The organism is Actinoplanes sp. NPDC051411, assembly GCF_040682075.1.
In the GTDB taxonomy this organism is placed as follows: domain Bacteria; phylum Actinomycetota; class Actinomycetes; order Mycobacteriales; family Micromonosporaceae; genus Actinoplanes.
The window spans coordinates 1-113,576 of record NZ_JBFBAD010000016.1 but is presented as its reverse complement, the minus strand read 5'-3'; the positions used below and the strand labels follow the sequence as shown (position 1 = coordinate 113,576).

General features: G+C 70.5%; 103 protein-coding genes and 2 pseudogenes. 56 read left to right on the top strand and 49 right to left on the bottom strand.

The annotated features are described in order from the left end of the window. Positions 1-59: 59 nt before the first annotated feature. A complete protein-coding gene (locus AB0M88_RS11960; RefSeq protein ID WP_364099382.1) occupies positions 60-548 on the bottom strand; it encodes a hypothetical protein in 489 nt (162 codons plus the stop codon). Positions 549-716: 168 nt separating this feature from the next. Here AB0M88_RS11960 and AB0M88_RS11955 point away from each other — a divergent pair, with 168 nt between their 5' ends. Further along, positions 717-3,524: a hypothetical protein gene (locus AB0M88_RS11955; protein WP_364099380.1), complete on the top strand. Its 2,808-nt coding sequence runs from the start codon at positions 717-719 to the stop codon at positions 3,522-3,524. Here AB0M88_RS11955 and AB0M88_RS11950 read toward each other — a convergent pair. Then, entirely contained in the window at positions 3,521-3,910 is a 390-nt protein-coding gene (locus AB0M88_RS11950; protein WP_364099377.1) for a MerR family transcriptional regulator, read from the bottom strand. The genes AB0M88_RS11955 and AB0M88_RS11950 overlap by 4 nt on opposite strands. Here AB0M88_RS11950 and AB0M88_RS11945 point away from each other — a divergent pair. Continuing rightward, entirely contained in the window at positions 3,909-4,901 is a 993-nt protein-coding gene (locus AB0M88_RS11945) for an aldo/keto reductase (protein ID WP_364099374.1), read from the top strand. The genes AB0M88_RS11950 and AB0M88_RS11945 overlap by 2 nt on opposite strands. A gap of 22 nt (positions 4,902-4,923) precedes the next feature. On the opposite strand, the gene AB0M88_RS11940 is transcribed toward AB0M88_RS11945, so the two are convergent. After that, positions 4,924-6,366 carry an MFS transporter gene (locus AB0M88_RS11940; protein WP_364099371.1) on the bottom strand — a complete coding sequence of 481 codons (1,443 nt, stop codon included), beginning with the start codon at positions 6,364-6,366 and terminating at the stop codon, positions 4,924-4,926. 105 nt (positions 6,367-6,471) lie between these two features. Between AB0M88_RS11940 and AB0M88_RS11935 the strand changes: the two genes are divergently transcribed. Together AB0M88_RS11935 and AB0M88_RS11930 are read left to right on the top strand one after the other, a co-directional pair. Further along, positions 6,472-7,050 carry a helix-turn-helix domain-containing protein gene (locus tag AB0M88_RS11935; RefSeq protein WP_364099368.1) on the top strand — a complete coding sequence of 193 codons (579 nt, stop codon included), beginning with the start codon at positions 6,472-6,474 and terminating at the stop codon, positions 7,048-7,050. Positions 7,051-7,057: 7 nt separating this feature from the next. Next, positions 7,058-8,059, top strand: coding sequence for an LLM class flavin-dependent oxidoreductase (locus tag AB0M88_RS11930; protein ID WP_364099365.1), 1,002 nt, complete (start codon positions 7,058-7,060; stop codon positions 8,057-8,059). 24 nt (positions 8,060-8,083) lie between these two features. Here AB0M88_RS11930 and AB0M88_RS11925 read toward each other — a convergent pair whose 3' ends face one another. The 3 genes from AB0M88_RS11925 to AB0M88_RS11915 all read right to left on the bottom strand — a co-directional run bounded on the left by AB0M88_RS11925 (position 8,084) and on the right by AB0M88_RS11915 (position 11,391). Continuing rightward, entirely contained in the window at positions 8,084-8,773 is a 690-nt protein-coding gene (locus AB0M88_RS11925; protein ID WP_364099363.1) for an ElyC/SanA/YdcF family protein, read from the bottom strand. Positions 8,774-8,796: 23 nt separating this feature from the next. After that, a complete protein-coding gene (locus tag AB0M88_RS11920) occupies positions 8,797-11,043 on the bottom strand; it encodes a glycoside hydrolase family 3 N-terminal domain-containing protein (RefSeq protein ID WP_364099360.1) in 2,247 nt (748 codons plus the stop codon). A gap of 114 nt (positions 11,044-11,157) precedes the next feature. Next, on the bottom strand, positions 11,158-11,391 hold the full coding sequence (locus AB0M88_RS11915; protein WP_364099357.1) for a hypothetical protein: 234 nt from the start codon (positions 11,389-11,391) through the stop codon (positions 11,158-11,160). Between the two features lie 112 nt (positions 11,392-11,503). Here AB0M88_RS11915 and argC point away from each other — a divergent pair, with 112 nt between their 5' ends. The 8 genes from argC (at position 11,504) to argG (ending at position 19,436) form a co-directional block, all read left to right on the top strand. Further along, positions 11,504-12,520 (top strand): N-acetyl-gamma-glutamyl-phosphate reductase, encoded by a 1,017-nt coding sequence (gene argC, locus AB0M88_RS11910; protein WP_364099355.1) that lies wholly within the window; start codon positions 11,504-11,506, stop codon positions 12,518-12,520. A gap of 28 nt (positions 12,521-12,548) precedes the next feature. After that, positions 12,549-13,736, top strand: coding sequence for a bifunctional glutamate N-acetyltransferase/amino-acid acetyltransferase ArgJ (argJ, locus tag AB0M88_RS11905; RefSeq protein ID WP_364099352.1), 1,188 nt, complete (start codon positions 12,549-12,551; stop codon positions 13,734-13,736). Next, positions 13,733-14,602 (top strand): acetylglutamate kinase, encoded by an 870-nt coding sequence (argB, locus tag AB0M88_RS11900; RefSeq protein WP_364099349.1) that lies wholly within the window; start codon positions 13,733-13,735, stop codon positions 14,600-14,602. The genes argJ and argB overlap by 4 nt, the downstream gene beginning before the upstream one ends. Beyond that, positions 14,599-15,753 carry an acetylornithine transaminase gene (locus AB0M88_RS11895; protein WP_364099346.1) on the top strand — a complete coding sequence of 385 codons (1,155 nt, stop codon included), beginning with the start codon at positions 14,599-14,601 and terminating at the stop codon, positions 15,751-15,753. Before argB ends, AB0M88_RS11895 begins: the two co-directional genes overlap by 4 nt. Then, entirely contained in the window at positions 15,750-16,706 is a 957-nt protein-coding gene (argF, locus tag AB0M88_RS11890) for an ornithine carbamoyltransferase (RefSeq protein WP_364099343.1), read from the top strand. Before AB0M88_RS11895 ends, argF begins: the two co-directional genes overlap by 4 nt. A gap of 61 nt (positions 16,707-16,767) precedes the next feature. Next, positions 16,768-17,277, top strand: coding sequence for an arginine repressor (locus AB0M88_RS11885; RefSeq protein ID WP_364099340.1), 510 nt, complete (start codon positions 16,768-16,770; stop codon positions 17,275-17,277). Continuing rightward, positions 17,274-18,167: a hypothetical protein gene (locus tag AB0M88_RS11880; protein ID WP_364099337.1), complete on the top strand. Its 894-nt coding sequence runs from the start codon at positions 17,274-17,276 to the stop codon at positions 18,165-18,167. Before AB0M88_RS11885 ends, AB0M88_RS11880 begins: the two co-directional genes overlap by 4 nt. A gap of 12 nt (positions 18,168-18,179) precedes the next feature. Beyond that, on the top strand, positions 18,180-19,436 hold the full coding sequence (gene argG / locus AB0M88_RS11875) for an argininosuccinate synthase (RefSeq protein WP_364099334.1): 1,257 nt from the start codon (positions 18,180-18,182) through the stop codon (positions 19,434-19,436). A gap of 241 nt (positions 19,437-19,677) precedes the next feature. Here the strand turns inward: argG and dapE are convergent, their stop codons facing one another. Further along, a complete protein-coding gene (gene dapE / locus AB0M88_RS11870) occupies positions 19,678-20,760 on the bottom strand; it encodes a succinyl-diaminopimelate desuccinylase (RefSeq protein WP_364099332.1) in 1,083 nt (360 codons plus the stop codon). Between the two features lie 43 nt (positions 20,761-20,803). Here dapE and argH point away from each other — a divergent pair, with 43 nt between their 5' ends. The 5 genes from argH to AB0M88_RS11845 all read left to right on the top strand — a co-directional run bounded on the left by argH (position 20,804) and on the right by AB0M88_RS11845 (position 26,048). Continuing rightward, positions 20,804-22,234, top strand: coding sequence for an argininosuccinate lyase (argH, locus tag AB0M88_RS11865; RefSeq protein WP_364099330.1), 1,431 nt, complete (start codon positions 20,804-20,806; stop codon positions 22,232-22,234). Between the two features lie 238 nt (positions 22,235-22,472). Continuing rightward, the gene (locus AB0M88_RS11860) at positions 22,473-23,780 is read left to right on the top strand and encodes a hypothetical protein (RefSeq protein WP_364099327.1); all 1,308 of its coding nucleotides are present in this window, start codon (positions 22,473-22,475) and stop codon (positions 23,778-23,780) included. A 66-nt stretch (positions 23,781-23,846) separates the two neighbouring features. Continuing rightward, the gene (locus tag AB0M88_RS11855) at positions 23,847-25,004 is read left to right on the top strand and encodes an LPXTG cell wall anchor domain-containing protein (protein ID WP_364099324.1); all 1,158 of its coding nucleotides are present in this window, start codon (positions 23,847-23,849) and stop codon (positions 25,002-25,004) included. Between the two features lie 96 nt (positions 25,005-25,100). Beyond that, positions 25,101-25,433 carry a cupin domain-containing protein gene (locus AB0M88_RS11850; RefSeq protein WP_364099322.1) on the top strand — a complete coding sequence of 111 codons (333 nt, stop codon included), beginning with the start codon at positions 25,101-25,103 and terminating at the stop codon, positions 25,431-25,433. A gap of 291 nt (positions 25,434-25,724) precedes the next feature. Beyond that, complete coding sequence (locus tag AB0M88_RS11845; protein ID WP_364099319.1) at positions 25,725-26,048, top strand: hypothetical protein; 324 nt, start codon at positions 25,725-25,727, stop codon at positions 26,046-26,048. On the opposite strand, the gene AB0M88_RS11840 is transcribed toward AB0M88_RS11845, so the two are convergent. The 6 genes from AB0M88_RS11840 to AB0M88_RS11815 all read right to left on the bottom strand — a co-directional run bounded on the left by AB0M88_RS11840 (position 26,017) and on the right by AB0M88_RS11815 (position 35,812). Continuing rightward, complete coding sequence (locus AB0M88_RS11840) at positions 26,017-27,075, bottom strand: LacI family DNA-binding transcriptional regulator (RefSeq protein WP_364099316.1); 1,059 nt, start codon at positions 27,073-27,075, stop codon at positions 26,017-26,019. The two genes, AB0M88_RS11845 and AB0M88_RS11840, sit on opposite strands and share 32 nt — an antisense overlap. After that, a complete protein-coding gene (locus AB0M88_RS11835) occupies positions 27,029-29,476 on the bottom strand; it encodes an EAL domain-containing protein (protein ID WP_364099313.1) in 2,448 nt (815 codons plus the stop codon). Before AB0M88_RS11835 ends, AB0M88_RS11840 begins: the two co-directional genes overlap by 47 nt. 101 nt (positions 29,477-29,577) lie before the next feature. Next, on the bottom strand, positions 29,578-30,486 hold the full coding sequence (locus tag AB0M88_RS11830; protein ID WP_364099310.1) for a sulfite exporter TauE/SafE family protein: 909 nt from the start codon (positions 30,484-30,486) through the stop codon (positions 29,578-29,580). 42 nt (positions 30,487-30,528) lie between these two features. Continuing rightward, on the bottom strand, positions 30,529-32,856 hold the full coding sequence (locus AB0M88_RS11825) for a bifunctional diguanylate cyclase/phosphodiesterase (RefSeq protein ID WP_364099307.1): 2,328 nt from the start codon (positions 32,854-32,856) through the stop codon (positions 30,529-30,531). A 40-nt stretch (positions 32,857-32,896) separates the two neighbouring features. Continuing rightward, the gene (locus AB0M88_RS11820; protein ID WP_364099304.1) at positions 32,897-34,327 is read right to left on the bottom strand and encodes an MFS transporter; all 1,431 of its coding nucleotides are present in this window, start codon (positions 34,325-34,327) and stop codon (positions 32,897-32,899) included. A 9-nt stretch (positions 34,328-34,336) separates the two neighbouring features. After that, a complete protein-coding gene (locus AB0M88_RS11815; RefSeq protein WP_364099301.1) occupies positions 34,337-35,812 on the bottom strand; it encodes an FAD-dependent monooxygenase in 1,476 nt (491 codons plus the stop codon). A gap of 65 nt (positions 35,813-35,877) precedes the next feature. On the opposite strand from AB0M88_RS11815, the gene AB0M88_RS11810 reads away from it, so the two are divergent. Next, complete coding sequence (locus AB0M88_RS11810; RefSeq protein WP_364099298.1) at positions 35,878-36,504, top strand: TetR/AcrR family transcriptional regulator; 627 nt, start codon at positions 35,878-35,880, stop codon at positions 36,502-36,504. Here the strand turns inward: AB0M88_RS11810 and AB0M88_RS11805 are convergent. Continuing rightward, entirely contained in the window at positions 36,501-36,731 is a 231-nt protein-coding gene (locus AB0M88_RS11805) for a hypothetical protein (protein ID WP_364099295.1), read from the bottom strand. The two genes, AB0M88_RS11810 and AB0M88_RS11805, sit on opposite strands and share 4 nt — an antisense overlap. 45 nt (positions 36,732-36,776) lie before the next feature. Here AB0M88_RS11805 and AB0M88_RS11800 point away from each other — a divergent pair, with 45 nt between their 5' ends. The 8 genes from AB0M88_RS11800 (at position 36,777) to AB0M88_RS11765 (ending at position 44,932) form a co-directional block, all read left to right on the top strand. Continuing rightward, positions 36,777-37,556 carry an SAM-dependent methyltransferase gene (locus AB0M88_RS11800; protein ID WP_364099293.1) on the top strand — a complete coding sequence of 260 codons (780 nt, stop codon included), beginning with the start codon at positions 36,777-36,779 and terminating at the stop codon, positions 37,554-37,556. 110 nt (positions 37,557-37,666) lie between these two features. Beyond that, entirely contained in the window at positions 37,667-38,083 is a 417-nt protein-coding gene (locus tag AB0M88_RS11795; RefSeq protein ID WP_364099290.1) for a nitroreductase/quinone reductase family protein, read from the top strand. 35 nt (positions 38,084-38,118) lie between these two features. Further along, positions 38,119-38,364 (top strand): esterase-like activity of phytase family protein, encoded by a 246-nt coding sequence (locus tag AB0M88_RS11790; protein WP_364099287.1) that lies wholly within the window; start codon positions 38,119-38,121, stop codon positions 38,362-38,364. Between the two features lie 189 nt (positions 38,365-38,553). After that, positions 38,554-39,705, top strand: coding sequence for an EfeM/EfeO family lipoprotein (locus tag AB0M88_RS11785; protein ID WP_364099284.1), 1,152 nt, complete (start codon positions 38,554-38,556; stop codon positions 39,703-39,705). Then, a complete protein-coding gene (gene efeB / locus AB0M88_RS11780) occupies positions 39,702-40,898 on the top strand; it encodes an iron uptake transporter deferrochelatase/peroxidase subunit (RefSeq protein ID WP_364099281.1) in 1,197 nt (398 codons plus the stop codon). The genes AB0M88_RS11785 and efeB overlap by 4 nt, the downstream gene beginning before the upstream one ends. Positions 40,899-41,011: 113 nt before the next feature. Then, positions 41,012-42,631 carry an alkaline phosphatase family protein gene (locus AB0M88_RS11775; RefSeq protein WP_364099278.1) on the top strand — a complete coding sequence of 540 codons (1,620 nt, stop codon included), beginning with the start codon at positions 41,012-41,014 and terminating at the stop codon, positions 42,629-42,631. A 162-nt stretch (positions 42,632-42,793) separates the two neighbouring features. Continuing rightward, entirely contained in the window at positions 42,794-43,360 is a 567-nt protein-coding gene (locus AB0M88_RS11770; RefSeq protein WP_364099275.1) for a TetR/AcrR family transcriptional regulator, read from the top strand. Between the two features lie 72 nt (positions 43,361-43,432). Continuing rightward, positions 43,433-44,932 carry an MFS transporter gene (locus AB0M88_RS11765; RefSeq protein ID WP_364099272.1) on the top strand — a complete coding sequence of 500 codons (1,500 nt, stop codon included), beginning with the start codon at positions 43,433-43,435 and terminating at the stop codon, positions 44,930-44,932. 512 nt (positions 44,933-45,444) lie between these two features. On the opposite strand, the gene AB0M88_RS11760 is transcribed toward AB0M88_RS11765, so the two are convergent. Beyond that, on the bottom strand, positions 45,445-45,696 hold the full coding sequence (locus AB0M88_RS11760; protein ID WP_364099269.1) for a hypothetical protein: 252 nt from the start codon (positions 45,694-45,696) through the stop codon (positions 45,445-45,447). A 221-nt stretch (positions 45,697-45,917) separates the two neighbouring features. On the opposite strand from AB0M88_RS11760, the gene AB0M88_RS11755 reads away from it, so the two are divergent. Then, complete coding sequence (locus tag AB0M88_RS11755; protein ID WP_364099266.1) at positions 45,918-47,987, top strand: translation factor GTPase family protein; 2,070 nt, start codon at positions 45,918-45,920, stop codon at positions 47,985-47,987. A gap of 89 nt (positions 47,988-48,076) precedes the next feature. Continuing rightward, a pseudogene (locus AB0M88_RS11750) lies at positions 48,077-48,298 on the top strand (helix-turn-helix transcriptional regulator); the annotation flags it as partial. 132 nt (positions 48,299-48,430) lie between these two features. On the opposite strand, the gene AB0M88_RS11745 reads toward AB0M88_RS11750, so the two are convergent. From AB0M88_RS11745 to AB0M88_RS11710, 8 genes are all read right to left on the bottom strand, one after another. After that, the gene (locus AB0M88_RS11745; protein WP_364099263.1) at positions 48,431-49,045 is read right to left on the bottom strand and encodes an ATP-dependent Clp protease proteolytic subunit; all 615 of its coding nucleotides are present in this window, start codon (positions 49,043-49,045) and stop codon (positions 48,431-48,433) included. Next, positions 49,042-49,662: an ATP-dependent Clp protease proteolytic subunit gene (locus AB0M88_RS11740; RefSeq protein WP_364099260.1), complete on the bottom strand. Its 621-nt coding sequence runs from the start codon at positions 49,660-49,662 to the stop codon at positions 49,042-49,044. Before AB0M88_RS11740 ends, AB0M88_RS11745 begins: the two co-directional genes overlap by 4 nt. Positions 49,663-49,750: 88 nt before the next feature. Beyond that, a complete protein-coding gene (locus tag AB0M88_RS11735; RefSeq protein ID WP_364099256.1) occupies positions 49,751-50,848 on the bottom strand; it encodes a glycoside hydrolase family 19 protein in 1,098 nt (365 codons plus the stop codon). 108 nt (positions 50,849-50,956) lie between these two features. After that, positions 50,957-51,802 (bottom strand): ANTAR domain-containing protein, encoded by an 846-nt coding sequence (locus AB0M88_RS11730; RefSeq protein ID WP_364099254.1) that lies wholly within the window; start codon positions 51,800-51,802, stop codon positions 50,957-50,959. Continuing rightward, positions 51,796-52,371, bottom strand: a complete 576-nt coding sequence (locus AB0M88_RS11725) for a hypothetical protein (RefSeq protein ID WP_364099251.1) — start codon at positions 52,369-52,371, stop codon at positions 51,796-51,798. Before AB0M88_RS11725 ends, AB0M88_RS11730 begins: the two co-directional genes overlap by 7 nt. Further along, positions 52,361-52,759, bottom strand: coding sequence for an STAS domain-containing protein (locus AB0M88_RS11720; RefSeq protein WP_364099248.1), 399 nt, complete (start codon positions 52,757-52,759; stop codon positions 52,361-52,363). The genes AB0M88_RS11725 and AB0M88_RS11720 overlap by 11 nt, the downstream gene beginning before the upstream one ends. 135 nt (positions 52,760-52,894) lie before the next feature. After that, positions 52,895-56,002 (bottom strand): GH92 family glycosyl hydrolase, encoded by a 3,108-nt coding sequence (locus AB0M88_RS11715; RefSeq protein ID WP_364099245.1) that lies wholly within the window; start codon positions 56,000-56,002, stop codon positions 52,895-52,897. Between the two features lie 159 nt (positions 56,003-56,161). Further along, positions 56,162-57,601, bottom strand: a complete 1,440-nt coding sequence (locus tag AB0M88_RS11710; protein ID WP_364099242.1) for an MDR family MFS transporter — start codon at positions 57,599-57,601, stop codon at positions 56,162-56,164. Between the two features lie 85 nt (positions 57,602-57,686). On the opposite strand from AB0M88_RS11710, the gene AB0M88_RS11705 reads away from it, so the two are divergent. From AB0M88_RS11705 to AB0M88_RS11690, 4 genes are read left to right on the top strand one after another with little or no spacing between them, the layout of a single operon-like run. Next, the gene (locus AB0M88_RS11705; protein ID WP_364099239.1) at positions 57,687-58,760 is read left to right on the top strand and encodes an ABC transporter ATP-binding protein; all 1,074 of its coding nucleotides are present in this window, start codon (positions 57,687-57,689) and stop codon (positions 58,758-58,760) included. Beyond that, a complete protein-coding gene (locus AB0M88_RS11700; protein ID WP_364099236.1) occupies positions 58,750-59,940 on the top strand; it encodes an ABC transporter substrate-binding protein in 1,191 nt (396 codons plus the stop codon). Before AB0M88_RS11705 ends, AB0M88_RS11700 begins: the two co-directional genes overlap by 11 nt. After that, positions 59,940-60,764: an ABC transporter permease gene (locus AB0M88_RS11695; RefSeq protein WP_364099233.1), complete on the top strand. Its 825-nt coding sequence runs from the start codon at positions 59,940-59,942 to the stop codon at positions 60,762-60,764. The genes AB0M88_RS11700 and AB0M88_RS11695 overlap by 1 nt, the downstream gene beginning before the upstream one ends. Then, positions 60,761-61,576: an ABC transporter permease gene (locus tag AB0M88_RS11690; RefSeq protein WP_364099230.1), complete on the top strand. Its 816-nt coding sequence runs from the start codon at positions 60,761-60,763 to the stop codon at positions 61,574-61,576. Before AB0M88_RS11695 ends, AB0M88_RS11690 begins: the two co-directional genes overlap by 4 nt. Here the strand turns inward: AB0M88_RS11690 and AB0M88_RS11685 are convergent. Next, on the bottom strand, positions 61,563-62,504 hold the full coding sequence (locus tag AB0M88_RS11685; RefSeq protein ID WP_364099227.1) for a zinc-binding dehydrogenase: 942 nt from the start codon (positions 62,502-62,504) through the stop codon (positions 61,563-61,565). The two genes, AB0M88_RS11690 and AB0M88_RS11685, sit on opposite strands and share 14 nt — an antisense overlap. Before the next feature lie 192 nt (positions 62,505-62,696). Between AB0M88_RS11685 and AB0M88_RS11680 the strand changes: the two genes are divergently transcribed. Beyond that, positions 62,697-63,296 carry a helix-turn-helix domain-containing protein gene (locus AB0M88_RS11680; RefSeq protein ID WP_364099224.1) on the top strand — a complete coding sequence of 200 codons (600 nt, stop codon included), beginning with the start codon at positions 62,697-62,699 and terminating at the stop codon, positions 63,294-63,296. A 1,952-nt stretch (positions 63,297-65,248) separates the two neighbouring features. On the opposite strand, the gene AB0M88_RS11675 is transcribed toward AB0M88_RS11680, so the two are convergent. Then, positions 65,249-65,794 carry a hypothetical protein gene (locus AB0M88_RS11675; protein ID WP_364099221.1) on the bottom strand — a complete coding sequence of 182 codons (546 nt, stop codon included), beginning with the start codon at positions 65,792-65,794 and terminating at the stop codon, positions 65,249-65,251. Between the two features lie 54 nt (positions 65,795-65,848). Continuing rightward, on the bottom strand, positions 65,849-66,451 hold the full coding sequence (locus AB0M88_RS11670) for a DNA-3-methyladenine glycosylase (protein WP_364099218.1): 603 nt from the start codon (positions 66,449-66,451) through the stop codon (positions 65,849-65,851). 96 nt (positions 66,452-66,547) lie between these two features. Between AB0M88_RS11670 and AB0M88_RS11665 the strand changes: the two genes are divergently transcribed. The 4 genes from AB0M88_RS11665 to AB0M88_RS11650 are packed head-to-tail and all read left to right on the top strand — an operon-like array spanning position 66,548 to position 70,341. Next, positions 66,548-67,255: an ABC transporter ATP-binding protein gene (locus AB0M88_RS11665; protein WP_364099215.1), complete on the top strand. Its 708-nt coding sequence runs from the start codon at positions 66,548-66,550 to the stop codon at positions 67,253-67,255. Then, positions 67,252-68,529, top strand: coding sequence for an FtsX-like permease family protein (locus tag AB0M88_RS11660; protein WP_364099212.1), 1,278 nt, complete (start codon positions 67,252-67,254; stop codon positions 68,527-68,529). Before AB0M88_RS11665 ends, AB0M88_RS11660 begins: the two co-directional genes overlap by 4 nt. 2 nt (positions 68,530-68,531) lie before the next feature. Then, complete coding sequence (locus AB0M88_RS11655) at positions 68,532-69,689, top strand: sensor domain-containing protein (protein WP_364099393.1); 1,158 nt, start codon at positions 68,532-68,534, stop codon at positions 69,687-69,689. A gap of 7 nt (positions 69,690-69,696) precedes the next feature. Next, positions 69,697-70,341 carry a response regulator transcription factor gene (locus AB0M88_RS11650; RefSeq protein ID WP_364099209.1) on the top strand — a complete coding sequence of 215 codons (645 nt, stop codon included), beginning with the start codon at positions 69,697-69,699 and terminating at the stop codon, positions 70,339-70,341. A 698-nt stretch (positions 70,342-71,039) separates the two neighbouring features. On the opposite strand, the gene AB0M88_RS11645 is transcribed toward AB0M88_RS11650, so the two are convergent. Beyond that, positions 71,040-71,879, bottom strand: coding sequence for a hypothetical protein (locus tag AB0M88_RS11645; RefSeq protein ID WP_364099206.1), 840 nt, complete (start codon positions 71,877-71,879; stop codon positions 71,040-71,042). A gap of 24 nt (positions 71,880-71,903) precedes the next feature. Between AB0M88_RS11645 and AB0M88_RS11640 the strand changes: the two genes are divergently transcribed. Beyond that, positions 71,904-72,461, top strand: a complete 558-nt coding sequence (locus AB0M88_RS11640; protein WP_364099203.1) for a GNAT family protein — start codon at positions 71,904-71,906, stop codon at positions 72,459-72,461. On the opposite strand, the gene AB0M88_RS11635 is transcribed toward AB0M88_RS11640, so the two are convergent. Beyond that, complete coding sequence (locus tag AB0M88_RS11635; RefSeq protein WP_364099201.1) at positions 72,435-73,088, bottom strand: TetR/AcrR family transcriptional regulator; 654 nt, start codon at positions 73,086-73,088, stop codon at positions 72,435-72,437. The two genes, AB0M88_RS11640 and AB0M88_RS11635, sit on opposite strands and share 27 nt — an antisense overlap. Positions 73,089-73,167: 79 nt before the next feature. Between AB0M88_RS11635 and AB0M88_RS11630 the strand changes: the two genes are divergently transcribed. Then, positions 73,168-73,947, top strand: a complete 780-nt coding sequence (locus tag AB0M88_RS11630) for a maleylpyruvate isomerase N-terminal domain-containing protein (protein ID WP_364099198.1) — start codon at positions 73,168-73,170, stop codon at positions 73,945-73,947. A gap of 32 nt (positions 73,948-73,979) precedes the next feature. On the opposite strand, the gene AB0M88_RS11625 is transcribed toward AB0M88_RS11630, so the two are convergent. After that, a complete protein-coding gene (locus tag AB0M88_RS11625; RefSeq protein WP_364099195.1) occupies positions 73,980-74,783 on the bottom strand; it encodes an SAM-dependent methyltransferase in 804 nt (267 codons plus the stop codon). 15 nt (positions 74,784-74,798) lie between these two features. Further along, complete coding sequence (locus tag AB0M88_RS11620; RefSeq protein WP_364099391.1) at positions 74,799-75,041, bottom strand: hypothetical protein; 243 nt, start codon at positions 75,039-75,041, stop codon at positions 74,799-74,801. Positions 75,042-75,226: 185 nt separating this feature from the next. On the opposite strand from AB0M88_RS11620, the gene AB0M88_RS11615 reads away from it, so the two are divergent. Both AB0M88_RS11615 and AB0M88_RS11610 read left to right on the top strand, forming a co-directional pair. Beyond that, complete coding sequence (locus AB0M88_RS11615) at positions 75,227-76,108, top strand: helix-turn-helix transcriptional regulator (protein ID WP_364099192.1); 882 nt, start codon at positions 75,227-75,229, stop codon at positions 76,106-76,108. Then, positions 76,101-76,304 carry a DUF397 domain-containing protein gene (locus AB0M88_RS11610; protein ID WP_364099189.1) on the top strand — a complete coding sequence of 68 codons (204 nt, stop codon included), beginning with the start codon at positions 76,101-76,103 and terminating at the stop codon, positions 76,302-76,304. Before AB0M88_RS11615 ends, AB0M88_RS11610 begins: the two co-directional genes overlap by 8 nt. On the opposite strand, the gene AB0M88_RS11605 is transcribed toward AB0M88_RS11610, so the two are convergent. Beyond that, positions 76,301-77,227 (bottom strand): DUF2332 domain-containing protein, encoded by a 927-nt coding sequence (locus tag AB0M88_RS11605; RefSeq protein WP_364099186.1) that lies wholly within the window; start codon positions 77,225-77,227, stop codon positions 76,301-76,303. The genes AB0M88_RS11610 and AB0M88_RS11605 overlap by 4 nt on opposite strands. A gap of 43 nt (positions 77,228-77,270) precedes the next feature. On the opposite strand from AB0M88_RS11605, the gene AB0M88_RS11600 reads away from it, so the two are divergent. Further along, positions 77,271-78,170 carry a GIY-YIG nuclease family protein gene (locus AB0M88_RS11600; protein WP_364099183.1) on the top strand — a complete coding sequence of 300 codons (900 nt, stop codon included), beginning with the start codon at positions 77,271-77,273 and terminating at the stop codon, positions 78,168-78,170. Positions 78,171-78,291: 121 nt separating this feature from the next. Then, a complete protein-coding gene (locus AB0M88_RS11595) occupies positions 78,292-79,044 on the top strand; it encodes a CAP domain-containing protein (protein WP_364099388.1) in 753 nt (250 codons plus the stop codon). A 710-nt stretch (positions 79,045-79,754) separates the two neighbouring features. Here AB0M88_RS11595 and AB0M88_RS11590 read toward each other — a convergent pair. Together AB0M88_RS11590 and AB0M88_RS11585 are read right to left on the bottom strand one after the other, a co-directional pair. Continuing rightward, entirely contained in the window at positions 79,755-80,462 is a 708-nt protein-coding gene (locus AB0M88_RS11590) for a response regulator transcription factor (protein WP_364099179.1), read from the bottom strand. Further along, positions 80,459-81,619 carry a sensor histidine kinase gene (locus AB0M88_RS11585; protein WP_364099176.1) on the bottom strand — a complete coding sequence of 387 codons (1,161 nt, stop codon included), beginning with the start codon at positions 81,617-81,619 and terminating at the stop codon, positions 80,459-80,461. Before AB0M88_RS11585 ends, AB0M88_RS11590 begins: the two co-directional genes overlap by 4 nt. 111 nt (positions 81,620-81,730) lie before the next feature. On the opposite strand from AB0M88_RS11585, the gene AB0M88_RS11580 reads away from it, so the two are divergent. Continuing rightward, a complete protein-coding gene (locus AB0M88_RS11580) occupies positions 81,731-82,066 on the top strand; it encodes a hypothetical protein (protein WP_364099396.1) in 336 nt (111 codons plus the stop codon). A 50-nt stretch (positions 82,067-82,116) separates the two neighbouring features. On the opposite strand, the pseudogene AB0M88_RS11575 reads toward AB0M88_RS11580, so the two are convergent. Further along, positions 82,117-82,263, bottom strand: a pseudogene (locus AB0M88_RS11575) (hypothetical protein); the annotation flags it as partial. 24 nt (positions 82,264-82,287) lie between these two features. Between AB0M88_RS11575 and AB0M88_RS11570 the strand changes: the two are divergent. The 3 genes from AB0M88_RS11570 to AB0M88_RS11560 are packed head-to-tail and all read left to right on the top strand — an operon-like array spanning position 82,288 to position 83,992. Beyond that, positions 82,288-82,743 carry a type II toxin-antitoxin system PemK/MazF family toxin gene (locus AB0M88_RS11570; RefSeq protein ID WP_364099173.1) on the top strand — a complete coding sequence of 152 codons (456 nt, stop codon included), beginning with the start codon at positions 82,288-82,290 and terminating at the stop codon, positions 82,741-82,743. Between the two features lie 19 nt (positions 82,744-82,762). After that, a complete protein-coding gene (locus AB0M88_RS11565; protein WP_364099170.1) occupies positions 82,763-83,329 on the top strand; it encodes a hypothetical protein in 567 nt (188 codons plus the stop codon). 9 nt (positions 83,330-83,338) lie between these two features. Further along, entirely contained in the window at positions 83,339-83,992 is a 654-nt protein-coding gene (locus tag AB0M88_RS11560; protein WP_364099167.1) for a nucleoside monophosphate kinase, read from the top strand. Here AB0M88_RS11560 and AB0M88_RS11555 read toward each other — a convergent pair. From AB0M88_RS11555 to AB0M88_RS11535, 5 genes are all read right to left on the bottom strand, one after another. Continuing rightward, entirely contained in the window at positions 83,985-85,181 is a 1,197-nt protein-coding gene (locus tag AB0M88_RS11555; protein WP_364099164.1) for an ROK family transcriptional regulator, read from the bottom strand. The genes AB0M88_RS11560 and AB0M88_RS11555 overlap by 8 nt on opposite strands. Continuing rightward, positions 85,178-86,083 carry a carbohydrate ABC transporter permease gene (locus AB0M88_RS11550; RefSeq protein ID WP_364099161.1) on the bottom strand — a complete coding sequence of 302 codons (906 nt, stop codon included), beginning with the start codon at positions 86,081-86,083 and terminating at the stop codon, positions 85,178-85,180. Before AB0M88_RS11550 ends, AB0M88_RS11555 begins: the two co-directional genes overlap by 4 nt. Beyond that, complete coding sequence (locus AB0M88_RS11545) at positions 86,083-86,991, bottom strand: sugar ABC transporter permease (protein ID WP_364099158.1); 909 nt, start codon at positions 86,989-86,991, stop codon at positions 86,083-86,085. The genes AB0M88_RS11550 and AB0M88_RS11545 overlap by 1 nt, the downstream gene beginning before the upstream one ends. A 47-nt stretch (positions 86,992-87,038) precedes the next feature. Then, complete coding sequence (locus tag AB0M88_RS11540; protein WP_364099155.1) at positions 87,039-88,442, bottom strand: extracellular solute-binding protein; 1,404 nt, start codon at positions 88,440-88,442, stop codon at positions 87,039-87,041. Between the two features lie 94 nt (positions 88,443-88,536). Then, the gene (locus AB0M88_RS11535) at positions 88,537-89,466 is read right to left on the bottom strand and encodes a sugar phosphate isomerase/epimerase (RefSeq protein WP_364099152.1); all 930 of its coding nucleotides are present in this window, start codon (positions 89,464-89,466) and stop codon (positions 88,537-88,539) included. Between the two features lie 70 nt (positions 89,467-89,536). Between AB0M88_RS11535 and AB0M88_RS11530 the strand changes: the two genes are divergently transcribed. The 3 genes from AB0M88_RS11530 to AB0M88_RS11520 are packed head-to-tail and all read left to right on the top strand — an operon-like array spanning position 89,537 to position 92,702. Continuing rightward, positions 89,537-90,595, top strand: a complete 1,059-nt coding sequence (locus tag AB0M88_RS11530) for a zinc-binding alcohol dehydrogenase (protein ID WP_364099385.1) — start codon at positions 89,537-89,539, stop codon at positions 90,593-90,595. Continuing rightward, entirely contained in the window at positions 90,592-91,404 is an 813-nt protein-coding gene (locus tag AB0M88_RS11525) for a sugar phosphate isomerase/epimerase family protein (protein WP_364099149.1), read from the top strand. Before AB0M88_RS11530 ends, AB0M88_RS11525 begins: the two co-directional genes overlap by 4 nt. Before the next feature lie 5 nt (positions 91,405-91,409). Next, entirely contained in the window at positions 91,410-92,702 is a 1,293-nt protein-coding gene (locus AB0M88_RS11520) for a trehalase family glycosidase (RefSeq protein ID WP_364099146.1), read from the top strand. 124 nt (positions 92,703-92,826) lie between these two features. Here the strand turns inward: AB0M88_RS11520 and acs are convergent, their stop codons facing one another. The 8 genes from acs to AB0M88_RS11480 form a co-directional block, all read right to left on the bottom strand. After that, positions 92,827-94,782, bottom strand: coding sequence for an acetate--CoA ligase (acs, locus tag AB0M88_RS11515; RefSeq protein WP_364099143.1), 1,956 nt, complete (start codon positions 94,780-94,782; stop codon positions 92,827-92,829). A 1-nt stretch (position 94,783) separates the two neighbouring features. Beyond that, on the bottom strand, positions 94,784-95,422 hold the full coding sequence (locus AB0M88_RS11510; RefSeq protein WP_364099141.1) for an acetate uptake transporter: 639 nt from the start codon (positions 95,420-95,422) through the stop codon (positions 94,784-94,786). Positions 95,423-95,578: 156 nt separating this feature from the next. Beyond that, the gene (locus AB0M88_RS11505; protein ID WP_364099138.1) at positions 95,579-97,252 is read right to left on the bottom strand and encodes a cation acetate symporter; all 1,674 of its coding nucleotides are present in this window, start codon (positions 97,250-97,252) and stop codon (positions 95,579-95,581) included. Next, entirely contained in the window at positions 97,249-97,608 is a 360-nt protein-coding gene (locus AB0M88_RS11500) for a hypothetical protein (protein ID WP_364099135.1), read from the bottom strand. Before AB0M88_RS11500 ends, AB0M88_RS11505 begins: the two co-directional genes overlap by 4 nt. After that, complete coding sequence (locus AB0M88_RS11495) at positions 97,605-98,321, bottom strand: LytTR family DNA-binding domain-containing protein (protein WP_364099132.1); 717 nt, start codon at positions 98,319-98,321, stop codon at positions 97,605-97,607. The genes AB0M88_RS11500 and AB0M88_RS11495 overlap by 4 nt, the downstream gene beginning before the upstream one ends. Next, the gene (locus AB0M88_RS11490) at positions 98,311-99,471 is read right to left on the bottom strand and encodes a histidine kinase (protein WP_364099129.1); all 1,161 of its coding nucleotides are present in this window, start codon (positions 99,469-99,471) and stop codon (positions 98,311-98,313) included. Before AB0M88_RS11490 ends, AB0M88_RS11495 begins: the two co-directional genes overlap by 11 nt. 94 nt (positions 99,472-99,565) lie before the next feature. Next, positions 99,566-99,871: a hypothetical protein gene (locus AB0M88_RS11485; RefSeq protein ID WP_364099126.1), complete on the bottom strand. Its 306-nt coding sequence runs from the start codon at positions 99,869-99,871 to the stop codon at positions 99,566-99,568. A gap of 46 nt (positions 99,872-99,917) precedes the next feature. Beyond that, entirely contained in the window at positions 99,918-100,397 is a 480-nt protein-coding gene (locus AB0M88_RS11480; RefSeq protein ID WP_364099123.1) for a hypothetical protein, read from the bottom strand. 221 nt (positions 100,398-100,618) lie between these two features. On the opposite strand from AB0M88_RS11480, the gene AB0M88_RS11475 reads away from it, so the two are divergent. After that, positions 100,619-101,722, top strand: coding sequence for a glycosyl hydrolase (locus AB0M88_RS11475; RefSeq protein WP_364099120.1), 1,104 nt, complete (start codon positions 100,619-100,621; stop codon positions 101,720-101,722). Here AB0M88_RS11475 and AB0M88_RS11470 read toward each other — a convergent pair. After that, positions 101,716-105,324: a WD40 repeat domain-containing protein gene (locus AB0M88_RS11470; RefSeq protein WP_364099117.1), complete on the bottom strand. Its 3,609-nt coding sequence runs from the start codon at positions 105,322-105,324 to the stop codon at positions 101,716-101,718. The genes AB0M88_RS11475 and AB0M88_RS11470 overlap by 7 nt on opposite strands. 432 nt (positions 105,325-105,756) lie before the next feature. Between AB0M88_RS11470 and AB0M88_RS11465 the strand changes: the two genes are divergently transcribed. The 4 genes from AB0M88_RS11465 (at position 105,757) to AB0M88_RS11450 (ending at position 111,076) form a co-directional block, all read left to right on the top strand. Further along, positions 105,757-106,680, top strand: coding sequence for a helix-turn-helix transcriptional regulator (locus AB0M88_RS11465; RefSeq protein WP_364099114.1), 924 nt, complete (start codon positions 105,757-105,759; stop codon positions 106,678-106,680). A gap of 117 nt (positions 106,681-106,797) precedes the next feature. Then, on the top strand, positions 106,798-108,057 hold the full coding sequence (locus tag AB0M88_RS11460; protein WP_364099111.1) for a glycoside hydrolase family 16 protein: 1,260 nt from the start codon (positions 106,798-106,800) through the stop codon (positions 108,055-108,057). 31 nt (positions 108,058-108,088) lie between these two features. Beyond that, positions 108,089-109,552: a hypothetical protein gene (locus AB0M88_RS11455; RefSeq protein ID WP_364099108.1), complete on the top strand. Its 1,464-nt coding sequence runs from the start codon at positions 108,089-108,091 to the stop codon at positions 109,550-109,552. Between the two features lie 63 nt (positions 109,553-109,615). Next, complete coding sequence (locus tag AB0M88_RS11450; RefSeq protein ID WP_364099105.1) at positions 109,616-111,076, top strand: hypothetical protein; 1,461 nt, start codon at positions 109,616-109,618, stop codon at positions 111,074-111,076. 16 nt (positions 111,077-111,092) lie between these two features. On the opposite strand, the gene AB0M88_RS11445 is transcribed toward AB0M88_RS11450, so the two are convergent. After that, complete coding sequence (locus tag AB0M88_RS11445; RefSeq protein ID WP_364099102.1) at positions 111,093-111,854, bottom strand: UDP-galactose-lipid carrier transferase; 762 nt, start codon at positions 111,852-111,854, stop codon at positions 111,093-111,095. 96 nt (positions 111,855-111,950) lie between these two features. On the opposite strand from AB0M88_RS11445, the gene tyrS reads away from it, so the two are divergent. Beyond that, entirely contained in the window at positions 111,951-113,225 is a 1,275-nt protein-coding gene (tyrS, locus tag AB0M88_RS11440) for a tyrosine--tRNA ligase (RefSeq protein WP_364099099.1), read from the top strand. The last annotated feature ends 351 nt before the right edge of the window (positions 113,226-113,576 follow it).

Genomic DNA, 113,576 nt, shown 5'->3' with positions numbered 1-113,576 from the left:
GCGGGACGCCCCCTGCACCGCCGCCCCCGCGCCCCCCGACCCGGCGCGGGCACGCCGGGTCAGACCTCCGGCGACGTGGGGAGGCTCGTACCGTTCACGCCGCCCTTCGCCTGCATGCGGTCGAAGTAGTTGAAGGTCACTCCGAAACAGACCGACCACGAGTTCGGTGCGATCCCGGACGCCGGGCAAATCCACCGCTTGTAGAACTGGAGCCCGGGCCACGTGTCCAGCTCCGCGGCCGCTTCCGCGGTGTAGACGCCGGATCGATTGTTCCGCACGATCACCGCCGCCTGCACAAGGGTGCTCTCCACGTCGGGCGGGTCGCCCTTGCCCCGGACCACGCAGGCCTGAGCGACCACACCGCTGGTGATCGGGGCGGTATCGCCGCAGACCCAGACCGATGGGGAATGAAGAGTTGGGCTGGTGTTGCCGTACGCGCGCCAGTTACCGGCCGGGTCGGCGGCGGAGGCCGGATTCGCCCCGGCGACGGCGGTGACGGCAACGGTGACGGCAGCCGCGGCATAGGCGGCCAACCTCTTGAACTTCATCGCGAATTCCCCTCATCGAAGGCTGCTGATGAGCCGAACGTAGGGTGATCCGCTCTCGCCTCGCTCTCGTCCCGCTCTCACTCCACATCGGAGAGCGCGGCGCTTCGGGCCACCCGGCGCGGCGCCGGACCGGTTAGCCTGATCCCGGCAGCGGCCCGGAGGAGGCAGATGGGCGCCTGGCTGGACGTCGGCGACAAGGTCGGCTCGATCGTCGGCGCCCTCGTCGGTGTCGTGACGCTCGCGACCCCCGCGGTCGTGATCGTCGCGCGGCGCCACCGCCGGACCACGCCCGCCGCCGCCGAACGTCTTCTCGCCCTCCGGCGGGCCCAGGTCCGCAGCGAGGTCCGGCACCGATACCAGTTCTACGGCACCATGCCGCCCGCCCTCTCCGAGGTCTACGTGCGCCCGCAGCTCACCGACGCCGGCGAAGCCGGGCCGGCGATCCCGGTCGGGCGGATGCTGGCCGCGCCCGCCCACATGGTTCTGCTCGGCGGGGCCGGCGCCGGAAAGTCGGCGCTGGTCGGCACGGTCGTGGCGGAAGAGGCGCGGGCGGCCGTCGGCGGGAAACGCTCCGATGTGGTCACGGTCGCGCTGGCCGCCTCCGACCTGGTCGGCCGGTCGCTCCCGGACGCGCTCGCCCGGGCCTGCCGGGCTCTCGACGCGGACGGGGAACCCGAGTTCGACCGGCCACCGGCCCGTGGCGCGCGCTGGCGCATCATGATCGACGGCATCGACGAGGTGATCGACCCGGCCGCGCGGACGAAACTGCTCTGGTTGCTCAACGAGCGGCTCGGCGAACGACCACACCCGTGGCAACTGATCATCACCACCCGGCCGCTGCCCGACGACGAGATGGCCGGGCTGCGGCGGCCCGGCGTCGGCGTCTTCGAGCTGCAGCCGTTCGACCAGCGCGGGCTGAACGAGTTCGCCACGCTGTGGTTCACGGCGCGTCACCGGGACACCCCGGCGGTGGCGTCCGAGCTGGCCGCCCGTTTCGTGGCCCGGCTGGCGGGCGCGCGGCTCGGGCCGGTCGCCCGGGTTCCGCTGCTGTCCACCATCGCCGCCCTGGTGTTCGAGCAGGAAACCGGGCGGCCGCTGCCGTCGAGCCGGTCCGCGCTCTACGACAAGTACGTCAACCACCTGGTGCTCGGCCGCAACGGCGTACGTCATCTGCGGGAGGCGATCGACGGCGCCCTCGCCGACGGGGGTGCCGGCGCCGAGCGCCTGACCGCCTGGCTCGACCGGGACTTCCCGGCCGCGGTCGGCGGCCTGCTCGACACCCTCGGGGCGGCCTACGTCGGGGATCCGTCGGCCGATCTGGTGGAGTCGGCGCTGGGCTGGATGCGCCTCGAGAGCGGGCAGGATCTGGGCACGCTGTCGCCCGACGGGCCGCGGCTGGTGCGTGACCTGCTGCTGGCGACCGGGGTGATCGTGGCCCGCGGGCGGCAGTTGCGGTTCATCCACCAGAGCTTCGCCGAGTTCTTCGCCGCCCGGCACGCCCGGGACAGCTTCGACGAGCACGAGTGGCGCCGCCTGATGACCAACCCCGGCGCGCGCAGCCTCGGCACCTTCATGGTCGCCGACCGGGACGACGCCGACCGGCTGATCGCCGGCCTCCTCGATCAGGGCATCGATCCGGTCGCGGCCGGCGACCTTCTCGCCGACGGGATTCCGGTACGCGCCGACACGCGCCGCCGCGTGGTCGATGCGCTGGTGGCCGATGTGGAGAGTCCCGAACCGTGGCGGGTGCTGCGTGAGCTGGGCGTGGAGGCGGACGTGGCGAACCGGCTCGCCGAACTCGCGACCGGCGAGAAGACCGACGATCGCACCCGGCTGCTGGTCGCGAGGGTCGTGATCGAGGTCGACGAGGCGCGCGGCGCGCGACTGCTGCGCGAGGTCGCCCGTCAGGTGACCGACCCGGCCGCGAGCCGGATGGTCGGGCCGATGCTCGACGCGTACGGCGCCGGATCGGTCCAGGGGTGGGAGCCCGAGGCCCTGCTCGACCGGTCCGCCGATCCGTTCATCGACGACCGGGAACGCGTCGCCGCCGCGGTCCGGCTCGCCGGCGACGGCGATCCGAGCGCCCTCCTCGGACTGCTGGAGGCGCCCGGCATCAAGGACGACGAGCGGCTGCGGGCGGCGGTGGCGCTCGCCGACCGGGGCGACGACAGCGCGCTGCTGGCGCTGACCGGGGAAGTGCCGGCGGCCGGCTACTACATTCCGCGGTCCGGCACCTATCTGCCCTACCGGGCGTTGCAGCTCCTGCATCGGCGCGACCATCCGCGGGTCGCCGCGTTGCTCAGGACCTTCGTCGAGCGGGTGGGCGGGCCCAGCACGTACGGCGCCGCGGTGATGCTGAGCGAGCGCGGCGACTTCGGCGGGCTCATCGGGCTCACGGCACCGTCGGACGAGCCACCCGAGCTGGCCGAGTCGGCCGCCCGCTACCTGGCACTGCACGGCGACCCGGCGACCGTCGCGCGGGCGGCCCTGGTGGCACGCCCGGAGGCGCGGCTGTGGCTGACCGCCGGGCGGCCGGCCCGGGAAAGCATCGAGTGGTACCTGGTCCGGGCTCGCGCCGGTGACGTCGGAGCGCGTCGGCGCCTGCGGCGGACGGCGGCCCGCGGGCTGTCGCCGCGGGCGCGCCGGCGGGCCCTCTCGGCGCTGGCCGCGCTCGGCGACGCCGGCGGGCTCGACCTGCTGCGGCGGCGGGCCCGCCGCGGCCGCCCGGTGACCCGGCTGCACGCCGCGGTCACCCTCGGCCGGTGGGACCCGGCCGAGCGGTGGCACTCGCTGCGCGAGCTGGCGGTGTCGGCCCGGCCCCGGCTTCGCGTGCGGGCGGCCGCCCGCCTGGCCAACGAGACCGGCGAGCTGGACCCGCTCGCCGGGTTGATCGCCGACGGCGGGATGCCGGCCCGCCATCGCGGGCGCGCGGCCGAGATCCTGGCGAACATCGCCGAGCTGCAGCCGCTCGGCTAGGGCGCGGTGGACGGCGCGTGCAGCTGGGTCAGGTCGCTGAGGGTCTTGTAGTAGTCGATTTTGCCCCGGATGTGGTCGCGCTGGGCCTGCAGCTCGGCGATGCGGGTCTCGACCGCGCGGTCGTGCTCCTCGAGCAGGGCGATCCGGTCGGGGACGGTGTCGTCGTCGCGGGACAGTTCCGCGTATTCCCGCATGCGCTGGATCGGCATGCCGGTGTCGCGCAGGCAGCGCAGGATCTCCAGCCAGCCGATGTCGTCGTCGCGGTATTGTCGCTGGCCGCCCGGGGTGCGGGCGACGCTCAGCAGGCCGATCCGCTCGTAGTAGCGCAGGGTGTCGAGGCTGAAACCGGTCTTCTCGGCCACCTGGCCCGGGGTGTAAGTCGCCATGGCCCATTCTCCCATCGGGGTTGACCTGGAGCGCGCTCCAGGCGGTTGGCTCAGGTCTATGGCAGAGATCGTGTTGGGAGCAATGGAATTCGGGACCCGGATCGGGGAGGCGGAGTCGTTCGCCATCCTGGACCGGTTCGTCGAGCGGGGCGGCCGGTGGATCGACACGGCGAACAACTACTGCTTCTGGCAGCACCCGTCCGGGGTCGGCGGGCAGAGCGAGGAGCTGATCGGCCGGTGGCTGGCGGCCCGGCCCGGCCGGCGTGAGCAGGTGCTGATCAGCACGAAGATGGGCGCGCAGCCGACCGACCCGGCCCGCGGGTCCAAGGCGCGGGAGGGCCTGGCCCCAGCGGTCGTGCGGACCGCGATCGAGCGGAGCCTGCGGCGGCTCGGGACGGAACGGGTGGACCTCTACTGGGCGCACGTCGAGGACCGGGCGGTGCCGCTCGAAGAGGTCGTCGACGTGTTCGGCGAGCTCGTGGCCGGCGGGCTGGCGGCTCGGATCGGGGCGTCGAACCATCCGGCGTGGAGGGTCGAAGCCGCCCGGCGGCTTGCGGCCGCGCGGGGTGTGCCGGCCTGGTCGGCGCTTCAGCTGCGGCATTCGTACGTGCAACCGCGGCCCGGCGCGCCCCTGGTCTCGACCGGGCACCGGATGGTGTTCCCGGAGACGCTCGACTACGTACGCAGCGATCCCGCGCTCGACCTCTGGGCGTACAGCACCTTGTTGAGCGGCGGCTACGTGCGAGCGGACCGGCCGCTGGAGGAGGCGTACGCCCATCCGGGCACCGCCCGGCGGCTGACCGCACTGGCCGCGGTGGCGGCCGAGCTGGGGGTGACCCGCAACCAGGTGGTGCTGTCCTGGCTGCTCGGCGGCGATCCGGTGGTGTGGCCGATCGTGGGCGCGAGCACCGTCGAACGGATCGACGAGGTGCTCGACGCCCGCGATCTGAAACTGGATCCGGCGCTGCGGACCCGCCTCGCACTCGCGTGATCGGCAGGACCGGCCTTAGCGGTCAGGCGCTGGCCGGGGCCGCCTCGGCGGGGACCAGGTCGTCGGCGATCTGTTCGCGGCGGCGCCGCGGCAGGAGGAACGAGGCGACCACCGCGAGCGCGGCCACCGCCGCGCTCACCCCGAAGCTGGCGCTGAACGCGTGGTCGGTCGGGATGCCCTGCGGCGTCACCTGGCCGGTGAGGACGGCGGCGACCACCGCGCTGCCGACGCTGCCGCCGATCGAGCGGACGATCGTGTTGACGCTTGTCGCCTCGCCGGTGTGGCTGGCCGGAACGCTTTCGATGATCGCGTTGGACATGGCGGCGAAGGCGAAGCCGAGGCCGGCGCCGGAGAGGAAGCCGGAGGCCAGCAGCTGCCATGTGGTGTGGTGGGCGAAGGCGGGCAGTGCGAACGCGGCGGTCTCCAGGACCGCGCCGATGATCAGCGGCAGCTTGGGGCCGTAGCGCTTCTCCAGCACCCCGGAGACCGGGCCGAAGACCATCATCATCAGCGTGCTGGGCAGCAGGAACAGGCCGGCCGTGGAGACCGACTTGCCGAAGCCGTAGCCGGTGGCCGCCGGGAGTTCGAGCAGGGTCGGGAGGAGCAGGAAGCTGCCGTACATCGCGAAGCCGAAGGTCAGGCCGACCAGGTTGGTCGTCCAGACGCCGCGCAGGGCGATCAGCCGCATGTTGATCAGCGGCTCCTTGATGCGCAGCTCGGCGACCACGAAGACGATCAGGGCGACCACGCCGAGCCCGATCAGGCCGAGCGTCTTGCCGTCGCCCCAGCCCCAGTCGCTGCCCTTGCTGATCGCCAGCAGCAGCGCGGTGAGCGACACCGAGAGGATCGTGGTGCCGATCAGGTCGAGGCGGCCCGGTGTGCGCACCGGCGACTCCGGCACGCCGAAGATCACGCCGACGAGCGCGATCGCGATCAGGATCAGCGGGAACCAGAACAGCCACGGCCAGGAGAAGTGGTCGACGATCGGGCCGGCCAGCACGATGCCGAGGCCGCCGCCGACGCCGAAGATCGCCGACAGCAGGCCGACGGTGACGCCGACCCGCTCGCGCGGCAGTTCGTCGCGGACGATGCCGATCGCCAGCGGGAAGATCGCGCCGGCCGCGCCCTGCAGGACCCGGGCCATGATCAGCACCGGCAGGTTGGGGGCGAGCGCGGCCAGCAGGGTGCCGGCGGCGAGCACGACCAGGACCGCGAGCAGGACCTTGCGCTTGCCGGCGATGTCGCCGAGGCGGCCGAGGATCGGCGTGAGGACGGACGCCGCCAGCAGGTAGGCGGTGAGCACCCAGGCGATGTTGTCGGTCGAGGTGTGCAGTTCGTGGCCGATCACCGGGAGCGCGGGCGCGACCAGGGACTGCAGGACGGCGAACGACAGGCCGCCGAGGGAGAGGAAGAGCACGACCAGGCTCGTGTTGGCGTGCCGGCCGGTGCGTACCGGAGTCGTCATCGAAGTCCTTTTGTAAACGCGCGCTGACTTAGGCACCTTTTCGCACCCGGGGGATTAAGTCAACAGTCGTTTACCTCACACTCTCCGGTCGGTTACGCTTCCCGCGTGACAGTCAAGGGGCGGCCCCGCGATGCGGCCAAAACCCGGCAGACCTTGCTCGCGGCGGCTCGCCGGCGGTTCGCCGAGGACGGGTACGCGGCGACGACCGTGCGCGAAATCGCCGAGGACGCCGGGGTCAACGTCGCCCTCATCAACCGTTACTTTTCGTCCAAGGAGGGCCTGTTCGAGGCCTGCCTGCACGCGGCCGGAGACGATCTGCGGCGTACGGCGGGAGATGTGCCGCTCGAAAGGGTGGCCGAGGTGATCGCCCAGCAGGTCACGGGTCTGGCCGGCGGCGTGCTGCCGAGCGAGTTGGTGCTGCTGCTGCGCTCGTCGGGCGACGAGAAAGCCGACCAGATCCGCATCGGCATGCTGCGCGCGTCGAGCGAGCGCCTGGCCGCGCTGGCCGGCTGGCGGCCCGACCAGCCGGCGGCCGACGAGCTGCTGCTGCGCGCACAGGTCGTGCTGGCCACCGCGGTCGGCTTCTCGGTGCTGCGCTCGATGACCCGGCTGGAGCCGCTCGCCTCGTCTTCCGAGCAGGATCTCACCGGTCCGATGCGGGACGTGGTCCGCGCTCTGCTTTGATCGAGACATGTCGCCCTTGCGTAAGCTCGGATTCCTCACGATCGGCCTGTTCGACGGGGACGATCCGGGGCCCGGACACGAATCCACCCTCGAGATCATCCAGCTGGGCGAGCGCCTCGGCTTCGACAGCGCCTGGGTGCGCCACCGGCACCTGCAGTACGGCATCTCGTCCCCGGTCGCCGTGCTGGCCGCCGCCACGCAGCGCACTTCGCGGATCGAACTCGGCACCGCGGTCATTCCGGCCGGCTGGGAAAATCCGCTACGCCTGGCCGAGGATCTGGCGACCGTCGACATCCTGTCCGGCGGCCGGTTGAATCCCGGTATTTCGGTGGGGCCGCCGATGAACTGGGATCGCGTGCGCGACGCCCTCTATCCGTTCACGGCCGATGTCGAGGATTTCAGCTACGAGCGGGTTTCCCGCCTGCTCTCCTTCATCCGCGGCGAGAAGGCGACCGACTTCTCCGGCGCCGAAGGCGTGGTCGAGGTGTTCTCGAACCGGGTCGAGCCCTATTCGCCCGGCCTCTCCTCGCGCATGTGGTACGGCGGGGCCAGCCTCCGCTCGGCCCAGTGGGCCGGCGAGAACGGCATGAACTTCCTGACCAGCAGCGTGATCCGGGCCGAGGAGTCGACGGATTTCGCCGAGATCCAGCGGTCGCAGATCCGGCTGTTCCGTTCCCTGAACCCGACCGGCCGGGTCTCTCAAGGCCTGGTGGTCATTCCCACCGACTCGGCGTCGGCCTCCCAGAGGGCCAAATACCTGGCGTACGCCGAGAAGCGCACTCCCCGCACGTCTTCGCCGCAGGGGCCGGCCCGGATGATGTTCGCGCGCGACATCGTGGGAACGTCGGAGGAGATCGCTGACGCGTTGCACGCCCACGCCGGGTTCCAGGAGGTGGATGAGGTCGCGTTCGCGCTGCCGTTCAGCTTCGACCACGACGACTACGTCCAGATTCTCACCGACATGGCGACCCGCCTCGGCCCGGCGCTCGGCTGGCAACCGGCCGCCTGACGGCAACGACGACCCGCTGAGGCCTCAGGAATCTCGCACGGCGCTCTCGACACCGGTCTCGTGGCGGCCCAGGAAGACCGGGTCGCGGTGGGACACGACGTCGAGGATGGCCTTGACGTTGGCGCCGCGTTCGCGGATGACGTCGCGGCGCCACGGTCCGGTGTAGATCTTCACCGAGCTGTCGCCGACGCCGGTCGCGTCGACGCCGAGCGCGCGGCAGAGGGTGACCGCGCGGTCGATGTGGAACGACTGGGTGACCACGATCGCCCGGTTCACGCCGAAGATGCGGTGGGCGCGGGCACACGAGTCGTAGGTGTCGAAGCCGGCGTAATCGAGCACTATCCGCGAAGCAGGGACTCCACGGGCGATCAGGTAGACCTCCATGTCGCCCGGCTCGTCGTACGAGTAACGGCTGTTGTCGCCGGAGAGCAGGATCGCCTTGACCTTGTGGGCGGCGAGCAGGCGCTTGGCGATGTCGAGGCGGGCGGCGAGGAACGGGGAGGGCGAGCCGTCCGCGTACACCTCGGCGCCGAGCACCAGCGCCACCGGCGCGTCCGGAACGTCGGCCTCGGAATAGACCCGGCCGTGCGCGGCCGCCCGCACCCAGATTTCACCACCGGCCACGGCGAGCAGGCCGAGCACGACGGCGATGCCGCCGGCCACGACCGCTCGCCGCAGCCAGCGCCTGATTCCGACCTGGAAGAAGCGCTTCACCCGCGGAAGGGTGCCACGCGGGGTCAAGCGATCTTGAAGTTGGCCTTGATGAGCGACGCCTCGCGGGAACTGGGACCGACCAGCAGCTCGAAGTCGCCCGGCTCGACGACGCGGCGGTTGTCGGCGGTGACCAGCGAACACGAGCTCGCCGGCACCTCGATGGTCGCGATCACCGACTCGCCCGCCGGCACCTCGACCTGCCGGTATGCCTTGAGCTCCCGGTTGGCCCAGGTCACGCTGGTGACCAGGTCACTGACGTACGCCTGGACGGTCTCCAGCGCGGGGCGCGGGCCGGTGTTGGTGAGGCGTACGGTCGCCCGAACCACCCCGTCGGCGGCGACCCGCGGTGTTTCGACCGTGAGGTCGGAATATTCGATCGTCGTGTAATTGAGCCCCTCGCCGAAGACGAAGAGCGGCTCCTGGGTGAGGTCGGCGTAGCGGGTGCCGTGCTGGCCCCGGAGCTGGTTGTAGTAGACCGGCTGCTGGCCGACGTGCCGGGCCACCGAGAGCGGCAGCCGGCCGCTCGGCTCGATCAGGCCCAGCACCAGCTCGGCGATCGCCCGGCCGCCCCGCATGCCCGGGCTGAAGGCCTGGATGATCGCCGCCGCGCCGAGCGCCGACGGGGGCAGCACGGCCGGCTTCGAGTTGAGCAGCACCACGATCATCGGGGTCTTGGTGGCCGCGATGGCGTCGAGCAGGGCGATCTGGCCGCCCTGGAGCTCGAGCGTCGCCGTCGACTTGTGTTCGCCGACCAGGTTGACCGTGTCGCCGATCACCACGACCGCGTAGTCGGCGCGCAGTGCCTCGGCCCGGGCCAGCTCGATGAGGTGCTGGTCGACCGGCGCGGCCTGGGAGATCGGCGGCCGGGGCTGCCCGTCGGGCAGGACCGCGCCGGCCGGGTCGGGCACCAGGCGCTCGATGTCGGCGCCGCGGGCGTGCACGATGTCCCATTCCTTCGGCGCGACCGCCCGGAAGCCGTCGAGCACCGTCTCGGTCATCTCGCGCGGGTGGCCGTCGGGCATCCAGTCGATCTGGCCCGAGTTGCCCGCCCAGTCGCCGAGGTTGGCCTGCACGTCGTCGGCGTTCGGGCCGAGCACCGCGACGCGGCGGAAGCGGTCATTGTTTTCCAGAGGAAGCACGCCGTCGTTCTTGAGCAGAACCAGCGAGCGCCGGGCCAGCTCGAGGTTGAGCTCCTGGTGTTCGGCGATGCCGATGACCTCGCGCTGGCGCTCCGGGTCGGGCACGCGCGGGTTTTCGAACAGGCCCATCTCGAACTTCAGGCGCAGGATGCGCCGGACCGCGCCGTCGATGTCGGCCTCGGTGAGCAGGCCGCGCTCGACCGCCTCCTGGGCCCCCTCGAAGAAGCCGGGGGTGGTCATGATCAGGTCGTTTCCGGCCCGCACGGCCACCGCGGCGGCCTCGGCGTAGTCGGCGCAGACCTTCTGCTCCCAGACCATGCGGCCGACGTTGTCCCAGTCGGTGACCAGGGTTCCCGAGAAACCCCACTCCTGTTTGAGCACGTCGTTGAGCAGCCACTTGTTGGCCGTGATCGGCACGCCGTCCATCGACTGGTAGCCCAGCATGAAGACCTCACAGCCCTCGCGCGCGACCCGCTCGAAGGGCGGCAGGAACCACGAGCGCAGCTTGCGCGGGCTGATGTCGGCCTCGCTGGCGTCGCGGCCGCCCTGGGTCTCGGAATAGCCGGCGAAGTGCTTCGCGGTGGCCAGGATGGCGGTCGGGTCGCTGAGCCCGTCGCCCTGGTAGCCGCGGACCATGGCCGAACCCAGCTCGCCGATCAGGAACGGGTCTTCGCCGAACGTCTCGTCGACCCGGCCCCAGCGCAGATCGCGGGTGATGCAGAGCACCGGCGAGAAGGTCTGGTGGGTGCCGGTGGCGGCCACCTCGACGGCGGTGACCCGGGCCATCCGCTCGACGAGCGCCGGGTTCCAGGTCGCCGCCATCGCGAGCTGGCTCGGGAAGATCGTCGCCCCGGGCCAGAACGAGTGCCCGTGGATGCAGTCTTCCGCCGTCAGCAGCGGGATCTGCAGGCGGGTCTTGGCGACCAGGTCGATCGCCTCGAGCATCTTGGCCGGCGAGGTGTGCAGGATCGAGCCGGCCAGCTTCTCGCTGACGATCTCCTTCACGTCGCCGCGGGCGTCGAGCTGGAGCATCTGCCCGACCTTCTCGGCCAGGGTCATCCGGCCCAGAAGATCGTCGACTCGCTGGTCAGCGGGTAGAGCTGGGTCTCGATAGGGGGCGTCGAGGGACACGCGTGCCTCCGGTCGTCACGACCGCGGTGGCACGGTCATCCAAACACGAACGATCGCGAGTCTTCCAGCTCGGAACCGGTTCCGGCACCCCGACACGGTTCCGGAACTGTTCACTCAGTTATCTGGGTCGCTCTCGTCGATGCTCGGAACCTCCAGGCCCGCTGCCTCGATGGCATCGAGTCTTGCCTGCTCAGCCTCCTTCTCGCGCTCGACGAGGGTGGCGTATTCCACCAGGGCGGAGGGGTTGTCGGCATCCTCCAAATGGTCGAAGAAACGCTGAGTAGTACGGACCGCCTCGGAGTACGCCAGGGCAGCTTCACGGATCGCGACGATCGTCTTGTCGGCCATGGCGACAGTCATATCACCCTTGCCTCGGCTTGTGCCGCCTTGTTCCTCCGCCCGCGAGTTGATACGGTCCTTTGCATAGTCATGCGGAGGTTGTTATGGCCAGGGTTTCGATATGAGCTGGCGAGTAGCGGTGGCCGGGGCCAGCGGTTATGCGGGGGGAGAGCTCCTCCGACTGCTCGCCGGGCACCCGGAGTTCGATCTCGTGGCGGCCACCGCGCACGCGCAGGCCGGTTCACACGTCACTGCCGTGCACCCCCAGCTGGTCGGCCTCGACCTGACCCTGGGCACCACCGATCCTGCCACTCTCGGCGAGTCTGACCTGGTGTTTCTCGCTCTGCCGCACGGGCAGTCGGCGGCCGTCGCGGCCCAGCTGCCGGCCGGAGTCAAGGTGGTCGATCTCGGTGCCGACTTCCGCTTGCGCGACGCGGACCAGTGGGATCGTTACTACAGTGGACCCCACGCCGGCACCTGGACATATGGGCTGCCCGAGCTGCCCGGCCGGCGCGAAGAGATCAAACAGTCTTCCCGGGTGGCCAACACGGGTTGTTATGCGGCGACGATCACACTGGCGCTCGCCCCGCTGATCGCTGACGGGCTCGCCTCCCCCGACGACGTCGTGGTGGTGGCCGGTTCCGGCACCTCGGGCGCCGGCCGGGGGGCCAAGGTCAACCTGCTCGGCAGCGAGGTGATGGGCGACCTCTCTCCCTACAAGGTGGGCGCCCACCAGCACGTCGCCGAGATCAAGGAAAACACCGGCGCGACGTCGCTCTCGATGACCCCGATGCTGGTCCCGATGCCTCGGGGCATCCTGGCGACGGTCACGGCGCGATTCAGCCCCGACCGGTTCGCCGAGGAAGGCGACCCCCGCGAGGTGCTCCAGCGGGCATATGCCGACGAGCCGTTCGTGCACGTGCTGCCCGAGGGGCAGTGGCCGCACACCGCCGCGACCAGCGGTTCCAACTCCTGTCATCTGCAGGCCACGGTCGACGTCGACTCGGGCCGCATCGTGGTGCTCAGCGCCCTCGACAATCTCGGCAAGGGCGCGGCCGGCCAGGCCGTGCAGTGTGCCAACCTCATGTTCGGCCTGCCCGAGACGATGGGCCTGTCCGTGTTCGGAGTCGCCCCGTGAGGGCTCGCGCGAACACAGGAGGAATTCGGTGACCGTTACCCACCCCAAGGGCTTCCGGGCCAGCGGCGTCGCCGCCGGTCTGAAGCCCTCCGGCAACCCCGACGTCGCCCTGGTCGTCAACGACGGTCCCGACTACACCGCGGCCGGTGTCTTCACCGGCAACCGGGTCAAGGCGGCCCCGGTGCTCTGGAGCCAGCAGGTGCTCAAGGGCGGCGTGGTCCGCGCCGTCGTGCTCAACTCGGGCGGCGCCAACGCGTGCACCGGCTCGCAGGGCTTCCGCGACACCCACGCCACCGCCGAACACACCGCGGCCGTGCTCCGCGGGAGCGTGTCCGGTTCCCGCGGGCTGCCGCAGCTCATCGGGCCGGCCGACGTCGCGGTCTGCTCGACCGGCCTGATCGGCGAGCTGCTCCCGATGGACAAGCTGCTGCCCGGCGTCACCTCGGCCGCCAAGGCGCTCGCGGCCGACGGCGGCGAGCGGGCCGCCGAGGCGATCATGACGACCGACACGGTGGCGAAAAACGCGGTGGTCCAGCGCGAGGGCTGGTCGGTCGGCGGCATCGCCAAGGGCGCGGGCATGCTCGCCCCGGCACTGGCCACGATGCTGGTGGTGATCACCACCGACGCGTCGGCCGGCACCGAGGTGCTCGACGCGGCGCTGCGCCAGGCGACCCGGGTCACCTTCGACCGCATCGACGCCGACGGCTGCATGTCGACCAACGACACCGTGCTGCTGCTGGCCAACGGGGCCTCCGACGTGCAGCCCTCGGCCGAGGAGCTCGCCGCCGCGGTCACCGAGGTCTGCCACGGCCTGGCCCAGCAGCTGATCGGCGACGCCGAGGGCGCGACCAAGCACATCGCCATCCGGGTCGAGGGCGCGGCGAGCGAGGCCGACGCGGTCGAGGTCGGCCGCACGGTCTGCCGCAACAACCTGGTCAAGACGGCGCTGTTCGGCAACGACCCCAACTGGGGGCGCATCCTGGCCGCGGTCGGCACCACCTCGGCGCGGTTCGAGCCCGACCGCATCGACGTGGCGGTCAACGGCGTCTGGGTCTGCAAGGGCGGGGCGGCGGCCGCCGACCGGTCCAAGGTCGACCTGAGCGGGCGTGACGTGCAGATCACGATCAACCTGCGCGAGGGCGAGATGGACGCGACGATCTGGACGACCGATCTCTCGCACGCCTACGTCCACGAGAACTCGGCGTATTCGTCATGACGACGCCCCTGGAGAAGGCCGGCGTGCTGATCGAGGCGCTGCCCTGGCTCGAGCGCTTCCACGGCACGACGGTGGTGATCAAGTACGGCGGCAACGCCATGATCAACCCGGAGCTGCAGGAGGCGTTCGCGGCCGACATGGTCTTCCTGCGCTACGCCGGCATCAAGCCGGTGGTGGTGCACGGCGGCGGACCGCAGATCAGCCGCATGCTCGACCGGCTCGGCATCGTCAGCGAGTTCCGCGGCGGTCTGCGGGTCACCACGCCCGAGGCGATGGACGTGGTCCGCATGGTGCTCACCGGGCAGGTCGGCCGCGAGCTGGTCGGCCTGATCAACCAGCACGGCCCGTTCGCGGTCGGCCTGTCGGGCGAGGACGCCCGGCTCTTCACCGCCGTGCGCCGTCAGGCCACGGTGGACGGCGAGCTCGTCGACATCGGGCAGGTCGGCGACGTGGCCCAGGTCGACACCTCGGCCGTCGACGACCTGATCGCGGCCGGGCGCATCCCGGTCATCGCCAGCGTGGCTCCCGACGCCATGGGCGTGCTGCACAACGTCAACGCCGACACCGCCGCCGCGGCTCTCGCGGAGGCACTCGGCGCCCGCAAACTGGTCGTGCTCACCGATGTGCCCGGCCTCTACACCAACTGGCCGGAGACCTCGTCGCTGACCTCGTCGATCGACGCCGACGCGCTGGAGAAACTGCTGCCCAGCCTGGAGGCCGGCATGGTCCCCAAGATGGAGGCGTGCCTGCGCGCGGTGCGCGGCGGAGTCCCCGCCGCTCACGTGGTCGACGGCCGGGTGCCCCACTCGACGCTGCTCGAAGTCTTCACCTCGGAAGGGGTTGGAACGATGGTGGTCCCCTCATGACCTCGCTTATCGAACGCTGGGCCCAGACCGGCATGAACAACTACGGGACCCCCCAACTGGCCTTCGTCAAGGGCGAGGGCGCGGTGCTGACCGCCGAGGACGGCAGGCAATACATCGACTTCCTCGGGGGCATCGCCGTCAACGCGCTCGGCCACGCCCACCCGGCCGTCGTCGAGGCGGTGACCCAGCAGATCAAGTCGTTGGGCCACGTCTCCAACCTCTACGTCGCCGAGCCCGCGGTCGCGCTGGCCGAGCTGCTGCTCGCGCTGGCCGGCCGCACCGGCCGGGTGATCTTCGGAAACTCGGGGGCCGAGGCCAACGAGGCCGCGTTCAAGCTGTCCCGGCTCACCGGCCGCACCCATGTGGTGTCGACCCACGGCGCGTTCCACGGCCGCACCATGGGCGCGCTCGCGCTGACCGGGCAGCCGTCCAAGGCCGGGCCGTTCCGCCCGCTGCCCGGCGAGGTCGAGCACATCCCGTTCGGTGACCTCGCCGCCCTCGACGCCGCGGTGAGCGACCGCACGGCGATGGTCATTCTCGAGCCGATCCAGGGCGAAAACGGTGTCATCGTCCCACCGGTGGGCTATCTGGCCGGTGCCCGCGAGATCTGCACCCGCAACGGCGCCCTGCTGGTGCTCGACGAGGTGCAGACCGGTATCGGCCGCACCGGGCACTGGTTCCACCACCAGAGCGAGGGCGTCGAGCCCGACGTGATCACCCTGGCCAAGGGCCTGGGCGGTGGCCTCCCGATCGGTGCCTGCGTCGCCTTCGGGCCGGCCGCCGAGCTGTTCACGCCCGGCTCGCACGGCACCACCTTCGGCGGCAACCCGGTCGCCTGCGCGGCCGGCCTCGCGGTGATCCGCACGATCGCCGGCGACGGCCTGCTCGACCACGTCAAGCGGGTCGGCGAGCAGCTGCGCGGCGGCATCGAGGGCCTGGGACACCCGCTGGTCAACGGCGTGCGCGGGGCCGGACTGCTGCTCGGCATCGTGCTCAACCAGCCCGAGGCGCCCCGCCTCGCGGCCGGCCTGACCGAAGCCGGTTTCCTGGTCAACGCCCCCCAGCCGGACGTCATCCGGCTTGCCCCGCCGCTGATCGTCAGCGCCGAGCAGGCCGATGCCCTCATCAGCGCATTGGACGGTGTCCGGTGACCACCCCTGCCCCCAGAAATAGGCATTTCCTGCGCGACGACGACCTCAACCCCCAGGAGCAGTCGGCCGTCCTCGACCTCGCGGCGGCGATGAAGGCCGACCGGTTCGCCTACCGTCCGCTCGCCGGGCCGCGCTCGGTGGCGGTCTTCTTCGACAAGGTCAGCCTGCGCACCCGGCTCTCGTTCGAGGCCGGCATCGCCGAGCTGGGCGGTCAACCGATCATCGTGGACACCCAGGCCACCCACTTCGGCCGGGGCGAGTCGCTCGCCGACGCCGGCCGGGTCGTCTCGCGCTACGTCGCGGCCATGGTCTTCCGCACCACCGGCGACGAGCGGCTGACCGAGCTGGCGTCCGGCGTCAAGGTGCCGGTGATCAACGCGCTGACCGACGGCTACCACCCCTGCCAGCTGCTGGCCGATCTGCTCACCATCCGGGAGCGGCTGGGCGGCACCAAGGGGCGCAAACTGGCGTACGTGGGCGACGCGGCCAACAACATGGCGCACTCCTACCTGCTGGCCGGCGCGACCGCGGGCATGCACGTCCGCGTGTCGGGGCCCTCCGGCTTCGATCCGGCGGCCACGGTGGTCTCCCGGGCGGCCGAGATCGCGGCCTGGACCGGCGGCTCGGTCGAGGTGCTGCGCGACCCGTTCGAGGCGGTCGACGGCGTCGACGTGGTGGCCACCGACACCTGGACGTCGATGGGCCAGGAGGACGACGGACGCGACCGGCTGACCCCTTTCCGGGCCTACCAGGTCAACGACAAGCTGCTCGCCCGGGCCGCCGGCGACGCGATCGTGCTGCACTGCCTGCCCGCCCACCGGGGCGAGGAGATCACCGACGACGTCCTCGACGGCCCGCGGAGCGCCGTCTTCGACCAGGCCGAAAACCGTCTGCACGCGCAGAAGGCGTTGCTCGCCTGGCTGCTGTCGATCAACGAGGGCGGCCCGGCATGACCGCCCGCACCGAGTGGCATCCAGCCGCGCCGACCGACGGCAGGCGCAAGGAGGGCACTGCATGACCGCGCCGGTGACCCGCGCCGGGCGACACGCCCGGATCGTCGAACTGCTCCGCGAGCAGGTGGTGCGCTCGCAGACCGAGCTCGCCGAGTTGCTGTCCGACTCCGGCGTGCAGGTCACCCAGGCGACCCTCTCCCGCGACCTCGAGGAGCTCGGAGCGGTCAAGATGCACGGCGGCTACCTGATCCCGGAAGACGGCAACCGCCCCCTCCGGGAAACCACCGGCACCGGCCCGGCGCGCCTGCTCCGGCTGCTGCGCGAACTGCTGACCGGGGTCGATTCGAGCGGCAACATCGCGGTGCTGCGTACCCCGCCCGGCGCGGCGCAGTTCCTGGCCAGCGCGCTCGACCGGTCCGGGCTCACCGATGTCGTCGGCACCATCGCCGGCGACGACACGATCCTCGTCGTGGCCCGCGACGACGGACCCGGCTCGGGCGCGGCGCTCGCCGCCAAGCTGGGCGGCTGGAGCCGATCCGACCTCGACAATCTCTCGGAGAGTGTGCAGTGACCGATCAACCGCTGGTGGAGGCACACTATCCGGACTTCGCCGACCACGTTCAGGGGCTGGTCGGGCAGGAGGTCGAGTTCTTCCTGGCCTCCAACGAGACGCTGCGCGAGCACCTCAACGAGACGCCGTACGGCCACCGGCTGACCTGGCTCGACTTCACCGAGACCAGCGACCGGAAATGGTCGAAGAAGGAGTTCCTCAACCTCTTCAACGTGATCAACGGCATCGCGTTCGGCGACCGGGGCATCCCGATGCCGCAGTGGGTGATGGTCGATCTGATCCTGATGCCGTCGGCCGCGGTCATCGCCGGGCTGCCGCAGGAGGCCTTCGCGGCCATGGTCGAGCGGTCCACGTTCCGGTTCGACACCGACGTCAAGGAGCACCTGCGCGCGGTGCAGGAACGGATGCGCCAGTCCGGCTACACCGGGCCGGTCCCGGTCGGCGGTTACTGCGCCGCGCCGAGCGCGGCCCCCGGCACCTGGGTCGGCTGGTCGCTGTGGTCGCTGATGCCCGCGGTCGGGCTGGGCCAGGCGGCCAAGGCGCTCGCCCTCTCCGCCTACCGCGCGCGCAAGCTCGACGGCGTGACGCAGTACGACAACAGCGCCCTGAAGGTGCACACCCGCTTCGGCGCCCTGAAGATCCTGGTCGCCACCGTTCCCTTCCACACCTCGCCGGGCTCGTTCGTCTACGAGAGCGACTTCACCGCCGAGATCGGCGCGCACGGCGGGGCCGAACCGACCTTCCTGCTCGACCCGTTCGACTACGAGCGGCAGTCGGCCATGCAGAAGGCGATCGAGGCCGGCCGCAGCGACTTCTATCTGCTGCCCCCGGGCCACGTGCCGCTGAACGGCCGGCCGTTCGTTCCCATTCTTGAGATTCCGACTACCTAGGGATACCCCACGATGAGCAAGCGCAAGATCGTCGTCGCGTTCTCCGGCGGCCTGGACACCTCGTACGCCGTGGTCTCGCTCCGCGAGCAGGGCTGGGAGGTGATCACCGCGAACATCGACACCGGTGGCCTGCACAGCGGCGAGGGCGAGTCGGTGAAGGCGCGGGCCGAGGAACTCGGTGCGGTGAAGCACGTCATCGTGGACGCGCGCGAGGAGCTCTACGCCCGGGTCATCACGTACGGGGTCAAGTCGAACTACCTGCGCAACGGCGGCTATCCGTCCTGCGTGGGCGCGGAGCGGATGATCCAGGCCGAGAAGGTCGTGCAGGTCGCCCTGGAGAACGGCGCCGACGCGGTCGCGCACGGTTCGACCGGGGCCGGCGCCGACCATGTGCGCTACGACGCCGTCATCCGCGCGCTCGCGCCGCAGCTCGAGATCGTCACGCCGATCCGCGACGAGCGGCTCACCCGCGAGCAGGAGACCGAGTTCCTGACCTCGCGCGGGTACGCGGTGAGCGCCAAGACCACGACGTATTCGATCAACGAGGGCCTGATCGGCACCACGATCGGCGGCGGCGAGACGTACGGGAGCTGGGAGTATCTTCCCGAGAGCGCCTGGACATACACGAAGTCGATCGACGAGGCGCCGGCCGAGGGCGTGGAGCTGCTGCTCGGCTTCGAGAAGGGCGAGGTCGTCTCGGCGACCACCACCGACGGCGCCCCGATCGACGGCACCGGGCCGGGCACGCCCAACTACGCGATCCTCAAGGCGCTCAACGCCCTGGGCGGCGAGCACGGCGTCGGCCGCGGCATCCACATGGGCTCGACCATGGTCGGCAACCTGGCCCGGGTCGGTTTCGAGGCGCCCGGCATGCTGATCCTGATCGCGGCCCACCGGGAGCTGGAGCGGCTGGTGCTCAGCAACCGGCAGCAGGCCACCAAGGCGACCCTCGGCACAACCTACGGCGACCTGCTGCACGAGGCGGTCTACTACGACCCGATCCTCGACGACTTCCGGGCGTTCCTCGACTCGAGCCAGACCCGGGTGACCGGCGAGGTGCGGGTGCGGCTGCACAAGGGCAGCGTGGTGCTCCTCGGCAGCCGCAGCCCCTTCAGCCTGCTCGAGGCGGCGGCCCGCCAGGGCGTGGTCTACGGCTACGGCTCGTCGCTGTGGACCGGCGAGGAGGCCCGCGCCTTCGCCCACATGTATGCCATGCCCGGCGCGATCGCGCAGATCGCGGGGCGGGGAGATGAAAAGCCGGTCGACTGACCACCCGGACCGCAGGCCCGGCCCCACGACGCCGGCCAGCCGCCCTTATTCGGCCGACCCGGCGCAGGTGCTCGGCTGCGGCCGGTCGGTTGGCCCGCCGGAGCCGGTCCGTCGGCCCGCCGCACCCGGCCGGCGCGGCGGGGCGGCGGGGTCAGCTCAGCCAGCGGGGTCGGCTGGGCCGGCGGGGTCAGCTCAGCCGGTGGGGTCGGCTGGGCCGGTGGGGTCGGCTGGGCCGGTGGGGTCAGCTGAGCCAGCGCGTGAGGATGTGCAGGGCGTTTTCGATGTCGTCGACCGGGCACTGCTCGTCGTCCTTGTGGGCGAGGAGCGGGTCGCCCGGGCCGAAGTTGACCGCCGGGACGCCGAGCGACGAGAAGCGCGACACGTCGGTCCAGCCCAGCTTCGCGGTCGGCGGGCGGCCGACCAGCTCGACGAACTCGCGGGCCGCCGGGTGGTCGAGGCCGGGCCGGGCGCCGGGCGCCGAGTCGACGACCTCGATCTCGTGGTCGGCGAAGAGCGGGCCGGCGAAGAGCTCGCGCAGGTGGGCCTCGGCGGCGGCCGGGTCGCGGTCGGGGGCGTAGCGGTGGTTGATATAGATCACGCACTCGTCGGGGATCACGTTGCCGGCGATACCGCCCTCGATCTTCACGGCGTTGAGGCCCTCGTGGTACTGCAGGCCGTCGACGACCGGCTGCCGTGGTTCGTAGGCGCGCAGCACGTCGAGCACCGCGCCGGCCGAGTGGATGGCGTTGCTGCCCATCCACGAGCGGGCCGGGTGGGCCGCCACGCCGGGCACTCTGATCTTGATGCGCATGGTGCCCTGGCAGCCGCCCTCGACGATCGCGTTCGACGGCTCGCCGAGGATCGCGAAGTCGCCGGCCAGCCAGTCCGGGTGCTCGCGCACGAGCCGGCCGAGCCCGTTGAGCCGGGCCGCGACCTCCTCGTGGTCGTAGAAGACGTAGGTCACGTCGTACTTCGGGGCGGTGAGGGTCGCGGCCAGCCGGAGAAAGACGGCGTCGCCGGCCTTCATGTCGACCGTGCCGCGCCCGTGGACGACGCCGTCCGCGAGCCGGGTCGGCAGGTTGCCGGCGATCGGCACCGTGTCGAGGTGGCCGGCCAGAATCACCCGCGACGGGCGGCCCAACGACGTGCGTGCCACGATCGCGTCGCCGTCGCGCAGCACCTGAAGGTGGGGCAGCGCCCGCAAGGCCAGCTCCACCGCGTCGGCGATCTCCTTCTCCTCCCCGCTGACGGACGGGATGTCACAGAGGGCCCGGGTGAGGGAGACGACGTCGGCGGACAGGTCGATCGCGGCGGTGCTAGTCATTTCAGCGACTTTAGTAGGGTTGAACCGGAAGTAAGGAGATGCAGTGGGGGAGAGCGAGGAACCGACCCGGCTCTGGGGCGGTCGGTTCGCCGGCGGGCCGGCCGAGGCGCTGGCGCGGCTGAGCGTGAGCGTGCAGTTCGACTGGCGGCTGGCGCCGTACGACCTGCTCGCCTCGCGCGCGCACGCCCGGGTGCTGGCCGGGGCGGGGCTGCTCGACCCGGACGAGCTCGGCCAGATCCTGGCGGCGCTGGACGATCTCGAGACGGCGTGCGCGACGGGCGAGTTCCGGCCGACGATCGAGGACGAGGACGTGCACACCGCGCTCGAACGCGGCCTGCTCGAGCGGCTCGGGTCGCTCGGCGGCAAGCTGCGGGCCGGCCGGTCCCGTAACGACCAGGTCGCCACCGACCTGCGGCTCTACCTGCGCGATCATGCCCGCGGGGTGGCGGTCGCGGTGGTCGAGCTGGCCGACGCGCTCACCGAGCAGGCGGCCCGCAACGTCGACACCGCGGCGCCCGGCCTGACCCACGTGCAGCACGCCCAGCCGGTGAGCTTCGGGCACTGGCTGCTCGCCCACGTGCAGCCGCTGCTGCGTGACCTGGAGCGACTGTCCGACTGGGACGCGCGTACGGCGATCTCGCCGCTGGGAAGCGGCGCCCTGGCCGGGTCGTCGTTGCCGCTCGACCCGGCTGCCGTCGCCAAGGAGCTGGGTTTCGTCGCGCCCGCGCCCAACTCGATGGACGCTGTCGCCGACCGTGATTTCGTGGCCGAGTTCCTGTTCGTCACCGCGCTGATCGGTGTGCATCTCTCCCGCCTCGGCGAGGAGGTGGTGCTGTGGACGTCGACCGAGTTCGGCTGGGTCGAGCTGGACGACGCGTTCGCCACCGGGTCGTCGATCATGCCGCAGAAGAAGAACGCCGACATCGCCGAGCTGGCCCGGGGCAAGAGTGGCCGGCTGATCGGTGGCCTGGTCGCGGTGCTGACCATGCTCAAGGGCCTGCCGCTGACCTACGACCGGGACATGCAGGAGGACAAGGAGCCGGCGTTCGACGCGATCGAGACTCTGGAACTTCTGCTGCCCGCTCTCGCGGGCATGATTTCGACGATGACCGTACGCGTCGACCGGCTGGCCGCGGCCGCCCCGGTCGGGTTCTCGCTCGCCACCGAGGTCGCCGACTGGCTGGTCCGGCGGGGTGTCCCGTTCCGCGACGCGCACGAGATCACCGGCCGCCTGGTCGCGCTCTGCTCGGCCCGCGAGTGCGAGCTGGAAGACCTGACCGACGATGACCTCAAGACGGTCAGCGAGCACCTCGACCCGTCGGTGCGCGAGGTGCTGTCGGTCGATTCGGCACTCGCCGCGCGCACCACGCCCGGCTCGACCGGCCCCGGCCCGGTGGCCGACCAGTTGGCGGTGGTGCAGCACAAGCTCGACAACTGGCGACAGTGGGCGGTCACCAAGGTCGTGCCCCGCTGAGCGGTTGGAAACGCTGGATTAACAACAAGTGAATCGCGTCTGCGGATAAGCGACGGTCAATTCGGAATCGGGCCATAAGGACTCATCCTTATGGCCCGAACTTTTGGCCGCCGGTGCTGCACCCTCCTCGGCAAATGGCGTTCTTGCAGGTGAAACGCCGGTCGAGCGGGAGGAGTAGGGAATCGCACAGGCCGATAGAGTGCGCCGGTCATCGACCGATCTTGAGGGAGCCCTCATCGTGTCCATCGTCCGCCGCATAGTGACCGTCACGGCTGTCGCCGCCGCGGCCGTCGCGGCCGTTCCCGCCGCGGCCCAGGCCGTGCTCCCGGCCAGAACGTTCGCTTTCAGCGTGGTCCCGGGAAGTCTCGCGATCGCGAAGGCCGGCCACGGGTCCGGCAGCCTGAGGCTTGCCGCCGCGACCGGCGCGACAGGGGCGCCCGCCTCCCTGAACCACGTCGTGATCGTGTTCAACCCCGGCGCCCTGGCCGTCACCGCGTTCGTGCCGGCCGGCGGGGACGATGCCACGCCGGCGCCCGGTTGCACGACCAAGAAGGCGGTCACCAGCTGCCCGGTCGAGGCCGCCGCCGCGCACAACGGCGCATACCAGCTGCCCGGGTTCGTCGTGGCGGCCAAGAAGGGCGCGAAAGTCGGCGACCAGGGCACCCTCGCGGTCACCGTGCAGTCCAAGGAGGCCGCGCCGATCAAGGCGAAGGTCACGGTCTCGGTCGTCCGCGACGTCGACCTGGGCGCCGTGTCGAAGTTCCCGAGCTCGGCCGTCGCGGAGCCGGTGGGTTTCGGTGCCGTCGTGCGGCAGCCGATCGCGATCCACAACGCCGGCAGTTTCGCGGCCCGCGGGACCGGAATGATCATCGAATACGACAAGCGTTTCGTTCCGGCGGCCCAGTACAGCAACTGCGCGTATGACACGAGCGTGATCTTCTGCACGTTCACCGAGAAGATCCCGGCCGGGGCGACCTACCAGCTCCAGGCGCCGATGTTCAAGCTCCGCGCGGACGCGACGGCGAACGTCGCGTTCCCGTACGGCTGGGAGGTGTACACCTCCGGCGCGGTGAAGGCCCTAGGCGAGCGCTGGTACCACGGTCACAAGACGACCCCGGGCGCCGGCGGCGTGCTGCACCTCGTGCCGTCACCGAACACCGATCCCACCCCGGCGAACGCCGAACTTAAAGCCGACGCGGCCGACGCGGCCGACGCGGCCGGCACCAAGAACGAGGACGTCGACCTCAACGGGGTCAACGACCTGGCTCAGGGCTGGGTGAAGACCCCGGTCGAGTCGAGCCGGCCGGCGTCGGGCCCGGCCTCGCCGACCGCGGTCGGAGGAAACGCGGGCACGGCCGGAGGAAACGCGGGCACGGCCGGAGGAAACGCGGGCACGACCGGAGGAAACCCGGCGGCGAGTGGCGGTGGCCTGGCGGTGACCGGCAGCAACGCGGCGCTGGTGGCCGGCGCGGGCGTGCTGCTGCTCGCGATCGGCGTGGGCGTTTTCTTCTTCACCCGCAGGCGGCGTACCTCCTTCACCGCCTGACCCCGGGAGTCTGATCATGTCCAAGTTCGGCGGGCGTTCCTAGGCGCGGCGGCCTCCGCGGTCGCGGTGCTGGCCACGATGCCGGTCGCGGCCCATGCCGCGCCGGCCGGTTCGTACGGCTTCCGCACCTTCCCGATCGACCTGGCGCCCGGGGGCACCGGGCCCGGATCGCTCGAGTTCACGCACGGCGACGGTACGCCGGACACGCTGACCGACGCCGAGCTCGTCTTCGACACCAGCGGCATCGATCGCTTCGGCACGCTGTCCCTGACGTCGAACGGCCGGGACCGGCAGTCCTGGACCTGCACCACCGCGAAGTCGACCACGACGTGCGCGGTCGAGCCGGTGCAGGCGTACGGCGTGACCTACGGGCTGCCCAACCTGGTGGTGACGGCCAGGAAGGGCGCGAAGGTCGGCGACGACGGCACCCTCAAGGTGACCGTGCGGTCGAAGGAGGTCGCGCCGATCCAGGCGCGGACCACGGTGACCGTCGCCCGCCTTGTCGACCTGGCGGCCCAGCCGCTCGCGACGGCGGAGCCGGTCGCGCCCGGCGCGACCGTCCAGCACCGGGTCGCGGTGAAGAACAACGGGCCGGCGGCGTCGACCCGCGGCGTCGCGGTGCGGATCAACGCCGACGAGGCGTTCGACTTCGGCCCGCGCTATCGCAACTGCCAGTACGCCGTCGACACTCTCGCGGACAGCGTCAACCTGGCCTGGTGCACGTTTGCCGAGCCGATCGCGGCCGGCGCGGCCTACGAACTGTCGGCCCCGTTCTACAAGTTGCGCGGGAACGCGGCGCCCGACCACCAATACCAGTACTACTACACGTGGGCGACGCTCGATAACGCCCAGCAGTACGCCGACGGCTGGTACGAGGGGCAGAAGTACGTCGCGGGCACCGGTGACGTGCTGCACCTGGTGCCGGTCAAGGGTCAGGAGCCGGGCCAGGGCGACTCCCGTCGCGCGAAGGTCGTCGAGGCCGACCTGACGCACACCAACGACCTGGCGCAGAGCCTGGTCAAGACCCCGGCCTCGTCGGCTTCACCGTCAGTTTCCGCGTCGCCGACCACGGGCGGGGCCGGCGGCGGTGATCAGGCCGGCGGCAGTCTGCCGATCACCGGCTCCGACACCCTGCTCGTCGGGGGTGCGGGAGTGGTCCTGCTGGCGATCGGCGCGGGCGCCTTCCTCTTCGCCCGAAGGCGCCGCACGTCGTTCACGGCCTGAGTCGGCCTGAGTCGGCCTGAGTCGGCCTGAACCGAGCTGAAGTCCACAGTGGCGGGCGTACCCAACGGGGGGACGTCCGCCACTACTCTTCTTCGGATGGAGATCAGGGATCTGCGGGACGACGGCGGCCGCGAGATCACGGCGTACGGGAGCAGCGGCCTGACCGCCGAGGCGCTGATCCGGTCCGACGTGGCCGCGCTGACGGTTCTTCGCGTCGCCGCGGGCGGCGAGATCGGGCGGCATCCGACCGATGTCGAGCAGTTTCTGCTGGTGCTGTTCGGGCGGGGGAGTGTGCGGTCGGGCGACGGCCCCTGGGAGCCGGTCGAGGCTGGGCATCTCGTGATCTGGCGGCCCGGCGAGGTGCACACGACGCGGGCTGACGAAGATCTGACAGCGTACGTTCTCGAGGCGTCCGGGCTGCTGTCCTGAGCGCATTGCCGGTATTTCGGAACGGTCACACGGAACGGGACGGTCGATCGGTGGTTTCGCGCCGGTCGGCGGTCGCTCAGAATGGGAATCCACTGAGCCCGTCTGCCGCGAGGTGGCCCGGATGCCGGACTGCGAGTTCCTCAGTTGCCGTCGCGCGTCAGATCGTAAAAGCGCGTCAGATCGTAAAACAGAGTGACGTCGCCGGACGACCCGCGGTGGCGGCCGCCGGTGCGGTGGCCGCATCGACTGGGGCCGATCGCGCGGTCGGGAGCCGAGGTCGCGGGCGTCTGCATGCTGCTCGGCGCCGCGTTCTTTCTGGCCTTGGCCGGCATTTTCAGCCGCGACTGGCGCCTGTTTCTGATCTTTCCGGCGTTCGGAATTCCCGACATGTTGTTCGCCTGGTTCCGGTGGCGTCGTTTTCGTCTGCCGGCGCGCTGGTCGACCGATCTCCGGGCGACGATTCTGCTGACCGGTTTGACGGTTTATCTGGCCGTGTCGGCGTTTCTGAAGGTGCGGCCGCCGGTCCCTTTTGCCGGGGTCAGCGTGGCGGTCGTGCTGAGCGGCGCGAGCGCGACCATCTGGATCATCCGCGTGATCCAGGACCGCCCGCGGTGACGGCGGCGGGTGTCGTGCGGCGGGCCGGGGCGATCGCGGACGAACTGCGGACCACCAGCTCGGGCCGGAACAGGTATTCCGAGTGCGGCGCCCCGTGGCCGTTGATCTCGTCGACCAGGGAGTTGACCGCGGCCACGGCCATCGCCGTGACCGGCTGGCGCAGCGTGGTCAGCGGCGGGTCGGTGAACGCGATCAGCGGCGAGTCGTCGAAGCCGATCACCGAGACGTCGCCCGGCACCCGCAGCCCGCGGCGCCGGGCGGCCCGGATCGCGCCCAGCGCCATCAGGTCGGAGCCGCAGACGATGCCGGTCACGCCCTTGGCCAGCAGTCGGTCGGCCGCCACCTCGCCGCCCTCGACGCCGAACAGGGTGAGCGAGACGAGGTCGGGGTCGGCGATCCCCAGCTCGCGCTTCACCGCGATCCGGTAGCCCTGGAGCTTGCGCTGGGTCGAGATGAACCGGTGCGGCCCGCAGATCATGCCGATCCGCTGGTGGCCGAGCGCGACCAGATGCGAGACGGCCAGGTCGCCAGCCAGCCGGTCGTCGCACGAGACGAACGGTGCCTCGATGCCCTCGGCGAAGCCGTTGACCAGCACGATCGGCAGCGGGCGGTCGAGCAGGCGCTGGTAGCGGGCGTGGTCGGCGGTGGTGTCGGCGGACAGGCCGGAGACGAAGACGATGCCGCTGACCTGCCGGTCGAGCAGCATCTCGACGTATTCGTCCTCGGTGACGCCGCCCGGGGACTGGCTGCACAGCACCGGGGTGTAGCCCTGCTGGGCCAGCGTCGACTCGATGACCTGGCAGAACGCCGGAAAGATCGGGTTGTCGAGCTCGGGCACGACCAGGCCGACCAGGCCGGCGCTGCGCTTGCGCAGGCGTTCCGGCCGCTCGTAGCCGAGGACGTCGAGGGCGGTCAGCACCGACTGCCGGGTCTCGGGGGAGACGCCGGGGCGGTCATTGATGACACGCGACACCGTCGCCTCACTGACCTGGGCCTGCTTGGCGATGTCGGCCATCCGCGCGCGCATGGGTCAACTCTAGTGCCGCTCCGATCAGGGAGGCGGCCGGCGCGGGGCGCCCCAGGTGGAAGCCCTGGGCGTAGCGGCAGCCCATCGCCGCCAGGGCAGTGAGCTGGTCCTCCTCCTCGATGCCCTCGGCCACCACCTTCAGGCCCAGCGTGTGCCCGAGCTGGACGACCGCGCTGACCAGTTCCTGCTGGCGGGGGCTGGTCGCCAGGCCGATGATGAACGACCGGTCGACCTTGAGCACGTCGACCGGGATGTCGCGCAGGTAGCCGAGCGAGGAGTAGCCGGTGCCGAAGTCGTCGATCGCGATCTGCACGCCCAGCTCGCGCAGCTCCTCGAGCCGTTGCGCGGTCACCGCGATGTCGCGCATCAGCACCGTCTCGGTCAGCTCGAGCACCAGGCAGCGGGGGGACAGGCCGGAGGAGGCCAGCGCGTACGCCACCCGGTCGGTCAGGTCGGGCACCTCCAGGTTGGCCGCCGACAGGTTGACGCTGACCCAGGCCGGGGCGGTGTCGGGGGAGATGTCCTGCCAGTGGCGTACGGCCTCGCACGCCGCGAGCAGCACCCAGCGGTCGATCTCGGTGATCAGACCGGTCTCCTCGGCCAGCGGGATGAACGCGCCCGGCGGCTGGAGTCCGCGTTCCGGGTCCTCCCAGCGGACCAGGGCCTCGACCCCGGCCAGCCGGCGGGTCCGCACCTCGACGACCGGCTGCAGGTGCAGGCGCAGTTCGCCCCGGTGCACCGCCTCGCGGAGCCGGTTCTCCAGGTCGAGCCGGTCGAGCAGCTGCTCGTGCATGCGGCTTTCGAACACCTGGTGGCGGGCTTTTCCGCCCGCCTTGGCGGCGTACATGGCGACGTCGGCGTTGCGGATCACCTCGTCGGCGTCGGTGTAGCGGGCGGCGTCCGGGACGACGCCGATGCTCGCCGAGACCGTCGCCTCGCGGTCGTACAGCAGGAACGGCCTGGACAGGGCGGCCAGCAGGTCGTCCACCAGGGTTTCCAGCGAGCCGGCGCCTTCGAGCAGCACCGCGAACTCGTCGCCGCCGAGCCGGGCCACGGTGTCGTGCGGGCGCAGTGCCGCCTGCAGGCGTTCGGCGGTCGTCCGCAACAGCTGGTCGCCCGCGTTGTGCCCGAGGCTGTCGTTGACCTTCTTGAAACCGTCGAGGTCGAGGTAGAGCACGCCGATCGGTTCGCCGGACTCGCGGGCCCGGGTCATCGCGTGCTCCAGCCGGTCGAGGAACAGCTTGCGGTTGGGCAGACCGGTCAGTCCGTCGTGCAGGGCCTGGTGCCGCAGGTCGTGTTCGAGGGCGCGCTGCCGGGTCACGTCGCGCAGGACGACCACGGCGCCGATCACCCGGTCACCCGCCTCGATGGTGCTGACCGTGTAGGCGACGCGTACGGAAGTGCCGTCCGCCCGATCGAGCGTGACCTCGCGTTCCACGCCGTCACCGACGATCTCGCCCGCGGCCGGGAGCAAAGCTCCCGCGTAGCGGGTGAGCAGGCCCTCGACGCCCAGGCCGGTGATCCGCCCGGCCGCCTCGTTGGCGAAGGTGAACCGGCCCGCCGCGTCGACCCCGCAGATGCCCTCGCCCGCGTTGGCGAGGATCCGGTCGGTGTACTCCTTGGCCAGGATCTCCCGCGCCGACTGCTCGAGCCGGAACGCCATGTCGTTGAACGCGGTGCCCAGCTGGCCGATCTCGTCGCGCCCGCCGGTCACCACGCGCTGGGAGAAGTCGCCGTCCCGGACCACCTCGACGGCCCGGGTCAGCCGGCGGATCCGCCGGGTGATCGACTCGGCGACGAGCGCCCCCAGCAGCAGTACGACCAGGATGCAGACCGCGCCGATGATCGTGATCGTGCGCTCGGCCCGGCCGGTCATCGCGACCATCTGGTCGTAGGTCGGGGTGTACTCGTAGATCACCGCGCCCAGGGTCACGTCACTCGCGTCGATCAGCGGCACCACGACCTCGCGGATGGCCGCCGTGCCGGAGTCGCCGCTCTGCTCGATGAACTCGCGCGGCTTCTGGTCGAGGATCGTCAGGCGCACCTCGTCACCGAGGTCCCAGTTGTAGACCGTGTCGTTGTCGGCCGGCTCGGCGTCGGCCAGCACCCGCTGGCTGGTGTCGAGCACGACGAGGTCGCGGGCCTGGAGGTCGTGCATCCGCCGGACGTACGCCCGGAGGGCGGTGGGATCGTCGTAGAGCGGCACGCTGGTGCCCGGCTCGCCGGACGGCACCAGGGAATAGGCGACATCCTTGGCCAGTCCCGCCGCGACCTGTTCGGCCGTGGTGACCGCCGCGCGCCGAGCCGACTGGTCGTCGGCGTGCAGCACGACGAGGCCGGTGACGACCATCATCGCCGCGATGGCGAGCACGCCACCGAGCAGCTTGAGCCGGACGCTCATCAATCCCTTCCCGTTCTCTCCCCGCCTTCCTCATCGGCGGGGAAGGACGGCGGGTAAGAGAAGGTGAGGTGGAGCGCAGCCCGGCTTTGCCCGGGGCGGGGTCAGGAGATGGAGGCGGTCTCCCGGGCCCGGCTGTCCGAAGCGGTCTCGGCCGGGCGGCGGGACGGCAGACGCTTGCTGATGCCCGCACCGACGGCGATCAGCACCGCCGCACCGACGATCACGGCGACCACGATCGTGCTCACGTTGAACAGCTTCAGCGCGCTGGCCAGCAGCACGATGACCAGGGCCGAGCGGATCAGGCCGGCCGGGGCGCGGGATGAGATGCGTGAGCCGATGAGTACGCCCGGCACCGAGCCGACCAGCACCGAGGCGGCGAGGTCGAGCTTGAGGTCGCCGAACAGCGCGTGACCGAACGCGGCCGAGAAGACCAGTGGGATCGCCTGCACGAGGTCGGTGCCGACGAGGTCGTTGGCCCGGAGCCTGGGATAGAGCGCGAGCAGCACCACGATGATCAGTGAGCCCGATCCGACCGAGGTCAGGCCCACGACCAGCCCGCCGGCCGCGCCGACCAGAAGGGTCGGTATCGGGCGCACGACGATCGGTTCCGCCGGCCCGTCGTCGCCTCGCCGCCGGGCGGCCCACGACTTGAGCAGCAGACCGGCCGCGGCCAGCACGAGTGCCACCCCGAGCGCGATCTGGATCGTGTGCTGCACGCTCGAGTCGTTGCCGAGCAGGCGCAGCAGCAGGACGCCGCAGAACGCGCTCGGCACGCTGCCGATGCAGAGCCAGAGAACCAGCCGCCAGTTGACCGTGCCGCGCCGGGCGTGCACGAAACCGCCGAACGGCTTCATCACCGCGCTGGCCGCCAGGTCGCTGGAGACGGCGGCCACCGGCGGCACCCCGAAGACCAGCACCAGGATCGGGGTCATCAGGGCGCCACCGCCCATGCCGGTCAGACCGACGATGATGCCGACGCCGAGGCCGGCGAGCGCCAGGGTGAAGTTCATGTCGCCGAGTCTCGGCGACGAACACCTACCTTGTCTACTAAATCAGTTGAGATTGTCGAGATTCCCGGTCACTGAGATGGGCGCCTGATCCAGCAGCAATGCCACGTCCTCCGGCGGCATCGGCCGCGCGAAATGGAAGCCCTGGGCATAGCGGTAGCCGACGGCGTGCAGGCGATGTGCCTGCTCAGCGGTCTCCACGCCCTCGGCCACCGCCTCGATCGCCAGGCCGTCGGTGATCCCGATCAGCCCGTCGACGATCACGGCCTGCGGGCTCGACACGGTCACCCCGTCGACGAACGACTTGTCGACCTTCAGGACGCGTACCGGCGTGTCGACCAGAAGGCTGAGCGAGGACTGCCCGGTGCCGAAGTCGTCCAGCGCCACCCGCATCCCCAACCCGTGCAGCTCGTGGACCGCGTCCAGGGCCTCGCCCGTGCCGAGCACGGCGGTCTCGGTCACCTCGGCCACCAGCCGGTACGGGGTCAGACCGGTCTCCCGCAGCAGCGCGGCGACCCGGTCGGCGAACCCGGGCTCACCCAGCTGACGGGCCGAGATGTTGACGCTGACCTTCTCCGGGGCGTGCGGGCCGTACTCCCGCTCCCACGCGGCGGCCTGGTGCACGACCTGCTCGAGGATCCACCAGCCGACGTCGACGATCGAGCCGTTGCGCTCGGCCACCGGGATGAAGATGGCGGGGGAGACCAGTCCGTGCTCCGGGTGCCGCCAGCGGACGAGCGCCTCGACACCGGCCAGCCCGCCGTGCGGCAGCTCGACGATCGGCTGGTAGAGCACGAACAGCTCGTCGCGGGCCAGCGCCTGGCGCAGGTCGTGCCCGAGCTGGGCGTCCGCGTCGGCCAGCTTGTCCATCATCGGGTCGAACCAGGTCGTGCGGCCCCCGCCGACCTGCTTGGCCGAGTACATCGCCACGTCGGCCCGGCGGATCAGCTCCTCCGGCGTGTCGCCGTCGTGGGCCGTGGTGACGCCGGCGCTGATCCGGACGACCATGTCCTGACCGTGCAGCAGCACCGGCTGCTGCACCGCGGCGACCAGTTCGCGCATGAGCACCGCGGTCTCGTCGGCGGTACGCCCGGGCAGCAGCAGGGTGAACTCGTCGCCACCCAGCCGGGCGACCGTGTCGGTCGGGCGCATCCGCTCGTGCAGGCGGCGGGAGACCACCTTGAGCAGCGCGTCGCCGGTCCCGTGCCCGAGCCGGTCGTTGATCACCTTGAAGTCGTCGAGGTCGAGCAGCGCGACGTGGAACGGCTGCCCGTCGGCCAGCTGGGCCGTGACCCGGTCGTTGAACAGGGCCCGGTTGGGGATCTCGGTGAGCGTGTCGTGCGAGACCTGGTGGGCGAGCTGGGCCTGATAGTCGCGCAGCTGCCGGAGGTTGGCGTCGACCGTACGCAGCAGCCGCCCGTTCTCCCGCAGCATGCCGAACTGGCGGACCATCACCAGCACGGTCATCGCCACCGCCCAGATCACGATGGTCAGCACCTCGCCGCCGCCCGGAGCCACGACCGCGATCAGCAGCGCGCTCATGCCGGCCGCGGCCAGGTAGGGCAGCACGCCGGCGTGGCGGGCCGGCGGCGGCGCGCCGGGAGCCTCCTGGGCCGCGTGGAACTGCCGGTTGGCCGCGGTCTGGGCGGCCATCGCGGCCAGCGGGGCGGCCAGGAACGTCGTCGACAGGTAGGGCCGGTCGGTGATGAAGATCGAGACGCTGCCGCTGACCGCCGAGGCGGCCACGCCCCAGGACAGGATGTGCAGGGCCCGGCGATCCAGCTCGCCCGCGCCGGCGAACACGACCTTGATGAAGGTCAGCATCGAGATCGAGGCGACCAGGCTGATCGCGACGGTCGGCAGCGCCGACCCGGTCTGCGAGGCCCACAGGTCGATCTTGCGAAGCGAGTAGTGCCAGATGAACGCGCTGTTGGCGAGCAGCAGGATGCCGGCGTCGAGCGCGAACCGGAACCAGTCGCGGCGGGTGCGCTGCCAGGCCGGCAGCCGCAGCAGCGCCCAGATCGCCACGCCGAGGATGAGCAGGTAGATCGCGAGCGTGCGGGAGCTGATCCACTGCGTCGGCTCGCCACCGCGGAACGCGTCCGCCGCGTTGCTGACGATCGCCAGAGCCAGGGCGGCACACGCCAGACCCATCTGACCCCAGAATCGCCGTGTCGCCCGGGCCAGGTCACCCCGGCGGGTCACCCGCCGGCAGGCGTACGCCGCGAGCGCCGCCCCGAACGGCAGCGGGATCCATCCGACGATCGGGTGCGCCCACTGGTGTACCAGCCCGATCAGGAACCAGGCCAGGTCGAAAAGGCCCAGCACCAGCCCGGCGACGGTGGTCGCCTCGGGCCGTCCGCGCCCCGTCATGCCCCCGGGAGAGCCGGGTCGGAGATCTGCCACGGACCGTTCATCGGTGACGATCATGCTCACGTGAGGAATGCACCCGGTGTCGTTCGGGTGCCGATCGGTCATCCCGCCGGAAGGTCGGACTTTCGCGAAGCGGCCGGCGCTCGGCGCGACCACGATCGATGGTCAGGAGCACGACGAGCGCGGTCACGACGAACAGCGCCGCGGTGACCGCCGAGACGAGGTGGAGGCCGCCGACGAAACCGCCGGCTCCGGGATCGCCGGCCAGGGCACCGTACGCCGCGATGCCGACCGCCCCGCCGGCCTGCCGAGCGGTGTTGTTCGCCGCCGAGGCCAGCCCCGCCCGGTCGTCCGGCGCCGCCCGCACCGCCGCCGCGACCACCGCCGGAGTCAGCACGCCGAGCCCGACGCCCCAGAGCAGCAGGCCCGGCACGATCACCGGGTAGGCGGTTCCCGCATCGAGGAGGATCAGCAGGGCCGCCCCGGCCGCCGCGACGACGAGGCCGGCCACCATCGGGCGGCGCGGACCGAAACGCGCGGTCATCCGGCCGGCGATCGGGGCGAGCACGCTCAGCGGCAGGAAGAGAGGTAGGAGGGCCAGCCCCGCGGCGAGCGCCGACCGGCCCTGCACCCGCTGAAGAAACAGCGTGACGACGAAGAGCAGGCCGAGGGTGCCGAGGTTCATCGCGCCGGCCGCCGCGTTGGCCACGACGAAGCCCTGCTGCCGCAACAGCGGGAGCGGAATCATCGGGTCGGCGGCCCGGCTTTCGGCGGCGGCGAACAGGAGCAGGAAGGCGGCGGCGAGCACGACCGGGATCCAGCTGTCGTGGGAGACGAACGCGTCGACCACCGCGGCCAGCGCCAAGGCGCCGGTCACCATCCCCCGCACGTCCGGACGCCGGCGGGCGGTCGCGCGGCTCTCACTGATCACCCGGGCGGTGACCAGGCCGGCGACCAGCACGATCGGCACGTTGATCCAGAACACCCAGCGCCATCCCGGGCCGTCGACCAGCGCGCCGCCGAGCACCGGCCCGGCCGGCAGGGCGACGCTGCCCACCCCGGCCCACACGCCGATCGCCCGGGCCTGCTCGCGGCGATCCGGCACCGCGCGGGTGATGATCGCCAGCGTGCCCGGCAGCAGCAGCGCGGCGCCGATCCCGGAGAGCGCCCGGAAGCCGACCAGCGCGCCGGCGGTCGGCGCCAGCGCGCACCCGGCCGAACCGGCGCCGAACAGCGCCAGCCCGGCCAGCACGATCCTCTTGTGACCGTAGAGATCGCCGAGCGTGCCCGCGGTCAGCATCAGCGCGGCCAGGGTCACCGCGTAGGCGTCGACGGTCCACTGCAGGGCGCCGACGCCGGCCCCCAGATCGCTGCCGATGCTCGGCAGCGCCACGTTGACGATGCTGACATCGAGCAGGACCAGGAAATAGCCGACACACATCACGGTGACGGCCAGCCGCCGGGAACCCATGGGCACTCCCTACCCCACGCGTACGCCGCCGAACCAGCGCCGCAGCGCCGAGTCGAGATCGCCGTCGCCCTCGACCCAGGCGACGATGCCGTCCGGGCGTACGAGCATCGCCGTGCCCTCAGTCTTTGCCACGTGCAGGCGGTCGTCCTCGACCGTGAAGTCGCCGAGCAGCACACCCCGGCCGTCGTGCAGCAACTCGGCCAGCCGCCGCCCGTCGGCCAGCACGATCTCGGGGGCGCCCCGGCCCACCAGGTCGTTCGCGCTGCCCAGGTCGTACCGCTGGCGCAGCCCGGAGATGCTGGTGCCCAGGTACATCGTGCCGTCGCGGGTCGCGGCCAGGTCGGCCACCACCGCCCGGATCGCCCGGTTGTACGGCCCCGGCTGCATGATCTCGACCTGGGCCCGCGTCCAGTCGAGCACCCACGCGCCGATCGGGTGCCGCTCGGCGGTGTACGAGTCGAGCAGTCCCTCCGGCGCCCGGCCCCGGATCTCGGCGGCCAGCTTCCAGCCCAGGTTCATCGCGTCGCCGATGCCCAGGTTGAGCCCCTGCCCGCCGAACGGCGAATGCACGTGCGCGGCGTCGCCGGCCAGCAGCACCCGGCCCATCCGGTAGGTGGCGGCCTGGCGCGCGTTGTCGGTGAACCGGGTCGCGCTCAGCACCTCCTCGACCGTCACCTCGACCCCCGACACGGCCCGCAGGCTGGCCTGCAGCTCGGCCGCGGTGATCGGGGTGTCGCGGTCGGCCGGCGGCCCGTCGAACTCGACGGTCAGGATGCGGCCCGGGACCGGGCCGCTCACGTAGACGCCGGTGTCGGTCACGTTCCAGCCGCCGCGCAGCTGCTCGGCGCCGGACATCTTGACGATCGCCTGGTGACCGGTGATGCGCGGGCCGGTGCCGGGAAAGTCGAAGCCGGCCAGCTTGCGGACGACACTGCGGCCGCCGTCCGCCCCGACGAGCCATCCCGCTTCGACCGGGCCGTCGGAGAGCTCCACGCGTACGGAATCGGAGCCGGCGGCGAAGCCGGTCAGGGTGACCCCCCGCCTGATCTCGGCGCCGAGCGCCGTCGCGTGCTCGGCGAGAATCGCCTCGAGCTCCTGCTGACTCAGCATGTTGATGTGGGCGGCCGGCCCGTGCGCGGCCCACGGGTCGTCATGGTTTTGAAGGTTGTCGGCATCCAGCCAGATGGCCCCGAAATGACCGATGAACGGCTTGCGGGGCATGGCCGGCATCTCCCGGCCCTGCGACTTGAGGAACTCCAGGATCTTCGCCTGCTGAGCCTTCTGCGCCTCGAGCACCCGCGGCATCAGGCCGCGCCGGTCGAGCGCCTCGGCGGTCGGCACGTTGATCGCGCCGGCCTTGATCGTGAGGTCGGGCTCAGCGAGCCGCTCGGCCACCAGCACCCGTACGCCGCGCAGCGCCAACTCGCTCGCCACCATCAGCCCGACCGGGCCGGCCCCCGCCACCACCACGTCGTAAGTAGTCATGTCCGCCAGGATGGGCGCTTTTCTTAGACCGAGTCAATGTTTTTATCCGGTCTATGATTTGCCTCATGACGACACCCGGCCTCCGCGAACGCAAGAAACAGGAGCTCCGCGACCGGATCTCGGGAGTGGCCACCCAGCTGATCCTGACCCGCGGCTTCGAAGCGGTCAGCGTCTCCGAGATCGCGGCGGCGGCCGGCGTCTCCCGCATGACGGTCTTCAACTACTTCGCCCGCAAAGAAGACATGTTCCTCGACCGGCTCCCCGAGCTGACCGGCCTGATCGAGGCCGGCGTACGCGGCTCGGCCACCCCGCTGGCCGCCCTGCGGGACGTGTTCCTGCAACTGCTCGACACCCGGCACCCCCTGGCCGGCTTCGCCGACCGGATGACCTACTTCTGGCAGGTCGTGATCGACTCGCCGGCGCTGCGGGCGCGGGTGCGCGAGTTCCTGGAGGAGCTGGAAGGGTTGGTGGCCGGGCTGTTCGAGGAGGGCGGCCAGGCGCAGCCGAGGCTGACGGCGGCGCTGGCGCTGGCCGCCTATCGGGTGTGCTATGTGGACGCGGCGGCCCGCATCATGGCCGGCGAGCAGGCCGAGTCGTTCTTCGACGAGCACCGGGCGCGGGTCACGCGCGCCTTCGACCAGGCCGCAATCGGCGCGGCTGCGGTCGAAGAGAACGAGGGGAGTGGCCGCTAGGGCCGGCGCAGGTAGCGGCTGACCGCGAAGGCGGCGACAAGGAGCGCGGCGGCCAGCAGGGCGAGCCAGGCCCAGGAGGCGTGTCCGGCGACTATGGACGGCCCGGAGTAGACGCCCGGGTGCGGGCTGATCTGGGCCGGCACAAGGTGGATCCCGTGGTGTGGGGTGCGGCCGAAGGCGGGTGACGGGCCGAGCCAGTCGGGGCCTGGAGTGCTGCTGGACGACATCGTTCTACTCTTGCGCACTCGGTGGGGTTCCCGTAGAACGTGCGCATGACCGTCACGGATGGCGACAACTCGGCGCTGCAGCCGGACGTGCCGCACGCGGCGCGCATCTGGAACTACTGGATGGGCGGCACCGACAACTTCGCCGCCGATCGGGCCGCCGGGGATGCCGTGGCCCAGGTCTATCCCGAGATCGTGCTGATGGCGAAGCATTCCCGGCAGTTCCTCATCCGGGCCGTCCGCTATCTGGCCGCCGAGGCCGGCATCCGGCAGTTCCTCGACATCGGCACCGGGCTGCCGACCATGCAGAACACGCACGAGGTCGCGCGGTCGGTCTCCGCCGAGTCGCGAATCGTCTATGTGGACAACGATCCGCTGGTGCTCGTTCACGCCCGCAGCCTGATGGCCGATTCCGGGACGACGCACGTCGAGGCCGACTATCACGACCCGGAGCTGATTCTGGCCGAGGCGGCGAAGACCCTCGACTTCAGCCGGCCGGTCGGCGTCATGTTCATGGGCGTGCTGGGCTACGAGCCCGACCTGGGGGTGGTCGCGTCGATCGTCAACCGGGTGATGGCGGCGACGGCGTCCGGCAGCTACCTCGTGTTGTGGGACGGCACCAACACGACCCAGGCGGTGGTCGACGGCGCCGAGCGGCTGGCCCGGAGCGGCGGCGTGCCGTACATCCTGCGCGGCCCGGACGAGATCGGCCGCCTCTTCGAGGGCCTCGAGATCGTCGAACCGGGCCTGGTGCAGATCACCGGCTGGCGCCCGGCCGGCGAGGCGGAGTGGCTCGACGCGTACGGCGCGGTGGCCCGAAAGCCCTGAGCCGGGAGCCCGCGGCGTCGAAGGCCCACGTGGGAGGCCGTCCCGAGTTCGATGGCGCGACACAGATCACAGACGGGGTGGAAATTCCCACCGTCAACTAATCTGCAGGCATGGCTTCGTTCAACGACACGATTATCGAGACATTCCGGGCCAACGACGGGGTCCTCGGTGGGCACTGGGAGGGCAAGGAGTCCATCCTGCTGCACACCCCGGGCCGCAAGTCCGGCAAGGAGTACGTCAACCCGCTGGTCGCGGCGCCCCACGGCGACTCGTACATCGTCTGCGCCAGCGCCGGCGGCGCGCCGGAGACCCCGCAGTGGTTCGACAACCTGGAGGCCGTCGACGGCCCGGTGACCATCGAGCTGGGCTCCAAGACCGTGCAGGCCGACCACCGTGAGGTCCGCCCGGGCCGCGACGACGACTATGACGAGCTCTACGCCACGTGGCGCGCCTACTGGCCCGACGCCGCCGACTACGAGAAGAAGACCGACCGGAAGTTCCCGGTCGCCGTGATCACCGTCCGCTGACCGTTCCATCGAACAAAAGCCACCGGGTTGGCCCGGTGGCTTTTCTGTATCCGGACGACGACGGCACCACCTCGGACAACGAGGGTCTGGCCGTGCTTCCGAACGGCGACTTCGTGGTCAGCTCCGAGACCGAGCCGTCGATCCGGATCTTCGGCCGGGACGGCGTGCAGAAGTCGTCCCGGCCCGTGCCCGCCCGGTTCGCCGTCACCCCGGCCGGCGAGGCCACCACGAACGCCCCGCTGGAGGGCCTGACGATCACGCCCGCCGACCCCGAGGGGTGACGTGATCGATGTCATCAGCGACGACAACTTCAGCGCGACCCAGTTCACCCGGGTGCTGACCCTTCGGTCCTGGTTGCCGAACGTGCGGTGACCGGCGGGTGAACCCTTCCCGCTGAGCTCAGAAGCGGGGCCGACGGCGTTCTATTCTTCCGGCTGTCTCGATGCATTTGCGCCATGAGGAGCCAAGGAATGCCGCAAGCCGGACGTCTAGCCGTGGCGGCGGTCCTCACGGTCGCCGCCATGGCCGCCTGCAGTTCGCCGGCGCCGACCCCCCGAGATCCCGGGATCCAGGTCGCCCGGGGCCGCTGTGGAGTGGGCTGGGACCGGCCTCAGGGCGGCGACCAGACCATCGAGGTGCACAACACCGACTCGGTGACGATGGAGGTCGAGCTGGTCGACCCGGCCTCGCACGGCATCTACCAGGAGATCGAGTCGCTGGCCCCGGGCACGTCCCGGTCGTTCCACCTGGTCCTCGGCAACGGCACGTACGCCTTCACCTGTCTGCCCGACGGCGCCGACCTGGAGACCGGTCCGAGCGTGACGATCAAGGACGGGCCGGCCAAGGGCGCCACCGCGGTCACCCCGGTCGACGAGAACACCCTGGCGCCCGCGGTCAAGACCTACCGCGCGCACGTGGCGGCCGGACTGGCCAGGCTGGGCGGGAACGTCGGCTCACTGCGTACGGCATTGGGGTCCGGAGACCGCTCGCGGTCGCAGAAAGCCTGGCTGGTCGCCCAGCTCGCCTATAACCGCCTGGGCGCGGCCTACGACACCTTCGGTGACTCGGCCGACGCCATCGACGGCATGCCGGACGGCCTGCCCGGCGGGGTGCACGACAAGGACTGGACCGGCCTGCGCCGGATCGAGTACGGGTTGTGGCACAACGAGTCGATGCCGGCCCTCGCCGCCCTCGGCAGCCGGTTGTCGAGTGACGTGGCGAGCCTGCACGGCGAGTTCGACAAGGAGCGCACCGACCCCAACGACCTGCCGCTGCGCTCGCACGAGATCCTCGAGAACACGCTGCAGTTCGAGCTGAGCGGCACCGAGGACCAGGGTGCGCACGCCGAGCTCGCGGTCATGTCGGCCAACCTGGACGGCACCAGGATGGTGCTCGACGCGATCGCGCCCGAGATCCAGCCGCGCTACCCGGCCTGGCCGACCGTCCAGAGTGAGCTGGCCGGGCTGAAGAAGCTGGTCGACTCCTACCACAAGGGCGGCCGGTGGGCGCCGCTGCAGTCGCTGTCCACCCACGACCGTGAGGAACTGGACGGCAAACTCGGCCGTCTGCTGGAAGATCTCGCCCCGATCGCCGCGATCGGCGAGGTACGGAGGACTCAGTGAGCACCAACCGCCGCAATTTCCTCCGTGGCATCGGAGCCGGGGCCGCCGGTCTGGCCATCAGCCCGCGCGCCTTCCACGAGGATGCCCCGTCGGCCGTCGCCTTCCACGGTGTCCACCAGGCCGGCATCGTGACCCCGCCGCAGGCCCAGGCCAGCCACGTAGCGTTCGACCTGATCGTGGACAACCGGCAGGACCTCACCGACCTGTTCCACACGATCACCGACCGGGCCCGTTTCCTGACCACCGGTGGCACCCCGCCCGAGGTCGGCATCGCGGGGCCGCCGACCGATTCGGGCGTGGTCGGCCCGTCGGTCTCGCCGGACAACCTGACCGTGACCGTCGGCGTCGGCGCGTCCATGTTCGACCAGCGGTTCGGCCTGGCCGCGCACAAGCCCGAGGCGCTGACCGCGATGCCGATGTTCCCCGACGACCACCTCGACCCGGCCCGCACCCACGGCGACCTCTCGCTCCAGCTGTGCGCCGACAACCGCGACACGGTGGTCCACGCGCTGCGTGACATCGCCCGGCACACCCGCGGCGGCATGCAGATCCGCTGGCGGGCCGACGGCTTCGTGAATCCGCCGCGGCCCGAGGGGACGCCGCGCAACCTGATGGGCTTCAAGGACGGTACGTCCAACCTGGAGATCACGGTCCCGGCCCAGATGGACCGTTTCGTGTGGCTGCCCGCCGCGGCCGAGCAGCCGTGGACGGCCGGCGGGTCCTATCAGGTCATCCGCGTCATCCGGATGCTGGTCGAGTTCTGGGACCGGGTGAGCATCGTGGAGCAGGAGCGTATGTTCGGCCGCCGCCGGGACTCGGGGGCGCCGCTGGACGGCAACCACGAGAAGGACATCCCCAACTTCGCCGCCGACCCGGTCGGCGAGGCGATTCCGCTCACCGCGCACATGCGGCGGGCCAACCCGCGTACGCCCGAGAGCGCCGAGAGCCGCATCCTGCGCCGTCCGTACAACTACGACAAGGGCGTGGACGACGTCGGCAACCTCGACCAGGGGCTGGTTTTCGTCTGCTTCCAGCAGGATCCCGACAAGCAGTTCGCGGAGATCCAGCGCCGCCTCGAGGGCGAGCCTCTGGTCGACTACATCCAGCCCGTCGGCGGCGGATATTTCCTGGTCCTGCCGGGTGTCCGAGATGCGAGTGATTACCTGGGTTCGGCCGTGCTGAGCCTGGCCTAAGTCACGATCGGTTCATTCAAACTTATGCTTCCGGCCGTGTCGGCGGCGGTGATCGTCGGTGGCTGCAGACGAGAGTCCTTGTCGCACAGTTCCACCTGAACAGGGAGGCGAGCATGGGTTTCCGACCCATCTCCTGGAATCGCACGACGAAGATCGGGGCGGTAGCGGCCGCCATGGTCCTCGCGGCCACCGCGACCACGCCGGCGTTCGCGGGCCAGACGGCCCCGCAGATGCTCAAGGTCAAGAAGGCGCCGCAGGCCCGCAGCCCGATTCAGCACGTCGTGGTCATCTTCGACGAGAACATCTCGTTCGACCACTACTTCGGGACGTACCCGAAGGCCGCCAACACGGACGGCACCACGTTCAAGGCGGCCAAGGGCACCCCCTCGGTCAACGGTCTGTCCAAGCAGCTGCTGACCAAGAACCCGAACACCTACAACCCTTCGCGGCTCAGCCACGACCAGGCCCTGACCTGCGACCAGGACCACGGTTACCTGCACGAGCAGCAGGCGTACGACAACGGCAAGGTCGACCAGTTCGTCCAGAAGACGGGCCACGACACCTGCACCGGCGCGCCGGTGATCTTCGGTGAGCCGGGCCTGGTCATGGACTACTACGACGGCAACACGGTCACCGGGCTCTGGAACTACGCCCAGAACTACTCGATGAGCGACAACTCGTTCGACACCAACTACGGGCCGTCGACTCCGGGTGCCGTCAACCTGATCTCGGGCCAGACCCACGGCGTCTACGCCGTCGACTCGAAGACCGGGGCGAAGGTCAGCAGCACCGCCGTCGTCACGTCGCCGGACGCCAAGGGCGTCGGCACCGTGACCGGCGACCCCGACCCGGCGTTCGACGACTGCTCGGACTCCAACCACACCAGCACCAACCCGCTGGCCGTGATGACGGGTAAGAACATCGGCGACAAGCTCAACGGCGCCGGCCTGACCTGGGGCTGGTTCCAGGGCGGCTTCAAGCCGACCGGCACCGCGAACGGCTACTCGGTCTGCGGCACGACCCACCAGAACGTGGGCGGTAACGCGGTGGTGGACTACAGCCCCCACCACAATCCGTTCTCGTACTACAAGTCGACCAGCAACCCGCAGCACCTGGCGCCGTCGTCGGTCAAGGCCATCGGTCACACCGACCAGGCCAACCACAACTACGACCTGACCGACTTCGACGCGGCGCTGAAGGCCAACAACCTGCCCGCCGTCAGCTACCTGAAGGCCGGCGAGTACCAGGACGGCCACGCCGGTTACTCGGACCCGCTGGACGAGCAGGCGTTCATCGCCAAGGAGATCAACCAGCTGCAGAAGTCGAAGGAGTGGGCGTCGACCGCGGTCGTCGTCGCTTACGACGACTCGGACGGCTGGTACGACCACGTGATGCCGAAGGTCGTCAACGGCTCGCACGACGCGGTCAACGACACCGCCGCCTGTGAGACCAAGTCGGCCAACGGCGGCTACGCCGACCGCTGTGGCTATGGCCCGCGCACCCCGCTGCTGGTCATCAGCCCCTGGTCGAAGGTCAACCACGTCGACCACACCCTGACCGATCAGACCTCGATCCTGAAGTTCGTCGAGGACAACTGGGGCCTGGGTCGCATCGGCGACTACTCGTTCGACAGCCAGGCCGGCTCGCTGAACGGCATGTTCAACTTCGGCAAGAAGGCGAACATGAAGACGGTCCTGATCGACCCGGCCACGGGCGCGGTCAAGAAGAAGTAGGTACCGGGCTTTTCGGCGGCGCCGTCCCTTCGGGGACGGCGCCGTTCTTCGTTGCGGTCGCCTGCGTCACATGCGTTTGGGGTACGCGGCGGAGAGAGCTAGTGTACGAAACAGTTTCGTTTCGCATCGACCTCCGGTAGGTTGACTCGGGAGGGGGTAGGCATGGTCACTCGACGACTTGACGAGGAGCGCGAGAGCGCGATCCTCCGCGCGACCTATGACCTGCTTGCCGAGTGCGGCTACCAGGGGCTCCGCGTCGATGCGGTGGCCGCCCGGGCACAAGCCAGCAAGGCCACCCTCTACCGGCACTGGCCCACGAAGGCCGGCCTGGTCATCGACGCGGTGAGGTTCTGCCGGGCCGCGACGGAGGACCTCCCCGACACCGGGAGTCTCCGCGGCGACCTGGTGGCCTGGTTCAACGAAATGGCCACGCTCATGAGCGGCGATCAGGGGCCGATCCTGGCCGGCCTGTTCGCGGTCCTTCAGTCCGAGCCCGAGCTGGCGGCCGAGTTGCGTGCGATGCGCGACTCCAAGTCGGCGTACGCCGAGGTGATCTGTTCGCGGGCGGTGGCACGCGGCGAGCTGCGTTCCGACTACCGCGCCGACCTGATCGACGAGATCGTGCCCGCCCAGATGTTCATGCGCGCCTTCGCGCTGGGCGAGCCGCTCGACGCCGCCTTCGTCGACCACCTGGTCGACGACATCATCCTGCCGTTGCTCCAAGCCTAGAGCTTTCCTCACTCCTCGCCCCGGGCCGCTCGCCCGAGGGCTTCCATCCGCACGTCCTTGGGGGGCCGTTCCGTGTCCATCACCACCTCAGACACCCGTCTCGCGCCGGATATATCGCCCGATTCAGGAAATCGCCGCTGGCTGGCGCTCGCCGTTATCGCGGTCTCCCAGCTGCTGATCGTGCTGGACGCGACGATCACCACGATCGCCCTGCCGACCGCCCAGAAGGCCCTGAACATCTCGGACGCCAACCGGCAGTGGGTGATCACCACGTACGCGCTGGCCTTCGGCGGGCTGTTGCTGCTCGGTGGCCGGATCGCCGACTACACCGGGCGCAAGCGGGCGTTCATCATCGGCCTGCTCGGCTTCGCCGCCGCCTCGGCGCTCGGTGGCGCGGCGGTCAACGAGGGCATGCTGTTCTCCGCCCGCGCGCTGCAGGGCGCGTTCGGCGCCCTCATGGCGCCGGCCGCGTTGTCGCTGCTCACCGTCACCTTCACCGACGCCAAGGAACGGGCCCGGGCGTTCGGCGTCTACGGCGCCATCGCCGGCGGCGGCGGTGCGGTCGGCCTCCTGATGGGAGGCCTGCTGACCGAGTACGCCTCCTGGCGCTGGACCCTGCTCGTCAGCACCCCGATCGCGATCATCGCCGCACTGGCCGCGCTCCGTTTCGTCAGCGAGAGCCGGGCCGAGGGCAACACCCGCTACGACCTGCCCGGCGCGCTCACCTCGACCCTCGGCCTGGTCGCCCTGGTCTACGGCTTCACCAAGGCGAGCAGCGACGGCTGGGGCGCCGCGACCACCATCGAATTCCTGGTCGCCGCCGGCGTGCTGCTGGTCGCCTTCGTGGTGATCGAGCTGCGCTCCTCGCACCCGCTGCTGCCGATGCGGGTCATCCTCGACCGCAACCGGGGCGGCTCCTACCTCTCGGCGCTGCTGCTCGGCGTCGGCCTGTTCGGAGTCTTCCTGTTCCTGACCTTCTACCTGCAGATCACGCTGGGCTACTCGGCGCTCGAGACCGGGGTGGCGTTCCTGCCCTTCACGCTCGGCATCATCCTCGGCGCCGGACTGTCGGCCCAGTTGCTGACCCGGGTCGGCCCGCGGGTGCTGATGGCCGGTGGCCTGCTGCTGGCCGCGGTCGGCATGGTGATGCTCACCCGCATCGGCGTCGACACCGGCTTCTGGAGCCACGTCTTCCCGGCCGAACTCGTCATCAGCTTCGGCATGGGCGTCACCTTCGGCCCGATGTCGAACACCGCCCTGGTCGGTGTGGCCGACCACGACGCCGGGGTGGCGAGCGCCCTGATCAACACCACCCAGCAGATCGGCGGCTCACTCGGCACCGCCCTGCTGAACACCATCTTCACCTCGGCGGTCGCCGGCTACCTGACCGATCATCAGCACGACATCACCAGCCCGGCCCAGCTGCCCGGCCTCCAGGCGGTCGCGACCGTCCACAGTTACACGGTCGCGTTCTGGGTCAGCGCGGGCCTGATCGCCGTGGCGTCCCTGATCGCGTTCCTGCTGGTGCGCGCCAGCCGCGCCGAAGTGGCCGCCTCTCCGGCCGTGATGTAACCCTCCGACCGGCGGCGCCCCTGCTCTCCCGGGGGCGCCGCCGCAGGTATCCGGCCGCGTTGCCCTGACGGCCGCCGTTCGGCGGCACAGCGAAAGTTCGCCACCCGGGATCTCGAACCGTGGCCCCGCGCTCCAGGGGCGCCCGCCAGGCCGCACTGTCCGACATGGACGGGACGCGCCCACCTCGGCGCCGATCGGTACCTCGCCGGCACCGCGTGTCGATAGCATCCTGGCCATGAGTCGTGTCGCCGTCAGGCCACGCGTTCAGATTGCGTCCGGGGCGGCTTGCCGCTCTATGGGCCCGTCCTCAGTCTGGTCGGCGACGCCGGCGTGATGCCTCTTGCCGGGCTCGGCTCGTACTCACGACCGGGCGCGGAGCGGATCCGTAGAGCGTCTTTTCCGGCGCCTCTCCGGCGCCTCTTCCGGCGCCTGGCGAGAGGCGCTGCGCCGGTGGCGAACGGCATCGGCGCAGCGTGTTCGATCGTCAGGACCGCCGCGGGTCGACCATGAACTCAGTAGCGGTCGTCGGTGATCGTGGGTTCGCCCCAGCGGCTGTCGAGCAGGGCCTGGTTGGACGAGCCCGAAAACAGCACGGTGTGGCGGAGAGCCGGCCGGCGGGTGCCGGGGGCCTTGTCGGGTGGTGCGTCGGCGGTGGCGCGTTTTGCGAAGGTGCGCTCCAGAGCCGCGCCGAGGGCCTGTGGCAGGCGCTTGCTGAGTGCGCCGGTCAGGCCGCCGAATCGGTCCAGCGCCCAAGGTGATGCCATGGTGTCACCCCCTCGTCACTACTACGTAAAGTATCTGCATGACTTCACGCCGTAATCACAACTGTCGCACACGTTGTGCGATGCGGCAAAGGCGTTAATTGGGGGCGAGGCCCCGCTACATCGGGTAGGTTGCGGGGTTCAGGCGTTCGTCGAAGGAGGAGAGATGCGGGCAGGTTTCGCGTTCCCGGTGTTCCTGACCACCTCTTTCGCGAAGGACCTGCGTGACCGTTCTCAACCTCGGCATCGTGGCGCACGTCGATGCCGGTAAGACCAGCCTGACCGAGCGCCTGCTCTACGCGGGCGGGGTCATCGACGCCGTCGGCAGCGTGGACGCCGGCAACACCCAGACCGACTCGCTCGCCCTCGAACGGCGCCGCGGCATCACGATCAAGACGGCCGTGGCCTCGTTCCCGGTCGGCGGCACCACGGTCAACCTGATCGACACGCCGGGGCACCCCGACTTCATCGCCGAGGTCGAGCGGGCGCTGCGGGTGCTCGACGGGGCCGTGCTCGTGATCTCCGCGGTCGAGGGCGTGCAGGCGCAGACCCGTGTGCTCATGCGGACGCTGCACCGGCTCGGCGTGCCCACGCTGATCTTCGTCAACAAGATCGATCGTAGTGGTGCTCGCGAGGAGAGCCTGCTCCGCGACATCACCCGGCGGCTCACCGACCGGGCGGTCGCGGTCAGCACCGTGCGCGGGCTGGGCAGTCGTGATGCCGTCGCGCAACCGCTTATCCCCGCCGACTGTGCAAACGGCGGCCTGTGGACAGCGGGCGAGATTTGTCAGACCGGCGTGCTTGACTCCGACCCACCCGAAGAAGGGAGGGGGAGGCGGCGGCTGGGGCTGCTGGGCGACCACGAGAGCGGCTGCGAACACGGGCGGAAGCTGGAAGAGCTGGTGGCTCGGCTGGTGGAACTCGACGGCGGGGACGAGCTGCTCGGGGACTACGTGCGCGGGCAGGTCGCGTACGGGAAGCTGCGTGAGCTTCTCGCTCAGAGTGCCAAGACCGGGCGGGTCAATCCGGTGTTCTTCGGCTCGGCGGTCACCGGTGCGGGGGTTGATGCTCTCCTGGAGGGCCTGGCCGAGCTGCTGCCCGGCGCGGCCGGCGATCCCGAGGCGCCGGTCAGCGGGACGGTGTTCAAAGTGGAGCGTGACCGGGCCGGGGCGAAGGTCGCCTATGTGCGGCTGTTCGACGGGACGCTGCGGGTGCGTGACCACCTCACCAAGGACACCGTGGTGACCGGGCTCGAGACGGCGGGCGGGCGCTGCCGGCAGATCCGGGCCGGCGAGATCGGCAAGGTGCACGGGCTGCGGGACGTGCGGATCGGTGACGCGATCGGGCGCGCGCACGAGCGCGGCAGCATGCGGGCCTTCGCGCCGCCGACGCTGGAGACGAAGATCGTGCCCGAGCGGGAGACCGACCGGCCGGCGCTGCATGACGCGCTGACGCAGCTGGCCGAGCAGGATCCGCTGATCAATCTGCGTCCTGATCTCACGGTGTCGCTCTACGGCGAGGTGCAGAAGGAGGTCATCGAGATGACGCTGGCCGAGGAGTACGGGCTGAGGGTCGGCTTCCGGGAGACGACCACGATTCACGTCGAGCGGCCCCGGCAGGCGGGCGAGGCGGGCGAGACGCTGAAGAAGGACGGCAATCCCTACTTCGCTTCGCTGGGGATCAGGGTGGAGCCGGCCGACGGGTTCGCGGTTGAGCTCGATGTGCCGGTCGAGCAGGTGCCGATCTATCTGTTCCGGACGGCCGAGCTGTTCCAGGCGGCGATCGAGGAGACCGTCCGGCGCACGCTCGAGCAGGGACTTCACGGCTGGCAGGTGATCGACGTCAAGGTGACCGTGACCCACTGCGGATACGCGGCGCCGCTGACCACGCCGGCCGACTACCGGAAGCTGCTGCCGCTGGTGCTGATGGCGGCCCTCAAACGGGCCGGCACGACGGTGTGCGAGCCGATCCAGCGGTTCGAGCTCGACGGGCCGGCCGACACACTCGGGCCGGTGCTCGGGATGCTCGGCAAGGTCAACGCCGTGCCGGAGAGGCAGGAGACCGATCGGGACGCGTACGTCATCGGCGGCCTGATCCCGGCCGCCCGCCTGAAAGAGCTGGAGCCCGCCCTGCCCGGCCTGACCCGCGGCGAGGGCGTGGTGGAGACCACCTTCGCCGGTTACCGGCCGGTCGCCGGGGCGCCCCCGACCCGCGCACGCTCGGACAACAATCCGCTGGACCGGGAGGAGTATCTGCTGCGGGTCGAGCGGCGGGTGTCGGTGCGCACGTCGTAGGGCCGCTCTCATCGTCCGGCGCTCGGTGGCCGCCGTCGCTACGCTGCCGGCTTAACCACGGGAGGGGCCGGATTCGGTACGGTGACCTCATGGAGAAGCGGCCGTTGTTGCGCACCGTGGTCGGCGAGGTGCTGCGCCGCCGCCGGCTGGAGCAGAAGCGCACGCTGGCCGAGGTCGCCCGCGAGGCCTGCGTCTCCGTGCAATACCTCTCCGAGGTCGAGCGGGGCCTCAAGGAGCCGAGCTCGGAGGTGGTGGCCGCGGTCTGTGATTCGCTCCGCGTCGACCTGTCCGATCTGCTCGGCGAGGTGCGGTTGTCGTTCGTGACCGAGATCGCCCCGTCCAACGTCTTCCGGCTCGACGCCGCCCGTCGCCGTGGCCCGCAGGCGTCCGTTTCGGGCGGCGTCATGCTGATGGCCGCGTAAAAAGCCGCCGCGTAAAAAGGCCTAGGCCGCGTTCAGCCGGTAGCCGGTGTTCGGCCGGCTGGTGATCACCTGGTCGGCGAGGCCGTAGGCGACCGCGTCGGCGGCCGAGAGGGCCATGCTGCGGTCGGTGTCCTCCCTGATCTTGGCCGGTGGGTGGCCGGTGTGCCGGGACAGGATCTGGTCCATCTCGGCCCGCACCTTCGCGACCTCCTTGGCCTCCACCGCCAGGTCGGGCAGCGTGCCCCGGGCCTGGCTCGACGGCTGGTGCAGGGTCACCTTGGCGTGCGGTAGCACCGAGCGTTTGCCCGGGGTGCCGGCCGCGAGCAGGGCCGCCGCGGCGGACGACGCCTGGCCCACGCAGAACGTCGCGATGCCGCAGCGGATGAAGTTCATGGTGTCGTAAATGGCGGTCAGCGCGTTGAAACCGCCGCCGGGCGAGTTGATGTAGAGGGCGATGTCCTGCTCGCCGGCCGACTCGAGGTGGAGCAGCTGGGCGATCACGACGTTGGCCACGCCGTCGTCGATCTCGGTGCCCAGGAAGATGATCCGGTCGGACAGCAGGCGGGAGTAGACGTCGAAGGCGCGCTCGCCGTTCGGGGTCTTCTCGACCACGGTGGGAATCGTGTACTGGCTCACGCGCTCAGTCCCATCGGGTGGCGGGCGACCGCGGGGCGTACGTCGTCGACGCTGTCGAGGATGTGGTCGATGAGCCCGTAGCCGAGGGCCTCGTCGGCGGTGAACCAGCGGTCGCGCCGGCTGTCCAGCTCGACCGTCTCGACGCTCTGCCCGGTGTGCTCGGCGGTCAGGCGCAGGAGCAGGGCGCCCAGCCGTTCCAGCTGCTGGGCGTAGATCTCGACGTCGGCTGCGGTGCCGCCGAAGCCGGCCGAGCCCTGGTGCATGAGGATCTGGGCGTTCGGCAGGCTGAACCGCTTGCCGGGGGCGCCCGCGGTGAGCAGGAACTGGCCCATGCTGCCGGCCAGCCCGAGCGCGAGCGTGCTGACCTCGTTGGGGATCAGCCGCATCGTGTCGTAGATGGCGAGGCCGGCGCTGACCGAGCCGCCGGGGGAGTTGATGTAGAGGCTGATCGTGCCGCGCGGGTCTTCGGCCGAGAGCAGGAGGAGTTGGCCGCAGAGCCGGTTGGCGATCTCGTCGTCGACCTCCTTCCCGAGCACGATGATGCGCTGATGGAGTAGCCGGGCGGCCACCTGGTCGTCGATGGATCCCGCGGTCCACGGGGTGTTTGTTTGCGGCATGACACCACCATCGACCTGGAAAATGCCGCCGGCCAAGCGGTATCTGCTGTCAGCAGACGGGCTCAGCCGGCGGCGAAATCCCAGCGGGTCAGCAGGTCAGGTTGCCGCCCGCGGAGACACCGAGGATGCCGACGAAGCGGTTGTACTGGTTGACCCGGTCCTGCATCTCGGCGGTGTTGCCGCCGTTGCACTCGATGCTGTTGATGGCCCGGATCGTGGTGCCGAAGCCCTGGCCGTTGACCATGGCGTTGTGCGAGGTGGTGCCCGCGTTGCCGGTGCCGGTCATCCAGTACCAGAGGCCGGTCTCCCAGGAGATCGCGGCGTTGGTGGAGACCAGGTTGGGGTTGTTCAGCAGGTCGACGCCGAGCGCGTTGCCGGCCGCGTAGTAGTTGAAGTTCCAGCTCAGCTGGATCGGCCCGCGACCGTGGTAGGCGGACACCCCGGCCGGGCAGCCGTACGGCTGGGACGTGTCGCAGTAGTGCGGGTAGTTGGCCGTGTTGATCTCGTCGATGTAGACCAGGCCGCCGGTCTCGTGCCCGACGTTGGCCAGGAACGCCGCCGCCTCCTGCCGCTTCACGGTGTCGGAGCCGGTGGTGGCGAACGCCGGGTACTTGGACATGGCGGTGACCAGGCCCTGGTAGGTGTAGAAGCTGTTCCGGCCCGGGAACATCGAGTTGAACTGGGCTTCACTGACGACGAAGCCGCCGCCGCTCGGGGGCGGGGTCGTGGTGCCGCCTCCGCCGCCGGTGCACGAGAACGGCGACCAGAACCAGGTCGAGATGGTCGGGTCGTAGCCCGGGTTGTCGTGCGTGGCCTGGTAGTACTGCCCGTTGTTCGGGTAGCGGACGATCGCGCCGGTGGCGTAGTTCTGGCCGGCCGCCCAGTCCGGGTAGTTGCAGCTGCCGGTGCCGCCGCCACCGCCGGTGGAGCTGCCGCAGGCGCCGCCGTCACTCCAGACGCCGGAGCCGCCGGTCGAGGGCGCCTCGAACTGCGTCCACCACTTGGCCGTCCAGTTGTGGCCGTTGTACGAGACGACGGCCCCTCCGGTGTAGACGGAGCTGTTGTTGTAGGCCGCGGCGCAGGCCGTGGCGGCCTCGGACGCGGTGATGGGGACGAGGGCGGCGACGGCCGCGGCCATCGTGACACCGATGGCGACGACGATCGCCATCAGCCGTTTTCTGGGCATGGGGAACACCTCTGACCAGCCGGGGGCTTGCGGGATGTATCGACTGAACCAGATGTATTGGTATTTGTAAACAACCTTCAAAGATTGATGTACGCCAGGGCACAGTGGCTATCCCGGCAGCTCCCCGGTCTCGGCCAGATGCTGGGCGACATCGCTGAGTTTGCGGTCCAGCCGCTGCGATACGCGGCGCAACAGGTCGAAGGCGTCGCCGGCCGACAGGCGCTCACGTTCCCTCAGAATGCCCTTCGCCTGCCCGATGATGTCGCGGGTGCTCAGGCCCCGGTGCAGAGCTGCCTCGCGGCGGTCGACGTCGTCGTGGCGCTGTGCCGTGGCCACGGCGAGCGCCAGATAGGCGGCCAGAATCGAGCAGAACTCCCGGTCGTCCTCGCTGAACCCGTCCGGCGTCGCGCCGTAGAGATCGAACGTGCCGAGAGCCGACCACTGGGACGGGCGATGGACGTACAGGCCGTAACAGAGGGCGCTGGACATGCCGAGCTGGGAGGCGGTGGCCCCGAGAACCGGCCAGCGGGACGCGGCCGTCAGGTCAGCCACGTAGACGGGATGCTCCCCCTGCATCGCCTCGGGCGCGGGGCCGATGCCGGTCGCGAACTGGAGGTCGTCGAGCTCGGCGGCGACGGCGTCGGTGGTCACCGTGTCGACGACGTGTCCGTGCTGGTAGAGCGTGATGCCGGCGCTGTCGCATCCGGCCACCGCGCCGACACTGAACTTCAGCACCTCGGCCAGTACGTCCCGAAGGTTGTCGTTGCCGAACAGCTGCCGAGCCAGCGGTGCGAAGGCGCCCAGCAGCATCGGACCGTACGTCTGGGGCCCCCAGGCCTCGGCGGCCCGGGCCCGTTCCTGGGCGGCGGCCCGCCGGTCGGTCGCCGCGCGCTCACGTCGTCGCTTGTCGTCGGCCCGCCTTTTCAGGTCGAACAGCCGCTCCCGATTCAGCAACTCGTGGTCACGTTCGTCGGCCCGCTGTTCCCGCCGCCCGGCCGTCTCCTCGCGCTGGTCCGCTGTCCGGTCGCGCTCGTCGGCCAGGCCGTCGCGCTCGACGGCGACGAAGTCGCGCCGGTCGGCCAGCCACGCGGCCTCTTCGGCACTGCGGGCCTGATCGCCGAGCAGGGCCGCCGCGGCCCGCTCACCGCGGGCCAGCCGCAGGGCGGCGCGCGCCTGGCCCGGGCGGCGGCCTTCCGGGTCCGGTCGAGCTCGGCCTCCGCCCGCCGCACGGCGGCCTCGGCACGGAGCACGTCGGCCGCTTCCGTCGCCCCGTCGTCCTCGCCGGCCGCGATCCGGCCGGCCTTCCGCTGGGCCTGCGCGTGTTCCTGCCGGTCGGCCGCGCGTTGCCGTTCGTCGGCCAGCCCCTCGCGCTCGTCGGCCAGCCGCTCCCGCTCGTCGGCCAGCCGCTCCCGCTCGTCGGCCAGCCGCTCCCGCTCGTCGGCCAGCCGCTCCCGCTCGTCCGCACCGGCCTCCCACAACCCGGCCCGGGTCGCCCTCTCCTCGGGCGAAATCTCATCGGCCACCAGAATCACTCCCGCCGTCACCTGTCATGACCCGGCGGGCCACCATCGGCTCCAGCCCGAGCACGTCGAACACCCGCTCCGCAATGCCGCGCAGCCCGTCGACCCGCAGCGTGCGGCCCCGGTCCGCCGCCGCCTCCGCGGCGGCGACGATGACGCCGGCGCAGTGCGCGTCGAGAAAACTTACGCCCGAGAGGTCGAGCGTGATGCGGGTGGCCGTGCTCGACTTGACGGCGCCGACCAGCCGTCGTCGCAGTTCGGGGGCGGCCGCCAGGTCGAGCTCACCCACCAGGAAGATCACGTCGGTGTCGTCGGCCCGCCGCTGCGACCAACCGAGAAGACCAGGCGCCCACCGCGGGGCGCGCACGCTGTCGCTGAAAGTCTTGGACACCAGCCATCTCCCCACGGAGCGTCGGCTGGGTCATCAACCGGCCTTCATTCTTGCCCTGAGCAGGGCCGGCCGCAAGCCGGGGCGCGCCGGGCGTACGAGGAGGGCCCGCGCGGGCCCTCCTCGTACGTTACGGCGTCAGCCGCGTACGTCCATCTCGTAGATGCGGGCCGCGGTGTTGCCGTCCGAGGCCGGGGTGATCACGTTCAGCCGTACGTAGCGGGCGTCCGCGTTGACGGTCGTTGTCGTGCTGTCGGCGGTGTTGCCGCGCACCGAGGCGCGGGTCGTCCAGGTCGAGCCGTCGGCCGACGTCTGGATGTCGAAGTCGCGGGTGTTCCAGGACGGGTATTCGCCACCCGCGCCGGCGTGCCGCAGCACGACCGAGCCGACGTGCCTGGTCGACCCGAGGTCGGTCTGGAGCCACTTCGAGGAGCCCTGCGAGCACCACTTGTCGGCCCAGCCGCCGAGCCAGCTGCCGTTGAACGCCCGGTCCGGCGTCTCGGTGCTGCCACAGGACGAGTCGGCGGTGGCGGTCGTGCGGAGTGCCAGGTCGGTCGGGTTGCTGGACGACCCGTACGCCTCGAGCTCGTAGATCCGCGCGGCGGTGTCGCCGCCGTTGTTGGTCGGGGCGGTGATGTTGAGGCGGACGTAACGCGCGGAGCGCGCCGGGAACGGAAGGTAACTGCGGCTGTTGCGGGCTCCGGCAACGGTTACCGCCGTGGAGAAGGAACTGCCGTCGGTCGACGTCTGGATCGTGTAGTCGGCGGTGTTCCAGGCGGTGTTCTCGCCGCCCAGGCCGGCGTGCTTGACCACGACCGACGACACGGTCTGGGCCGAGCCGAGGTCGACGGTCAGGGTGTGCGGCGTGCCGCCGGTGCACCACTTGCTGTTGCCCTTGAGCTGGCCGTCGACCGCCTTGGCCGCGGTCTCGCCGGTGCCGCATTCGGCCGAGCCGGTGGTCGCCGTCCTGCCGAGGGCCAGGTTGGGCCCGAGGTCGGGCTCGGCGGCGGGCTGGGTGCCACCGTCACCGAAGCTGGGCGGCACGTCACCCGAGCCGGTGCCCCACGTCGCCGAGGGCGACGAGCCCATTCCGTACGCGATGGTGCCGCCCGACGCGATGTCGGCGTAGCGCAGGTAGTTGTGCGTCGTCGACGAGCCGTTGACGGTCAGCGACTGCACGTACGGGTTCGAAGCGCTGCCGCCCGAGATCGTGAGGTTCCCGGTCGGGCGCTGGATGAGCACGCTCGGGAAGATTCCACCGTGGACGGCCAGCGTGTCCGCACCCGGTGTCACGGGGTAGAGACCCAGCGCCGCCCAGACGTACCAGGCCGAGGTGGCGCCCAGGTCGTCGTTGCCGGGCAGGCCGCCCGCCCCGGTGGTGAACGACTCGTTCATCACCCGGCGCACCGCGTCGCCGGCGCCCGAGGGCTTGCCGGCGAAGTTGTAGGTCCACGGCACCCCGTGCTCGGGTTCGTTGCCGACGTAGAAGTACGGCGCCGACAGGCCGCCGTTGAGCTGGGTGAAGTGGTGGTCGAGCCGCTGGATCGCGGTCTGCTTGCCGCCCATCAGGGTGATCAGCGCGCCCAGGTTATGCGGCACCATCCACGTGTACTGGGCCGCGTTGCCCTCGGTGTAGGGCGACTCGGTGGCCGGGTTGAGCGGCCACGGGAAGCTGCCGTCGCCGTTGCGGGTGTGGATGTACGACGACTCGCCGTTGAACAGCGACCGCCAGTACTGCGAGTGCGTGGCGTACGTGTTGTAGCCCGCGGTGTCGCCCAGCGCGAGCGCGAACCGGCTGATCGCGAAGTCGCTCGACGCGTATTCGAGCGTCTCCGACGGGTTGCCCGCGATGTAGTGCTGGCTCTCGTAGCCGGACTCGTTGCCCCGCAGCACGAAGCCCTGGGTGGCGCCGCCGGTGGCGCTCTTCTTCATCAGCGCCAGCGCGGACGCGGTGTCGAAGCCGCGGACGCCGAACTGGTACGCCTCGTCGACGATGATCGGTCCCGGGTCGCCCGGCATGACGAAGTCCTCGGTGTTCTGCTGCGACCACTTGGGCAGCAGGCCGCCCTGCTGGCCGTCGAGCACCATCGACTTGACGATGTCGGTCATCACGTCGGGGGCGACGAGCGAGACGAGCGGGCTCCACGACCGGTAGATGTCCCAGCCCGAGTAGTTCTGGTAGACCGGCGTGGCCGAGGAGTGCACCGCGTTGTCGAAGCCCATGTACTGCCCGTTGGTGTCGCTGGCCACGTTGGGGTTGCTGAACACGTGGTAGAGGGCGGTATAGAACTTCTGCAGGTCGGTGGCGCCGCCGCCGGTGACCTGCACCCGGTTGAGCATGGTGTTCCAGGCCGCGCCGGCGTTGGCCCGCACGGTGTCGAAGGCGCCGGTCTCGGCGGTCGCGTTGGCCTGCGCGTTGGCGACGCTGACGAACGAGATGCCGATGGTCGCGTTGACGACCGCGGTGGACGAGGTGTCGAACGTGACGTAGGCGCCGGTCTGGTTGCCGCTGGCGCTCGCCGAGCCGTTGCTGACGGTGCCGCCGCTGAAGGTTCCGAAACCGGTCGGCGTGCGGTCGAACTGGATCGAGTAGTACATCTGGTAGGTCCGGCCGCCGCAGAAGCCGCCCGCGGTGTGCGAGCCGGAGACCCGGTTGCCGCTGATCGACACCGTGCCGGCCCGGTCACCGGTGGCCGAGCGGCTGTCGTTGATCAGCACCCGCGCGGTGGTGGTCGCCGGGTAGGTCAGCCGGAGCGCGCCGGTGCGGGTGGTCGCGCTGAGTTCGGCGGTCACCCCGTACTTGTCGAGCTTGTTCTTGTAGTAGCCGGGGGCGGCGCTCTCGTTGCTCTTGGTGTAGGCACTGGCGTACGAGGTCCAGGCGGAACCCGGCGATGAGCCGAGGTTGCCGGTGACCGGGAGGATCGGGATGTCCTCGTTGTTGGGGCAGCCGGCGCCGTTGAAGTGGGTCAGGCTGAACGACTCGATCGTGCGGTCGCGGTCGCGGTAGCCGGACGGGGAGCCGGTCGGGGTGTCCGGGCTGAACTGGGTCATGCCGAACGGCACGGTCGCGCCCGGGAAGGTGCTCCCGCCGGCGCCGCCGCCGACCGGGTTGGGGGAGTTGGAGTCGTCGGTGCCGACGAGCGGGTTGACGTACTGCGTGAGGTTGGCGTCGGCCGCCAGCGCCGCCTGCGGTACGGACAGAGCCGCGGCGGTGAGGAGGACCGCCGCGGCGAGGGCACGGATCATGGGAGTCGTCGTCCCTTCTCCAGGACATGGGGAGCGAACCTTTTTCAACCTGACTTCGGGCGAACGAGCCCTCGTCACGTTGAAAAAAGTTCGATGACAACGTTGTCGGTTGTCATCAACCTCTGTCAATATCCCGGAGTACCGGAACCGCGAACTGAGTTAATTGGCCACGGTTTCTTGCGCCTTCAGACCCTCCGAAGCCGCCGGCTGCTCCTCGATCCGCTGCGGCATCAGGGCGGCCAGCGCGGCCATCAGCACCGCGACGATCACGATGCCGATGAAGATGCGATGTACCGCGGTGGTCAGGTGCCCGGGCGTCACCCGGCCGTGCCCGATCACCGCGTTGGCGACGGCGCCGAAGACCGCCACGCCGAGCGAACTGCCCAGCGAGCGCAGGAAGATGTTGTTGGCGGTGACCACGCCCCGCTCGGACCAGCCGACGCTCGACTGGGCCGCGATCAGCGCCGGCGAGGTGGTGAAGCCCATGCCGAATCCCATCACCAGGCAGAACGCGGCCACGGTGAGCACGCTCGAGTGCGCGCCCAGGGTGAGCATCAGCAGCGATCCGATCAGCACCAGCGAGGTGCCGAGAATCGCGGTCGCCCGGAAGCCGAAGCGCAGGTAGATGCGGCCGGCCTGGCTCGCCGCGACCGGCCAGCCCAGGGTCAGCGCGGCCAGCGCGAGGCCGGCCACCAGCGGCCCGGTGCCGAGCACGTCCTGGGCGTAGGTCGGCACGTACGAGCTGAGGCCGAGCAGGATCGCACCCACCCCGACCGACAGCTGGCCGCTGACCACCAGCAGCCGGCGTCGGAAGACCCAGAGCGGCAGCACCGGCTGGAACGCGCGGCGCTCGGCGAACCCGAAGACGACCAGCATCCCGACGCCGATCGCGAGGATCGCGATGCCCGCCGGCGAGTCCCACGCCCAGGCCTGGCCGCCCTCGAGCACACCCAGGATGAGCAGGGTCAGGCCGCCGGTGAGCAGGCCCGCGCCGCGATAGTCGATCACCGGGTGGCCGCGCTCGAACTTCTCGTGGAAGCGGCGCATGATCATGAACGCGGCGAGCAGGCAGAGCGGGATGTTGACGAAGAAGATCCAGCGCCAGTTGATGTATTCGCTGAACACGCCGCCCAGCGTCGGCCCGACCACCGAGGCGATGCCCCAGACGCTGGCCACGTAGCCCTGGACCTTGGCCCGTTCCTTTATCGAGTAGAGGTCGCCGACGATCGTGATCGTGGTCGGCTGGATCGCGCCCGCGCCCAGCCCCTGCACCACCCGGAACGCGATGAGCACCCAGATGTTCCAGGCCGTGCCGCACATGATCGAGCCGGCCAGGAACAGGCCGATGCCCCACAGCACGACCGGCTTGCGGCCGAAGAGGTCGCTCAGCTTGCCGTAGACCGGCACCGACACGGCCTGGGCCAGAAGGTAGACCGAGAAGATCCAGGGGAACTCGGAGAAGCCGCCGATGTCCTTGACCACCGAGGGAACCGCGGTGGCGATGATCGTCGAGTCGACGGCGATCAGAGCCGTCGACAGCATGACCGCGGCGAGGACCGGACCACGTTCGGACCGGAAGCCGATCTTTCCGTCTGACATTTCTACGACCGTACTGGAGTGGTTCGGTGTAACGACTGTCAATCAATCTATTTACCCGGCTGGACGGCACATCTACGGTGCGGCCATGACCAACGACACACCGGCCATCCGACTGGCCGGTCTGCGGAAGAGTTTCGGGGCGGTGGAGGCCGTCGCGGGGATCGATCTGGAGATCGCCGACGGCGAGTTCTTCTCCATGCTCGGCCCGTCCGGCTCCGGCAAGACGACCGTGCTGCGGCTGATCGCCGGGTTCGAACAGCCGACCGCCGGCACGGTCACGTTGAGCGGCCGCGAGGTCACCCGGCTGGCGCCCTTCGAGCGTGACGTGAACACGGTCTTCCAGGACTACGCGCTCTTCCCGCACATGTCGGTGCTGCAGAACGTCGAATACGGACTCAAGGTCCGCAAGGTCTCCCGGCGCGAACGCCGGGAGAGGGCGGCGCAGGCTCTGGCGACGGTCCGGCTCGAGGGGTACGGCGTACGCCGGCCGAGCGAGTTGTCGGGCGGGCAGCGGCAGCGGGTCGCCCTGGCCCGGGCTCTGGTGAACCGGCCGCGGGTGCTGCTGCTCGACGAGCCGCTCGGTGCGCTCGACCTCAAGCTGCGGGAGCAGATGCAGGTCGAGTTGAAGCAGATCCAGCGGGACGCCGGGATCACGTTCGTCTTCGTCACTCATGACCAGGAGGAGGCGCTGACCATGAGCGACCGGGTGGCGGTCTTCGACTCCGGCCGGATCGCCCAGGTGGGGACGCCGCTCGACATCTACGAGTCGCCGTCGACCAGTTTCGTGGCCGGCTTCGTCGGGACATCGAACCTCTTGTCAGGATCTGTCGCCCGGGATCTCATTGGACGATCGGGGACGTTCTCCGTGCGACCCGAAAAGATCGACATCTCGAAGGAGGGACACGCGGGCACCGTGGCCGAGGTGATCTACGCCGGCCCGGTCACGCGATTCGTGGTCGACCTCGACGCCGGCGCCCGGGTTGTGGTTGTCGAGCAGAACCGGCGTACGGGATCGGCGGCTGCCGCCCTGCGCGGCGCGACCGTCCGTCTCAGCTGGGATGAGGAGCACGTCATCGAGATCTCCGAGGCGGCCGGTTCGGCCGTCGGTGATGTGGTCGAAAACAAGGTCGAAAACAAGGAGGACGCGGATGCGGCGTAGCGGAATGGCCCTGGTGATGGCCGGCGTTCTGGCGCTGGCCGGCTGTGGGGGCAGCGATAAATCGGGCGGAAGCGGGCCGGGCGGGGCGGCCCTGCCCAAGATCGCCAAGCTGGCGTCGCTCGGCGCCGGCGAGGGCGAGGTCAACATCATCGCCTGGGCCGGGTACGTCGAGGACGGCTCCAACGACCCCAAGGTCGACTGGGTGCACGACTTCGAGAAGGAGACCGGCTGCAAGGTCAACTCGAAGATCGCCGGCACCTCGGACGAGATGGTGTCGCTGATGAAGACCGGGGAGTACGACGTGGTGTCGGCCTCCGGCGACGCGTCGCTGCGCCTGATCTACGGCGGTGACGTGGCCCCGGTCAACACTTCATTGATCTCGAATTATGCGGACGTCTTCGACGGGCTGAAGAACAAGCAGTGGAACTCGGCCGACGGCGTGCCCTACGGCATCCCGCACGGCCGCGGGGCCAACCTGCTGATGTACCGCACCGACGTGGTCAAGCCGGCGCCGACCTCGTGGGGAGCGGTGTTCGACGCCAACTCGCCGTACAAGGGAAAGATCACGGCGTACGACTCGCCGATCTACATCGCGGACGCGGCGCTCTATCTCATGAAGTCACAGCCCGGGCTCGGCATCAAGAACCCGTACGCCCTCGACGACAAACAGTTCTCGGCCGCGGTCGACCTGCTCAAGGCCCAGAACAAGAACGTCGGCGAGTACTGGTCGGACTACACCAAGGAGGTGCAGTCGTTCAAGGCCGGCAACTCGGTGCTCGGCACCACCTGGCAGGTCATCACCAACCTCGCCCAAGCCGACAAGGCGCCGGTGCAGGCGTTCCTGCCGAGCGAGGGCGCGACCGGATGGTCCGACACGTGGATGGTCTCGTCCAAGGCCAAGCACCCGAACTGCGCGTACCTCTGGATGAACCACATCATCTCGCCGAAGGCCAACGCGGCCGTCGCCGAATGGTTCGGGGAGGCGCCGGCCAACAAGCTCGCCTGCGACCAGACGTCGGACAAGAACTTCTGCACGACGTTCCACGCGACCGACGAGTCGTACTTCTCGAAGGTCTGGTACTGGACAACGCCGCTCGCGCAGTGCCTCGACGGCCGGACCGATGTGACCTGTAAGGACTATTCGGCCTGGACGCAGGCCTGGACCGAGATCAAGGGCTGATGCGTCCTCATCCCCGTCTGCGGCTGGCCGGGCTCCTTTCACTGCCCGTCCTGTGGCTGGTCGTGGCCTACCTCGGCGCGCTCGCCGTGCTGCTCGTCTCGTCGTTCTGGATGGTCAACGGGTTCACCGGAGACGTCGTCCACATTTTCACGCTGCAGAACTTCAAGACGCTGGTCACCGGGGATGTCTACCGGGCGGTCACCCTGCGCAGTCTCGGGGTGGCCGCCTCGGTCACGGTGATCTGCACGGTGCTGGCCGTGCCGATGGCGTTCTACATGGCCAAGGTGGCGTCGCCCCGCTCGCGGCATTGGTTGGTGATTCTTATTTTGACGCCGCTGTGGGCCTCCTATCTGGTCAAGGCGTACGCGTGGCGGATCCTGCTGGCCAACGGCGGCCCGTTCGACCAGGTGTTCGGCGGTCCCGGGTACGGTCTCTTCGCCGTCGTCCTGGTGCTGTCCTACATGTGGCTGCCCTACATGATCCTGCCGATCTACGCCGGCCTGGAACGACTGCCGGACTCTCTGCTCGACGCCTCGGCCGACCTCGGCGCGCGCGTCGGGCGTACGTTCCGTTCGGTGGTTTTGCCGATCTTGATCCCCTCGGTCTTCGCCGGGTCGATCTTCACCTTCTCGCTGTCGCTCGGCGACTACATCACGGTGCAGATCGTCGGCGGCAAATCACAGCTGATCGGCAACCTCGTCTACGCCAACATCGGCGCCGCCAACAACCTGCCGTTCGCCGCCGCGATCGCCACGGTGCCCGTCGTGATCATGGTGATCTACCTGGTCGCGGTCCGCCGCTCGGGCGCCCTGGAGGAGCTGTGATTCTCTCGCCCGCCGCCCGCTGGGCCCTGCGCGCCTTCATGGCCCTCGGACTGCTGTTCATCTACATTCCGCTGCTGCTGGTGCTGGTCAACTCGTTCAACGGCGATCGGACCTTCGCCTGGCCGCCGCACGATTTCACGACCCGTTGGTGGTCGTCGGCGTGGGACAATGCGGGCGCCCGGGATGCCCTGTGGACCTCGGTCAAGGCGGGGCTGGGGGCAACCCTCATCGCGCTCGTGCTGGGCACGATGGTCGCGTTCGCGGTGCAGCGCTTCCGCTTCTTCGGCCGCGACACCCTCTCGCTGCTGATCGTGCTGCCGATCGCGCTGCCCGGCATCGTCACCGGCATCGCCCTCGACAGCGCGTGGCGCTCGGTCATCGAACCGCTCGGCCTGGGCAAAGGCCTCTTCTCGGTGATCGTCGGCCACGCCACGTTCTGCGTGGTCACGGTCTACAACAACGTCCTGGCCCGGCTCCGCCGGACCGGCGTCTCCCTCGAGGAGGCGTCGGCCGACCTGGGCGCTTCGCCCACGCAGACCTTCCGGTACGTGACGTTCCCGTTGATCCGTTCGGCGCTGCTCGCGGGCGGGCTGTTGGCCTTCGCGCTGTCCTTCGACGAGATCATCGTCACCACGTTCACCGCCGGTCCCGGCATCACCACCCTGCCCATCTGGATCTTCAACAACCTGTTCCGGCCCAACCAGGCGCCGGTGGTCAACGTCGTGGCGGCCCTGCTGGTCGTCCTCTCCGTGCTGCCGGTCTGGCTGGCGCAACGGGTGGCCGGCCCGGCGGCGGGCGCTAGCCGGACGTAGCCAGCACGATCCGCCCGAACACCTCACCCCGGTCCATCCGGCGGTGGGCCTCGACCGCCCGCTCCAGCGGCAGCACGTCGTCGACGACCGCCTTTGCGCCGGTGAACAGCTCGGCCCGTACGGCATTCTTGGCCCGGTCGCAGACCGTGGCCGCGCTGAACGTGGCCACCGACAGCGACCGCTGGAAGGCGGCCATCAGCCGACCGCCGAAGTCGGCCGGAGGCGGCCCGCCGACAGCGCCGACGATGACCAGGCGGCCGTTGGGCCTGAGCCGGTCGATGAAGCCGGGAAGGTCGGGCCCGGCGACGACGTCGATGATGACGTCGTAGGTCTCGCCGTCGTCCTCGTCCCGGCCCAGCACGTGGGTCGCGCCGAGCTCACGCAGCCGTCGGCCGCGCACGCCGTCCGGCGACGAGGTGGTGACCGACACGGTGCCGGCGGCCGCGGCCAGCTGGACGGTCATGATGCCGATGCTGCCGGCGGCGCCCCGGACGAGCACGCTCTCGCCGGCGGTGAAATGGGCGTGCGCGAGGCCGAAGTGGGCGACGACGCCGGCGCTGCCCATCGTCACGGCGTCGGCGGAGCCGCGCCCCTCCGGGAGCGGCACGACATCGCCGACCGGCGCGACCGCCTGCTCGGCATAGCCGCCGCCGGTGCCGGTGGCCGCCCACACCCGCTGGCCGATCAGATGGGGGTCGACGCCGTGGCCGACCGCGGAGACGGTGCCCGCGACCTCGCCGCCGGGGACGAAACCGGGGCGGAACCCGTAGGCCTCAAGGTCACCGCGCCGGATGACGACGTCCACCCCGCCGACACCGATCGCCTCGACATCGACCAGCACCTGCCCGGCGGCGGGAACCGGGGTGGGGACGTCGACGACGGCCAGCCCCTCGGGCGGCCCGAACTCTTTGACCACAACAGCTTTCACGGGGCGGACGTTAGTGGCGAAGCCTTTCCTGGCGGCTAAGTTGAGAGTGTGGCCGTCCCTTTGCCTCACATGCCGCCCCCTGGTGAGGATGTCAGCGATGAGGCTTGGTCGGCGCGTTCCGAAACGCGCAGCGATCGCGACAGCGGTCAGCCGCGAGCCGGCAGTGGCTTGCGGCAGACGCTGGGTTCGGGTGTGGCGCTTCGTGCGGAGGCGCCGCTTCGTGCGGAGGCGCCGCTTCGTGCGGAGGCGCCGCTTCGCGCGGAGGCGCCGCTTCGCGCGGACGCGCGCGACAACCGCGAGCGGATCCTGGAGGCGGCCCGCGCGGTCTTCGCCACCGAGGGCTTCAACGCTCCGATGCGTGAGGTAGCCCACCGGGCCGGCGTAGGCCCAGCCACCCTCTACCGCCATTTCCCCACCAAGCAGGCGCTGGCCACCGAGGCCTTCGCCGACCGCCTGAAGGCCTGCCACACCATCATCGAGCACGGCCTGGCCGATCCCGACCCGTGGCACGGCCTGCGCACGGTCCTCGCCGAGTTGTTCGAGCTTCAGTCCGGCGACCTCACGCGCGCGTTCCCCTACGTCGCCGAGCTGGCCCCCGCCCGCGAACGCTCCCTGACCGCCCTGGCCGAACTGACCCGCCGAGCCAAGCACCACCTGCGGCCCGACGTCGCCGTGGAAGACCTGATTCTGCTCCTCCGCGCCAACGCCGGCCTGCGCGCAACCTCAGCCGCCGCCCGGCTGGCATCATCCCGCCGCTTCGCCGAACTGGCGATCCAGAGCCTCCGCCCTTGACTGACTCCCACTCCCGTCTGGCGTTCTGGCCGCCGGTGGACAACGGTCCAAAAATGTCGTACCCGTCTGCTTAAATGCCGCCCACCCAGACAGGGGCGGGAATCCGGGCATCAGTCCCGTTCGCCGAATTCTTTTTGGCATGATCAAATGCTGACCGGAGCGCCCTTTTATGCGGCAGGATTTTCTCGTGCGGCAGCTTCAGCTTTTCACCCCAGCAGAATTGTCCCGGATGCGCGACCGAACAGCATCGCGCAACTATTCTCCCGACCGTGACAAATTCCGCCGCGACCATGAGCGCCACCGCGACTGGGGCCTCACCCGCCGCTACGCCGCAAAGCACCAACGCCTGCAAGCCGAGCGCGGCCGCCTGACAGTCCCCACTGGACCGACACCAGAGCAGCCTTCACCCCGGCCGGCTCCGCACGAGGCCGCAGTTGATCGGCCCACCGGCCCGACGGCGCCGCCGGGAGCCCGGCATGTCTCGGCATCGTCGCGCCCCGTCGGGAGAACGGATCGCATCGAGGCGGCGATCCAGCGGCCATCCATGACAGCTGCGCAAACCGACTTGCCCGACCATGCGCACCAGCCCCGTAGGGCCAGCGTGACCAACGCGGCCGGCGCAAGCGGCGCAGGTGACACAGGTCGGCTCGAGGCCGACGACTTGCACCATCGTGTTCGGCGCGCCGCGACCAGTCCAAACGGCCCAACAGGCCGGGCAAAGTCGGTTGGCGCGGTCGGCTCGGAAGACTCGGCGGCCCTGGCCAGTGCGGCGGGCTTGGTCAGTGCGGCGGGCTTGGTCAGTGCGGCGGGCTTGGTCAGTGCGGCGGGCTTGGTCAGTGCGGCGGGCTTGGCCAGTGCGGCGGGCTTGGCCAGTGCGGCGGACTTATCCAGTGCGGCGGGCTTGGCCGGCGCAGTGGCCTCGGTTAGCGCGGCAGACTCCGCCAGCACATCGAGCCTTGCCTGGTCGGGTGACGCTGGCTACTTGGCTGGCGCTGCCGACGCGGATGAGGCGATCCGGCCGTGTGTTTCGATCGCGCTGGGCCAGTCGAGCAGGCCAGCCGTGTCAGTCTGCGCCGGTGCGTCGCGCAGGTTGAATAATCCGGGCGGCGTCAGGGTCCTCGGGCCGGCGGAGTTGCTTTGTTACGCCGATTTCGGACGGTGGCCCCTGGTGCACATCTTTCCGTCCGCCTTCGCGGGTGGGTGCCGGGCTCGCGATGAATGCTGCTCGGCGGGCGGAAAGATCGGGGGACAGTCGGCGGCGGCAGGATTTGGGTTTGGAATTGTTGTATTGAATTCAACCACGATCGCTTCGGAAACACATAGGTGCGGCCGTTCCTGGGCAATCGCATGCCATTGGCTTTTTTGGGTTAGGCGCCGTCGGAGAAATGTTCGATACAGGCGGAGCGCCGGTGGGTGGCGCCAACGCGGCTGGGGCATCGTCTGGCCAATGCGCCTCGGGACGGGTTGAGTTCCGCTCTGCCGGAGACTGGCAGCTCTTCGGGCGGAGCAGGGAACCTTTCCCTCGGCCAAATCGACGCGCCCGCCTCAGGACGCGGCGCACCGGGGGCGGCCCGATCCGGATCAGGGCCGACCGGCCGTCAAATCTGTACCGGTCCGGGGCGGGTGAGCGCCGGGGCCAGCCCCGGATCAAACAGGCCCAGCATTGGATCAGCGCCGGCGTCGGATCAGTGCCGGGCCTGTGCGGGCCGGACCGTGAGCGGACATCGGCCTGCCGAGCGGCTGTTCCTGCGCGGTCGGGCTGGAGACGGCGGGCTTGCCGAGGCCGACCCGGCCAGGCAGCGGCGCGGTCTGGACCGATCGGCTCAGCGTTCGGTGGCGGCGGATGGAGAGCTCGCGGTCGTTTGGCTGCTGCCACTGTTCCTGGGCGGGGCGGGAGCGGGGCTTACCGCGTACGGGAAAAGGCTGGGTGTCGCCCGGCGGGAGGGGACCGCTCAGCGGGCGTTGGTCGCAGCCGCCTGGGTTTTGAGGGTTGGTTCGTGGGTCAGGACGGCCGCGGTCATGAAGGCGCCGCCGACCGCGATGGCGCCGAGGATGCCGAGGGAGATCTGTTGTTCGTGGTCGAGTTGGCGTTCGTAGTCGGCCTGGCTCACCGTGGTGACGCGGCCATGGTTGTTGATGACGTAGTGGCCGTTTCGGAGTTCGGCGTTGCCGTCGAGGCCGGCGAAGGCTACGACCACGGCCAGCCAGAAGCCGAAGAACAGGACTCCGGCCAGCATCGCGGCCCAGTGGGGGACGTGCGGCGGGACCCAGGAGACCAGGCTCCACGGGCGGCGGGAGTCGGTGGTGCGGTAATAGAGGCGGTTGGCGATCACGCCCGCTATGGCGCCGGGGAGGGTGAGCAGGGCGGCCACGCCGACGGCCACGCCGGAGCCGACCGGGCGCCAGCCCACGAAGAGGCCGGCGATGAGTATCGCCGACCAGAGCATGCCGGCCGAGCACATCGCGCTGAAGACGACCAACCCCCGCTGCGTCACCATCGCCGTCACGCTAACCGGTCGGATCGGGTGGGCGTGGGTGTTCGGGGAAGTCCGTTACGCCGGTCGGCGCGGGGTGTGGCGGCGGTAGGCGCTGACCGTCGGGTCACCTTTGATCCAGAAGCGCCAGGCGACGTCGTGGGCCGACGTTACGCCGACCCGCGGGCCCGCTTCGATGGGGTCGACCGGGCCGTCCGGCGGTGTGATCGTGAGCGGGCCGGTGCCGTCGACCACCGACGTGCCGTAGTCGGCCTTGCCGATGCCGAGCGCGCGGGTCAGTTTGCCCGGTCCGGCGGCCAGGTCGGTGTCGTTCCGGGCGCCCGGCCGGCGGGTGCGGGCCGTCTCGGCGCCCTCGACCACCGCGCCCGCCCGCAGCAGCACCGCGGCGGCCACGCCGTCCTCGCCGCACACGATGTTCATGCACTGGTACATGCCGTAGATCTGGTAGACGTACAGGAAGCCGGCCGGGCCGAACATGATGGCATTGCGCGGGGTCCGTCCGCGGTGGGCGTGGCTGGCCGGATCGGCCCCGAGCCCGCTGTACGCCTCGACCTCGGTGAGCCGGACGACCACGCCGTTCGCGGTCAGGCGCCAGCCCAGCATCATGCGCGCGGCCTGGTCGACGGCGGTTGCTGGAAGGTCGAGCCACGGGTAGGTCACGTCACCAAGCCAAGCACAGCGGTGCGGTTAACCGCACCATCGCCCTACGTGCCAGCCCGGCTGCCCCTCCCGCCCAAACCCGGAAAGCTGAACGCCATGGACGACGTTCTCCTCCTCGACGGCGTGAGCCGCCGGTTCGGCTCGGTCACCGCCCTCGACGAGATCACCCTGCGGGTCCGCACGGCCTGCTTCGTGGCGGTGATGGGCTCGACCGGTTCCGGCAAGAGCACCCTGTTGCACTGCGCCGCCGGCCTCGACCGGGTCACCGCCGGGCGGGTCGAGCTGGCCGGCCACGACCTCGGCCACATGCCGGAGGGCCGGCTGACCCGGCTGAGGCGCGACCGCGTCGGGTTCGTCTTTCAGTCATACAACCTGCTGTCCGAGCTGACCGTGGCGCAAAATGTCGCGCTGCCGGTGCGGCTCGGTGGCCCGCGAAAATATCGCGTCGACGAGGTGCTCGCGGCGGTCGGGCTGTCGGGGCTCGGCCGGCGGCCGGTCGGGGAGCTCTCGGGCGGTCAGAAGCAGCGGGTGGCGGTCGCCCGGGCCCTGGTGACCGGGCCGGAGGTGATCTTCGCCGACGAGCCGACCGGGGCGCTCGATCCGACCACCGGCGGTCAGATCCTCGGCCTCCTGCGAGACGCGGTCGACCGCGAGGGTGTCACGGTCGTGATGGTCACCCACGACCCGGTCGCGGCGGCCTGGGCCGATCGGGTGGTCCTGCTCCGCCGGGGCGCGGTCGCGTCCGACGGGCCGGCCGGCGACGCCGCGCACATCGCCGATCGCCTGCGGGCGGTGGCGGCATGAGGGCGGGGCTCACGCGTCAGGCGCTCAAGGCCAATCCCTATGCCTACGTCGGTCCCTTCATTACCCAGGCCCTCGCCGCCGCCCTGGTCGTCGCGTCGCTCGGCGCGCAGCGAACACTCCCGCCGGCCGGCGACGTGGCCGACATGGGCGCGGCGTTCCTGCTGATCTCGATCTACCTGTCGATCCTCATCGTCGGCGTCACGATGGGCGCCAGCATCGGGCGCCAGGCCGCCGACATCGCGCTCGCCCGCACGATCGGGGCGTCCCCGGGGCAGGTGCGGCGGTCGGTGGTGGCGCAGGCGATGCTGGTCGCGATTCCGGCGACGCTCGTCGGTGCGCCGCTCGGCTCGCTGGCCGGCCGGGCCTGGATCCACGGCCTGGCGGCACACGGGGTGATTCCGGCCGACACCGGCTATCACGGCCATCCGGCGGCGGCGGCGATCGCTTTCGCGATCACTATCGGCACCTCGGTGCCGGGCACGCTGATCGCGGCGGTGCGGCCTTCCCGCGTACGCCCGGCGGTCGCGCTCAGCGAGGCCGCCGCGCCCCGGCGCACGGTCGGTCATGTCCGGACCGTCATCGGGCTCGTGCTCGTCGCGGCCGGCGGCGTGCTGTCCGTGCTGGTCTCGCGGCTCGACGCGCGCGACGCGGAAAACGAGGGCTTCTTCGTCGCGCTCACGATGTGCGTCGGCGCCGGATTCCTGGCGCCGGCACTGCTCCGGGCGGTCTCCCCGGTGGTCCGGCTGGCCGGTCCGGTCGGCCGCCTGGCGGCCGAGCACCTTGCCGTACGCGCGAGGACCTACTCGGGAGCAATGGTGCCCCTGACCCTGGCCGCCGCGTTCAGCGCGATCCAGGTGCTGCTGCAGACCACGCCCGCGCACCTCAGCGGGGTGCGGCCGACGGCCGAGGAGGTGTGGACCGACTACACGGGAACCGCGGTCTATGCCGTCTTCGCCGCCGTGGCCGCCCTCAACACCCTGATCAACACGACCGTGGCCCGCCGGCGCGACCTGGCCGTCACCCGGCTCGCCGGGGGAACCCAGGGGCGTGTGCTCGGCATCGTCTTCTGCGAGGCTCTGGTGGTGACCGGGACGAGCCTCGTGGTGGCCGCGGTGGTGGCGATGACAACCGTGTCGCCGATCCTGCACGCGGCCTGGATGCCCGGGTCCTATCTGGTGGCCGGCGTGCTGCTCACGGCGGCGCTGGTGCTGGCCGGCACGGTGGTTCCGGCAGCGGCCGGGATGCGCCGCCCGGCGGTCGAGCTGGTCGGTTGATCGTGCGGTTCGTGCGGGCGTACGCCTACGTGCTCAGCGGGGTCTTCCTGGCCATCCCGACGTTCCTGCTGTCGCTGCTCGGCATCGTGTTCTCGGCGCTGTCGCTGCTGACCGTCGGCCTGCCTTTCCTGGTCGGCGTGCTGTGGCTGGCCCGCGGCAGCATCGCCTATTTCCGGTGGCCGGCCCGTGGGCTGCTCGGCTGGGACTGGTCCGGGCCGGGGCCGGTGCGGCTGCTCGGGTTGCTCCGCAACGGGGCGGCGTGGAAGGCCTTGCTCTATTGCTTCCTCACGTTCCCGGTCAAGTTCACGGGCGCCTACATCGGGGGCGCGTCGTTCCTGATCGGTCTCTACTTCCTGACCGCGCCGGCCTGGTGGTTGCTGTCCCCGCGGGGCATCGGCATCGAGCTGACGCCGATCTGGTCCCACACCTGGTGGTATTTCGTGCAGGGACTGGTCGCGGTCGGTGTCATTCCGTGGTTCGTGCGCTGCCTGGTGTGGCTGGACCGCCTCCTGGCCTACGCTCTGCTGGCCCCCAGCCGCGACCGCCAGCGGATCGCCCAGCTGGAGGCCGGCCGGGCCGCCCTGCAGTCCGACGCGGCGGCGCTGCTGCGACGGGTGGAGCGCAACCTGCACGACGGCACGCAGGCCCGGCTGGTGGCGCTCGGCGTGACGCTGTCCCGCCTCTCGCATCGCCTGCCCGACGAGCCGCTGGTCGCCAACGCGCGCGACGCGGTCACGGAGGCGCTGGCCGAGCTGCGCGACATCGTGCGCGGCATGCATCCTCCGGCGCTCGACGACGGGCTCGAGGTCGCGCTGTCCACATTGGTGGCCCGGAGCGCGGTGCCGGTGCGGCTACACGTCACGTTGCCCTCCCGGCCGCCGGACGCCACCGCGTCCGCGGTCTACTTCACCGTGGCCGAGTTGCTGACCAACATCGCTCGCCACTCGGGGGCCTCGCGCGCCTGGGTCTCCCTGGTCTGCGACGACGATTTCCTGCGACTGGTCGTGCGTGACGACGGCCGCGGGGGTGCCGGCGTCTCCACCGGCACCGGGCTGCCCGGGCTGGCTCGCCGAGCCGAGGCTCTCGACGGATCGTTGACTGTGGACAGTCCCGGCGGCGGGCCGACCGTCGTGACCGTGACGTTCTCCGGAAAGGCGTGAACCCCTCATGCGCGTCGTCATCGCCGAGGACAATCCACTGCTGCGGGACGGCATCACGCTGCTCCTCGCCGAGCAGGGCATGGAGGTGGCGGCCGCGGTCTCGGACGCCACGGCACTGATGACCGCCGTGGCCGACCTGCGGCCGGACGCCGCGGTGGTCGACGTGCGGATGCCGCCCGGCTTCACCGACGAGGGCGTGCGGGCGGCGCTCGAGATCCGCGCCCGGTTCCCGTCGGTCGGGGTGCTCGTGTTCAGCCAGTGGGTCGAGACCAGCTACGCCCGCCGTCTGATCGCCGACCACGGAGGCGGCGTCGGCTACCTGCTGAAAGACCGCATCGTCAGCACCGACGACTTCGTGGGCGCGCTGCAGCGGGTGGCGGCCGGCGGCACCGCACTCGACGCGGAGGTCGTCCGCCAGTTGCTCGCCGCCCCAGCAGTCGACGCCGGCCTGGCCCGGCTGACCGACCGCGAACGCGAAATCCTGGGCCTGCTCGCCGAGGGCCGCTCCAACCTGGCGATCGCCACCATGCTCAAACTGGCCGACCGCAGCGTCGAAAAACACGTGACCGCCATCTTCACCAAGCTCGACCTGCCCCAGGACCGCGCCGACCACCGCCGGGTCCTGGCCGTGCTGCGCTACCTCCGCGCGTAGGCCTCCGCGGGTAAGGGGCGGGGCATGCGGCGCCGTCAGGGTGCCAGGCGTCGCGACTTCCGCGGATGGTCGGGTTGGGCGTGGGGTGGGGCCTGTGCGGGGTCGGCGGGCTGTGCGGGTGGCCGTTACCTACGCGCGTGGGTGGACTGCGCGCGGGGCGGGGTCGTGCAGGCCAGCGGGCTTTGCGGGCGCCGCGACCTTCCCACGCGCGGCCGGGCTGCACATCGGGCAGGGCTCTGCAGGGTGGGCTGGGTGTGCGGGCGTCGGTGGCTTCCGCGAATGGGTCGAACTCGCGAAGGGCTGGGCGGTGCGGGCTCGTCGCTTCCGCAGGCGGGCGGGCCGGGCGTCGGTCGGGCTGTGCGGTGCGGCTTCGTCGCTTCCGCGGGCGCGCCTGGTCTGGCGCCGCCCTCGCCGGCCGCCGCACCCTCCAACCGTCCGCGGGTGGGGCCGGGTTGTGCGGGCGCCCGTCACTTCAGCGGGTGGGTTGGCTGCGGGTGGGGTGGGGCTGTGAAGCGCGGCCCGGCTCTGGGGGAACGCCGCCGCCTCAGCACTGTGTGAGGGCTGAGGCGGCGGCCGGGCTGTGCGGGCGGCGTGGCTTCCGGGGCGCGGCCGGGCTGGGCCGAGGGCGGGGCCGTGCGGCGTGGTCACCTCTGGCGTGGATTGGACTGCGCGCAGGGGGTGAAGGCGGCCGGGCGCCGTCACCTCCGTGCGTAGGTGGCTGTGCGGGCGCCGTCTCGGAAGCCGATGTGGTGGTAGAGCGCTCGGGGCACGGGGTAGCCCCCGTCGCCGCGGGGGCAGACCTTGGCCAGGGTGGCGCCGGCGGCGTGCAGGGCGTGCAGGCAGGCCAGGCTGACTGCGGCGCCGAGTCCTTGGCGGGCGTGGCCGGGGGCGACGCCGACCGGTTCCAGCAAGCCCGCCTTGTTGACTTCGTCGAGCCAGCCGAGCGCCGAGGCGACGAGGGTTCCGTCTTCCGCCTCGACGAGCAGGTCCAGGGTGCTCCGGTAGGGCCAGGTCGCAGCGATCTCGGCGTAGCGTTCGGTCGTCATGGTGGACTCGCCGTCGCCCGGGTCGGCCGGTGGGACCTGGAGCCGGCCGATGCGCCGCGGTTGCCAGGCCGCCCGGTGGACGGCGGCGCGCGCCGCGGTTTCGCCCGCGCGGATCGCCCGCAGCCGGTAGCCGTCGGGAAGGCGTGGCTCGGGCATTCTCTCGTCGAGGTCGCGCAGGCAGTGGCGGAAGTATGGCCCCTCGACCTCGTCGAAGCCCTCCGCCCCGAGCATTTCCGCGTCGGCGGACATGGCGCTGACGGTGCGGACGTGTCCGTCCGACCAGTCCAGGACGGTGCGGATGCGCTCCGGCGGCGCGTGGAATGACAGTTCGCCGTTGGGCGAGATCGAGGCCCAGGCGTCCGGTTCGGTCCAGAGGGCCACCGCGCGGCCCGCCATCGACGGCCGCTGCCACGCCAGGTCGCCGATGTGCCAGTGGCTCTCCGGCGTCCAGTTTCGCTGCACCATCCGTTGCATGGCCAGGAGGTCATCCATCGCGCGATTATGTACGCTCGCGGCATGCCCGGTCAGGCGGAGATCCGCGGCGAAAAGGCACTGCTGCGGCCCTGGCGTGGCACCGACGTCGATTTCGTTCTGGGCGTTACCGCCGATCCCCTGATTCCGCTCGTCAGCCAGGTGCCCGACACGCCCGACGCCGGCGGAGCGGCCGCTTTCATCGACGCTCAAACCGCGCGGTTCGAGGAGGGGCGGGGCTGGGCCTGGGCGGTGGTTCCGTTCGGGCGGGAGGAGCCGGCCGGCTACGTCGGTGCGCTCTGGGTGGCCCGGTCCGCGGCTCGCGCGTCGATCGGCTACTGGACGGGCGCCGCCGGCCGGCGAGGCGGTGTGACGACCGACGCGGTGAAGGCCGCGTCGGCCTGGCTTTTCGCCCGGGCCGATGTCGTACGCCTCGAGGCCTACATCGAGCCGTGGAACGAGGGTTCCGTCCGTGTCGCGGAGAGGGCGGGGTTCGAGCGGGAGGGACTGATGAGGTCGTTCGCGCCGATCGGTGGCCGTCGCCGGGACGCCTACCTGTACGCCCGGATCGCGCCCTCAGGCGGTCAGGCCCGACAGGAGTAGGCGCAGGGACCCGACCACGGCGTCGCGGGCCTCGCGCGGGGTGGGCGACTGGGCGATCAGCATGCTGCCGCGGGTGAGGGCGCCCAGGAGCAGGCGGGCCAGGGTGTCGGGGTCGTCGGCGCGGAGCCGGCCGGCCTCGGCGGCGGTTCTCAGCTCGGCGGCGATGGTGGCGACGGTGTAGCGCTCGTCCAACTCGGTGAAGCGGACCAGGCCCAGGACGGCGGGGGCGTCGGTCACCAGGATGCGCTGGACTTCGGGGACGAGCATGCCGTCCAGGAAGGCCTCGAAGCCGACGCCCAGGGCGGCTATCTCGTCGGGGGCCTGCGCGGCGGCGTCGGCCGAGCCGGTGAGCAGCTCGGTGTGCACCTGCTCGAAGACGGTTTCGAAGAGCGCCGTCTTGGTGGGGAAGTGGTGGTAGAGGGCGCCGGTGGTCACGCGGGCCTCACGGGCCAGATCCTCGACCGAGGTGGCGGCGTAACCCTGCCCGCCGAACAGGGCGCGCCCGGCGGCAATCAGCGCGGCGCGGGTCTGGGCCACCTGTTCGTCGCGCAGCGTCGGACCCCGCCGCGAACGGGACGGGGCCGGCGGGGATGAGGGCGACGGGGGCTGGGGGGACGCGGAGCTCATCCCGCTTGTATAGCCGCTCCGGGGCGTTGCCCGTCGAGTTGGCATCTGACATAGTGGTGCTATGTCGAATATTGGAGCTATGCCAAGCCGGGAACTGAGTGGTGCCCTGCGGAGCGCGGCGGGGCGGACGGCGGCGGTGATTCGGGCCGCGGGGGAGCCCGGGGCGCGGGTGCCGGGGCTGGACTGGACGGTGGCGGAGACGGCCGTCCACCTGGTGCATGAGTTCGGCGACTACACCGCGTACGCGCAAGGGCGCAAGAAGGTTGCCGAGAGTGACCAGAGTCCGTCTCGGCGGAACGCCGTGGCGAATGCCGCGCAGCTGCGTGAGGATCCGGACCGTGACCTGGGCAGTTTGGCCGATCGGCTCGGGCCGGCGGTCGACGGGTTCCTGGCCGTGCCGGCGCGGGAGGAGCGCGTGCTGGTGAGCAACGGTGTGTGGATGACCTGGTCGACGATGATGTCGGCGTTGCTCGGGGAGCTGTTGGTGCACGGTCTCGACGTGGCTCGGGCGAGCCGGCAGCCGTGGCGGATCGGGCGGGATGAGGCGCTGCACGTGATCGCCGGCGTGATGGCGATGGTGCCGGACTATCTTGATCGCGAGAGGGCGGCCGGGGTCACGGCGAGCTTTGACCTGCGGCTGCGGGGTGGGCCGCGCCATCTGATCTCGGTCGCCGACGGCGAGGCCGTGGTCGGGTGCGGCTCAGGCGACTGCTGGATCGTGGCCGATCCGGTGGCGTTTCTGCTGGTCGGGTTCGGCCGGGCCGGGCAATGGGGGCAGATCGCCCGGGGTCGGATGCTGGCCGGGGGCCGCAAGCCGTGGCTCGCGACCAAGTTCGGCACGTTGATCACCGGCCCGTAGATGCGGCCGGTAAAGAGCGGAAACGAAGCCGGCTACGGTTTCCGGGCGACGGCTCCGAAGATCGAGGCTTCGACCGGGCCCGGCCGCTCCTCGGCGCCCGGATCGGGCCGCCACTCGCTGACCGCGACGGCGCCCGGGGAGACGAATTCGAGCCCGGTGAAGAACTCGGAGAATTCGGCCCGGGTCCGCGGATGGACGTCCGACCGGCCGCTTCGCAGCGACTCGTCCCAGTTCGCCCGGAGGTCGGGGGTCAGGAAGTCGGTGGTCGCGCACGACATGGTCAGATGCGATCCCGACGGGAGGGCGTCGACCAGGGTCGACACGATCGAACGGGCCTCCTCCTGCGACGGGAGGAAGTGGATGACCGCGACCAGCATGAGCCCGACCGGCCGTGACAGGTCGAGGATGTCCAGCGACTCCAGGATCGACTTCGGCTGCCGCAGGTCCTGCTCCAGGTAGCGCGTCTCGCCCTCCGCCGTGCTGGTGAGCAGGGCGCGGGCGTGCACCATCACCATCGGGTCGTTGTCCACATAGACGATGCGCGAGTCGGGGGCGATCCGCTGCGCGACCTCGTGGGTGTTGTCCGCGGTCGGCAGCCCCGTACCGATGTCGAGGAATTGCCGGAGGCCGGCGTCGCCGGCCAGGTAGCCGACCGCCCGGCCGAGGAAGGCCCGGTTCGCCCGGGCGGCGATGCGGGCCGCGGGGTACGCCCGGGCGAGCACGTCGCCGGATTCCCGGTCGGCCGCGAAGTTGTCTTTGCCGCCGAGCCAGTAGTTGTATCGCCGGGCCGGGTGCGGCGTGCCGGTGTCGAACCGATCGAGCGTCACGGCATGCATCCTAAGAGGATCGAGCTACGGCGTACACCAGCCGAGGAACCTTTCGTAGAGGTCGACCGGCCGTCCGCCCGATCCGGCCGCCCAGTCGTCGATCGCCTCGATCAGGCAGGAGCCGAGGAAGAACGCGAGGGAGCTGCTCGGCATCCCGAACTCTTCGATCAGCTCGACTTTGGCTGTCGCGCACGGCCATGCGCGGGCGCAGACCCGGCAGTCCCAGTTCGGACGATCGCCGACGTGTTCGGTCCGCGGCACCCGCATCCTCCGTTTCGACATTCACGATCAGCGATCGTGTCGCTACACAGAGAAGCTTCGGTGCCCTAGGCTGTTTCCGCAAAGGTTCGCGGTGAGAATCTCAGATAGTAATTCTCGCTGTCTCGCTCGAGACGATCCGATCGTCTCGTTCGAGGCAATCCCCGCCGCGGCCGGGCGGTAGAGGGGTGTCGATGTCCGACTTGGGATCAACCGTTCCGCGTCGTCAGGTGGGCCGGCTCATGCGGCAACTGCGTGAGCAGGCCGGCGTCTCGCTGATGGCCGCCGCCCAGGAGCTCGAGTTCTCCCGCGCGCGGATGTACCGGATCGAGAACGGCGAGGTCCCGGTCCGCAAGCACGACGTCATCGCCATGTGCACGGTCTATCAGGCGTCGTCGGAGATGACCGAGGTACTGATCGGGCTGGCCCAGGAGTCGAAGTCGAAGGGCTGGTGGCACGCGTACGGCGACGTCGTCCCGGCCTGGTTCGAGCTCTACGTCGGCATGGAACAGGCGGCCGACCGGCTGCGCTCGTTCGCCCCGAGTGTGATCCCCGGCCTGCTGCAGACCCGCGAGTACGCCGAGGGCGTGTTCCGGGAGTGGATCGGGGACGACGACGATGCGGTCGAGAACGCGGTGGCCGTACGCCTGGAGCGTCAGTCCCTGCTCAGCCGCAACCGGCCGGCGGCGCCCCGGCTCGACGTGATCCTCGACGAGGGCGTCCTGCGCCGCTCGGTCAACGACCGGCACGGCATGCAGAAGCAGCTGGCCCACCTGGTCAACGTGTCGACCCGGCCCAACGTGAGCGTGCGGGTGATCCCGTTCGCGGCCGGCCCGCACAAGGCGGCCAGCTCCGGACAGTTCACGATCCTCAACTTCCCGGCCGTCGGCACGGCTTCACCCGAACCGACGACGATCTATTGCGAGAGCCTCACCGGTGCCCTCTACCTGGATAAACTCAACGAGGTCGAGGCGTACGAATCGATCTGGGTCGCTCTCGAGGCGATCGCCCTGAGCCAGGCCGATTCCGACGACCTCATCGGTGCGGTTCTCAAAGAGAGCGAGAGCGATGGCTGACCTGACCGGTGCCGTCTGGCACAAGAGCACGCGCAGTGGCGGCAACGGCGGCGACTGCGTCGAGGTCGCGGTCAACCTGCCCGGCATCGTCGCGGTGCGGGACAGCAAGGATCGGGCCGGCGGCACACTGGTTTTCACCGCGTCCCAGTGGGCCGCGTTCCTCGACGGTGTCCGAGATGGAGATTTCGACAACTAAAACCCGAACATTGCCTGCCCGTGCCCCCGAACCCAGGCGAGCGGCTTACCGTCGAGCGCCAGCACGTTGAGGGCCGAGTCGTCCGGCGGCGCGGGCAGGTCACCGAAGTCGAGCACGTCCGGCGCTTCGACCGAGATCCAGTGGCCGGGCAGGGCCCGCACGGTCTCGGCGAAGGCGGCCCGCTCGGCCGGCGAAACCAGATAGAGCACCGAGGTGTGATAGACGACCGGCGTCGTGCCGGCCGGGGCCTGGGCGACGAGATCGGGCACGGCTTCGAGACCGCCCCGCACCAGGTGGGGCGGGTCGGTCCGGGCGATGGCGATCGCGGCGCGCAACCGCTCGCGCCGGTGCTCCTGCTCGGGCCAGATCAGCGCCTCCAGCCAGGCCACGTCGGACGGGTCGGTGATGTCGAGCGGGTTGAGGTCGACGCCGGCCCGCCCGGCGACGGTCGGGAGGGCCGTCGGCAGCGCGACGCCGACCGCCTCACAGTCGAGCGTCACCGTCGATTCTCCGATCGTCGTGTCGCCGTATCGGTAGGCGTACTTGTCGGAGAAGAGCGACAGGCCGGCCGAGGTGCCGACGTCGATCAGGAACAGCGGCTGGGGCAGCGAGGCGAGCACGGGCATCAGGGCGGCGCACCGGCCGACCTCGTTGGTCTGGGTCACCCGGCGGACGATCTCGGACGAGACCGTGTCCCAGCGCTCGACCACGAAATCGCGAAACGCCGGGAAGGCGAGCGGCCCGTCGAGGAGCCGGACCACGCCGAAGAGCAGGTTGGGCTGCTGCTTGGCCGGCGGCAGCGTCGCGAGCAGCCCGCGAAGCTCGTCGTCGGCGGCGATGGCAGTGCACAGGCTCTCGTAGGCCGGCGAATTCCCCCGAGCCTCCCGCGAACCGAACTCGAGATAGGCCTCTGCGATCGTCACCGCGCCATGGTCCCGGGTCGGGCCACTGAAGCACAATCACCGAGTGAAACCGCCGCCCGAGATCTCGCGCCTCCCCCGGGAGCCGGGCGTCTACCGCTTCCGCGACGCCAGCAGCCACGTCCTCTACATCGGCCGGGCCACCGACCTGCGCGCGCGCACCGCGTCCTACTTCGGCAACCTCGGCAACCGCCCGCACCTCATCCGCATGGTCAACCGCATCGCCCGCGTCGAGGCCGTCGCCTGCGCCTCCGTCCACGAGGCCGCCTGGCTCGAACGCAACCTCCTCGAAGACCGCATGCCCCGCTGGAACCGCACCCCCGGCGGCCAGGAGGTCCCGCTCTACCTGCGCCTCGACAGCGGCCCGGCCACACCCGGCCTGCACCTCACCCATCGGCCGAACCGGGCCACGCACGGTCCGTTTCTCGGCGGCCTGCGAACGCGGCTCGCGGTCCGTGCGCTCCAGAAGATCAAACCCCTTCCGTACGCCGGGGAGACCCTGACCGGCGCCGAGCGCGAGATGGCCGCGCTCTACGGCGTACGCCCGGAAGACCGGGAGCGGCTCGCCCAGGCCCTCACCGAGGTTCTCGACCGCCGGCCGCAGGCCGTGCGGGAGGTGCTGGAAGCGCTGACCGCGCGCCGTGACGAGGCGTCGGCCGCGCTGGACTTCGAGCGGGCGGCCGAGCGGCAGGAGGAGATCGAGGCGGTCGAGTGGCTGACCAGCGTGCAGCGGGCCTGTTCGCCGGCCGCCGAGGACTGCGAGATCCACGGCTGGGCGGGCGGAGTGCTGGTGTCCTTCACGGTGCGTGGTGGGCGGCTTTCGGGGTGGCGCCAGCGGAGGTGCGCTTCGCCGCCGCGTCTTCCGCCTACGCCGCAAATCTGGCAGCCTTTCGCCCAGCGGAACGCCGAGCTGGCGGCCGGGCTTCAGGTCACGGACAGGTCCTGACCCTTAGTTCTCGGTGTGCCGATTCTTAAGGACTCTTTAGCCAGCCTGAACAGCGCCGTGCGTGCACCCATAGTGAGGACGTCAATCCGTCTGCCAGTCGCTGGGGTGCTGTTCCGTGTCGATGTCCGCTGCCGCTCGCTTCCGCTGCACGCTGGTGGCCGGTGCCACCGCCGTGGTGATCGGGACGGGGTTCGCGGTCGTCGGCCTGACCCGGCACGCCGACGCCCAGACGCAGGTGCCGCGCGCGGCCGACGCGCCGCTGGCCGCCGCCGTCGATCCGTCCACCGCGCCGGCCGGCCTCCTGCCGTCGACCGCCGCGGCCCCCACGCCGACGCCCTCCCTGTCTTCCTCACCGAAGCCGAAGCCTTCCGCCAAGTCGCCGACGCCGAAGCAGACGACCTCGAAGGCGGCCCGGAACCCGAGCAGGTCGAAAATTACCGTGGTGACGACCGACGACTCGGTCCTCGGCCAGGTGCTGGCCCACATCAACGCGGCCCGGGCCGACGCCGGCCTCTCCGCGCTGACCCTCGACGACGACCTGTCGAAGGCGTCCACCCTGCACAACCAGCTGATGATCAACGGCTGCGGCCTGGAACACCAGTGCCCGGGCGAGGAGAGCATCGGCCCGCGATTCAGCGCGCAGGGCGTGCAGTGGACGTCGGCCGGCGAGAACATCGGCTTCGGCTCGAGCGGCGGCAGCGACGCCGACATCATCAAGGCGGCGAACGGGCTGACCGACAGCATGCTGGCCGAGAAGCCGCCGAACGACGGCCACCGCAAGAACCTGCTGAACACCGGCTTCAAGCGGATCGGCCTGAGCGTCGTCCGCGACAGCAAGGGCATCACCTGGATGACCCAGGACTTCGTCAACTAGACGGACAAGTCCTCGTCGGCGTTAGTGGTCTGGGGCGATTGTGGCCTGGTCAGGGATCAGATTGTGGCGGGTCCCGCGGTCGGCCGGTCACTGGTCGAGGTCGGCGGAGACGTAGCCCTTGTTCGCGATGATCAGGTGGCCTCGGCAGGCGGCGAGCAGGTCCGGGTCGTGTTCCAGGGCGGCGGTCAGGACGGGCGTTCGTCATCTTTCGGGGTGGCCAGGGACCAGGCGATCGGCAGGCCGGAGGGGATGCAGACGCAGGCTCCCGAAGAACCGGGAGTGTGAAGCGCGGCAGCCGTAGCCGGCTCAGCCGGCCAGTTCGGAGCGTTTCGCGGTGGACCGCGATCGGCCCGACTTGACCGGCGTCCAGTCGGTCACCCACACGTCGTCGAACCACAGGTCGGTGTCCCGGCCAGTCGTCGATCCGTGTGGGGGGAGTCCTGAGGACCCGCGGGTGGAGCTTGCGACAGTTCCTCGTGCCCCACGCCAAACGCCCCGCTGACCGAACTCGGCCGATTGCGGCGGGCGTGGTGCGGCGTGGATGACGCTGGCCGCTACGCCGGGCCGCTGACCGCTTCCAGGTCCAGCGTGACCACCGGCCGCCCGTTACCGGGCCGACGGCGCTGAGGGCATGTCCGACCGGTCCGGCCCGCCGCGCCGCAGCCCGAAACCGCACACCGGCACCGGTCGGACGCCGCGTGCTGCAGCCGCTAACTCGTCAACCCCTTGCGGTAGGCGTAGGCCACCGCCTGCGCCCGGTCCCGTGCGTCGATCTTGGCCAGCAGGTGGTTGATGTGGCTCTTCACCGTGCCCTCGCTGATCACCAGCCGGACCGCGATCTCCGGGTTGGTGAGTCCGGTCGCGATCAGCGTCAGCACCTCGGCCTCCCGCGGCGTCAGCCCGTCGGGCAGGCTGGACGCGGCCGCCGGTGACGCCGTCGCGATCGCGTCGAGCAGGTGGTGCTGCACGGCCGGGTCAACCACGGCCTGGTCGTTGAGCACCTGGTGCAGCGCCTGCCGGATCTCCACGCTGCCGGCGTCTTTGGTGAGATAGCCCCGGGCGCCGGCCCGGAGCGCGTCGAGCACCGACCGGTCGTCCGAATAGGTCGTCAGCACGATCACCCTGGTCGCCGGCCGTCTCGCCCGCAGCAGCCGGGTCGCCTCGACCCCGTCGCAGCGGGGCATCCGCAGGTCCATCAGCACGATGTCGGGCCCGCGCTCCTCGGCCAGCCGGACCGCCTCGGCGCCGTCTCCGGCCGACCCGACGACCTCGACCTCGGGCATGAGCCCGAGCACCAGCTCCAGCCCTTCCCGCACCACCCGCTGATCGTCGGCCACCAGCACCCGAATCACCTCACGCCCGCCGCAACCTCCACCTTCAGCGGCGGCCGGGCGCTCGTTACCCATAGCGTTGGTCATGCCGGGACCTCCAACTCGACGCGGAAGCCGTGGCCGGTCGGCTCGGCGGTCAGCCGGCCGCCGAGCAGTTCGGCTCGCTCCCGCATCCCCGTCAGCCCGTAACCCCCGTCGCCCGGCTTGTCGGGCTCGAGTCCGACGTCTTCGACCGTGAGCCGGGCCGACGATCGCGAATAGGCCAGCGTGATCGCGACGCTCGAGGTGCCGGTCGCGTGCCTGGCCACGTTGGTCAGCGCCTCCTGGGCCACCCGGTAGAGCGCCAACCGCGCCTCCGAGGAGCCCAGCGGCCGTGGCTCCCCGGTCACGGTCACGGTGCAGGACACCCCCCGATCCTCCTCGAACTGCCGCGCCAACTCGGCCAGCCGCTCCGGCCCGGGCAACTCCTCGTCTCGCAGGGTGCCGATCGCCCGTCGCGCCTCCTCGAGCCCGCTGCGTCCCAGCTGATGGGCCCGCTCGACGGCGGCCGGCAGCCGCGGGTCGGCCGGGTTGTCGGCCGCCAGCATGCGGGCGCCCTCCAGCTGCAGGATCAGCCCGGACAGCGAATGGGCCAGCACGTCGTGCATCTCGCGGGCCAGGCGCTGCCGCTCGCCCAGCTTCGCCGCCTGGGCCTGCGCGTCGCGGCTCGCCGCCAGCTCGGCCAGCAGCCGCTGAGTGCGCCGGTTGGCGTCGGAGAGGCGGATCGCGAGCAGGAGCATGCCGTAGAACGCGGCGATCATGATGGCCGTCAGGAGCGCGGAGATGATCGAGTCGTGGCGGCCGGAGGCGAACGTGACCGCCAGCAGGACCGTCGCCACGATGATCAGGGGCACCGAGCGGTGGCCGCGGAACATCGGCGCGAGCAGGGACAACCCGACGAAGACCCCGGCTATGCCGGCCCCGGAAGGCTGCAGCCACGCCAGCACGGCGGAGGAGGCCAGCAGGACGAGGACCAGGACGAGGACGGCCCGGTCGGCGAGCAGCACCGCGGCCAGGCCGGAGAGCAGCACGACCGCGAGAGTGACCGTGACCGCCAGCCCGCGGTCGTGCCAGCCCGGGCGAGGCGAGGAGGTGAAGGCGGAGACCGCGACCACGGCCAGGATGAGCGGCGCGAGCGGCCGCAGCCACCGGATGACGGCCCGGCGCTGGGCCTGCAGCGCGTCGAGGGCGGGGTCGGTGGTCACGTCGAAAACGCTACGGGGCTGGGGCCGAGGAGGCATCAACCCGTGGTTGGAGATGAGAGATCCAACCCCGCGCCGATGCCGGCGACGGAGCGAAAACGCAGGCTGAGACGCATGAAAACAACGCGAATCCTGGTCGGAAGCTATCTGACCCTGAGCGTCCTGACCGTCGTCGCGGTGTTCCTGATGCGCCACCACGCCGGCCTGGTCAACCCGGCGGTCTGGGTCCGCACCTCGATTGTCGCCCTCACCTCGGCGCTCATGATGTCGTTCGTCATCCGGGGCGCTCAGAAACGCCTGCGCGTGGTCTCCACGGTCATGCTGGTCGCCATCACGGTCATCCTGGCCATCCCCGGCGACTTCCCGCTGTGGCTCAAGGTCGAGCAGGCGGTCTGCGGCCTCCTCCTGCTCGGCGTCGTCATCAAGGCCTGGCGACGCCAACCGGCGTGACTCAGGAATGCCGCGATCGCGTCGAAGCGCGTGGCCGGAATCGCGATCTCGAGGTCCGCGTGTTCGCGTCGCCGGCCGCCGAGGTGCAGGTCGACCGCCCAGCCGCCGGCCACGTACCAGGGCACATCGACGCCTTCGAGCCGTGCGGCCAGCACAGCGGGCTCCCAGGACTCCCAGGCGTCGATGTCGTGCGGCATGGTGATCAGCTTAGAGTGCACGCCGTGGCGAAACTTCTTTCACGCATCATGGGCCCCCAGCGCCGGACCCTGGCCCCCGGCCTGACCCAGGTCAGGACCAGAGCGCACCGCAACGGCCGGCACCTCGAGTATTCGCCGAACCTCGACGGCGACGCCGATCCGGGCGAGATCGTCTGGACCTGGGTGCCCTACGAGGAGGACCCGAAGCAGGGCAAGGACCGGCCGGTGCTGGTGGTGGGGCGCAACGAGCGTACGGTCCTCGGCCTGATGCTCTCCAGCCAGAGCGAGCGGAACGGGCAGCGCAACTGGCTCGCTCTCGGCCCCGGCCAGTGGGACCAAGACAACCGTCCGAGCTGGTTGCGGCTCGACCGGGTGCTCGAGATCGACCACGACGGCATCCGCCGGGAGGGCGCGATTCTCGATCCGCAACGGTTCACCCGGGTGGCAGACATTCTGCGGCGAAATTACGGGTGGAACTGACCCCGGATAGCGTTGGGTCATGGCAACAGAACAGATGGTCGGTTTCGGCGGCAAGCAGGCCTGGCTGGCCATCAGATCCGATTCACCCGGTGAGGTGATCGCGGCGCTGGGCCTGCGGGACCTGGGCACCGTTCCATGGCGCGACGGCATCGACCTGGCGCACCTGACCGACGACCGGGTGGCGGTGACCCCGCCGGTCGACGGCTGGATCCTGGCCACCGGCCGCTACCTGATGCGGCCGGACCGGCCGGTCGACGTGATCGGGCTCTCGGCCGCGCTGCACACCGAGGTCCAATATTTCGCGACCCACCGGGTGACCGAGTCGCACCGGTGGCAGCGGGCGGCCGATGGTGAGCTGATCCGCGCTTTTGGGTATGTGGGACAGACCGGCGAGGTGACCTCGTGGCACGGCGAGCCCGGCCCGGTCGAGCGGGAGGCCGGGCTGCCCGGCGAGCTCGACGAGGAATCGACCGTCCTGGTCGGTGAGAACGATGTGCTCCGGGTCGCCGCGGCCTGGAGCATCGACCCGTCCACCCTGTCCGGGCGCCCGGCGCCCGGGCCGCTAAACCTGGCGGCAGCCGGGTAGGGGGCCAGCATGCGCAAATTCGTGATCATGGGAGTGCAGGGCAGCGGCAAGGGCACGCAGAGCGAGCTGCTCTGCACTGATCTCGACATGGTGCACATCAGCGTCGGCGACCTCTTCCGCTGGCACGTGCAGAATCACACCAAGCTCGGCGCCCAGGTGCGCCGCATCATGAACGCCGGGGAGCTGGTCGGCGACGACATGGTCGAGGCAGTGGTTCGCGAGCGGCTCGACCAGCACGACTGGAATTGGGGTTTCGTCATCGACGGCTTCCCGCGCAACGGGCGGCAGGCCGAGTTCTTCATGGAGAGCTACGACATCGACGGCGTCATCCACCTCGAGCTGCCGGAGGACGAGGTGCGCCGCCGGGTGCTCAGCCGCCGCCTGTGCCCGAACTGCGGCATGGACTACAACCTGATCGCCGACCGGCCCAAGGCCGAGGGCTGCTGCGACATCTGCGGCCACGAGCTGATCACCCGGGCCGACGACACTCCCGAGGCGCTCGACGCCCGGCTGCGGGACTACAACGAGAAAACCCGCCCGGTGCTGGAGCTGTTCGGCCGCAAGGAGTTCGTCCACGACATCGACGCCCGCCCGCCGGCCGACGAGGTCCAGGCGAAGATCCGCGAGGTGCTGCAGCTCCCGGCGTACAAACCGGCTAGCTGACCGCGCCGGCCAGTTCGGCCAGGCGGCGGTCGACCGCGTCGGGGGCGAAGACCTGGTCGCGCACCATCGCGACGGCTCCGGTCACGCCGGAGCGGTCGCCCAGGGTGCTGGTGGTGACGACCAGGCGGCCGGTGGCCAGCGGCTGGGTGTGCTGGAGCAGCGACTCGTGCACGCCGCGCAGGAACTGTTCGCCGGCGTCGGCCAGGTCGCCGCCGATCACCAGCACGCGGGGGTTGAGCAGGCTGATCGCGGTGGCCAGCACCTCGCCGACCAGCAGTCCGGACCGGTGCACGACGGCGACCGCGGCCGGCTCGCCCTTGGCCACGAACGAGACGACGTCGCGGCTGGTCAGCGCCGCGAAGCCCTGGTCACGCAGTTCGCGGGCCATGGCCGTACCGCTGGCGCTGGCGGCCAGGCAGCCGATCGCGCCGCAGGTGCAGACGGCGGTGCCGTCCTTGATGCGGACGTGCCCGATGTCGCCGGCCGCGCCGTCGGCGCCGCGGAGCACCTCGCCGCCGGCGATGATGCCGGCGCCGAGGCCGCTGCCCACCTTGAGGAAGAGCAGGGTCGACTCGTCGGGGAAGTTGACCTGGTGCTCGCCGAGCGCCATCAGGTTGGCGTCGTTCTCCAGGTAGAGCGGGGCCTTGAACCGCCGCCCGACCGCGTCGCGTACCGGATAGTCGTGCCAGCCCGGCATGACCGGCGGCCGCACCACCCGGGCCTGCTCGAACTCGACCGGGCCGGGCACGCCGATGCCGATGCCGCAGACGGTGGCCGGGTCGCGGCCGGCCTTCTCGAGCAACTTGTCGAAGCGGTCGCACACCTCACCCAGCACCGATTCCGGCCCGGCCGCGATGCGGCTCTCGAGCACCTGTTCGGCCAGGATCTCCCCGCGGGCGTTGGTGACCGCGACCCGCCCGTGGGTGACTCCGAGGTCGGCGGCGAGCACGGTCGGGGTCAGGTCGTCGAAGGTGAGCAGGGTCGGCGGCCGGCCGCCGGACGACGTGGCGGTGCCCGCTTCGCGCAGATAGCCGGCGTTGACCAGCGCGTCGAGCCGGGCCGCGACGGTGGACCGGGACAGGTCGGTGACCTGGCCGAGTTCCCGGCGCGTGCCCACGCGCCCGTCGCGGATCAGTTGCAGCAGGTGGCCGGCGCTGTTGGACGACTGCATGCCTCGTGCGCCTCTCAACCCTTCTCCGCTCCGGCGCTCAGCCCCTCGACGAGGAACCGCTCCGTGATGAAGAACAACGCGATGATCGGAACGGTCAGCACCACGGAACCCGCCATCAGGACCGTCGTCGGCACCTCGATGCTGCCGGAGAGCTGCGCGAGGCCGAGCGAGACGGTCCACCGGTCCCGGTTCTGCACCAGGAACAGCAGCGCGAACAGGAACTCGTTCCACGCGATCATACAGACGTACAGGCCAGTGGCCATGATGGATGGCATGGCCAGCGGCAGGCTGACCCGGCGGATCACGCCGAACCGTCCGCAGCCGTCCAGCAACGCCGCTTCCTCCAGGCTCACCGGGATCGTGTCGAAATACTGGCGCAGCATGTAGACGGCGACCGGGATGGTCTGCGCGACGTAGACGATCGCCAGGCCGGCCAGGCTGCCGCTCAGCCCGGCCCGGGCGAAGATCACGAACAACGGAACCGCGATGACCACCGACGGGAAGAGATAGACCGCCAGGAACAGCGCCGAGACTTGCCGCCGGCCTTTGAAGGCCAGGCGGCTTACGGCGTACGAGCCGGGGATCGACACCGCGAGCGTGACCACGACCGTGCCCAGCGCGACGAGCAGGCTGTTGCGGATGAGCGTGAGGAAGCCCTGGCCGCCGTGGCTCACCGACCGCAGCACCTGCTTGTATGCCCCGACCGAGATGTCCACCGGGTTGATCCAGAGGCGTCCCGGGTCGAGCAGCAGGTCCTGGATGCTGCGCACCGACAGCATCAGCATGTAGTAGAAGGGCACCACCGAGGCGAGCACCAGCAGCGCGATGACGATCCAGCGCACCACCGGCAGCACCGCGCGCTCGGCCCGGTCGCGGGTCAGCGGTGGCCGTTGCGACGGGCCGCTCTGGGTTGTCGCCATTACTCTGTTTCTCCGTTCCAGCGACGGGTGGCCCGGCGCTGGATGATCAGGAAGACCACCAGCACGACAGCCAGGATGACGGCCTGCGCGCAGGCGGCGCCGACGTCCTTGCGGGAGGTCAGCAGCTCGTACACCCGGACGCTGACCACCTCGGTGCCGGAGCCGCCGCCGGTCAGCAGGTAGACGTCGTCGAACTTGCTGAACGTGAAGACGAACCGCAGCACGAACAGCACCGCCATGGTCGGCAGCAGTTGCGGCAGCAGGATGTAGCGGAAGCTCTGCAGCGGCGTCGCGCCGTCGACCCGGGCCGCCTCCTCGGTGTCGGCCGGCACCGCCTGGAGCCGGGCCATCAGGAAGAGGAACGCGAACGGGTAGTAGCGCCAGGTCTCGAAGGCGATGACGGTGAGCAGCGCGGTCGATGGCTGGGAGAGGAACGGGATCGCGTCGTTCCAGCCCAGGAACCGGGTGCCCCAGTCGTTGACGACGCCGAACTGCGGGTTGAGCATCGTCGTCCAGACGAAGGCGACGGCGACGACCGGCGCCACGTACGGGAGAAGGATGAGCCCGCGCACGATGGCCCGGCCCCGAAAGGGCCGCCGGACGGCGAGCGCGGCCGCCAGGCCGACGAGCAGTGATCCGGCTGTCCCGCCGATGGTGTAGAGCACCGTGGTGCGCAGATCGGTCCAGAAGCCCGGCGCCTTCAGCACGCCGGTGAAGTTGTCCAGTGTGTACTTGCCGAAGAAGCCGGCGTACCGGATGTTGATCAGCCGGATGTCCTGGAACGCGATGGAGATCGCCCACAGCATCGGCACGAGCAGCACCAGGCAGACGATCAGCACGGTCGGCGAGACCAGGGCGAGCCCGGCCCGGGCGTCGCGCTGGCGCAGCGTGACTCTGCGTTTGGCCATTTGTCCTCCCGAGGCCGGGCCCACCCGCGGGCGGGCCCGGCCGCCCGTCACTTGTCGATCGACTTCTCGATGTCCTGCACCGCGGCGGTCGCCTGTTGGGCCGCCTTCTGCGGGGTACCGCCGTTGACCATGCTGTTGATCGCCTTGGGCACCGGCAGCTCACCCTGGGTCGCGCCGACCAGCGCGCCCTTGCCCTGGGCGTAGCCCCAGGCATCGAACTTGTCCGGGCCCTCGACCACCGTGTTGATCACGTCGGGCGAGTAGACCGTGCTGAGCGGGACCTTCTTGTCGACGCCGGCCGGCAGGGTGCTCCAGGCCTTGAGGAACTTCTGCGGGTCCTGGGCGGTGCCCTTGCGGACCGGGACCTTGCCCTCGGGGGCCAGGCCGAGCCAGTCGGTGTAGCCCTCGTTCATCATGTACTCGACGAACTGCTTGGCCGCCGCCTTGTTGGCGTCGCGGGTCATCGCCCACGAGACGACCTCGCCGAACTGGGAGGGCTGGCCGTCCGGCCCGCTGACCGGCCCGATCACCCCGGTGTTCTTGGCCAGGAAGCTCGGGTCGTTCTTGCACTGGGGGCAGGTCGGCAGGGCGTCGTTGCGCAGCCCGGCCAGCTCGTCGAGCATGAACGAGGACCAGACGGTCATCGCGGTCTTGCCGGCGAAGTAGTTGGCGCGGGTGGTGTCCACATCCTGGTTGCCCTTGACCGAATACTTGGTCGCCAGGTCGTTGTAGAAGCGGAAGGTGTCGACGCAGGCCGGGCTGTCCAGCAGGATCTTGCCGGAGTTGTCGACCAGCTGGCAGCCGTTGCCGAGCGCGAAGTACTCGAACGACTGCTGGGTGAAGGCATCGCCGGGCGTGGTCGAGATCGCGATGCCGGAGTTGCCGCCGGAGGTCAGCTTCTGCGCCGCCGCCTCGATCTTGGGCAGGGTGTCCGGCGTCGGCAGGCCGGCCTTGGCGAACAGGTCCTTGCGGTAGAACAGCAGCTGGGTCCAGGCGTCGCTGGGCACCGCCAGCTGGGCGCCGCTGGTGTCCTGGGTCTGCTTCAGCGCGGCGGGGGAGAAGGTGCCGGCGCCCAGGTCCTTGACGATCTCGCCGGGGGTCGTGGTGTCGAGCAGCTTGTTGACGGCGAGCGACTGCACGCCCTCGGTGGAGAGGGCCGCGACCAGGTCGGGCAGCTTGCCCTCGGCCGCGGCCGAGGTCATCACCTGGTCGAACTGGTCCTCGGCGATCGCCACCACGTTGACCTTGATGCCCGAGGACGCCTGGAACTTGGCGGCGATCTTCTTCATGGTCTCGACGCGGTCCTGGACGTCCTCGGTCGTCCACATGGTCAGCGTCTTTCCGTCACCTTTGTTGGCGCCGCTGTCCTCATTGCCGTCCGGTCCGCTCGTGGTGCATGCGGCGAGAGAAGCAACGAGGGCGCCGGCGACGAGCATGGATCTCGCGCGCATCCGCAACCCCTTCTAGATCATCGTCGGGCAAGTTTCGCCACGCTGGTGCTTTCTTCGGCTACAGAAGAACGCAACTTTTGCCTGAACACAAGACCTAAGCCGGAGAAGATTTCGCGGAGGTTAACGCCGCCCGCAGGGTCTCGCGGGCCAGCAGGATGCCCTTCTGGACGGCCTCGACGCTCCCGCCGTGCACCGGGTCCTCGTGCTCGATCGACAGCACGCCGGAGAAGCCACCATCGACGAGCGTGCGTACGACGCCGGCCCAGTCGACCACGCCCAGGCCCGGCAGCCGGTAGCGCCACCAGGCATGATCCCACTGGTCGGAGCGGTCGACGGCGTTTCCTCCGAAGCCCGTGCGGTCGATCCGGCCGGCCAGGATCTCGACGTCCTTGGCCTGCGCGTGATGCGTCCGGGCGACGTACGGCCGGAGCGCCGCCACCGGGTCGATGCCGATGCCGACCAGGTGCGACGGGTCGTAGTTGAGCCACACCCCGAGCTCGAACATCCAGTCCCACAGCTCGGGCGAGTAGGCCAGGTTGGCCGGGTAGCCGTCCGGATGCCAGCCCGACATCAGGCAGTTCTCGATGATGATCTCGACGCCGGCCGAGCGGGCGGTCTCGACGAACGGCGGGAAGATCCCCTCGGCCTGGCGCAGGCTGTCGGCGACGGTCGTGGTGGTGTCGCGGCCGATGAACGTGCCGACCGACGGCACGCCGAGCGCGGCCGCGGCGTCGATGCAGGCCCGCAGGTGATCGTGCCGGGCGGCCCGCTCGCGGGGGTCGGGGTGCAGGTGGTTCTCGTAGTAGGCGATCGACGAGATGGTCACGCCGGCCTCGCCCAGCTGCTCGGTCAGGCGGCCGGCGTCGAGGTGGCGAACGTCCAGGTGGGCGGGGTTGAGCCGGCGCGGGTCGTCGACCGGCCAGGCAGCCACCTCGATCGCCGGGAAGCCGGTCTCGCCGGCCCACCGGACGATCTCCGGGAGCGTTAGGTCGCGAAGCGCGGCGGTCAGGAACCCGATTTGCACGATGCCCTCCTGCAACTTGACTGATCAAAATGAAGGTTTAGTCTAGCGGTCAAGCAAAAGTGGAGGCGTGATGCAGCAGGTGGTCGAGTTCACCGGACCGCAGCAGGTGCGGCTGGTGCCGCAGGAGGCCCAGCCGCTCACCCCGGGCACGGTCCGGGTGCGAACCTGGTATTCCGGCATTTCCGCGGGCACCGAGCTGACCGCGTACCGCGGCACCAACCCCTATCTGACCAAGACGTGGGACCCGGAGCGGCGGCTGTTCACCGAGGGGGCGCCCACCTTCGCCTACCCGGTGAGCGGCTGGGGCTACGAGGAGGTCGGCGAGGTCGTCGAGGTGGCCGCCGACGTCACGGCCTACTCGGTGGGCCAGCTGGTCGCCGGCATCTGGGGCCACCGCTCCGAGGCCGTGATCGACGCGTCCGCCCCGATCCACCGGCTGCTGCCGGCCGGGGTCGACCCCCGGCACGGCATCTTCGCCCGCCCCGGCGCCATCGCCCTCAACGCGGTGCTCGCGGCCGACGTCCGCCTCGGCGAGACCGTCGCCGTCTTCGGCCAGGGCGTGATCGGGCTGCTCGCCACCCAGCTGGCCACGCTCTCCGGCGGCACGGTCCTCGCGGTCGACGCCATCGAGTCGCGGCTCGAACTGGCGGCCCGGCTCGGCGCCGCCGGCACCGTCGACGCGCGGCACCCGGCCGGGGCCGGCGCCGAGATCCGCCGGATCACCGGCGGCGGCACCGACTCGGCCATCGAGCTGTCCGGCAGCCACCGCGCCCTGCACGAGGCGATCCGCAGCGTGCAGGTCGAGGGCACGGTCGCGGCGGCCGGCTTCTACCAGGGCGACGGTCTCGGGCTGCGGCTCGGCGAGGAGTTCCACCACAACCGCGTACGCCTCGTGGCCAGCCAGATCTCCGGCACGCCGGTGCCACTGGGCCGCCGCTGGGACCAGCCCCGCCTGGTCCGCGCCTTCCTCGACCAGGTCGCGTCCGGCCGTCTCGCCGTCGCCCCCCTGATCAGCCACGTGGTCGACGTCGCCGACGTGGCCGACGCCTTCACCCTGCTCGACCGCCGACCCGCCGAGGCGCTGCAGATCGTGCTGCGCTTCCCCGCCGCTCAAGGAGCCGACCGATGACCCCGCTTTCCGACCGCATCTCCTGCCAGGAGCAGCTTCTGCCCGGCGACACCCTGCCGGAGAAGTGGGAGTTCGCGCAGCAGGCCGGCTTCGGCGCGATCGAGCTGCGTGGCAAGGGCGACCTCGCCTTCGAGGCGCGGCTGCCCGAGCTGCGCAAGGCGGCCGCCGACGGCGTGGTGATGCCGACCGTCTGCGTGGAGATGTTGCACTTCATCGGGGACTTCGACGCCGAGCGGCGGGCCGACGCGATCAAGCAGATGCGCTCGCAGCTCACGGTCATCGGCGAGATCGGCGGCGGGCTGGCGATGACTCCCGCGTCGTACGGCCAGTTCTCCCGGCGCCTGCCCCCGTTCGAGCCGCCGCGCAGCCCGGAGGAGGACCGGGCCGTGCTTTTCGAGGCCCTCACCGAGCTGGGCGAGCACGCCGTCCGCGAGGGCGTCGTGCTCGCCCTCGAGCCGCTCAACCGGTACGAGAACCACATGGTCAACACGCTGGCCGACGCCGTCTCGCTGTGCCAGGAGGTCGGCCTGCCCTCGGTCAAGGTCGCCGCCGACACCTACCACATGAACATCGAGGAGGCCGATCCCGCGGCCTCGCTGGTGGCGGCCGCGCCCTGGCTCGGCCACGTGCAGCTCTCCGACTCCAACCGCCTCGAGCCGGGCGCCGGACACATTGACTGGTCGCTCACGCTCGCCACTCTCGACGCGATCGACTATCCGGGCACGCTGGCCTTCGAGTGCCGGCTGTCCGGCCCGGCGGCCGAGGCGCTGCCGCGTTCCGTGGCCAAGCTGCGGGCCGCGGCACTGTGACCACTGTGGAGGCTGTCGCGACCGGCGACCTGCGGCGGGACGCCGTACGCACCCTGATCCGCAACTGGCGCGGCGGATCCACCGTCCCCACCGCCTCGCTCTATCCGCATCAGTGGAGCTGGGACTCGGCGTTCAACGCGATCGGCTGGGCGCACGTCGCGCCCCGCCGGGCCGCCGCCGAACTGTCGGGCCTGCTCGGCGCCCAGTGGGCCGACGGGCGGGTGCCGCAGATCGTCTTCGACCCGGCCGTGCCCGAGGACGCCTATTTCCCCGGCCCCTGGTACTGGCGACCGATGCCGGCGTCCGGCCCGCCCCGCGGGGTGCGGACCAGCGGCATCGTGCAGCCGCCGATGCACGCGGTGGCGGCCCTCGCGATCGCCGAGCACGACCCGGCGGCGCTGCGGCGTCTCTACCCGCGGCTGGTGCGGTGGCACGACTATCTGTGGGAACGCCGGCTGGTGCGGCGCTACGGGCTGGTCGCGATCGTGCACCCGTGGGAGTCCGGTCTCGACAACAGCCCGGCCTGGGACGAGCCGCTGCGCGCGGTGCCGGTCGTCGACGTCGACGCGATCGCCGCGCACCGGCGCGACATCCTGCACTCGTGGTCGGAGCACCGGCCGACCAACGACGATTACGCGCGTTACGCGCTCCTGGTGCGCGAATACCGCGACGGCGGCTACCGGGACCGCCTCGACGACCTGCGCTTCTGCGTGCTCGATCCGCTGACCAACGCGGTCTTCGCGCGGGCCTGTCTCGCCCTGGCCGAGATCGCGGTCCGGCTGGGCGCGGATCCCGCGCCCCATCGCGTACGCGCGGAGCAGTTGACGGCGAGCATCGAGCAACACCTGTGGTCGCCGGCGCTCGGCAGTTTCGCCGCCCGCGACGTGCGAACCGGGGAGCTGCAACCGGTCCGTACGGTCGGCGGTCTGATGCCGTTGCTCCTGCCCGGACTCTCGCCCGGCCGGCGGGAGGCTCTGATCGCGACGCTGACCGGCCCGGCCTTCCGGCTCGGCGCGGGTTCGACCGGCGTGCCCAGCTACGACCTGACCGCCCCCGACCTCGACCTGTCCCGCTACTGGCGGGGCCCGACCTGGGCCAGCACCAACTGGCTGGTCTGGAACGGGCTGCGGACCGCCGGACGGCCCGACCTGGCCGGGACGCTGGCGTCCGACATGGTCGCGCTGGTGGCCGGGGCCGGCCTGCGGGAATACTTCGATCCGTCCACCGGGGCCGGGCTGGGCGGCCGGGATTTCACGTGGACCGCCGCCCTTCTGCTGGACGTGCTGGCGGCGCACTGAGTCGATCGCCGGATCTGGAGCTGGTCGACCCCGGGGTCGTGACGTGCACCAAATGGCGCCCCGACCCCGGTGACCCGACCGCTGACACGGACGTCTACCAGTTCTGTGGTCTGGTCCGGAAAAGCTAGTCCTCGCCGGCCGCCGACGGCAGTTTGTCGCGGATGAGATCCATGACCGACGAGTCGGTCAGCGTGGTGACGTCGCCCAGCTGCCGGTTCTCGGCGACGTCGCGCAGCAACCGCCGCATGATCTTGCCGGAGCGGGTCTTGGGCAGCTCCGGCACGACCATGATCTGCCGGGGCTTGGCGATCGGCCCGATCTCCTTGGTGACGTGGTCGCGCAGCACCCGGGCGATGTCGTCGTCGGCCGCGCCGCCCCGCAGGATGACGAACGCGACGATCGCCTGCCCGGTCGTCGGGTCGGTCGCCCCGACCACCGCCGCCTCGGCGACCGAGGAGTGCGAGACCAGCGCCGACTCGACCTCGGTGGTCGAGATGCGGTGCCCGGAGACGTTCATGACGTCGTCGATGCGGCCCAGCAGCCAGATGTCGCCGTCGTCGTCCTTCTTCGCCCCGTCGCCGGCCAGGTAGAAGCCCTCGGCGGCGAACCGTTCCCAGTACGTCTCCTTGAACCGGGCCAGGTCGCCCCAGATCCCCCGGGTCATCGACGGCCAGGGCTCGGTCAGCACCAGGATGCCGCCGCCCCCGTTGGGCACCGGTCGGCCCTCGTTGTCGACGACATCGGCTTCGATGCCGGGCAGCGCGGTCATCGCCGAGCCCGGCTTGGTCGCGGTGACCCCGGGCAGCGGGCTGATCATGATCGCCCCGGTCTCGGTCTGCCACCAGGTGTCGACCACCGGGCAGCGGTCGCCGCCGATCACCGACCGGTACCACATCCACGCCTCGGGGTTGATCGGTTCGCCGACCGAGCCGAGCAGGCGCAGCGAGGACAGGTCGTGCGCCTCGGGCACCTCGGCGCCCCACTTCATGAACGTACGGATGGTGGTCGGCGCGGTGTACAGGATCGAGATCCGGTACCGCTCGATCATCTCCCACCAGCGGTGCTCGTCCGGCGTGTTGGGCGTGCCCTCGTACAGGAACGAGGTGGCCCGGTTGGCGAGCGGGCCGTACACGATGTAGCTGTGCCCGGTGATCCAGCCGATGTCGGCACCGCACCAGTAGAGGTCGTCGTCCGGCTTGAGGTCGAAGACCGCGTGATGGGTGTACGCCACCTGGGTCAGGTAGCCCCCGCTGCTGTGCAGGATGCCCTTCGGCTTGCCGGTCGTCCCCGAGGTGTACATGACGAACAGCGGGTGCTCGGCGTCGAAGGCCTCCGGGGCGTGGTCGACGGGCTGCCGGTCGACCACGTCGTGCCACCACACGTCGCGCCCCGGGGTCCAGCCGACGTCGTTGCCGCCGCGCCGCACCACGAGCACCGACCGCACGTCCGGGCAGCGCTGCAACGCCTCGTCGACGACCGGCTTGAGCCCCGACACCGCGCCGCGCCGGTAGCCGCCGTCGGCCGTGATCACCACGCGGGCGTCGCAGTCGAGGATGCGGTCGGAGAGCGCGGTCGCCGAGAACCCGCCGAAGACGACCGTATGCGGTGCCCCGAGCCGCGCGCAGGCGAGCATCGCGACGACCGTCTCCGGGATCATCGGCATGTAGATGGCGACCCGGTCGCCGGTCCGGACGCCCAGTTCGACGAGCGCGTTGGCGGCCTGGCAGACCATGTTCTTGAGCTGGGCGTAGGTGATGGCCCGGGTGTCGCCCGGCTCGCCCTCCCAGTGGAACGCGACCTGGTCGCCGTGCCCGTCCTCGACGTGCCGGTCGACGCAGTTGTAGGCGACGTTGAGCCGCCCGCCGGCGAACCACTTCGCGACCGGCGCGCCGGACCAGTCGAGCACCTCGGTCCACGGGTCGGCCCACGTCAGCCGCGAGGCCTGGGTCTCCCAGAAGGCCAGGCGGTCGGCGTCCGCCTCCGCGTACGCCGCGGCGGTCACGTTGGCCGCCGCGGCGAACGAGGCTGGAGGCGGGAAACGGCGTTCCTCGCGCAGCAGGTTGGAGAGGGTCTCGCTCATCTCAGACCCTCGGGAACACCGGGAAGACGACCCGCTTCCAGGTCGCGTTGGTGACCGCGGCCATCGAGGCGTACCAGGCGAGGACCGCGGTGACGAAACCGATCCAGCCGCCGATCTTGGTCAGGCTCTCGCCGTTGCCGGCGAATTTGCCCAGCGTCAGGAACAGGAACGTCAGCGTCAGCGCGCCGAGGACCGCCAGTACGGCCAGCGACACCCGGGACGCCGCGATCGTCATGTACGCCGTGAAGATCGTCCACATCAGCAGGTACCACGCCAGCGCGTGGTTGATGTCGCTCGGAGCCGCCTTGAGCCCGCCCGCCACGTGGAAGACCAGGAAGTAGTACGACATCCAGAACGCGCCGAACGACCCGAACGCGGTCGCCCCGAACGTGTTGCCCTTCACGAACTCCCACATGCCGGCCAGCAACTGGGCTATGCCGCCGTAGAAGAGGGCCAGTCCGAGCACGACGCCGCCGACCGACTCGGGCAGGATCCCGGTGTTGACCGCGGACAGGAAGAACGTGGTGCCGGCGAATCCGGCCAGGCCGAGCGGCCCGGGGTCGGCGACGCCGGCCCCGAAACCGAAGCGCGGCGCGTCGGCCGGGGCGCGGTCACCGAGGGAATCTCTGGTGGTCGTCATAGGAAGTGCTCCTCTCGCGGGGAAGCAAGGAAAGCGGGATGTCCCGTTTGAGCGCATGCTTCCACCGGGCGACCGAGTCGCCGGGGTCGTTCGATGACCGGGAGTGATGGGCGATGTGCGGTCCGCGGGTTGCGCCGAGTGGTCGCCCGGGGACGATCAGCGGGCCTCCGGCGCGTGCAGCCGAATCATGAAGCGGCTCACCGAGGCGGGCACCCGCCGGGCGGACGCCAGCGAGACGACGATCATCACCGCGAACGCGATCGGCACCGTCCACACCGCGGGCTGCCGCAGCAGGACACCGAGCCAGCCCGCCGGATCGTCGTCGACCAGCGTCAACAGCACCGCGAACAGCGACATCGTGCCGCCCGCCACCATCCCGGCCAGCGCGCCGACGTCGGTCAGGCGCCGCCACCAGATGCCGAGCACGAGCAGCGGACAGAAAGTGGAGGCGGCGACGGTGAACGCCAGGGCCACCACGGCGGCCACCCCCAGCCGTTCGGTGGGCAGGCTCAGCGCGTACGGCACGGAAAGCGCGAGAATCGCGCCCAGCCGGAATGACCGGATCCGCAGTCGCCGGGTCGCCTGGGTGTCGCGGAACAGGTCCTGCCCGAGCACGCCGGCGACCGACACCGTCAGACCCGACACAGTGGACAGAAACGCGGCGAACGCGCCCGCGGTGACCAGCGAGCTCAGCCAGATGCCGGCCGCGCCGCCGATCATCCGCTCCGGCAGCAGCAACGCCGTGCTGTCGGTGTTGCCGGTCAGCAGCAGGTCGGGCACGTAGCGCCGGCCGAGCGTGCCGAAGACCGTGGGCAGCAGGTAGAACATCGACAGCAGGCCGATGACGACCAGCGTGGTGCGGCGCGAATCCCGGCCGTCGGTGTTGGTATAGAAGCGCACCAGCACGTGCGGCAGGCCCATCGTGCCGAGGCAGATGCCGACGATCAGCGACAGGCTGGCATAGAGCGGGTGCGGCGTGCCCGAACCGAGCGGCCGCAGCCACGACGCGGTGTCGTTGACCGGCCGCGAGGCGATGACCGGCACCACATCGGCCGGCTTCAGGTCCACTGTGGTGTGTGCGGCGAGATGATGCGTGCCGGCGGGCAGCGACACCGGCCCGTCGACTGGCAGGCCGTCGACGACGCCGCGCACGGTCAGACTTTCGGCCACCGGCACGCGAACCGTGGTGGCACTGTCCACTGTGACCGACACCGGCCGGCGGGGCGGCGAGCCGTGATGCCACACTCCGATGAGGACCAGAGCCGGGATCAGCAGGGCCATCAGCTTGATCCAGTACTGGATGGCCTGGGCGAACGTGATCGACCGCATGCCGCCCGCGGTCACCGCGGTCAGCACCACCACGACCACGAGCAGGCCGCCCAGCCAGCCCGGGGCACCGGTCTGCGTGGTCAGCGCGAGCCCGGCCCCCTCCAGCTGCGGCACCAGATAGAGCCAGCCGATGATGACGACCAGCGCCCCGGCGACCCGCCGCACGGCGATCGACTCGAGCCGGATCTGCGCGAAGTCGGGCAGTGTGTAGGCGCCGCTGCGGCGCAGCGGCGCGGCCACCACGGCCAGCAGGATCAGGTAGCCGGCGGTGTAACAGACCGGGTACCAGAGCGCGTCGTAGCCGTAGGCGAGGATCAGCCCGGCGATGCCCAGGAACGACGCCCCGGACAGGTATTCGCCGCCGATCGCGGCCGCGTTCCAGCGCGGCGTCACCGCCCGCGAGGCGACGTAGAAGTCGCCGGTCGTGCGCGCCCGCCGCAGGCCGAAGGTGCCGACGACCACGGTCAGGATGCTGACCAGGGCGACCGCGGTCGCGGTCATCGGCGGGTGGTCACGTCGCGGAAGGCGTCCTCGTTGCGCTCCGATTGGCGTACGCCGAACCACGCCAGCGCGATCAGCAGCGGATAGACGAGCACGCCGAGAACCAGCCAGGGCGCCAGCCTCGTACGCCCGGACGCCGGCCAGAACACACCCAGCGTGGCCAGCCCGCCCAGCAGGACCGCGGTCGCCGTCGTGACCAGGGCGGCGATCCGGGCCTGCCCGCGGATCAGCGACCGGATCGAGACGTCGTCGACATCGACATCGGGGTCACCGCCCGGCGCCCGCACGGCCGGCGGAACCGGCACCCGCGACGCCGCCTCGGTGCGCGGATGCACGATCCGGACCCGCTCGGTCATCGGCTGGCCAGCCGGTCGCGCACCTCGCGGTAGTGCCGGCGCGAAACCGCCAGCTCGTCCGGCCCGACCCGCAGCGTGGTGTGCCCGTCCGGCGAGCGGATCATCTCGTCGACCCGGTCGAGCCGCACCAGCAGGCTGCGGTGCGTACGCACGAATCCGGCCCCCGACCACCGCTCCTCGAGCACGTTGAGGGTGGCCCGGATCAGGTGCTGCTCGCCGTCGTCGGTGTAGAGCCGCACGTAGTCGCCGTACGCCTCGACATAGCGCACCTCGGAGCGGTGCACGAACCTGGTGACCCCGCCCAGCTCGACCGGGATCGTCTCGTCCGCCTGCTCCTCGTGCTCCGCGGGCGACGAGTGGGCGGAGAGCCGGCTCTCGACCGCCCGGCGCACCGCCTTGCGCAGCCGCTCGGCCCGGATCGGCTTCATCACGTAGTCGACCGCCTGGAGCCCGAACGCCTCGACCGCGTGATCCTCGTACGCCGTGATGAACACGATCGCCGGCGGCGCCGAGAACTGGCTGACCACCCGGGCCAGCTCGAGCCCGTTCAGCCCGGGCATCTTGATGTCGCAGAACAGCACGTCGAACGGCTCGTTGCTGAGCAACTTGAGCGCCGACGCGCCGGACGCGGCCGACCGCACCGAACCGATCCGGGGATCGCCGTCGAGCAGGAACGAGATCTCGTCGCGGGCGTGCGGCTCGTCATCCAGCACCAAGGCGCGGAGCCCGGGGGGCGAACTTGGGGATGCGGAGCGTGACCTTCGTTCCGGCACCGGGCGCTGTCTCGACCACGAGGCCATGCTTGTCACCAAACACCTGCCGCAGCCGCGAGTCAACATTGCTCAGCCCGACCCCGGCCTGCCCACCGACCAGGGCGGCCCGCACCACCTCCGGATCGGCGCCGACCCCGTCGTCCTCCACGGTCAGCAGCGCGGTCGACCCCTCGTCGGCGGCCACGATGGACACGGTCATGGTCTCGCGGTCGGCGCCCAGGCCGTGCCGCACCGCGTTCTCCACCAGCGGCTGTACGACCAGGAACGGCACGCTGATCGGCAGCACCTCGGGGGCGACCCGCAGCGACACCCGCAGGCGGTCGCCGAACCGGGCCTGCTCGAGCACCAGATAGCGCTCGGTGTTGCGCAGCTCGTCGGAGAGCGTGGCGAAGTCGCCGCCCCGGCGGAAGGCGTAGCGGGTGAAGTCCGCGAACTCCAGCAGCAGCTCGCGGGCGCGCTCCGGGTCGGTGCGGACGAAGGTGGCCACCGCGTTGAGCGAGTTGTAGATGAAATGCGGGCTGATCTGGGCGCGCAACGCCCGCAACTCGGCCTCGGCGAGCATTCGCCCGTGCTGCTCGGCCTCGCCCAGCTCCAACTGCTCGCCGATCCACGCGGCGACCTCATCGGTCGCGCGGACGAGGATCGCCGACGGCTCCCGGGCGTACGCGATGAGCGTGCCCTCGGTCAGGAGGGCGACCACCGCGGCCTTGATCGGGCACTCGGCCGGGCAGGCCATCTCCTCCCGGCCGAGCACGACCGTACGCCCGGCGGCCAGGGCGAGACGGCCGTGGGCGAACGGGTCGACCGGGTGCGAATGACCGTGACCGTCCACCGCGAGGGTCGTCTCGAGGTCGGTCAATGCGACCGCCGACGCGCCGAGCAGCGGCCGGAGGTGCTTGATCGCCCGCTCGGCGCCGCTCGCGGTCAGCCCTTCGCGCAGCCCCTTGGCCGCCTGACCGGCCGTGTGCAGGGTGTCGAAGGTGGCCCGGTCGGCCGCCGTCCCGAGCCCGCTCGGACGCCGGCGCAACAGCACCACCAGGTGTCCGGCGAGCAGCACCGCGCAGATCACGGCGAGCACCACGACCGTCATGCCTATGAGTATGATCTCCGGCCAACCGAGGCGGGACGGGTGCCGTGCGCAGCCGGACGCCGCGGTACGTCGCGGCGTCCGGCTGCTGTTCACCTCAGCACACGACCGTCCGGTTGTAGATGCCGCCGTACCAGTAGGTGACCGACGATCCGCTGCCCATCCGGTAGCAGGGGCTGTCCGACCCGGCGTCGATGATGACCTTCACCTGCATGGTCTTGCCGCAGTTGTTGCTGAGCGTCACGTACTCCAGGACGGAGTGGACGTCGCGGCCGATGCACGCGGGTGCGGTGCCGGCCGCGGCCGCGGTTGCCTCCGTCCCCGCGGCGGAGGCCGGAGTCGCGATCGCCCCGGCTCCCATCAGGGCGGCACCCGCGACCAATGCGACAGACAGCTTATGCATGAACATCTTTCGATCTCCCATCAAGGTGGTCTTTCGCGACTTGTACTCAGGCGTCGTTGTCGACCCAGGCGATGTCGGTCGAGCACCCGTGCCAGGTGCCGGCGGCGGAGTCGTAGACGCACGCCTGCCAGGTGAGCTGGCTGCCCTTCCCGCCGAGGTCGTTGTTGCTGCCGCTCTCGTAGTAGTCCTTGTTGCACACGCCCCATTGGCCGTAGCCGAGCTTGTTCACGCAGGATCCTTGGCGGTACAACCGCCACTGGATGCCGTCGAACACGTCGTTTTCCCACGACGCGGTTGCCGAGTGGCTGTCGGACGCGGTGTCCCGGACCCACCACTTGTCGCCGTTCTTCTCGAAGCACGCTTCGGCGCCGGTCATGGACACGCACTTCATTCCGGCCGGCGGCGAGCCCGCCGTGGCGGTGTTCCATTCGTACGAGGACGCCTGCGCCGGCGCCGCCAGGGCGAGGGCCGCGACCGAGGCCACGCCGGTGCTTCCCGCGAGCACGGCCATCCTGCCTACTCTCATCCTTCACTCCTTCACAGCTGGTCCATTCAGGACAGCGTGGGCGGCGACCTCGGCCGCCTTCGAGACCGGTCTATCGGGGTATCGGTTTGCCCGGTAGCGGTGTGCTGAGCCGGACAACCGCCGGACCCGTGGAGGGCCGTTGTCCGGTGCTGGTGACCGGTGCCGGACAACCCGCCGACCAGCTATGCCTGGCACAAGGCGGTCCGAGCGAGGGAGTACCGATGTGGTCATGGCAACGGCTGGTTCGGCCCGCGGCGGTGGTGGCCGCGCTCCTGGTGGAGCCCGTCCTCGTGGGCGGGCCGGTGGCAGCCGCCGGGTGTGACCAGCCGCCCAGTGCCATCTACGTACCGGCGTGCGGGGCCTGGCAGGGCGTGGCGCCGGACGTGCAGACCCTGGCCGAGTTCGAGTCCACGATCGGGCAGCGGGCGCAGATCTACCACGAGTTCCTGACGTTCCAGTCCCACGATTCGCCGACCAAGCCGTTTCCGAAGCCGGCCGCTCGCGAGGCCATCGACGGCGGCCGGATGTACCTGTTCAACCTGAAGCCGCGGAATTCCGCCGGGACGATCTACCCGTGGGCGGACGTGGCCTCCGGCGGCCACGACGGCGAACTGCACGCCCTGATGGCGAACATCGCCCAGTGGGCCGCGACCGCCGGCGGCAGGAAGGTGTTCCTCGCGTTCCACCACGAACCCGAGGACGACGTCGGCGCGTACGGGACCGCCGCGGACTACGTGGCCGCCTACCGGCACCTGGTCGACCTGGCCGTCGCCGACGGCGTGCGCGGCAGTCTCATTTTCGTCTGGGACATGACCGGCTACCAGCGGCGGGTGCACGAGTGGAACGAGTTGTACCCGGGCGACGGGTACGTCGACTGGCTCGGCTACGACCCGTACGGTGGCCTGTGCACCGGGACGGGAGCACCGGGCGGGCTCGCCACGACGCTCGGTGGCACCGGCCCCGGCGTCGATGACAGCAGCGAGTACCGCTTCTACGCCTGGGCCACCGGGGCCGGCGCGCGCGACGCGGACGGCAGCGTGTGGGCCAAGCCCGGCGACCCGGGCAAGCCCATCATGCTGGCCGAGTGGGCCACCAAGGGCGCCGACGGCGGCAGCGAGGCCGACCAGGTGCAGTTCTACCGCGACGCCGAGCGGCTCGTCGTCGAGCAGGGCCGATATCCGCAGATCAAGGCGTTCGTGCACTGGCAGGGCAGCGAGTGCAACGCGTTCGTGGGGCGGCCCGCCGCGGCACAGGCCTACCACGATCTCGTGGCTACGCCGTACTTCAACCCGCCGCTGCCGTACCCGGCCGCCGGCGGTCAGTGACTGCCGGGACAGCCCGCGTGCCGCCGGCCGAAGTCGTGTTCGAGTCGCCGGCACACATCGGCGGCGGCCCGTTCCGGCCCGGTCGGCCACAGGGTCACCATCTGGTCGCCGCCGGCGCTGGCCAGCTGCTGACCGTCCGGGCTCCACGCCACGCTCGTCACGGGGTCGCTCAGCCCGGACAGCCGGGCCCAGGCCCGCGCGCCGGCGGTGTCCCAGATGATCACGGAGTGGTCGGCGCCCGCTGACGCGAGGTACCGGCCGTCCGCGCGGTAGGCCAGGTCGGTGACCGGGCCGACGTGCCCGGTCAGGGTGGCCGCCACGGTCCGGCGGGCGACGTCCCAGATGCGGATCACCCCGTCGCCGCCGCCGGCGGCCAGGCGGCGGCCGTCCGGGCTGAATGCCACGGCCTGCTGGTCGAGGCCGTCGCTGCGCAGCGTGGCCAGCAGCGTGCCGGTGGCGACCTGCCACACGGTGACGGTGCGGTCCAGGCTGGCCGCGGCGAGCAGCCGGCCGTCCGGGCTGAACGCCACGTCGTTGGTCAGCAGCCGGTGCGCGCGCAGCTGCCGGGTCCGGGTGCGGTCGGTGAGGTCCCAGAGCACCACGGTGCCGTCGCCGAGTCCCGCGGCCAGTAGGCGGTTGCCCGGCTGGATCGCCAGCGAGGTGACGATGTCGGCCTGTTTGGGCAGGGTCGCCGTCGGCGTGTTCCGGCGGTCGTCCCACAGCGCGACCGTGCGGTCCCAGCCGCCCGAGGCCAGCAGCCGTCCGTCGGCGCTGTAGGCCACCGCGGCGACGCCACCGGGGTGGCCGGGCAGCGTGGATGTCAGCGTGCGCCGCGCCGGGTCCCACAGCGCGATGCTGCCGTCGTCGCTGGCCGAGGCGAGCAGCCCGCCGTCGGGGCGGAACGCGAGGTCTTCCACGGTGCCGGTGTGCCCGGCCAGCGGCAACCGGCTGCGGTCCCACAGCAGGATGGTCTGGTCGGCGATGGCGGTGGCGATCATGCGCCCGTCACTGCTCAGCGCCACGTCGTACTGGGCTGGGCTCTGGCCCGGCAGCGTGACCAGCCGCCCCTTGCGCCGGAGGTCCCAGATCATCGCCGTACGGTCGTAGGCCGCCGACACCAGCAACGCCGAATCGGGAGTGAAGGCCAGTCCGCGTACCTGCCCGGAGTGCGCCTGGAACCGCATCGCCACCGTCCACGTGCGGGTGTCCCAGAGCTGGATGACCCGGTCCTGGCCGCCCTCGGCCAGCAACCGGCCGTCCGGGCTGAACGCCACGGTGTACAGCGGCATGGGGCTGGCGGCGAGGGTCACCAACGCGGTGTCCCGCCGGGTGTCCCACACCGTGACGGTGCCGGCGGCGCCGACCGAGGCCAGCTTCACACCGTCCGGGCTGAACGCGACCTCGGGCCGCGAACCGCCGGGGCCGCGCAGCCGGGCCAGCGGCGCGCCGTCGGCGACCCGCCACAACCGGACGGTTCGGTCCACGCCGGTCGACGCCAGCCGCGTGCCGTCCGGGCTGAACGCCAACCCGGTGACGGCACCGGTGTGCCCGGTCAACGTGCGCACCGCGCGGCGTCGCGCGACGTCCCAGATCATGACGGTGCCGTCGCTGCTCGCCGAGGCCAGCCGCGTGCCGTCCGGGCTGAACTGCAGCGAGCGGACCGCCAGCCGGTGACCGGGCAGTTGCCCGGTCCGCTGGCGCCGAGCCGCGTCCCACAGGATGATTTCCCCGTCCTGGCCGCCGGAGGCCAGCAGATAGCCGCCGGGCTGGAACGCGACGGTGGGCACCAGGCCGGCGTGGCCGCGCAGTTGGCCGTGATATCCCCATCCCGAGTCCGCCGACAGCAGCGCGCTGCGGCCTTCCACGGTCGGTGCCGCCTGGTAGGCGTCCAGGCCCGACTCGAGCGCGCCTTCGACGTCGCCGGCGTTGAGCGCCCGCACGGTCTCGGCCGCCTTCTGGCGGGACAGCGCGGCATGACTGGCCGTGACCGCCTCGCCCCGCTGGACCACGGCGGTGGCGCCACCGGCCACGGCGAACACCAGCAGCACGCTCAGCGCGACGGTCGCCAGCCGCCGGGCGCGGGCCCGGCGGTCGGCGGCGTGCCGCTCGCGCTGCTCGGCGGCCACACTGGCGTCCAGAAAGGCCTGTTCGGATCCGGAGAGCCGGACCTGCGGCGACCGGTGAAGCCACTCCCGGACCGCGGTCAGCCGGGCGCCGCGGTAGAGCACGCCCTGGTCGTGGTCGAGCGTGCGCCAGGCGTCGGCGGCCTCCGTCAGCTGGCGGTGCATCCGCAGCCCCTCCCGGTCGGCCGTCAGCCATCCGCGCAGCTTCGGCCAGCAGCGGATCAGCGCCTCATGACCGACGTCGACCGTTCCCGCGTCGAGGGTGAGCAGCCGGACGGCGGCCAGTCTCTCCAGGACCACGCTGAGGTCGGCCGAGCCGAGGTCCTCCACCTCGGCCCGCGTCAGGCGGCGCCGGGTGTCCTCGGTGCCCTCGCCCAGTGCGGTCAGCCGCAGCAGCAGGTCACGGGCGATGAGCTGCTGCTGGTCGGTCAACCCGCTGTACACCCGCTCCGCCGTGCGGGCCAGCGCGCCCTCCACGCCGCCGGCCGCCTGGTACCCGGCCAGCGTCAGCACATTGCCCCGGCGGCGCAGCCAGGTCTCCCGCATCGCGTGCGAGACCAGCGGCAACGCCCCGGACTGCCGGAGGGCGTCGCTCACCACGGTGGCCGACAGCGCCCGCTCCACCGAGAACCCGGCCTGCACGGCGGGCTGACAGATGGCCTCACGCAGCTCGTCGGCGGTCATCGATCCGACGAGCACCTGCGCGCCGTGCATGGCCGTCACCAGCCGGGGGTAGCTGCCGCAGCGGGGATAGAAGTCCGCCCGGACCCCGATCACCACCTTGATTGCGGTCGCGGACCGGGTCACCGGGGTCGAGGTGAGGTCCAGCAGCGCGTCGATGAACCGCCGGCGTTCCTCCTCCCGGGTGCAGAGCGTGAAGACCTCCTCGAACTGGTCGACCACCAGCAGGTCGGGCGGGGACGCGCCGAGCGCGGCGGAAAGGTGCCGCATCGACTCGACGCCGGGCGTCAGGACCGCGAACCGGAGGTCGGCGTCACCGGCGGCGACGGCCGGGAGCAGACCCGCCCGCAGCAGCGACGACTTGCCGCTGCCCGAGGCGCCGAAGACGGCCAGGAAACGGCGCCTGGACAGGTCACGCACAAGCCGGCCGACCAGCTGCTCCCGGCCGAAGAACCGGTCGGCGTCGGCGAACTGGAAGGCCCGCAGACCGGGGTACGGCGCCTCGGCCTCCTCGTCGTCGTGACGGTCCGCGGTGAGCGCCGCCATGGTGGCCTGCCACCGGTCCTCCCACTCGGCGAGGTCGCCGCCGCAGGCCTTCACATAGGCCAGGGTCACCTCCAGGGTCGGCATCCGCCGCCCACCGGCGGCCTCGGCCAGCGTCGTGGCGGAGAACGCCGTGTGCCTGGCCAACTCCCGGTACGCGGGGCCGCCGGCGCCGGACCGCAGTGCCCGCAACTCCAGGGCCAACGCCGACACCGGCCCGTCAGTCGAGTCAAGAGCGCGTTCCGGTCTGGGCATACACACCTCATCTCGGCACCAATGCCATCGAAAGCCCTCAGTACCACCCTCTGGCGATATCACGAGCAAAGCAACCAACTATCCGGTTCAGGTCACTGCGGGCGCAGTGCGGTGGCCGCTCCCCCCGGTACCGGCAACGTGTGCTCGGCGAGGGTCAAGCAGGGATCGGACGAGGCGGATTCCTAGACCTGTTCATCTTTCTTCGCTGACCGTTCAGTCGGAACGCGGCTTCCTACAAGGCGGATCGGGAGGCCATTCATGGCGATCTTTTCGATTCCGCTGATAACGTCCCAGCAGCCAGCGACAGAAACCGAGAAACGTTACATCGACCGTTGAGGGCTTATGGGCGAGACGCCACGTCGCCGCGCACCCGGCGCGATGGGCGACATTCCTTCCGACGTAATAGCTTCGCAGCGCGCATTGATCGAGGAAATGCGACGCGGCCGCGAGAAAGCGGGCCTGAGCCTGTCCGATCTCGCGTCGCGGATGTATTCCTCGAAGGCAACGGTCAGCCGATGGCTGAGCGGTCGTGCGCTGCCGACGAAAGAACAGGTGGCGCTGTGGTCCAAGGTGTGCGGCACCGACCCGGAGACCTTGGTTGATCTCTGGAACCGGCACGCGTCGTCGGCCGGGCCGCCGCCGGCCGATCAGGCCCCGGCCGAGCAAGAGACGCCCTTGCCGCCCGGCGACCGGCGGGTCCTCCCTTCGCGACGGCGGTGGCTGCTCGGCGGCATCGCGATCGTCCTTGTCTCGCTCGCGTCGGCCTACGCCATCGGCACCACCCAAGGCTCAGGAAGCAACCGGTCACCGGCCCCTGCCCCCTGTACGCCGGCCAGGTCCGGCCCGGCCTCGGCCCAACCGCTGCCCGCCGAGGCCGGCGACCTCCGGTTCTGCCCCGTGGTGATCAACGACGGCACCCTGCCGATCACCGGCCCCTTCAACCTGTCAGGTCAGGTGATCGGGCCGGTCGAGGAGCGCCGCCGGATGGTCCTGCTGGTCCACAGCGATCCGCGGACCTGCGACGCCCTGGGCAATCCCGCTCCCAACGGCAAGATCCTGATTCACGACGCCGACATCGGCTCGCCGGACGGCAGCTGGGCCTACGTCGACCACCTGGGATACGACGAGGCGGTCACCTATGCCCGCAAGTTCGAGTACGTCCTGGCGACCCCCGAGGCCCTGGACGCCATCCGCAATGATCTCGACAACTACATCGCCGCCGGGCACGACGCCGACAACTACGCCGGAATCACCGCCATGCCGGCCGGCGCGCAGATCGTCGCGCGCTTCGACGTCCCGGCCGGTCTCTATCACGGTTCGCCGCATCCCTGCCCGACCGGCTCGGGCACCCGATGACGGGAACAGCGTCTCAAATTCCGCTGGAACGTTACCAGGATTGTTTCCCCGGTCTTTCCTGATCGACGCTCGGCCAGGCTGTACGAGTCCGGAGTGTCGTATTGCGAAAGGGTCCCGATGCGTAGGGTCATTGGCCGCACAGCGCTTGCCATCATCACCTTCCTGACCATGGTCACCTCTATTGTCAGCGCCACGAGTGCACCCGCCGCGGCCGCCGGCAACGCGTGCACCAACCCCGTTCTGGCGTCCAACCTCAACGGATGGGGATCTCTCGACGGGGCGTCCGTCAGCCGCGATCCGGTCGGCGACCTGCCGGGCGCCAACTGGGCGTTCGACACCAGCGGTCACGAGTTCTACATGCCGCAGCTGTCGGTCACCGCCGGCCAGAGCTGGACCTTCTCGGCTCGCGACGCCGTGGTCTTCGGCTCCGGCACGGCGAAGATCGAGGTCGACTGGTACGGCCCGTCCGGCAACTACCTGAGTTCGGCCGGCGGGCCGACGGTGACCCTGCCGGCGTCGACCGTCGACCACGGGACGTGGATCGCGGTGTCGGCCACGTTCACCGTCCCGAACGGAGCCGCTTCAGTCCACGTGCTGCAGACCGGCAACTTCGGCAACGCCACCGGCACCGACTTCAAGGCGACGATGTGCGACTACGAGCTCAACACGGCCGGGACGAGCGACGTCGCCTCGGTGCGCTACAACTGGGGCACCGCGGTCGCGAGCCAGTCGGATGAGTACAACGGCACCTCCGTCGACCTGAACAAATGGGTGCTCTTCGGCACCGACCCGGGGGAGAGCACAGGCTGCTACTCCGGCTTCAACGGCCACGGCCTTCGCTGCGCCTCCCAGACCACCGAGGCCGGCGGCTACCTCTCGGTCACCGGCACCGCGGACGGTACGACCGGCGGTCTCGCCGCCCGCACGCGACCGTTCAAGTACGGACGGGTCGAGGTACGCGAACGAGCCGTCCCGCTGTCCGACAACGGCGGCCACGCCTGGCACGCCGTACCGCTGATGTGGCCCAAGGACGACGCGGACTGGGCCAACTCGGAGATCGACTTCGCCGAGCGCGACGTCGCCGACCCGTCTCTCGACCTGTTCGTCCATCACGACGGCACGCAGAGCCAGTGCACGTGGCACGGCGACTCCACCCAGTTCCACAACTACGCGGTTGACTGGGAGCCCACCTCGGTCGCCTGGTACGTCGACGCCGTCAAGATCTGCACGGTCAACGTGTCGATCAACTACTACGAGGTCACCAACGGCGGTGCGCAGATGGACATGATCCCGGCCTCGGGGACATTGATGCGCCCGGCCCGCCAGGACGTCGACTGGATCCACATGTTCACCGCCCCGGCCACCCTCTACTTCTGACCGACTACTTCTGACCGACGCGGAGACACCCATGAAGACGACACGTTTCTGGAAACGAGCTCTCGCGGTTCTGCTCCTGGGAGCCGGCGCGATCTCCGTGCCCGCACGTCCGGCCGTGGCCGCGACCTGCGACATCGGATGTCAGCTCTTCTCCGACACCGCGGCAATCACCCAGCAGACGCCCAACCCGTTCGGCAGCGGCATCGGCGGGCACGCGGAGACCAGCTCGATCGTCTGGAACAACCAGTACTTCCTCTATTACCGGACGTTCGTCAGCCCGTCCGGGCAAATCTGCCCGATCCCGCAAGGCATCGCGTACGCGACCTCCGGCGACAACGGCGCCACGTGGGCGCCGGCGAACGGCGGACGCCCCCTCGCCGCCCTGCAGACAGTGCAGGACGGTCAGAGCTGCACCCAGAACGACGCCGTACGCAGCACCTGGGTCTACGCGCCCGACGTGATCGCGGACGGTTCGCGCCTGGTCATGGTGTTCGAACAGCGCGACCAGGATCCGAACGGCAACGGCCCGGGTCACCCGCGGAGCCTGCATTCGGTCCGGTGGGTCACCAGCACCGACGGCACCAACTGGTCGAGCAGCACCCGGCTCCTCGCGCCGGGCGCCGTCGGGGCGTGGGACGACGAGATCGGCACCCCGGACATCGAAAAGGACGGCGCCGGCTACATCGTCACCTTCCACGGCCACGACTCCACCAACCACCTCAAGCAGCAACGGGCCATGGTGCGCCTGACCAGCCTGGTCCAGGACTACTCCGGCCCGCGGACGCCGTTCGTGCTCTCGTCCACCCCGTCGTGGGCGAATTACGGCATCGGCATGGGCGACATGACGCGCGAGGCCGACGGCTACTGGTATCTCCTGTTCGAGGCCTTCAGCGGGGCTTCCGGCGCCTGCGCGCGTACTGACACCCAGACCGCGGTCGGCATAGCCCGCAGCACGGACGCCATTCACTGGACCGTCCGCAACGGGCCGCTGCTGATCGGCCGCAACAACACCAGCTGTGGATGGGACATGCCCGCCTGGCAACGGATCAGCGGAGTCCGCGCCCTGGTCACCCCCAACGATCCGCCGGAGAACACCGAGGTGGTCCGCTGGAACATCATCCCGAAAACGGCGCCGATCCAGATCAACGGCGGTTCCGTCCTCGGCCAGAACCAGTACCTGGGCGTCGGCGGCACCCTCTATTCGCCCGACAACACGTCCCGGCTCGTACTGCAGGGTGACGGCAACCTCGTCCTCTACCGCACCCCGGACAACTTCGTGTTCTGGGCCAGCGACACCAACGGCTTAGGAGCGGTCAAGGCGGTCATGCAGTACGACGGCAACCTCGTCCTGCAACGCGCCGACGGCTCAGCGGTGCGGGCGTCGGCCACCGACGGGCGCCCGGGCGCCTCGCTGCGGGTGTCCGGGTCGTCCGTCCTCATCGACGCCTACGGCACCACGGTCTGGCAACGGACGACGCCGGCCCGCGGAATGTAGTCAACCCCAGTGGCGGGGTCCCCCGTGGGACTCCGCCATCCGCGCCCAGGTCGCGGAGGACACATGCGACGCATTCGTACCGTCATCTCACACCTACGAGACCGCTTGCGGCGGTTCGCCGCGAAACCGCCCGCCGTGCCCTCGATCGAAAAGCCGCCCTCGCGCACGTCATTCGCCGAGATCGCCGGCATCTGGGGCGTCCTGTTCGCCACACCGACGAGCATCATCGGCATTCTCGACCTGCCCGCCGGGCAGAAAGCGATCTGGTTCACCACCTTCTTCGTCGAGGCCGTGGTACTGACCCTTCTGCTCGGCTGGCTCTTCCGGTGGACCAAGGGGACCCCCGAGCGCCGCCGGCATTCCGTCGCGATACTGCTCGTCGCCACAACGGCAGTACTCCTGCTCGGCGGCGTCGCGGGACGTTCCTGGCAGACCGCGGTCCGGGAACGAGCCGCACCCGCGTGCGTGCCGGTCGGAGCGGGAAACGAGGAATACGAGAAGGTCTTCTTCGATGCCTACGAACGCGGCGGTGGCGCGTCAGCGCTGGGCTGTCCACTGGGCCCGGTCATCGCGTTGCTCGGCGGCCACCATCAGAACCTCGACGGGCCGCACGGCAGCAGCGCCATCTTCGCCACCCAGCCGGACCGGGCCTACCTGCTGACCGGGCGGCCATACGCCGCCTTCCTGGCCATCGGCGCCGGTGACGGAGTACAGAGCACGCTGCAAGCCGGCTTCCCGGACAGCGACCTCGTCAGGCTACGCGGCGGCGGGAAGATAGGCCTCTCGGACGAGAACGGGCAGCACAGCGCTCTCGTCGGCCGGGACGGGAGGCCGTGGTACTGGATCCCTCCGCAGATATGGTCCCGCTATCTGTTGCTCGGTGGCCCCGCTGGCACGCTGGGCTTTCCCACCTCGGCCTCGACGGCATGGAACAACGGCATCCGGCAGATATTCGAGCACGGCTGGCTGTGGTACCGCTTCGACCGCGGCACCTTGACCCAGAAAGAATATGCCGACGGGGTTACCGTCCCCGGTCCGACCGCCCCCGCCGCGTCGCAGCGATTGATCTACCAGGTCGACTGCGCTCACGGGGTGCCGCATGAGATTCCGGCGCAGGGATCAGTGCGTCAGGAATTTCGCCCGACGACGCCCTTCGTACGTGAGATCGGCGTTGTCGCCGGGCTTAACCCCAGGCAGACGACCACTAACCGCCACATGGTCGAACTGGACCTGCTCAACCGGACCGAAACTGTGCTCTTTCGAAGCCGGGTCGACCTGGTCGACAACGGCCTGACCAACATTTCTTTCCCGGCGGTGCGGGTGGTCCCCGGCGACCCCTATTCCATCCGGGTGACCAATCTGTCGAGCGACATCATCGGAGTCCTCCTGGCGAATCCGGCAACGTCCGGAAAGCCTGCGGGCAGTCATCTGCATGCTTGGCTGGAGGGCGAGGTACCGCGGGACGAAGGGCACTACGACGCCGACGGCGCGCTGTGCGGCCGGGTGCTCGGAAGCTCCGGCTGATCCAGCTCTTCCGTGCTCAGTCGGCGTCGTGGAGGTTGTAGCCGCGTTTGGTGAGCTGTTTCTCGATGGTGTGGCTGACGTGTTCGACGACGGCGACCCGGGCGTAGGGCTTGTTGTCCCCGGCGACGATCTTCCAGTGCGCGTGTTTCTGCTCGGTCTTGGCGAACATGTCTTCCAGGGCCGCCTCGTACGCCGGCCGCTTCTCCCGGTTGCGCCAGTCCTCGTCCGTCAGTTTCCACTGGCGCAGGGGATCGGCGGCGCGGTCTTCGAAGCGGTGGAGTTGTTCTTCGGGAGACACATGCATCCAGAATTTGATGAGGATGGCGCCTTCGGCGGTGAGGGTGCGTTCGAATTGGTTGATCTCGTCGTAGGCGCGTTTCCATTGTTCTTCGGTGGCGAAGCCTTCGACGCGTTCGACGAGGACCCGTCCGTACCAGGAGCGGTCGAGGACGGTCATGCCTCCCCAGCCGGGCAGCACGTTCCAGAATCGTTGAAGAAAGTGGTGTCTCTTCTCGTCGTAGGTGGGCGCGGCGAATTGGGAGACCCGCACGTGCCGAGGGTCCAGCGGGGCGACGAGGCGTTTGATGGCTCCGCCCTTGCCCGAGGCGTCCCAGCCTTCGAAGAGGATGCACAGGGGTGGTCCGATCTTGTGGTCGCCGAGCTGACCACCGAGCAGCAGGCGCAGCCGCAGGAGTCTCTGCTGGGCGGCCTCGAGCCGCTCGATGCCCTCTTTCTTGGAGAGCTTGGCGGACAGGTCGACCTCGGATAGGTGGCTCATGCTGTCATCTTCCCTGGCCGGAGAGCGTGCGCGACGTCGAGCGCGGCGACTCATATGCTCCAGCATGGCGAAACCCGGTGTCCGGCGCACGCGGGCATGCGGGAGAATCGCGACGTGACTCTCCTAGACGACCTCATGTGGCGCGGACTGATCCAGGACTCGACCGACCCCGCCGAGCTGCGCAAAGCACTCGACGACTCGTCGATCACGTTCTATATCGGTTTCGACCCGACCGCGGCCTCGCTGCACGTCGGCAACCTCATGCAGCTCGTCACCGCCCGCCGGCTCCAGCTCGGCGGGCACAAGCCGCTGCTGCTGGTCGGCGGCGCCACCGGCCAGATCGGCGACCCGGGCGGCAAGACCTCCGAGCGCACGCTCAACTCGCAGGAGGTCACGGCCGACTGGGCCGCCCAGATCCGCACACAGGTCGCGCCGTTCGTGACCTACGACGGCGAGAACGCCGCGACGGTGGTCAACAACCTCGACTGGACCGGCCCGATGTCGGTCATCGACTTCCTGCGCGACGTCGGCAAACATTTCCCGATCAACAAGATGCTGGCCCGCGACGTCGTGCGCAACCGGCTCGAGAGCGGCATCAGCTACACCGAATTCAGCTACCAGTTGCTCCAGGCCAACGACTTCTACCAACTACACATGGCGCACGGCTGCCAGCTGCAGTTCGGCGGCTCCGACCAGTGGGGCAACATCACCGCCGGCGTCGATTTCGTCCGCCGGCGCGAGGCGGGCCCGGTGCACGCCTTCACCACCCCGCTGGTGCTCAAGGCCGACGGCACCAAGTTCGGCAAGAGCGAGTCGGGCACCGTCTGGCTCAACCCGGAGATGACCTCGCCCTACGCCTTCTACCAGTTCTGGATCAACGCGGACGACCGCGACGTGGTCACCTACCTCAAATACTTCAGCTTCAAGAGCCGCGAGGAGCTCGAGGAGCTGGAGAAGGCGACCGCCGAGCGTCCACAGGCCCGCCTCGCTCAGCGAGCGCTCGCCGAAGAGATCACCGCGCTGGTGCACGGCGAAGCGGAGGCACGCCAGGCGGTCGCCGCCAGCCAGGCGCTGTTCGGTCGAGGTTCCCTCGACGACCTTTCACCGGAGACGTTGCGGTCGGCTCTTTCGGAGGCCGGCCTTCTTTCCGTACGCGGTGAGCTGCCGACCGTCGGTGCGTTGCTCAAGGAGTCGGGTCTCGTGGGGAGCGCCAACGAGGCCCGCCGCACGATCGCCGAGGGCGGCGCGTACCTGAACAACGAGCGCATCACCGATGGCGAGGTCGTCCCGGCCGCGGCCTCGCTGCTCCACGGCCGTTTCCTGGTCCTGCGACGGGGCAAGCGAACCTTCGCGGGAGTCGAAGTTCTTTAGCGTCTTTCGCTGTTTTCCCTGGTCGGCCCCCTGTGACCCCCGTCGCAGGGGGTCGATTTGGTGTTCGGGGACCCGCCCTGTAATGTTTACCAAGCCGCCAGGGAGACGGGCGAGCGAGCGGGGCCTTCCAAGGGCCCGCGACGGCCGTCCTGGAGGAACCCCGAGGAATAGCCGCGGTGAATCACCGTGTACTGTTCCACGGGTCGAACGAAGCCCTGAGATCGGGCCCCCTAAAAAGGGGCAGGTCTTGGTGTGCGGTTGTTCTTTGAGAACTCAACAGGGTGCTTGATAAAGCCAGTGCCAATTAGTTTTATCCCTGGCCGGTTTGATCCGGCTTGGATTCCTTTGGCA

Excerpts from the sequence above, each read along its gene's own strand:
- AB0M88_RS11960 (WP_364099382.1), bottom strand. The coding sequence starts at position 548 with ATGAAGTTCAAGAGGTTGGCCGCCTATGCCGCGGCTGCCGTCACCGTT.
- AB0M88_RS11955 (WP_364099380.1), top strand. The coding sequence starts at position 717 with ATGGGCGCCTGGCTGGACGTCGGCGACAAGGTCGGCTCGATCGTCGGC.
- AB0M88_RS11945 (WP_364099374.1), top strand. The coding sequence starts at position 3,909 with ATGGCCCATTCTCCCATCGGGGTTGACCTGGAGCGCGCTCCAGGCGGT.
- AB0M88_RS11950 (WP_364099377.1), bottom strand. The coding sequence starts at position 3,910 with ATGGCGACTTACACCCCGGGCCAGGTGGCCGAGAAGACCGGTTTCAGC.
- AB0M88_RS11940 (WP_364099371.1), bottom strand. The coding sequence starts at position 6,366 with ATGACGACTCCGGTACGCACCGGCCGGCACGCCAACACGAGCCTGGTC.
- AB0M88_RS11930 (WP_364099365.1), top strand. The coding sequence starts at position 7,058 with ATGTCGCCCTTGCGTAAGCTCGGATTCCTCACGATCGGCCTGTTCGAC.
- AB0M88_RS11915 (WP_364099357.1), bottom strand. The coding sequence starts at position 11,391 with ATGGCCGACAAGACGATCGTCGCGATCCGTGAAGCTGCCCTGGCGTAC.
- argC (WP_364099355.1), top strand. The coding sequence starts at position 11,504 with ATGAGCTGGCGAGTAGCGGTGGCCGGGGCCAGCGGTTATGCGGGGGGA.
- argB (WP_364099349.1), top strand. The coding sequence starts at position 13,733 with ATGACGACGCCCCTGGAGAAGGCCGGCGTGCTGATCGAGGCGCTGCCC.
- AB0M88_RS11895 (WP_364099346.1), top strand. The coding sequence starts at position 14,599 with ATGACCTCGCTTATCGAACGCTGGGCCCAGACCGGCATGAACAACTAC.
- AB0M88_RS11885 (WP_364099340.1), top strand. The coding sequence starts at position 16,768 with ATGACCGCGCCGGTGACCCGCGCCGGGCGACACGCCCGGATCGTCGAA.
- argG (WP_364099334.1), top strand. The coding sequence starts at position 18,180 with ATGAGCAAGCGCAAGATCGTCGTCGCGTTCTCCGGCGGCCTGGACACC.
- dapE (WP_364099332.1), bottom strand. The coding sequence starts at position 20,760 with ATGACTAGCACCGCCGCGATCGACCTGTCCGCCGACGTCGTCTCCCTC.
- AB0M88_RS11850 (WP_364099322.1), top strand. The coding sequence starts at position 25,101 with ATGGAGATCAGGGATCTGCGGGACGACGGCGGCCGCGAGATCACGGCG.
- AB0M88_RS11845 (WP_364099319.1), top strand. The coding sequence starts at position 25,725 with ATGCTGCTCGGCGCCGCGTTCTTTCTGGCCTTGGCCGGCATTTTCAGC.
- AB0M88_RS11840 (WP_364099316.1), bottom strand. The coding sequence starts at position 27,075 with ATGCGCGCGCGGATGGCCGACATCGCCAAGCAGGCCCAGGTCAGTGAG.
- AB0M88_RS11835 (WP_364099313.1), bottom strand. The coding sequence starts at position 29,476 with ATGAGCGTCCGGCTCAAGCTGCTCGGTGGCGTGCTCGCCATCGCGGCG.
- AB0M88_RS11830 (WP_364099310.1), bottom strand. The coding sequence starts at position 30,486 with ATGAACTTCACCCTGGCGCTCGCCGGCCTCGGCGTCGGCATCATCGTC.
- AB0M88_RS11825 (WP_364099307.1), bottom strand. The coding sequence starts at position 32,856 with ATGACGGGGCGCGGACGGCCCGAGGCGACCACCGTCGCCGGGCTGGTG.
- AB0M88_RS11820 (WP_364099304.1), bottom strand. The coding sequence starts at position 34,327 with ATGGGTTCCCGGCGGCTGGCCGTCACCGTGATGTGTGTCGGCTATTTC.
- AB0M88_RS11815 (WP_364099301.1), bottom strand. The coding sequence starts at position 35,812 with ATGACTACTTACGACGTGGTGGTGGCGGGGGCCGGCCCGGTCGGGCTG.
- AB0M88_RS11810 (WP_364099298.1), top strand. The coding sequence starts at position 35,878 with ATGACGACACCCGGCCTCCGCGAACGCAAGAAACAGGAGCTCCGCGAC.
- AB0M88_RS11805 (WP_364099295.1), bottom strand. The coding sequence starts at position 36,731 with ATGTCGTCCAGCAGCACTCCAGGCCCCGACTGGCTCGGCCCGTCACCC.
- AB0M88_RS11800 (WP_364099293.1), top strand. The coding sequence starts at position 36,777 with ATGACCGTCACGGATGGCGACAACTCGGCGCTGCAGCCGGACGTGCCG.
- AB0M88_RS11795 (WP_364099290.1), top strand. The coding sequence starts at position 37,667 with ATGGCTTCGTTCAACGACACGATTATCGAGACATTCCGGGCCAACGAC.
- AB0M88_RS11785 (WP_364099284.1), top strand. The coding sequence starts at position 38,554 with ATGCCGCAAGCCGGACGTCTAGCCGTGGCGGCGGTCCTCACGGTCGCC.
- AB0M88_RS11775 (WP_364099278.1), top strand. The coding sequence starts at position 41,012 with ATGGGTTTCCGACCCATCTCCTGGAATCGCACGACGAAGATCGGGGCG.
- AB0M88_RS11770 (WP_364099275.1), top strand. The coding sequence starts at position 42,794 with ATGGTCACTCGACGACTTGACGAGGAGCGCGAGAGCGCGATCCTCCGC.
- AB0M88_RS11760 (WP_364099269.1), bottom strand. The coding sequence starts at position 45,696 with ATGGCATCACCTTGGGCGCTGGACCGATTCGGCGGCCTGACCGGCGCA.
- AB0M88_RS11740 (WP_364099260.1), bottom strand. The coding sequence starts at position 49,662 with ATGCCGCAAACAAACACCCCGTGGACCGCGGGATCCATCGACGACCAG.
- AB0M88_RS11735 (WP_364099256.1), bottom strand. The coding sequence starts at position 50,848 with ATGCCCAGAAAACGGCTGATGGCGATCGTCGTCGCCATCGGTGTCACG.
- AB0M88_RS11715 (WP_364099245.1), bottom strand. The coding sequence starts at position 56,002 with ATGATCCGTGCCCTCGCCGCGGCGGTCCTCCTCACCGCCGCGGCTCTG.
- AB0M88_RS11710 (WP_364099242.1), bottom strand. The coding sequence starts at position 57,601 with ATGTCAGACGGAAAGATCGGCTTCCGGTCCGAACGTGGTCCGGTCCTC.
- AB0M88_RS11705 (WP_364099239.1), top strand. The coding sequence starts at position 57,687 with ATGACCAACGACACACCGGCCATCCGACTGGCCGGTCTGCGGAAGAGT.
- AB0M88_RS11700 (WP_364099236.1), top strand. The coding sequence starts at position 58,750 with ATGCGGCGTAGCGGAATGGCCCTGGTGATGGCCGGCGTTCTGGCGCTG.
- AB0M88_RS11695 (WP_364099233.1), top strand. The coding sequence starts at position 59,940 with ATGCGTCCTCATCCCCGTCTGCGGCTGGCCGGGCTCCTTTCACTGCCC.
- AB0M88_RS11675 (WP_364099221.1), bottom strand. The coding sequence starts at position 65,794 with ATGGTGACGCAGCGGGGGTTGGTCGTCTTCAGCGCGATGTGCTCGGCC.
- AB0M88_RS11665 (WP_364099215.1), top strand. The coding sequence starts at position 66,548 with ATGGACGACGTTCTCCTCCTCGACGGCGTGAGCCGCCGGTTCGGCTCG.
- AB0M88_RS11660 (WP_364099212.1), top strand. The coding sequence starts at position 67,252 with ATGAGGGCGGGGCTCACGCGTCAGGCGCTCAAGGCCAATCCCTATGCC.
- AB0M88_RS11650 (WP_364099209.1), top strand. The coding sequence starts at position 69,697 with ATGCGCGTCGTCATCGCCGAGGACAATCCACTGCTGCGGGACGGCATC.
- AB0M88_RS11645 (WP_364099206.1), bottom strand. The coding sequence starts at position 71,879 with ATGGATGACCTCCTGGCCATGCAACGGATGGTGCAGCGAAACTGGACG.
- AB0M88_RS11640 (WP_364099203.1), top strand. The coding sequence starts at position 71,904 with ATGCCCGGTCAGGCGGAGATCCGCGGCGAAAAGGCACTGCTGCGGCCC.
- AB0M88_RS11635 (WP_364099201.1), bottom strand. The coding sequence starts at position 73,088 with ATGAGCTCCGCGTCCCCCCAGCCCCCGTCGCCCTCATCCCCGCCGGCC.
- AB0M88_RS11630 (WP_364099198.1), top strand. The coding sequence starts at position 73,168 with ATGCCAAGCCGGGAACTGAGTGGTGCCCTGCGGAGCGCGGCGGGGCGG.
- AB0M88_RS11625 (WP_364099195.1), bottom strand. The coding sequence starts at position 74,783 with ATGCATGCCGTGACGCTCGATCGGTTCGACACCGGCACGCCGCACCCG.
- AB0M88_RS11620 (WP_364099391.1), bottom strand. The coding sequence starts at position 75,041 with ATGCGGGTGCCGCGGACCGAACACGTCGGCGATCGTCCGAACTGGGAC.
- AB0M88_RS11615 (WP_364099192.1), top strand. The coding sequence starts at position 75,227 with ATGTCCGACTTGGGATCAACCGTTCCGCGTCGTCAGGTGGGCCGGCTC.
- AB0M88_RS11610 (WP_364099189.1), top strand. The coding sequence starts at position 76,101 with ATGGCTGACCTGACCGGTGCCGTCTGGCACAAGAGCACGCGCAGTGGC.
- AB0M88_RS11595 (WP_364099388.1), top strand. The coding sequence starts at position 78,292 with ATGTCCGCTGCCGCTCGCTTCCGCTGCACGCTGGTGGCCGGTGCCACC.
- AB0M88_RS11590 (WP_364099179.1), bottom strand. The coding sequence starts at position 80,462 with ATGACCAACGCTATGGGTAACGAGCGCCCGGCCGCCGCTGAAGGTGGA.
- AB0M88_RS11580 (WP_364099396.1), top strand. The coding sequence starts at position 81,731 with ATGAAAACAACGCGAATCCTGGTCGGAAGCTATCTGACCCTGAGCGTC.
- AB0M88_RS11565 (WP_364099170.1), top strand. The coding sequence starts at position 82,763 with ATGGCAACAGAACAGATGGTCGGTTTCGGCGGCAAGCAGGCCTGGCTG.
- AB0M88_RS11560 (WP_364099167.1), top strand. The coding sequence starts at position 83,339 with ATGCGCAAATTCGTGATCATGGGAGTGCAGGGCAGCGGCAAGGGCACG.
- AB0M88_RS11550 (WP_364099161.1), bottom strand. The coding sequence starts at position 86,083 with ATGGCGACAACCCAGAGCGGCCCGTCGCAACGGCCACCGCTGACCCGC.
- AB0M88_RS11545 (WP_364099158.1), bottom strand. The coding sequence starts at position 86,991 with ATGGCCAAACGCAGAGTCACGCTGCGCCAGCGCGACGCCCGGGCCGGG.
- AB0M88_RS11540 (WP_364099155.1), bottom strand. The coding sequence starts at position 88,442 with ATGCGCGCGAGATCCATGCTCGTCGCCGGCGCCCTCGTTGCTTCTCTC.
- AB0M88_RS11530 (WP_364099385.1), top strand. The coding sequence starts at position 89,537 with ATGCAGCAGGTGGTCGAGTTCACCGGACCGCAGCAGGTGCGGCTGGTG.
- AB0M88_RS11525 (WP_364099149.1), top strand. The coding sequence starts at position 90,592 with ATGACCCCGCTTTCCGACCGCATCTCCTGCCAGGAGCAGCTTCTGCCC.
- acs (WP_364099143.1), bottom strand. The coding sequence starts at position 94,782 with ATGAGCGAGACCCTCTCCAACCTGCTGCGCGAGGAACGCCGTTTCCCG.
- AB0M88_RS11510 (WP_364099141.1), bottom strand. The coding sequence starts at position 95,422 with ATGACGACCACCAGAGATTCCCTCGGTGACCGCGCCCCGGCCGACGCG.
- AB0M88_RS11505 (WP_364099138.1), bottom strand. The coding sequence starts at position 97,252 with ATGACCGCGACCGCGGTCGCCCTGGTCAGCATCCTGACCGTGGTCGTC.
- AB0M88_RS11500 (WP_364099135.1), bottom strand. The coding sequence starts at position 97,608 with ATGACCGAGCGGGTCCGGATCGTGCATCCGCGCACCGAGGCGGCGTCG.
- AB0M88_RS11490 (WP_364099129.1), bottom strand. The coding sequence starts at position 99,471 with ATGACGGTCGTGGTGCTCGCCGTGATCTGCGCGGTGCTGCTCGCCGGA.
- AB0M88_RS11485 (WP_364099126.1), bottom strand. The coding sequence starts at position 99,871 with ATGCATAAGCTGTCTGTCGCATTGGTCGCGGGTGCCGCCCTGATGGGA.
- AB0M88_RS11480 (WP_364099123.1), bottom strand. The coding sequence starts at position 100,397 with ATGAGAGTAGGCAGGATGGCCGTGCTCGCGGGAAGCACCGGCGTGGCC.
- AB0M88_RS11475 (WP_364099120.1), top strand. The coding sequence starts at position 100,619 with ATGTGGTCATGGCAACGGCTGGTTCGGCCCGCGGCGGTGGTGGCCGCG.
- AB0M88_RS11470 (WP_364099117.1), bottom strand. The coding sequence starts at position 105,324 with ATGCCCAGACCGGAACGCGCTCTTGACTCGACTGACGGGCCGGTGTCG.
- AB0M88_RS11465 (WP_364099114.1), top strand. The coding sequence starts at position 105,757 with ATGCGACGCGGCCGCGAGAAAGCGGGCCTGAGCCTGTCCGATCTCGCG.
- AB0M88_RS11460 (WP_364099111.1), top strand. The coding sequence starts at position 106,798 with ATGCGTAGGGTCATTGGCCGCACAGCGCTTGCCATCATCACCTTCCTG.
- AB0M88_RS11455 (WP_364099108.1), top strand. The coding sequence starts at position 108,089 with ATGAAGACGACACGTTTCTGGAAACGAGCTCTCGCGGTTCTGCTCCTG.
- AB0M88_RS11450 (WP_364099105.1), top strand. The coding sequence starts at position 109,616 with ATGCGACGCATTCGTACCGTCATCTCACACCTACGAGACCGCTTGCGG.
- AB0M88_RS11445 (WP_364099102.1), bottom strand. The coding sequence starts at position 111,854 with ATGAGCCACCTATCCGAGGTCGACCTGTCCGCCAAGCTCTCCAAGAAA.
- tyrS (WP_364099099.1), top strand. The coding sequence starts at position 111,951 with ATGCGGGAGAATCGCGACGTGACTCTCCTAGACGACCTCATGTGGCGC.